129 protein-coding genes, 5 tRNA genes and 1 pseudogene (2 of these 135 running past the window's edge) are annotated in these 112,715 nt (G+C 44.9%); 31 read left to right on the top strand and 104 right to left on the bottom strand.

Annotated elements, in window-relative coordinates:
* Positions 1-160, bottom strand: partial view of a PHP domain-containing protein gene (locus ABLT31_RS01240; protein ID WP_367747828.1) — the 5' end (the start) only. It extends 683 nt beyond the left edge of the window; 160 of the gene's 843 nt are visible here — the first part of the coding sequence; its start codon is at positions 158-160; its stop codon lies beyond the left edge, outside the window.
* Positions 161-294: 134 nt separating this feature from the next.
* Here ABLT31_RS01240 and ABLT31_RS01235 point away from each other — a divergent pair, with 134 nt between their 5' ends.
* Positions 295-642, top strand: a complete 348-nt coding sequence (locus tag ABLT31_RS01235; protein WP_367747826.1) for a hypothetical protein — start codon at positions 295-297, stop codon at positions 640-642.
* Between the two features lie 146 nt (positions 643-788).
* Here the strand turns inward: ABLT31_RS01235 and fabI are convergent, their stop codons facing one another.
* The 4 genes from fabI to ABLT31_RS01215 form a co-directional block, all read right to left on the bottom strand.
* Positions 789-1,565 carry an enoyl-ACP reductase FabI gene (gene fabI, locus ABLT31_RS01230; RefSeq protein ID WP_367747823.1) on the bottom strand — a complete coding sequence of 259 codons (777 nt, stop codon included), beginning with the start codon at positions 1,563-1,565 and terminating at the stop codon, positions 789-791.
* 240 nt (positions 1,566-1,805) lie between these two features.
* Positions 1,806-1,967: a hypothetical protein gene (locus ABLT31_RS01225; protein WP_367747820.1), complete on the bottom strand. Its 162-nt coding sequence runs from the start codon at positions 1,965-1,967 to the stop codon at positions 1,806-1,808.
* An 18-nt stretch (positions 1,968-1,985) separates the two neighbouring features.
* Positions 1,986-2,147, bottom strand: coding sequence for a hypothetical protein (locus ABLT31_RS01220; protein ID WP_367747817.1), 162 nt, complete (start codon positions 2,145-2,147; stop codon positions 1,986-1,988).
* A gap of 47 nt (positions 2,148-2,194) precedes the next feature.
* Positions 2,195-2,965, bottom strand: coding sequence for a hypothetical protein (locus ABLT31_RS01215; protein ID WP_367747814.1), 771 nt, complete (start codon positions 2,963-2,965; stop codon positions 2,195-2,197).
* Between the two features lie 164 nt (positions 2,966-3,129).
* Here ABLT31_RS01215 and ABLT31_RS01210 point away from each other — a divergent pair, with 164 nt between their 5' ends.
* The gene (locus ABLT31_RS01210; RefSeq protein ID WP_367747811.1) at positions 3,130-3,585 is read left to right on the top strand and encodes a GNAT family N-acetyltransferase; all 456 of its coding nucleotides are present in this window, start codon (positions 3,130-3,132) and stop codon (positions 3,583-3,585) included.
* A 48-nt stretch (positions 3,586-3,633) separates the two neighbouring features.
* Here ABLT31_RS01210 and ABLT31_RS01205 read toward each other — a convergent pair whose 3' ends face one another.
* The 8 genes from ABLT31_RS01205 to ABLT31_RS01170 form a co-directional block, all read right to left on the bottom strand.
* Positions 3,634-3,897 carry a hypothetical protein gene (locus ABLT31_RS01205; protein ID WP_367747808.1) on the bottom strand — a complete coding sequence of 88 codons (264 nt, stop codon included), beginning with the start codon at positions 3,895-3,897 and terminating at the stop codon, positions 3,634-3,636.
* Between the two features lie 57 nt (positions 3,898-3,954).
* Positions 3,955-4,512, bottom strand: coding sequence for a TetR/AcrR family transcriptional regulator (locus ABLT31_RS01200; RefSeq protein WP_367747805.1), 558 nt, complete (start codon positions 4,510-4,512; stop codon positions 3,955-3,957).
* 25 nt (positions 4,513-4,537) lie between these two features.
* A complete protein-coding gene (locus tag ABLT31_RS01195) occupies positions 4,538-5,548 on the bottom strand; it encodes a hypothetical protein (RefSeq protein ID WP_367747802.1) in 1,011 nt (336 codons plus the stop codon).
* Positions 5,541-6,317, bottom strand: a complete 777-nt coding sequence (surE, locus tag ABLT31_RS01190; RefSeq protein ID WP_367747799.1) for a 5'/3'-nucleotidase SurE — start codon at positions 6,315-6,317, stop codon at positions 5,541-5,543. Before surE ends, ABLT31_RS01195 begins: the two co-directional genes overlap by 8 nt.
* 102 nt (positions 6,318-6,419) lie before the next feature.
* Positions 6,420-6,875 (bottom strand): S1 RNA-binding domain-containing protein, encoded by a 456-nt coding sequence (locus ABLT31_RS01185; protein ID WP_367747796.1) that lies wholly within the window; start codon positions 6,873-6,875, stop codon positions 6,420-6,422.
* Positions 6,876-6,990: 115 nt separating this feature from the next.
* Positions 6,991-8,109, bottom strand: coding sequence for a hypothetical protein (locus ABLT31_RS01180; protein WP_367747794.1), 1,119 nt, complete (start codon positions 8,107-8,109; stop codon positions 6,991-6,993).
* Positions 8,110-8,283: 174 nt separating this feature from the next.
* Positions 8,284-8,730: a hypothetical protein gene (locus ABLT31_RS01175; RefSeq protein WP_367747791.1), complete on the bottom strand. Its 447-nt coding sequence runs from the start codon at positions 8,728-8,730 to the stop codon at positions 8,284-8,286.
* Between the two features lie 158 nt (positions 8,731-8,888).
* Complete coding sequence (locus ABLT31_RS01170) at positions 8,889-9,446, bottom strand: DUF6884 domain-containing protein (protein ID WP_367747789.1); 558 nt, start codon at positions 9,444-9,446, stop codon at positions 8,889-8,891.
* Between the two features lie 169 nt (positions 9,447-9,615).
* Between ABLT31_RS01170 and ABLT31_RS01165 the strand changes: the two genes are divergently transcribed.
* Positions 9,616-9,942 (top strand): heavy-metal-associated domain-containing protein, encoded by a 327-nt coding sequence (locus tag ABLT31_RS01165; RefSeq protein WP_367747786.1) that lies wholly within the window; start codon positions 9,616-9,618, stop codon positions 9,940-9,942.
* Positions 9,943-10,245: 303 nt separating this feature from the next.
* Here the strand turns inward: ABLT31_RS01165 and ABLT31_RS01160 are convergent, their stop codons facing one another.
* The 13 genes from ABLT31_RS01160 to ABLT31_RS01100 all read right to left on the bottom strand — a co-directional run bounded on the left by ABLT31_RS01160 (position 10,246) and on the right by ABLT31_RS01100 (position 25,241).
* Complete coding sequence (locus ABLT31_RS01160) at positions 10,246-11,520, bottom strand: TRAP transporter large permease (protein WP_367747784.1); 1,275 nt, start codon at positions 11,518-11,520, stop codon at positions 10,246-10,248.
* Between the two features lie 22 nt (positions 11,521-11,542).
* Positions 11,543-12,121 carry a TRAP transporter small permease gene (locus ABLT31_RS01155; protein WP_367747781.1) on the bottom strand — a complete coding sequence of 193 codons (579 nt, stop codon included), beginning with the start codon at positions 12,119-12,121 and terminating at the stop codon, positions 11,543-11,545.
* Between the two features lie 100 nt (positions 12,122-12,221).
* A complete protein-coding gene (locus ABLT31_RS01150; RefSeq protein WP_367747778.1) occupies positions 12,222-13,301 on the bottom strand; it encodes a TRAP transporter substrate-binding protein in 1,080 nt (359 codons plus the stop codon).
* Positions 13,302-13,332: 31 nt separating this feature from the next.
* Complete coding sequence (locus ABLT31_RS01145; protein WP_367747775.1) at positions 13,333-14,064, bottom strand: aspartate/glutamate racemase family protein; 732 nt, start codon at positions 14,062-14,064, stop codon at positions 13,333-13,335.
* A 100-nt stretch (positions 14,065-14,164) separates the two neighbouring features.
* Complete coding sequence (locus tag ABLT31_RS01140; protein ID WP_367747772.1) at positions 14,165-15,715, bottom strand: BCCT family transporter; 1,551 nt, start codon at positions 15,713-15,715, stop codon at positions 14,165-14,167.
* Positions 15,716-15,789: 74 nt separating this feature from the next.
* A complete protein-coding gene (locus ABLT31_RS01135) occupies positions 15,790-16,962 on the bottom strand; it encodes a M24 family metallopeptidase (RefSeq protein WP_367747769.1) in 1,173 nt (390 codons plus the stop codon).
* 47 nt (positions 16,963-17,009) lie between these two features.
* Positions 17,010-17,894: a pyridoxal 5'-phosphate synthase lyase subunit PdxS gene (gene pdxS / locus ABLT31_RS01130; protein WP_367747766.1), complete on the bottom strand. Its 885-nt coding sequence runs from the start codon at positions 17,892-17,894 to the stop codon at positions 17,010-17,012.
* A gap of 70 nt (positions 17,895-17,964) precedes the next feature.
* Complete coding sequence (locus ABLT31_RS01125; protein ID WP_367747764.1) at positions 17,965-19,404, bottom strand: aldehyde dehydrogenase family protein; 1,440 nt, start codon at positions 19,402-19,404, stop codon at positions 17,965-17,967.
* A 32-nt stretch (positions 19,405-19,436) separates the two neighbouring features.
* Positions 19,437-20,477 carry a homoserine dehydrogenase gene (locus ABLT31_RS01120; protein ID WP_367747761.1) on the bottom strand — a complete coding sequence of 347 codons (1,041 nt, stop codon included), beginning with the start codon at positions 20,475-20,477 and terminating at the stop codon, positions 19,437-19,439.
* 28 nt (positions 20,478-20,505) lie between these two features.
* The gene (locus tag ABLT31_RS01115; RefSeq protein ID WP_367749329.1) at positions 20,506-21,702 is read right to left on the bottom strand and encodes a M20 metallopeptidase family protein; all 1,197 of its coding nucleotides are present in this window, start codon (positions 21,700-21,702) and stop codon (positions 20,506-20,508) included.
* 91 nt (positions 21,703-21,793) lie between these two features.
* Entirely contained in the window at positions 21,794-23,011 is a 1,218-nt protein-coding gene (locus ABLT31_RS01110; protein ID WP_367747760.1) for a cystathionine gamma-synthase family protein, read from the bottom strand.
* A gap of 18 nt (positions 23,012-23,029) precedes the next feature.
* Positions 23,030-24,019 carry a cyclodeaminase gene (locus ABLT31_RS01105; protein ID WP_367747758.1) on the bottom strand — a complete coding sequence of 330 codons (990 nt, stop codon included), beginning with the start codon at positions 24,017-24,019 and terminating at the stop codon, positions 23,030-23,032.
* Positions 24,020-24,035: 16 nt separating this feature from the next.
* Positions 24,036-25,241, bottom strand: a complete 1,206-nt coding sequence (locus ABLT31_RS01100) for a M24 family metallopeptidase (protein WP_367747755.1) — start codon at positions 25,239-25,241, stop codon at positions 24,036-24,038.
* Between the two features lie 234 nt (positions 25,242-25,475).
* Between ABLT31_RS01100 and eutB the strand changes: the two genes are divergently transcribed.
* From eutB to ABLT31_RS01080, 4 genes are all read left to right on the top strand, one after another.
* Complete coding sequence (eutB, locus tag ABLT31_RS01095; protein WP_367747752.1) at positions 25,476-26,489, top strand: hydroxyectoine utilization dehydratase EutB; 1,014 nt, start codon at positions 25,476-25,478, stop codon at positions 26,487-26,489.
* Between the two features lie 45 nt (positions 26,490-26,534).
* A complete protein-coding gene (locus ABLT31_RS01090) occupies positions 26,535-28,259 on the top strand; it encodes a PucR family transcriptional regulator (RefSeq protein ID WP_367747749.1) in 1,725 nt (574 codons plus the stop codon).
* A gap of 221 nt (positions 28,260-28,480) precedes the next feature.
* Complete coding sequence (locus ABLT31_RS01085; RefSeq protein WP_367747746.1) at positions 28,481-30,010, top strand: BCCT family transporter; 1,530 nt, start codon at positions 28,481-28,483, stop codon at positions 30,008-30,010.
* 160 nt (positions 30,011-30,170) lie between these two features.
* Positions 30,171-31,082, top strand: coding sequence for a DMT family transporter (locus ABLT31_RS01080; RefSeq protein WP_367747743.1), 912 nt, complete (start codon positions 30,171-30,173; stop codon positions 31,080-31,082).
* 139 nt (positions 31,083-31,221) lie between these two features.
* Here the strand turns inward: ABLT31_RS01080 and ABLT31_RS01075 are convergent, their stop codons facing one another.
* The gene (locus tag ABLT31_RS01075; RefSeq protein ID WP_367747741.1) at positions 31,222-31,521 is read right to left on the bottom strand and encodes a hypothetical protein; all 300 of its coding nucleotides are present in this window, start codon (positions 31,519-31,521) and stop codon (positions 31,222-31,224) included.
* A 187-nt stretch (positions 31,522-31,708) separates the two neighbouring features.
* Between ABLT31_RS01075 and ABLT31_RS01070 the strand changes: the two genes are divergently transcribed.
* Entirely contained in the window at positions 31,709-32,068 is a 360-nt protein-coding gene (locus ABLT31_RS01070; protein WP_367747739.1) for a response regulator, read from the top strand.
* A 56-nt stretch (positions 32,069-32,124) separates the two neighbouring features.
* On the opposite strand, the gene rnjA is transcribed toward ABLT31_RS01070, so the two are convergent.
* From rnjA to ABLT31_RS01025, 9 genes are all read right to left on the bottom strand, one after another.
* The gene (rnjA, locus tag ABLT31_RS01065; RefSeq protein WP_367747736.1) at positions 32,125-33,789 is read right to left on the bottom strand and encodes a ribonuclease J1; all 1,665 of its coding nucleotides are present in this window, start codon (positions 33,787-33,789) and stop codon (positions 32,125-32,127) included.
* A gap of 142 nt (positions 33,790-33,931) precedes the next feature.
* Entirely contained in the window at positions 33,932-34,492 is a 561-nt protein-coding gene (locus ABLT31_RS01060; RefSeq protein WP_367747734.1) for a competence protein ComK, read from the bottom strand.
* Positions 34,493-34,853: 361 nt separating this feature from the next.
* Entirely contained in the window at positions 34,854-35,378 is a 525-nt protein-coding gene (locus ABLT31_RS01055; RefSeq protein WP_367747731.1) for a hypothetical protein, read from the bottom strand.
* A gap of 171 nt (positions 35,379-35,549) precedes the next feature.
* Positions 35,550-36,335, bottom strand: coding sequence for an undecaprenyl-diphosphate phosphatase (locus ABLT31_RS01050; protein WP_367747729.1), 786 nt, complete (start codon positions 36,333-36,335; stop codon positions 35,550-35,552).
* A 94-nt stretch (positions 36,336-36,429) separates the two neighbouring features.
* Positions 36,430-36,639, bottom strand: a complete 210-nt coding sequence (locus tag ABLT31_RS01045) for a hypothetical protein (RefSeq protein WP_367747726.1) — start codon at positions 36,637-36,639, stop codon at positions 36,430-36,432.
* 149 nt (positions 36,640-36,788) lie between these two features.
* A complete protein-coding gene (locus tag ABLT31_RS01040; protein ID WP_367747723.1) occupies positions 36,789-37,025 on the bottom strand; it encodes a hypothetical protein in 237 nt (78 codons plus the stop codon).
* Positions 37,026-37,095: 70 nt separating this feature from the next.
* Complete coding sequence (gene pssA, locus ABLT31_RS01035; protein ID WP_367747721.1) at positions 37,096-37,587, bottom strand: CDP-diacylglycerol--serine O-phosphatidyltransferase; 492 nt, start codon at positions 37,585-37,587, stop codon at positions 37,096-37,098.
* A 28-nt stretch (positions 37,588-37,615) separates the two neighbouring features.
* Positions 37,616-38,581 carry a VanW family protein gene (locus tag ABLT31_RS01030; RefSeq protein ID WP_367747718.1) on the bottom strand — a complete coding sequence of 322 codons (966 nt, stop codon included), beginning with the start codon at positions 38,579-38,581 and terminating at the stop codon, positions 37,616-37,618.
* 198 nt (positions 38,582-38,779) lie between these two features.
* Positions 38,780-39,076 carry a hypothetical protein gene (locus tag ABLT31_RS01025; protein WP_367747716.1) on the bottom strand — a complete coding sequence of 99 codons (297 nt, stop codon included), beginning with the start codon at positions 39,074-39,076 and terminating at the stop codon, positions 38,780-38,782.
* Between the two features lie 196 nt (positions 39,077-39,272).
* Between ABLT31_RS01025 and ABLT31_RS01020 the strand changes: the two genes are divergently transcribed.
* Both ABLT31_RS01020 and ABLT31_RS01015 read left to right on the top strand, forming a co-directional pair.
* Complete coding sequence (locus ABLT31_RS01020) at positions 39,273-40,334, top strand: NAD(P)/FAD-dependent oxidoreductase (protein WP_367747715.1); 1,062 nt, start codon at positions 39,273-39,275, stop codon at positions 40,332-40,334.
* A gap of 131 nt (positions 40,335-40,465) precedes the next feature.
* Entirely contained in the window at positions 40,466-40,864 is a 399-nt protein-coding gene (locus ABLT31_RS01015; RefSeq protein WP_367747713.1) for an RDD family protein, read from the top strand.
* Between the two features lie 18 nt (positions 40,865-40,882).
* On the opposite strand, the gene ABLT31_RS01010 is transcribed toward ABLT31_RS01015, so the two are convergent.
* From ABLT31_RS01010 to ABLT31_RS00985, 6 genes are all read right to left on the bottom strand, one after another.
* On the bottom strand, positions 40,883-41,773 hold the full coding sequence (locus ABLT31_RS01010; RefSeq protein WP_367747711.1) for a selenium metabolism-associated LysR family transcriptional regulator: 891 nt from the start codon (positions 41,771-41,773) through the stop codon (positions 40,883-40,885).
* 12 nt (positions 41,774-41,785) lie between these two features.
* Complete coding sequence (phnC, locus tag ABLT31_RS01005) at positions 41,786-42,535, bottom strand: phosphonate ABC transporter ATP-binding protein (RefSeq protein ID WP_367747709.1); 750 nt, start codon at positions 42,533-42,535, stop codon at positions 41,786-41,788.
* A complete protein-coding gene (phnE, locus tag ABLT31_RS01000) occupies positions 42,535-43,293 on the bottom strand; it encodes a phosphonate ABC transporter, permease protein PhnE (protein ID WP_367747708.1) in 759 nt (252 codons plus the stop codon). The genes phnC and phnE overlap by 1 nt, the downstream gene beginning before the upstream one ends.
* A gap of 11 nt (positions 43,294-43,304) precedes the next feature.
* Positions 43,305-44,246 (bottom strand): phosphate/phosphite/phosphonate ABC transporter substrate-binding protein, encoded by a 942-nt coding sequence (gene phnD, locus ABLT31_RS00995; protein ID WP_367747706.1) that lies wholly within the window; start codon positions 44,244-44,246, stop codon positions 43,305-43,307.
* A 129-nt stretch (positions 44,247-44,375) separates the two neighbouring features.
* Positions 44,376-44,981 (bottom strand): GerMN domain-containing protein, encoded by a 606-nt coding sequence (locus tag ABLT31_RS00990; protein ID WP_367747703.1) that lies wholly within the window; start codon positions 44,979-44,981, stop codon positions 44,376-44,378.
* 12 nt (positions 44,982-44,993) lie between these two features.
* Positions 44,994-46,790, bottom strand: coding sequence for an N-acetylmuramoyl-L-alanine amidase (locus tag ABLT31_RS00985; protein ID WP_367747701.1), 1,797 nt, complete (start codon positions 46,788-46,790; stop codon positions 44,994-44,996).
* Positions 46,791-46,947: 157 nt separating this feature from the next.
* Between ABLT31_RS00985 and ABLT31_RS00980 the strand changes: the two genes are divergently transcribed.
* The 3 genes from ABLT31_RS00980 (at position 46,948) to ABLT31_RS00970 (ending at position 48,226) form a co-directional block, all read left to right on the top strand.
* Positions 46,948-47,475 carry a gamma carbonic anhydrase gene (locus tag ABLT31_RS00980; protein WP_367747698.1) on the top strand — a complete coding sequence of 176 codons (528 nt, stop codon included), beginning with the start codon at positions 46,948-46,950 and terminating at the stop codon, positions 47,473-47,475.
* 106 nt (positions 47,476-47,581) lie between these two features.
* Positions 47,582-47,779 (top strand): hypothetical protein, encoded by a 198-nt coding sequence (locus ABLT31_RS00975; RefSeq protein WP_367747696.1) that lies wholly within the window; start codon positions 47,582-47,584, stop codon positions 47,777-47,779.
* Positions 47,780-47,881: 102 nt separating this feature from the next.
* Positions 47,882-48,226, top strand: coding sequence for a hypothetical protein (locus tag ABLT31_RS00970; RefSeq protein ID WP_367747694.1), 345 nt, complete (start codon positions 47,882-47,884; stop codon positions 48,224-48,226).
* A 2-nt stretch (positions 48,227-48,228) separates the two neighbouring features.
* Here the strand turns inward: ABLT31_RS00970 and ABLT31_RS00965 are convergent, their stop codons facing one another.
* Positions 48,229-48,495 carry a GIY-YIG nuclease family protein gene (locus ABLT31_RS00965; protein WP_367747692.1) on the bottom strand — a complete coding sequence of 89 codons (267 nt, stop codon included), beginning with the start codon at positions 48,493-48,495 and terminating at the stop codon, positions 48,229-48,231.
* A 308-nt stretch (positions 48,496-48,803) separates the two neighbouring features.
* On the opposite strand from ABLT31_RS00965, the gene ABLT31_RS00960 reads away from it, so the two are divergent.
* The 3 genes from ABLT31_RS00960 to ABLT31_RS00950 all read left to right on the top strand — a co-directional run bounded on the left by ABLT31_RS00960 (position 48,804) and on the right by ABLT31_RS00950 (position 51,416).
* Positions 48,804-49,094, top strand: a complete 291-nt coding sequence (locus ABLT31_RS00960) for a hypothetical protein (protein ID WP_367747689.1) — start codon at positions 48,804-48,806, stop codon at positions 49,092-49,094.
* An 82-nt stretch (positions 49,095-49,176) separates the two neighbouring features.
* Positions 49,177-49,668 carry a YajQ family cyclic di-GMP-binding protein gene (locus tag ABLT31_RS00955; RefSeq protein WP_367747686.1) on the top strand — a complete coding sequence of 164 codons (492 nt, stop codon included), beginning with the start codon at positions 49,177-49,179 and terminating at the stop codon, positions 49,666-49,668.
* 107 nt (positions 49,669-49,775) lie between these two features.
* Positions 49,776-51,416, top strand: a complete 1,641-nt coding sequence (locus ABLT31_RS00950; RefSeq protein WP_367747684.1) for a thiamine pyrophosphate-binding protein — start codon at positions 49,776-49,778, stop codon at positions 51,414-51,416.
* Positions 51,417-51,585: 169 nt separating this feature from the next.
* On the opposite strand, the gene ABLT31_RS00945 is transcribed toward ABLT31_RS00950, so the two are convergent.
* A complete protein-coding gene (locus tag ABLT31_RS00945; RefSeq protein ID WP_367747682.1) occupies positions 51,586-52,098 on the bottom strand; it encodes a hypothetical protein in 513 nt (170 codons plus the stop codon).
* A gap of 144 nt (positions 52,099-52,242) precedes the next feature.
* On the opposite strand from ABLT31_RS00945, the gene ABLT31_RS00940 reads away from it, so the two are divergent.
* The gene (locus tag ABLT31_RS00940; protein WP_367747680.1) at positions 52,243-53,496 is read left to right on the top strand and encodes an MFS transporter; all 1,254 of its coding nucleotides are present in this window, start codon (positions 52,243-52,245) and stop codon (positions 53,494-53,496) included.
* A gap of 93 nt (positions 53,497-53,589) precedes the next feature.
* Here the strand turns inward: ABLT31_RS00940 and ABLT31_RS00935 are convergent, their stop codons facing one another.
* The 6 genes from ABLT31_RS00935 to ABLT31_RS00910 all read right to left on the bottom strand — a co-directional run bounded on the left by ABLT31_RS00935 (position 53,590) and on the right by ABLT31_RS00910 (position 57,257).
* Positions 53,590-54,918 carry a hypothetical protein gene (locus ABLT31_RS00935; protein WP_367747677.1) on the bottom strand — a complete coding sequence of 443 codons (1,329 nt, stop codon included), beginning with the start codon at positions 54,916-54,918 and terminating at the stop codon, positions 53,590-53,592.
* Between the two features lie 89 nt (positions 54,919-55,007).
* Positions 55,008-55,451, bottom strand: coding sequence for a CBS domain-containing protein (locus tag ABLT31_RS00930; RefSeq protein WP_367747675.1), 444 nt, complete (start codon positions 55,449-55,451; stop codon positions 55,008-55,010).
* A 193-nt stretch (positions 55,452-55,644) separates the two neighbouring features.
* Positions 55,645-55,887, bottom strand: coding sequence for a hypothetical protein (locus ABLT31_RS00925; protein WP_367747672.1), 243 nt, complete (start codon positions 55,885-55,887; stop codon positions 55,645-55,647).
* A 27-nt stretch (positions 55,888-55,914) separates the two neighbouring features.
* The gene (locus ABLT31_RS00920) at positions 55,915-56,349 is read right to left on the bottom strand and encodes a glycine/sarcosine/betaine reductase selenoprotein B family protein (RefSeq protein ID WP_367747669.1); all 435 of its coding nucleotides are present in this window, start codon (positions 56,347-56,349) and stop codon (positions 55,915-55,917) included.
* 25 nt (positions 56,350-56,374) lie between these two features.
* Positions 56,375-56,875 carry a peroxiredoxin gene (locus tag ABLT31_RS00915; protein ID WP_367747667.1) on the bottom strand — a complete coding sequence of 167 codons (501 nt, stop codon included), beginning with the start codon at positions 56,873-56,875 and terminating at the stop codon, positions 56,375-56,377.
* A gap of 124 nt (positions 56,876-56,999) precedes the next feature.
* Positions 57,000-57,257 carry a hypothetical protein gene (locus tag ABLT31_RS00910; protein ID WP_367747664.1) on the bottom strand — a complete coding sequence of 86 codons (258 nt, stop codon included), beginning with the start codon at positions 57,255-57,257 and terminating at the stop codon, positions 57,000-57,002.
* 155 nt (positions 57,258-57,412) lie between these two features.
* Between ABLT31_RS00910 and ABLT31_RS00905 the strand changes: the two genes are divergently transcribed.
* The 4 genes from ABLT31_RS00905 (at position 57,413) to ABLT31_RS00890 (ending at position 59,821) form a co-directional block, all read left to right on the top strand.
* Positions 57,413-58,141, top strand: coding sequence for a glycerophosphodiester phosphodiesterase (locus tag ABLT31_RS00905; protein ID WP_367747662.1), 729 nt, complete (start codon positions 57,413-57,415; stop codon positions 58,139-58,141).
* 184 nt (positions 58,142-58,325) lie between these two features.
* Positions 58,326-59,042, top strand: a complete 717-nt coding sequence (locus tag ABLT31_RS00900) for a cytochrome c biogenesis CcdA family protein (protein WP_367747660.1) — start codon at positions 58,326-58,328, stop codon at positions 59,040-59,042.
* A gap of 28 nt (positions 59,043-59,070) precedes the next feature.
* Positions 59,071-59,604 carry a TlpA family protein disulfide reductase gene (locus ABLT31_RS00895; protein WP_367747657.1) on the top strand — a complete coding sequence of 178 codons (534 nt, stop codon included), beginning with the start codon at positions 59,071-59,073 and terminating at the stop codon, positions 59,602-59,604.
* A gap of 91 nt (positions 59,605-59,695) precedes the next feature.
* The gene (locus ABLT31_RS00890; protein ID WP_367747654.1) at positions 59,696-59,821 is read left to right on the top strand and encodes a YqzM family protein; all 126 of its coding nucleotides are present in this window, start codon (positions 59,696-59,698) and stop codon (positions 59,819-59,821) included.
* Between the two features lie 68 nt (positions 59,822-59,889).
* Here the strand turns inward: ABLT31_RS00890 and ABLT31_RS00885 are convergent, their stop codons facing one another.
* The gene (locus ABLT31_RS00885; RefSeq protein WP_367747651.1) at positions 59,890-60,540 is read right to left on the bottom strand and encodes a CoA transferase subunit B; all 651 of its coding nucleotides are present in this window, start codon (positions 60,538-60,540) and stop codon (positions 59,890-59,892) included.
* 287 nt (positions 60,541-60,827) lie between these two features.
* On the opposite strand from ABLT31_RS00885, the gene ABLT31_RS00880 reads away from it, so the two are divergent.
* The 3 genes from ABLT31_RS00880 to ABLT31_RS00870 all read left to right on the top strand — a co-directional run bounded on the left by ABLT31_RS00880 (position 60,828) and on the right by ABLT31_RS00870 (position 65,379).
* Positions 60,828-62,723: a PrkA family serine protein kinase gene (locus ABLT31_RS00880; RefSeq protein WP_367747648.1), complete on the top strand. Its 1,896-nt coding sequence runs from the start codon at positions 60,828-60,830 to the stop codon at positions 62,721-62,723.
* 77 nt (positions 62,724-62,800) lie between these two features.
* The gene (yhbH, locus tag ABLT31_RS00875; protein ID WP_367747645.1) at positions 62,801-63,964 is read left to right on the top strand and encodes a sporulation protein YhbH; all 1,164 of its coding nucleotides are present in this window, start codon (positions 62,801-62,803) and stop codon (positions 63,962-63,964) included.
* Positions 63,964-65,379, top strand: a complete 1,416-nt coding sequence (locus ABLT31_RS00870) for a SpoVR family protein (RefSeq protein ID WP_367747642.1) — start codon at positions 63,964-63,966, stop codon at positions 65,377-65,379. The genes yhbH and ABLT31_RS00870 overlap by 1 nt, the downstream gene beginning before the upstream one ends.
* Before the next feature lie 37 nt (positions 65,380-65,416).
* Here the strand turns inward: ABLT31_RS00870 and ABLT31_RS00865 are convergent, their stop codons facing one another.
* The 9 genes from ABLT31_RS00865 to ABLT31_RS00825 all read right to left on the bottom strand — a co-directional run bounded on the left by ABLT31_RS00865 (position 65,417) and on the right by ABLT31_RS00825 (position 68,697).
* Entirely contained in the window at positions 65,417-65,914 is a 498-nt protein-coding gene (locus tag ABLT31_RS00865) for a DUF421 domain-containing protein (RefSeq protein WP_367747639.1), read from the bottom strand.
* A 366-nt stretch (positions 65,915-66,280) separates the two neighbouring features.
* A tRNA-Leu gene (locus ABLT31_RS00860) sits at positions 66,281-66,367 on the bottom strand.
* 21 nt (positions 66,368-66,388) lie between these two features.
* Positions 66,389-66,463, bottom strand: a tRNA-Cys gene (locus ABLT31_RS00855).
* An 8-nt stretch (positions 66,464-66,471) separates the two neighbouring features.
* Positions 66,472-66,547, bottom strand: a tRNA-His gene (locus tag ABLT31_RS00850).
* A gap of 64 nt (positions 66,548-66,611) precedes the next feature.
* Positions 66,612-66,788, bottom strand: coding sequence for a hypothetical protein (locus tag ABLT31_RS00845; RefSeq protein WP_367747636.1), 177 nt, complete (start codon positions 66,786-66,788; stop codon positions 66,612-66,614).
* A 319-nt stretch (positions 66,789-67,107) separates the two neighbouring features.
* Positions 67,108-67,587 (bottom strand): CarD family transcriptional regulator, encoded by a 480-nt coding sequence (locus ABLT31_RS00840; RefSeq protein ID WP_367747633.1) that lies wholly within the window; start codon positions 67,585-67,587, stop codon positions 67,108-67,110.
* Between the two features lie 285 nt (positions 67,588-67,872).
* On the bottom strand, positions 67,873-68,073 hold the full coding sequence (locus ABLT31_RS00835; RefSeq protein ID WP_367747631.1) for a cold-shock protein: 201 nt from the start codon (positions 68,071-68,073) through the stop codon (positions 67,873-67,875).
* Positions 68,074-68,467: 394 nt separating this feature from the next.
* Positions 68,468-68,544, bottom strand: a tRNA-Pro gene (locus ABLT31_RS00830).
* A 76-nt stretch (positions 68,545-68,620) separates the two neighbouring features.
* Positions 68,621-68,697: transfer RNA gene (locus ABLT31_RS00825), tRNA-Met, on the bottom strand.
* Positions 68,698-69,038: 341 nt separating this feature from the next.
* On the opposite strand from ABLT31_RS00825, the gene ABLT31_RS00820 reads away from it, so the two are divergent.
* The gene (locus ABLT31_RS00820; RefSeq protein ID WP_367747629.1) at positions 69,039-69,644 is read left to right on the top strand and encodes an alpha/beta hydrolase family protein; all 606 of its coding nucleotides are present in this window, start codon (positions 69,039-69,041) and stop codon (positions 69,642-69,644) included.
* Positions 69,614-69,877 carry an alpha/beta fold hydrolase gene (locus ABLT31_RS00815; protein WP_367747626.1) on the top strand — a complete coding sequence of 88 codons (264 nt, stop codon included), beginning with the start codon at positions 69,614-69,616 and terminating at the stop codon, positions 69,875-69,877. The genes ABLT31_RS00820 and ABLT31_RS00815 overlap by 31 nt, the downstream gene beginning before the upstream one ends.
* An 87-nt stretch (positions 69,878-69,964) precedes the next feature.
* Here the strand turns inward: ABLT31_RS00815 and ABLT31_RS00810 are convergent, their stop codons facing one another.
* The 12 genes and pseudogenes from ABLT31_RS00810 to ABLT31_RS00755 form a co-directional block, all read right to left on the bottom strand.
* Positions 69,965-70,108: a hypothetical protein gene (locus ABLT31_RS00810; protein WP_367747625.1), complete on the bottom strand. Its 144-nt coding sequence runs from the start codon at positions 70,106-70,108 to the stop codon at positions 69,965-69,967.
* A 469-nt stretch (positions 70,109-70,577) separates the two neighbouring features.
* A pseudogene (locus ABLT31_RS00805) lies at positions 70,578-70,877 on the bottom strand (arsenate reductase family protein); the annotation flags it as partial.
* Between the two features lie 86 nt (positions 70,878-70,963).
* Positions 70,964-71,767 (bottom strand): alpha/beta fold hydrolase, encoded by an 804-nt coding sequence (locus tag ABLT31_RS00800; RefSeq protein ID WP_367747623.1) that lies wholly within the window; start codon positions 71,765-71,767, stop codon positions 70,964-70,966.
* Between the two features lie 29 nt (positions 71,768-71,796).
* Entirely contained in the window at positions 71,797-72,630 is an 834-nt protein-coding gene (locus tag ABLT31_RS00795; protein ID WP_367747621.1) for a DUF1444 family protein, read from the bottom strand.
* A 20-nt stretch (positions 72,631-72,650) separates the two neighbouring features.
* A complete protein-coding gene (locus ABLT31_RS00790; RefSeq protein ID WP_367747620.1) occupies positions 72,651-73,766 on the bottom strand; it encodes a Nif3-like dinuclear metal center hexameric protein in 1,116 nt (371 codons plus the stop codon).
* A complete protein-coding gene (locus ABLT31_RS00785) occupies positions 73,742-74,470 on the bottom strand; it encodes a tRNA (adenine(22)-N(1))-methyltransferase (protein ID WP_367747617.1) in 729 nt (242 codons plus the stop codon). The genes ABLT31_RS00790 and ABLT31_RS00785 overlap by 25 nt, the downstream gene beginning before the upstream one ends.
* Positions 74,471-74,595: 125 nt before the next feature.
* A complete protein-coding gene (locus tag ABLT31_RS00780) occupies positions 74,596-75,738 on the bottom strand; it encodes an acyl-CoA dehydrogenase (RefSeq protein ID WP_367747614.1) in 1,143 nt (380 codons plus the stop codon).
* A 306-nt stretch (positions 75,739-76,044) separates the two neighbouring features.
* Entirely contained in the window at positions 76,045-77,193 is a 1,149-nt protein-coding gene (rpoD, locus tag ABLT31_RS00775) for an RNA polymerase sigma factor RpoD (protein WP_367747611.1), read from the bottom strand.
* 22 nt (positions 77,194-77,215) lie between these two features.
* A complete protein-coding gene (gene dnaG, locus ABLT31_RS00770) occupies positions 77,216-79,045 on the bottom strand; it encodes a DNA primase (RefSeq protein ID WP_367747608.1) in 1,830 nt (609 codons plus the stop codon).
* Between the two features lie 168 nt (positions 79,046-79,213).
* Positions 79,214-79,666: a YaiI/YqxD family protein gene (locus tag ABLT31_RS00765; RefSeq protein ID WP_367747605.1), complete on the bottom strand. Its 453-nt coding sequence runs from the start codon at positions 79,664-79,666 to the stop codon at positions 79,214-79,216.
* A 248-nt stretch (positions 79,667-79,914) separates the two neighbouring features.
* Complete coding sequence (locus ABLT31_RS00760) at positions 79,915-80,730, bottom strand: pyruvate, water dikinase regulatory protein (RefSeq protein ID WP_367747603.1); 816 nt, start codon at positions 80,728-80,730, stop codon at positions 79,915-79,917.
* A 41-nt stretch (positions 80,731-80,771) separates the two neighbouring features.
* On the bottom strand, positions 80,772-81,425 hold the full coding sequence (locus ABLT31_RS00755; RefSeq protein ID WP_367747600.1) for a helix-turn-helix transcriptional regulator: 654 nt from the start codon (positions 81,423-81,425) through the stop codon (positions 80,772-80,774).
* A 237-nt stretch (positions 81,426-81,662) separates the two neighbouring features.
* Between ABLT31_RS00755 and ade the strand changes: the two genes are divergently transcribed.
* On the top strand, positions 81,663-83,405 hold the full coding sequence (gene ade, locus ABLT31_RS00750) for an adenine deaminase (RefSeq protein WP_367747599.1): 1,743 nt from the start codon (positions 81,663-81,665) through the stop codon (positions 83,403-83,405).
* A gap of 33 nt (positions 83,406-83,438) precedes the next feature.
* Here ade and ABLT31_RS00745 read toward each other — a convergent pair whose 3' ends face one another.
* The 19 genes from ABLT31_RS00745 to ABLT31_RS00655 all read right to left on the bottom strand — a co-directional run bounded on the left by ABLT31_RS00745 (position 83,439) and on the right by ABLT31_RS00655 (position 96,735).
* Entirely contained in the window at positions 83,439-83,702 is a 264-nt protein-coding gene (locus tag ABLT31_RS00745) for an HPr family phosphocarrier protein (RefSeq protein WP_367747597.1), read from the bottom strand.
* Positions 83,703-83,751: 49 nt separating this feature from the next.
* A complete protein-coding gene (locus ABLT31_RS00740; RefSeq protein WP_367747595.1) occupies positions 83,752-84,054 on the bottom strand; it encodes a hypothetical protein in 303 nt (100 codons plus the stop codon).
* Positions 84,055-84,287: 233 nt separating this feature from the next.
* Positions 84,288-84,596: a DUF4342 domain-containing protein gene (locus tag ABLT31_RS00735; RefSeq protein WP_367747593.1), complete on the bottom strand. Its 309-nt coding sequence runs from the start codon at positions 84,594-84,596 to the stop codon at positions 84,288-84,290.
* Positions 84,589-85,365: a DNA repair protein RecO gene (gene recO, locus ABLT31_RS00730; protein ID WP_367747590.1), complete on the bottom strand. Its 777-nt coding sequence runs from the start codon at positions 85,363-85,365 to the stop codon at positions 84,589-84,591. The genes ABLT31_RS00735 and recO overlap by 8 nt, the downstream gene beginning before the upstream one ends.
* Positions 85,366-85,397: 32 nt before the next feature.
* Positions 85,398-85,538 carry a YqzL family protein gene (locus tag ABLT31_RS00725; protein ID WP_367747587.1) on the bottom strand — a complete coding sequence of 47 codons (141 nt, stop codon included), beginning with the start codon at positions 85,536-85,538 and terminating at the stop codon, positions 85,398-85,400.
* A 163-nt stretch (positions 85,539-85,701) separates the two neighbouring features.
* Positions 85,702-86,604, bottom strand: coding sequence for a GTPase Era (era, locus tag ABLT31_RS00720; protein ID WP_367747585.1), 903 nt, complete (start codon positions 86,602-86,604; stop codon positions 85,702-85,704).
* Complete coding sequence (locus ABLT31_RS00715; protein WP_462976453.1) at positions 86,585-86,995, bottom strand: cytidine deaminase; 411 nt, start codon at positions 86,993-86,995, stop codon at positions 86,585-86,587. The genes era and ABLT31_RS00715 overlap by 20 nt, the downstream gene beginning before the upstream one ends.
* Before the next feature lie 40 nt (positions 86,996-87,035).
* Entirely contained in the window at positions 87,036-87,407 is a 372-nt protein-coding gene (locus tag ABLT31_RS00710) for a diacylglycerol kinase family protein (RefSeq protein ID WP_367747581.1), read from the bottom strand.
* 16 nt (positions 87,408-87,423) lie between these two features.
* Positions 87,424-87,855 carry an rRNA maturation RNase YbeY gene (ybeY, locus tag ABLT31_RS00705; RefSeq protein WP_367747577.1) on the bottom strand — a complete coding sequence of 144 codons (432 nt, stop codon included), beginning with the start codon at positions 87,853-87,855 and terminating at the stop codon, positions 87,424-87,426.
* Entirely contained in the window at positions 87,852-90,047 is a 2,196-nt protein-coding gene (locus tag ABLT31_RS00700; protein WP_367747575.1) for an HD family phosphohydrolase, read from the bottom strand. The genes ybeY and ABLT31_RS00700 overlap by 4 nt, the downstream gene beginning before the upstream one ends.
* Before the next feature lie 45 nt (positions 90,048-90,092).
* Complete coding sequence (locus ABLT31_RS00695; RefSeq protein WP_367747573.1) at positions 90,093-91,073, bottom strand: PhoH family protein; 981 nt, start codon at positions 91,071-91,073, stop codon at positions 90,093-90,095.
* A gap of 4 nt (positions 91,074-91,077) precedes the next feature.
* Positions 91,078-92,268, bottom strand: coding sequence for a sporulation protein YqfD (gene yqfD, locus ABLT31_RS00690; protein ID WP_367747571.1), 1,191 nt, complete (start codon positions 92,266-92,268; stop codon positions 91,078-91,080).
* Between the two features lie 14 nt (positions 92,269-92,282).
* Complete coding sequence (gene yqfC / locus ABLT31_RS00685; protein ID WP_367747568.1) at positions 92,283-92,564, bottom strand: sporulation protein YqfC; 282 nt, start codon at positions 92,562-92,564, stop codon at positions 92,283-92,285.
* A gap of 148 nt (positions 92,565-92,712) precedes the next feature.
* The gene (locus ABLT31_RS00680) at positions 92,713-93,126 is read right to left on the bottom strand and encodes a hypothetical protein (RefSeq protein WP_367747565.1); all 414 of its coding nucleotides are present in this window, start codon (positions 93,124-93,126) and stop codon (positions 92,713-92,715) included.
* Between the two features lie 9 nt (positions 93,127-93,135).
* Positions 93,136-94,134, bottom strand: coding sequence for a flotillin-like protein FloA (floA, locus tag ABLT31_RS00675; protein ID WP_367747562.1), 999 nt, complete (start codon positions 94,132-94,134; stop codon positions 93,136-93,138).
* Positions 94,135-94,146: 12 nt separating this feature from the next.
* The gene (locus ABLT31_RS00670) at positions 94,147-95,475 is read right to left on the bottom strand and encodes an NfeD family protein (RefSeq protein WP_367747559.1); all 1,329 of its coding nucleotides are present in this window, start codon (positions 95,473-95,475) and stop codon (positions 94,147-94,149) included.
* A 174-nt stretch (positions 95,476-95,649) separates the two neighbouring features.
* The gene (locus ABLT31_RS00665) at positions 95,650-96,093 is read right to left on the bottom strand and encodes a GatB/YqeY domain-containing protein (protein ID WP_367747557.1); all 444 of its coding nucleotides are present in this window, start codon (positions 96,091-96,093) and stop codon (positions 95,650-95,652) included.
* Positions 96,094-96,128: 35 nt separating this feature from the next.
* The gene (rpsU, locus tag ABLT31_RS00660) at positions 96,129-96,302 is read right to left on the bottom strand and encodes a 30S ribosomal protein S21 (protein ID WP_129196526.1); all 174 of its coding nucleotides are present in this window, start codon (positions 96,300-96,302) and stop codon (positions 96,129-96,131) included.
* A gap of 109 nt (positions 96,303-96,411) precedes the next feature.
* Positions 96,412-96,735: a histidine triad nucleotide-binding protein gene (locus ABLT31_RS00655; RefSeq protein WP_367747554.1), complete on the bottom strand. Its 324-nt coding sequence runs from the start codon at positions 96,733-96,735 to the stop codon at positions 96,412-96,414.
* A gap of 146 nt (positions 96,736-96,881) precedes the next feature.
* Between ABLT31_RS00655 and ABLT31_RS00650 the strand changes: the two genes are divergently transcribed.
* On the top strand, positions 96,882-98,246 hold the full coding sequence (locus tag ABLT31_RS00650) for a UDP-N-acetylmuramoyl-tripeptide--D-alanyl-D-alanine ligase (protein ID WP_367747552.1): 1,365 nt from the start codon (positions 96,882-96,884) through the stop codon (positions 98,244-98,246).
* Between the two features lie 225 nt (positions 98,247-98,471).
* Here ABLT31_RS00650 and ABLT31_RS00645 read toward each other — a convergent pair whose 3' ends face one another.
* Entirely contained in the window at positions 98,472-99,542 is a 1,071-nt protein-coding gene (locus ABLT31_RS00645; protein ID WP_367747549.1) for a D-alanine--D-alanine ligase, read from the bottom strand.
* Between the two features lie 233 nt (positions 99,543-99,775).
* Between ABLT31_RS00645 and ABLT31_RS00640 the strand changes: the two genes are divergently transcribed.
* Positions 99,776-100,150 (top strand): LysM peptidoglycan-binding domain-containing protein, encoded by a 375-nt coding sequence (locus ABLT31_RS00640; RefSeq protein WP_367747546.1) that lies wholly within the window; start codon positions 99,776-99,778, stop codon positions 100,148-100,150.
* A gap of 66 nt (positions 100,151-100,216) precedes the next feature.
* On the top strand, positions 100,217-100,414 hold the full coding sequence (locus ABLT31_RS00635) for a DUF378 domain-containing protein (protein ID WP_367747543.1): 198 nt from the start codon (positions 100,217-100,219) through the stop codon (positions 100,412-100,414).
* A gap of 63 nt (positions 100,415-100,477) precedes the next feature.
* Here the strand turns inward: ABLT31_RS00635 and ABLT31_RS00630 are convergent, their stop codons facing one another.
* From ABLT31_RS00630 to ABLT31_RS00620, 3 genes are all read right to left on the bottom strand, one after another.
* Positions 100,478-100,624 (bottom strand): hypothetical protein, encoded by a 147-nt coding sequence (locus ABLT31_RS00630; protein WP_367747540.1) that lies wholly within the window; start codon positions 100,622-100,624, stop codon positions 100,478-100,480.
* A gap of 104 nt (positions 100,625-100,728) precedes the next feature.
* Positions 100,729-101,190, bottom strand: a complete 462-nt coding sequence (locus ABLT31_RS00625; protein WP_367747537.1) for a divergent PAP2 family protein — start codon at positions 101,188-101,190, stop codon at positions 100,729-100,731.
* A gap of 79 nt (positions 101,191-101,269) precedes the next feature.
* Positions 101,270-102,625, bottom strand: a complete 1,356-nt coding sequence (locus tag ABLT31_RS00620; RefSeq protein ID WP_367747535.1) for a class I SAM-dependent rRNA methyltransferase — start codon at positions 102,623-102,625, stop codon at positions 101,270-101,272.
* A gap of 131 nt (positions 102,626-102,756) precedes the next feature.
* Here ABLT31_RS00620 and ABLT31_RS00615 point away from each other — a divergent pair, with 131 nt between their 5' ends.
* Positions 102,757-103,692 (top strand): Na/Pi symporter, encoded by a 936-nt coding sequence (locus ABLT31_RS00615; RefSeq protein ID WP_367747532.1) that lies wholly within the window; start codon positions 102,757-102,759, stop codon positions 103,690-103,692.
* 63 nt (positions 103,693-103,755) lie between these two features.
* Here ABLT31_RS00615 and deoC read toward each other — a convergent pair whose 3' ends face one another.
* From deoC to ABLT31_RS00570, 9 genes are all read right to left on the bottom strand, one after another.
* The gene (deoC, locus tag ABLT31_RS00610; RefSeq protein ID WP_367747529.1) at positions 103,756-104,427 is read right to left on the bottom strand and encodes a deoxyribose-phosphate aldolase; all 672 of its coding nucleotides are present in this window, start codon (positions 104,425-104,427) and stop codon (positions 103,756-103,758) included.
* On the bottom strand, positions 104,424-104,861 hold the full coding sequence (locus ABLT31_RS00605; RefSeq protein ID WP_367747526.1) for an NUDIX hydrolase: 438 nt from the start codon (positions 104,859-104,861) through the stop codon (positions 104,424-104,426). The genes deoC and ABLT31_RS00605 overlap by 4 nt, the downstream gene beginning before the upstream one ends.
* Positions 104,862-105,040: 179 nt before the next feature.
* Positions 105,041-106,381, bottom strand: a complete 1,341-nt coding sequence (mtaB, locus tag ABLT31_RS00600) for a tRNA (N(6)-L-threonylcarbamoyladenosine(37)-C(2))-methylthiotransferase MtaB (RefSeq protein ID WP_367747523.1) — start codon at positions 106,379-106,381, stop codon at positions 105,041-105,043.
* Between the two features lie 3 nt (positions 106,382-106,384).
* Complete coding sequence (locus ABLT31_RS00595; RefSeq protein ID WP_367747520.1) at positions 106,385-107,137, bottom strand: 16S rRNA (uracil(1498)-N(3))-methyltransferase; 753 nt, start codon at positions 107,135-107,137, stop codon at positions 106,385-106,387.
* A gap of 13 nt (positions 107,138-107,150) precedes the next feature.
* Positions 107,151-108,089: a 50S ribosomal protein L11 methyltransferase gene (gene prmA / locus ABLT31_RS00590; RefSeq protein ID WP_367749328.1), complete on the bottom strand. Its 939-nt coding sequence runs from the start codon at positions 108,087-108,089 to the stop codon at positions 107,151-107,153.
* Between the two features lie 46 nt (positions 108,090-108,135).
* Complete coding sequence (gene dnaJ, locus ABLT31_RS00585) at positions 108,136-109,248, bottom strand: molecular chaperone DnaJ (protein ID WP_367747518.1); 1,113 nt, start codon at positions 109,246-109,248, stop codon at positions 108,136-108,138.
* Positions 109,249-109,349: 101 nt separating this feature from the next.
* A complete protein-coding gene (dnaK, locus tag ABLT31_RS00580) occupies positions 109,350-111,191 on the bottom strand; it encodes a molecular chaperone DnaK (RefSeq protein ID WP_367747515.1) in 1,842 nt (613 codons plus the stop codon).
* A gap of 54 nt (positions 111,192-111,245) precedes the next feature.
* The gene (gene grpE / locus ABLT31_RS00575; protein WP_367747513.1) at positions 111,246-111,800 is read right to left on the bottom strand and encodes a nucleotide exchange factor GrpE; all 555 of its coding nucleotides are present in this window, start codon (positions 111,798-111,800) and stop codon (positions 111,246-111,248) included.
* A 16-nt stretch (positions 111,801-111,816) separates the two neighbouring features.
* Positions 111,817-112,715: the 3' portion of a TCP-1/cpn60 chaperonin family protein gene (locus ABLT31_RS00570; RefSeq protein ID WP_367747510.1), read on the bottom strand. 649 nt of this gene lie beyond the right edge of the window; 899 of the gene's 1,548 nt are visible here — the last part of the coding sequence; its start codon lies off the right edge, out of view — the gene reads right to left on this strand; its stop codon occupies positions 111,817-111,819.

The raw sequence follows: 112,715 nt of genomic DNA, 5'->3' as shown, positions 1-112,715 counted from the left end.
CCCATTTTTCGGAAGCTTCGATGGCCTCTGCAATCCCGGCAACAGTATCGTGGTCGGTAATAGCCAAAGCCTTCAATCCTTTTTCTTGTGCTCTTTTTACGCTTTGATGAGGTTCATATGTACCGTCGGAAGCTGTTGTATGCGTATGGAGATCAACCATTTTCTATCCTCCTTTTCAATTTATTTTACAAAACCATTCTTTTTCTCCAACATTCCTCATATGATTTCACTATCTATGGAAGGGTCCTATCTTTCCTCTATGGTTCCATTCGATATGATAAGGGAGGAACGTACGTGCAATTGAAGGATAAGTGCTTAAATGGACTAGTGAAATCGTTTTCTCTGGTAGACTCCACCTTTACCCAGCAAGGTTTTAGGCGATGCGGGAAACCCGAAGCAGTTACTTATCAGCTGATTATACAAGACTCTGCTACACAAAGCCTCTACACTCTAGTCATTCCGACTCGGAAAGAACATTCCGATTCTAATCAATACACCGTACGAATTGGTAGGGCTCATTTAAAGAAAGACGGTCGTACTGAAAAGCTTAAGCCATCTATGAAGATCCCAGAACCGATTTGGAATGCAGTCCAAAGCAAACTGGCAGAAATTGCTGATTATCTGCAGGTACAAAAAACATAAAATTAGGGAGGCCGCTAGGGAGCTGTCCCTGATTCATTTAATTTCTCCCTAAGATCCCAAACTAATCCCTAAACGCTTCCCTGATCCATCTCCCAAACAGAAAACACGGCTAGCTCTTAGGCGCTAGCCGTTTTTGTTCCGGTTGGTTAATATCCAAGGATGTGATATCCGGCGTCAACATGAATGATTTCTCCCGTAACTCCGCGAGATAAATGACTCATTAGGTATAAAGCCGTATCCCCTACTTCGGACTGATCTACCGTACGGCGCATAGGAGATTTTTCTTCAATAAGGCTGAGGATTTTATTAAAATCACCGATGCCTTTAGCCGCTAATGTACGGATCGGTCCTGCAGAAATTGCATTGACGCGAATATTATGCTTACCCAAGTCTGCAGCTAGGTATCTGACTGAAGCATCTAGAGCAGCTTTGGCTACACCCATAACATTATAGTTTTGGATGACGCGCTCACCGCCTAGATAAGTAAGGGTAACGATGCTTCCCCCTTCCGTCATAAGACCCTTCACCGCTTTGGATACCGCTACTAAGGAAAAAGCGCTAATATCCTGGGCTAGAGCATATCCTTCCCTGGACGTGTCGACGAAATCCCCTTCCAACTCTTCCGTTTTTGCAAACGCAATGCAGTGAGCAAGTCCGTGGACAACTCCAACCTCTTCCTTGATCTGCTGGAAGGCTTGTTCGATATCTTGATCGTTCGTAACATCACAGGATATAAGAAGCTTTCTTTCTGGCTTTAGGGTATCCACCAATTCCTCGACATTTTTCTTCAGGCGTTCTCCCTGATATGTGAAAATCAAATTCGCGCCCGCCTGATGCAAGGATTGGGCAATCCCCCAAGCGATACTTCTTTTATTGGCTACGCCCATGATGATATAGTTCTTGCCGGCCAACAATTGACTCATAGGATGAAACCTCCCTATCTGTTCTATTAGAATTTCATCTTTGATAAGCAAACATAGTAAGTAAAGCTTCTTCGAAGCATATTCAAGGAAGCCAGACCGCCTTTAGAGGAAGCATTTTATGCGGAATAAGGATGAGAAATCGAAGAAGTTTTTTCTTTCTTATTCCGTTAACAAAAAAAAACACGAAGTAGTGTTTGGATCATTATACCACTTCGTGAAAAAAAAAGAAATCTCCATTGCCTATTCGGTGTCACCCATGCTATTCTGTTCCCACTTTTCATCAAGACTGGTCATCGTTTGACCATCCACCACCATATGGTCAATCAAAGGATTCAATGAAGTTCCGAAAGCCCCTGGATATCGAGGTTCTCCATGGGGTTCCCTTAAGTACCATCCGCTCATTAAAGTCCCTCCTTTTAATTAGTTAGATTTTTTCGGAGCATATGGGTTGAACTCTTCAGGATCCTCTGGGTCCAGGTTGGTTTTCGCGCCAATAAAGGGACCTGCAGGGGTTTTCTGGATAATGCGGTCATTCAATTGATCAAAGTCAGGCAATTGGTTCCCATCTATATGTTTATCCATTATATTCATCGCCTCCTATAGCTTAGAGTCGACGTTCTCATTGATTTCTATGTATCCTTTATAAGAGACAAATACATTTTATTCAAATCGTCATTAACCGCTTTATATTTATGCGGCTTTACCGGGATGTTCAGCCATTGGAATACTTGACATAAGTCATCAAGAATTTTGTCCGTAGAATCATAAACGCGCTCAATATCCTGTAAGGTTGCTGTTTCTATGCCGTGAGCAACTATGGTTCTATGGCGAATATCCATCAAATCTCCCATATTTTTGCCGGATAGAACGTTTACAATTTTTTGCCACTTCCCGCCGCCTTGACGCAAAATTTCCTTCATCCCGTTAAGCAATCCCCGATATAGCTTAAATTGGTGTTCAAAGGCTTGCTTTTGATAAATCCTATCCCTTAAGGAATATTCTTGTTTCAGCTTAAATTGAATGACCGCATATTTATAAAGCAATTCACGCAACTGAAAGACACGGCCGAGAAAATCGGTATATGCCTCTCTATCCAATTGAATAACTAATTGATCTAACAATTCATTGAAAATCGATGATGGGTTTCCTTCAATAAGTAAAGGGAGATCGCTAGTATACCTGCTGAGACCTGGATATGGGGACAATTCCTCTTCAGGAACCGGATCTGCCATCCGTTTCGCCTCTGAAAAATTGAAATTGATCGCTCGCTGACAGCTTAAGACCAGTCTGTAAAAAGATGTTCCCTGTTGCTGAAGGATATCCAGCATTTCGATGGCTCCATCGTAATCATACCGATGGATTAAACGAGTTACGGCATATATTTCACAGTCATTATTCATAGTATCCCCCGCATTTCAATAACCTTCAGCCTTCTATGATAAAGCACGGATTCAGAGTAGCCAAGGAAAAATTCAATTTGTTGAGATATTGACACAACCCCTGGATTCCAAAGTACAGAAAATGCTATACAATGCAGATATAGTGATCAACGGGGGGATTTATGATGGAGGGCCTAATCATAGAAATAGAAGCCATTTTCAAGAAACACGGCATTTATTATACCTATGAAGCCCAGCCTAACCAGCGGCATCTCTTCCGGTGGAATGAGACCATGCGGGATGCCGGAATGGTAGCTGATAATGTTATGCTGGATTTCAATCTAGATGACCTTCATGAGGCGATCTTCCTGGGGCTGATCCGCATCCCTCATGCTTATCGATCACACGGAATCGGTGAGGAAATTGTTCAATTGCTCAAGGAATATGCTAAAGAGCACCATTACTCCATTTTATTGGAAAGCGCACCGGAAAACATGCTATTCTGGCAAAAAATGCACTTTTCATGCTTTATGTACGAATACTATGGATTTTGGATGATGGGCTATGGAGGTAAAAATAAGCAGCTATTTAAAGTAAAGTGGACTCAAATGAAACCGCACCTATATACCGATGCAAGCTAAGCCAATAACGCGAAAAGGGAATCCCCCGCGATGACACCATCGGGAGGATTATCGGATATAAATCTCGCTAATCATCTGCTTGTCATCATGCCCGCAAATGGGGCAAGAGAACAGATGGGGACAGTGATGTTCTTTCGCATCATTCCCAATGCCATCCTCCATTTTCATGCCATCGATTTCAAGATAGGCACTGTAGTCGTCAAAATAATCCATTAGCCTCCCGCTATCTGTCATTCTCTCTTGGCAGAAAGGACAGTCCTTCCCATATGACTCCATCTCCATGCCGTTACATAAGGGACAAATAAAAGCCATGAACGTACCTCCTCAGCTTGTCGAAGCATATTCCTATTTTCCGCTAGCAAAGGAGATTTATTCTGTTCCTAGCTTCGATATCCATTTTTTCGCCAATTCGTATGTTTCTTTACGGTTAAAAGTTGGGTCAAATAAGCTTTGCAAAGCTAACCCTTGCAAGATGGCCAGAATTAATCTTCCTGTCGCTTGGCTACCGGCAGCCATCTCGGAAATGGTTCCTGCTTTCGCATGAATAGCTTGGCCAAATAAAGCTTTCATCTCTTTCTGATGAAAAGCAAGAGAAACCAATTCATAAAAAACCTGTTGGTGTTCAGGAAAAACCTGGGACTTATACGACTCTTCCGAAACATAGGCCTCCATAGTTTCAACCGGTGTCTTGTCTCGCTTTTCTTGCTTGAATTTCTTCAGTTCTTTTAGGTCATTTTCAAAAAAGTCCTCTAGCAAAGAAATCAATAATTGATCCTTCGTCTTGAAATGATAGTAGACAACTCCTTGGGTAACACCGGCAGCTTCCGCAACATTCTTTAGCGTAATTTTCCCTTGCCCCTTCTTCACTAATTGCTGCTTAGCAGCCCCTACTAAATCAATGGGCCTAATCTGTTTCGGCTTTCCCACGCAGTTCTCCTCCCTTTTTCAAAGCCTATGTTAAGGTATATGGATTTTCTTCGCCCCCGGTATAAAGCTTGGATAATTTTTCCTGCAAACTCTCATCGAGCTCCAGATGAATCATGGCTCCCTCCTCCACTTGGATGAGGGGGTAAGCTCCTTCCTGAAGCGGATTCGCTTCTACTGTCATGAGGAATTCCGGCATGGATAAAATAACGGAGCTAAGCGGATTTTCCTCGACTTGCTGGTCGTTTACCAAATCCAAAAGATGGTTAAGCGGTGGGCTCATGAATATCGTAACCAGTCGCGCTTCCTGACCTTGATGTGTATGTTCTCGCTTTTCCCGAATCCAGATCAAAAAGGAAGACGTCCGCACAGCAGGATTAGGATGATTCTTGATAAGAGTAAGAGCTTGCAGGAGAGATGACATTAGCCTTTCTTCCGCTTGTTCCTCTCCATATTTCCCAACCGAACTGGAATAATCGATCATGTATCCGATCCCGTCTTCAAGGAGCTGCTCGTCTGTCAATTGATGAGCTTCTTTGGTTCGGATCGCTTCATCGCCTTCCTCCCGAGACTGAGGAGCTGGCAAGTCTTTAATCCGCTTCAGACAAGCTTCTCGCTCATCAGGAGGCAATTGGTAGGCTTCCGAAAAGATATGGATTAGCAGTTGTTCTTCCATGGCCAAATAATGTATCCACAACTGTTCTTGCTGGAAGATTTGTTGCAATTGCTCTTCTTCCTGTTGGTCATTCATTTTGAAGCCAACAGGAAAGCCAAGAGGGTTCTGAGGATCTGTAAGAGTCCACACCACAATGAAAAATTGGCCCTTATACACTTGAAAGTCCAGCATGACTTGCGAACCCGAGGACTGGGAAAAGTCCTCGATATCCTGAAACACGATGACGATATCCACTCTCCCGGAGGAGTCGCTTCTGGAAAAATAATGCTTCCCTTCATTCCAGACGCAATCATAGAGATCTGGGAATGAATCCTTTTCGAGAATGTTACCGACGGTCTCCTCAGATAACGCCCGATTACTCATCCTTGGCTGCTCCCCAGTCCCAACCTGCCATCTCCTGAAGCAAGCACGTATCCGTGGCATCGATATGGACAGGGGTCACAACCATATATCCCTTAACCAGCATATCGCTGTCGCTTTTCTCCACCCGTTTTCTATCGTAATCACGCTCTATCCAATATTCATCCCCCTTATCCGCAGCCCTGCGGTCAATTCGGTCGGTGTAATGGTGCAGGTCTAGAGGAACCGGGACAATTCCGCGCAGCTCACTGGCCTTTACATGAGGGATATTGACATTCAAAAACACATCAGGCGGAATCTTAAGGGGATCAACATGCTTGAGCCAGGGTCCGAGCATTTCCTTGACCTCGCCAAAGTCAAATGGGTGAAAGTGATTATCATAAGATAAAGCTAAGGAAGGAATGCCGTGGATTACGCCTTCCCTTGCCGCACTCACAGTGCCTGAATAATAAATGTCTTTTCCTAGATTAAGACCTGCATTGATCCCTGAAAGAATAAGATCCGGTTTTTCGTCCAGGAGAACGTGGAGAGCGATCTTGACACAATCGGCTGGATTTCCGTTCACACTCCAAGCCTTGACGTGCTCCAATCCATGAAAATCGACTTTCTCAGCCAATAGGGGCTGGCGAACGGTTATCCCGTGACCAACTGCACTTTTCTCTCCGCTCGGTGCTGAAACATAAACCGAAGCCCAATCAGAGATGGTTTCTACGAGATGTTTAATTCCTAGCGCATGGATGCCATCATCATTCGTTACTAGTACTTTCAGCATTGAACTCTTAACCTCCCGGAACTTTGCTGGATATTATCTCCATTCATATTATACCTTAGAAAAAGTAAAAAGCGGCATCCTAAACAGGATAACCGCTATTCGTTACTTTCTTTTCTGCTTGGACTGAAGATCTTGCATTCTTTCTTCGCTTGACTTCATCCATTTTTTCAGTTTTTCCTCTAAGGAATTTATCCTATCCTTCCCCATATCCGTTCGATTCTTTCGTTCTGCCCGTTGTCCGAATGCTGATGAATCAGAGCGTAATGGGTTTTTTTTTTCGATGCGTTGTTCCGGTTTTTTTCCATCTTTTCTTTCAAGAGGGGCTACTTGCTTGATGGAAAGAGAGATCTTCCCTTGATCGGAGATGTCAATGATTTTCACCTTTACTTTATCCCCTACAGAAAGATAATCTTCTACTTGCTTCACATATTCGCTTGCGATTTGCGAAATATGTACAAGTCCCGAACGCCCTCCTGTAAGCGATACAAACGCACCATATTCCTTTATGGCAGTAATCTGGCCCTCAATAACGTTCCCCACTGTCAACTCACTAGACATATGATCGCTCCCCTTAAACTCTATCCCTAATCGGATTAATAGTAGATATGGTTATAGATACTATATGCCTGGATCTGGTCAAATGTTCCTGTCTGGATAAAGAAAGGTGGAATTCTTATTGGAAATGGCTCTCGAAGGCCTGTCGAACCCTTTCGTCTTCCTCTTCAAGCCAATTGGCCAGCTTAGAAAGAGCATCCCCAATATAAGCCCTAAAGGCCTCTAGCTCTTCTTCATTGTAATAAACGGAGTCCTCCTCCACTTCTGTTGTCACGACCAAAGAAGTGAGGAACCGTGTCATCGGATACTCCTCATTATTTAAGAAGTAAAATACATAAGGGTGTTTTTCGACCAGTAAGGATGCCCAGTCCTTCACATCCTTGCGGTTCATGAGATCAAGCAGTTCTCCATCCTTGGCATAGCCATAAAACGAAAACAGCAGACTTCCTCTATAAGCTTTAGCGGTTTCGGGAGACTGAAGAGCATCAGCCATATAATGATCTAGCTGGTGAATATTTTCATTTTCCACTTCTTCCTTGGAAATCTTAATCATAACAGGGCTCATCTGCTTAAGGTCTGATTCCCCGCTCGGGACAGCTTCTTCTTGTTCATGTTTTCCCAGTACTTCACGGCGCCACTGCTCAAATTCATCAAAAAAGCTCTCTCCAATAGGAATCTCAAGGGAGTAGAAATAATCCTCAATTTCCGGACGAAAATCTCTCGTGAGCGCTTCCGACGTTTCATAGATCATGAGGCATCTTTCCTGCAAGAATCCATTTAATTCGTTCACCCGTTGCGGAAGTACATAATTCTTGTATATGTCCATCGTTTCTTTATCTTGCTTATCCAGAAAGAAAGTGAACTCCATCACGTCATGTTCGCATAAGTGAATATACTTTCCTATTCTTTTAGCTGTTATGGCATCCAGATTCCCCAGGAGCTCCTCGTCCAGTCTAAGGCGAATACGGATCGGCTCTATGTCGGGATTTTTCAATGCTTCTTGGTAATATTGGTGAATCAGGCTGTTCCATTGCTTAATGAGATGTTTTGCCATCCATTCTTTCTTTATAGTAACTTCTTCATAACGCTTCATATGAGGTTTCTCTTCATGCACATCCATGGGCACGGTAATAGGAATCTCATCCGTATTTCTTTCGTCCGATGCTGAAATACTAGAAGGATCCGCAGAAGGCTCGCTTGAAGACGAAAAAACCTTTTTCAGAAAACTCTTAATCATGAATCATCCTCCTGTTGCGAAAAACTTTACTTTTATCCATTCGACATGATCGACAAATTTCCTACTTAAATAAAAGAAAACTTGGCTGGTGCCAAGCAACAAGTTTTCCTCATCCTGTCCAAATAATGTAACAAAGTTATAATTCTGACAGTGAAAAAAAGAGCCTATCAGGCTCTAAAAGCTACCATCCTTCATTAAGGTAAACTCACCAATAAAATAAACAAGGTCGTCTTGCCCTTCTTCCTCCAGCATATCCTCATCTTCTGATCCCTCTGCAATGTCATCCTCATTCAGCATGCTGTTGAAGCGGTTTAACAGCTGATTGGAAAAATCCTGAAAAGGAATCGGCTCAGCCTCCGGCTGCACTTCATCCATGACCGTTATCTTCTCTAGTCCTTCAATATGCGATAGAATCGTAAACCCGCCAATTTCCCCAAGCGCCTCAGCCGTATTCAATTTAGACTTCTGCAAGCGAAGCATGAGCTGCACAAAATCATTCGCAGCGATAGACGGAAAAAGAACTTGTACAATTTTTCTCCCTTTTTCCTTTTGATCATTATCAGGTTTCAAGAGCAATATATCAAAGCTTTTCTTTTTACCTAAACCAAACACAAAATTCACCTCAACCCAGTTTTCATTAAAAAAGCTTCATTGAAGCATTTCAAAGTAGCCAGACCACTTTTAAGGGAATTTATGCGAAATAAGGATGTTAACTCATAGAAGTTTATACTCCCTTATTCCGTAAAGTATGTAAGGATGACTTTCTATTACCTTCCCCATTATACATGATTTTTATCTCCTTCGTCAGGCTTCCCCGCTGTTTGCTGGTGCATCCAAGCCATCTGCTGAGAGATTCCCATCCCCTTAAACGGCTCCTCCACTTGAGAATCAGGAAGATATAACAGCAGCGATCTATATTTCTCGCTTCCAAAAATAACCAATTGCTCGCCTTCCAGATGTTGATCTTTTATTTGTTGAGCGGTAATTTGCGCCCATTCATCAATTTGTTGCTTTTTGTATTGATTAAGATGCTCCGGATAAGACTCAATTACATCAGTCGGGGAGATTAAGTGATGTTTGGCGGAAAGAATATACCATTGATCAAAATTGGATTGCTCAATATACTCCCTCACCTTAACAAACCACGCTGAGGTATATAGTTCAGATGCCATATGTCTGCCTTCTTTTTTCTGCTTTACGCAAGCAATCAAGGCTATTCTCCTTTTTTTCGGCTGGGAAGGACAAAACATAGCGTCCAAGAGTATTCGAGTAAATCGCGTGTTCCAGTATGCCGCCATCCAATAGGAATCCACATAATATTTCATCACATCAACCATCCATTCTTTCCTCCCCCTGCATCTCCTTTTTCGCACAACTTTCTACCTTTTCTTTATTTTAACAATAAACAGCAGTAAATGCAGGGCTTTTTTCCTTTTTTCATTAAAATTGCATAGACTTTCCTAAATTAAACCAATAATAAGCTTAACTAATTTTTGGAGGTGTGTGATGGGTAAAAGATATCTGTTAGTATTGGGCTTTCTTCTCGCCATTGCAGTGGGTACTTTTCTTCCCAAACTGATTGTTGGCAATGTGGAAAGCTCCTCCAATGAAGTAACCTATCAGTTTGTCAATCTTGGCATGACTACAGAACAGTCCAGAAGCCAGATTGAGGGAATTCTGAATGGACTAATTGGCATCTCCGATTTCAAGATTGATTCCACGGCAGACGTTGTTACCATCACTCTCGATCCGGAAACCATGAAACCCGAATGGATTATGAAATCCCTCGATTCCCATGGTTATTTGCCAGATGAGTACCATAAGGTGAAATAAATCCTAGTTATACCTCAAGTTCAGACAACGAAGAGGGTGTCCCTAAAAGCCAGCAGGCTTTTGGGACACCCTCTTCGTTAAGCTATACCCCAACCAATTGCAGATCTAATTCTTCCAATTGATCTAAAGAATTTGGCTCATTGCGATAAACATTTGTCTTCTTGCGGGCAACGCCGGTCTGAAGACACCGTTTCCTTTTCAAACTGTACACGAATAATAATATGCGTACCTGTAACGCTGGATTTGGACATTTTAGTTCCACTTTTCGTTTGAATGAAACATGTTTAGACTGCAACCTAAGTGCTACATAAAATAGCGGTAGACCAATATCGCTTCGGGGAAAGCGATTGCAAGCAAGGAAACAGCGACAAGCATGATGATAAAAGGAGGCGTACCTTTGATGACCTCCATATAAGGCCTATTAAATACGGCACAAGCCGTAAAGATATCGCAGCCGAATGGCGGTGTCGAGGCTCCAATAGCCGCCTGGAGAGTGATAATGATACCAAGCACGATCGGATCGATGCCTGCCTGCATGGCAACCGGAAAGAAAATCGGCGTCAGAACCATAATGACTACGATTTGGTCAACAAACATGCACCCTATAAAGAAGAAAAGGGTTACCATGATCAAAACGGTAAGGGCAGATGGATCGGGTCCAAGAACGCCGGAAGTAATCAATTCAGGGATTTCCGCATAAGAGATGACCCAGGAAAAGGCAGAGCCTCCAGCGACAAGGATAAACACAGCAGCGGTTACCAGGCCAGTGGATAAAGCAATCCCATGGAGGTCTTTTGCCTTAACCGACTTGAAGATGAACATCTCAAGAATGATCGCATACAGAACAGAAATCGCAGCGGCTTCTGTAGGGCTGAACTGTCCAGAATAAATCCCGCCGATAATGATAACCGGAAACCCAAGCGGGAGAAGCGCCTTTTTCACTCCGTTCCAACGCTCTCCCCAGGTTACTTTCGGCTGTTTCGGAATATTTTTTGCTCTAGCATAGAAATAGCTGTATACGGAAAAGAACAAAAATACAACTAATCCCGGAAAAATCCCTGCAATAAACAGCTCCCCTACGGAGGTCCCTGTAACCACGCAATACATGATCATCCCAATGCTTGGCGGAATAAGCAACGCCACATCGGCAGCATTGACAATTAAGGCCATGACAGCCTTATCCTGATATCCGATATTCAACAGCTTGGAACGCATGGGTTTTCCGACTGCTACAACTGTTGCCTGCGCCGAACCGGAAATGGCGCCAAATAACGTACAAGTGGCAGCCGTTGTAATGGCATACCCTCCGCGTATATGACCCACAAAATTGCCTACAAAATCCACCAAGCGATTAGCTGTTTGCCCTGCCGCCATAATATCAGCAGCGAAAATAAACATCGGAACCGCAAGGAGGACAAAGGGAGAAACCCCTGCATAAAGCTGTTGCGTTACCATCATGGGATCCATATTAGGAAAATACTGATTCAACACGACCAATGGCGCCGCAATCAGCGACATCATCATAGGAAAGCCTATCAACAGCAGTGCAATCATGATGGACATTAAAGTTAGTACCATAAAAAAATCCCCTCCTTACGTCCTAGATGATATGGGACACCTTGTAATCAGATTCTTGGTCATCCTTGGATAATTCTACTTCTTCTTTCTCGTTAGCCATTTTTTCTGTTCCTATATAGACTTCTTTTTCTTTCAAGTTGATCCAAAAATTACGTGCATACTGAATCCCTCCCAGCGCAAAACCAATCGGGACAAACATAACAATCAGATACATCGGTACCCTTAGGGAGGGGGTTACTCTTCCCAAGGATTCTACTTTCAATGTGTACTCGATTCCCAAATAAGCCAGATAGAACAAGGTGATGGAAGTTACGCTAGAAATGATGAGAATAAGAACCTTTTGCACCTTTTGCGGTGACAAGTCCATTAAGGCGGTCATGCTGATGTGCCTGCCTTTCCGGGCTCCATAGCTGATACCAATAAAGGTAATCGCTATGACAAGAAATTGCCCGGCCTCTTCTGCAAAGTGCCAGCTGTAGTTAAATACCATGCGGCTGATAACATTACCAATTAAAATGAACGCCATAAGCAGAATGGAAAAGCTTAAAATCTTTTCTTCAATCCTCGTTATCCATCGATCAATCAAATGGAGAATCCTCATTAGATCATTTTCCTCCCCTTTTTGTCGGCAAGTGGGACCCATAGTAGACCATGTGATTGAATCCAAAGGGGAGCTTGGCCCCTTTGGATTCATTTTCATTTTATTTCTTGGTGATTGCAGCGATTTCTTCTTCTAACTGGGTTAAGATCGTATCGCCTCTCTCGCCAGCTAACTCTACAAATTTAGCTCTAGCGGATTTACTGGCTTCTTTAAAGGCTGCTCGCTGCTCATCGGTCAGCGTCACAATCTCAATGTCGCTCGCCGCTTTGATTTTTTCCAGTCTTTCGCTGTTTAGCTTATCTTGTATCTCAAAGGAGTAATCCTTTAGCTCTTCGACCGTATCCAACACCAATTGCTGCTCTTCCGCTGGCAGAGAATTAAAGAAGTCGGGATTCACCGCCGTACTCGTAACATAGAGGCAGTGATGAGAAAGAGTCAGGTATTTCTGGACTTCATAGAATTTCATTTCCTCAATGGCAAACATCGGATTCTCTTGTCCTTCAATCATCTTTAACTGCAATCCGCTGTATACTTCCATGTAAGGAACCGGTGTCGGACTGGCCCCATACGCTTCATAAGCGGATACGATCATCGGAGAAGCCATTGTCCTCATCTTGAATCCCTTAAATCCTTCAGGAGTATCTAACGGCTTGCTGCTCGTCCAATCCATGAATCCTTCGGTCCAATAGCTTAGAACTTTGATATTCTTCTCCTCATAAATCTTGTTCAGCTCTTCATTCAATGCCTTGCTTTCATTCAGTATTTTCTTGTTTAATTCCATATCTTCAGAAAACAAGAAGTGCAAGGAAAACAATTGGTTTTCCGGTACTAAAGTGCCCGTCGTTCCGGGTGATGTAATAGCGAACTCCACTCCGCCGTTTTGCAATAGCTCAGCTTGCTGGGTCGCATCCCCCAATTGTCCTACAGGGTAGACTTCCACCTTAAATTTTCCGTTTGATTTTTCCTCAAGCACTTCTTTGAACTTTTGGGCGTATTGGTCTTGGACACTGCCAGGAATCTCTTCATGAACTAAGCGGACATTGTAGGTCTGTTGTTCTCCCCCAGCCCCTTCTGCCGGCTTGGCATCTGTGCTGGCCTCATTTGAGGAACAAGCTGTTGTCATGATGATCAGAGCAGAAAGAGCTGTCAACAACATGGATTTCACTTTAAGCTTCTTCATGTTTATTTTCCCCCTGTATATATGCTTTTTCTTACATAAATCCGGAATACTTCTTCTTCACCACGGCAGAATAGACATAATTGATCATCGTAATGTAATCAAATACCGGAAGGTTTACTGCATTTTGGACAGCCTCACCATACGGCGGGAGCATGCTGCATTCGAGCAGTATCGCTTTAACTCTTGGATCTTCTTCTACCATCTGCTTAGCTGCGGAAATGACTTCTTTCTCTATTTCTATGGAATTCAGAATTCCTACTTCTGCCACTGCGGCTTGATAGAAATAGGGTTGATCTTCCAACCCGCGTATATGAATGGATATCTTTGGGTCGATCCCAACCGCTTCTAGCAGGCTGGGATCGAGAACATTGGAACTGGCACAAATAATTCCCACTTTTTCATCCTTACGCAGCATTCTGGATATGAAGGGGACTTGAAGCAGACTAGACATGAATACAGGTACTTCCAAGCGATTGGCCAACTCCCGCTGGAATAAGGCCATATAGCCGCAATCGCCTGTTATGGCTTTCACTCCATCCTTGACAAGCTCTTCCCCCGCTTCAATCACCGAATCCAATAAGGACATATCCTTATTAAATAATCTCTCGACGGTGAAGTTCTTGACAGTCCGATAGCGAACGGGAAAACTATAAGACGATGCGTTACCTACATCTCCTGGGATAAAGGGAGCGTAGGAATCAAGCATGAGGATGCCAATGGCTTCCCCATAGCTAACTTGTCCTTTTCTTGCTCGATAGACCATACATTTTGAACCCCTCTATTAGATAATGAACTAGACTCCTGCAAATTCGGACTTTGAGGAAACAGCAAATTATTTAGATAATTCATTCTGCAGGATCAGGCTACTGGGCCTTCTTTTCGCGTTGAAAATACTCGATCTCCTGGTTGGCTATCTTTTCTTCGCTGCGCAAAGATTTTATTAAAGAAATACACATCATGATTACTATCACCGTAAAGGGTAAAGCAGAAATTAAAGAGGCAGTTTGGAGACCCTTTAATCCACTTGTTAGGATCAAGACGGCCGTAATTGCGGCTATCAATGCACCCCAGATGGCTGTAGCAAACCTCGAAGGATTCAAACTCCCCTTTGATGTCAGCACGCCAAGAATATAGGTTGCTGAATCAACGGAAGTAATCATAAATATGGCGATCAAGATAAACGATAAAACGGACGATACCAGATCAAAAGGGAGCCCTTTTAACATGACAAACAGTGCAGTGCTAACATCGTTTGATACAGCAGTTGCCATAGATGCGTTTTCAAATAGATCCATGTGAAGTGCCGCTCCCCCAAAGATCGAAATCCAAATAAGTCCGATAAAAGGAGGGATAATTAAGACGCCAAAAACAAATTCACGAATGGTTCGGCCTTTAGAGATACGGGCAACAAATGCACCAACAAAGGGTGACCAAGCTATGACCCATGCCCAATATAAGACCGTCCAATTGCGTACCCATGTCCCGCCATCATAGGGGGTCATATAAAAACTATTTTCTATAAAGTGTTGCAGATAATCCCCTATTGCAACCGTAAGCCCTTCCAAAATAAAAACCGTTGGCCCCGCAAACAAAACATAGACCATTAAGCCTACTGCCAAGGCCATATTAATATTGCTTAAAATTTTTATTCCCTTATCGACACCGCTTAATGCCGAAGTCATGTAAAGGATAAACATCACAGCAATAATTAGAAGCGGCATCCAGGTGATATTTGGAAGAGAAAAGACATATTTTAATCCACCGTTAATTTGCAATACAGCCATACCAAACGAGGTAGCAACACCTATCGTTGTTGCAATGACAGCAAGAATATCGATAGGGGTATTAAAAAGACGGCCAGAACGTTTTCCGATAATAGGTGTCAATGTAGAACTAATGAGGGAATCGCCTTTTTTACGATATTGAAAATAGCTTAGCGCTAGTCCAACAACAGCAAAAACGGACCATTGATGGAATCCCCAATTGAAGAAAGAATAGTGCATTGCGAGGCGTGCCGCTTCCGCAGAATGCGGGTCCACATGACTATATGGCGGATTTGCAAAATGGGACATCGGTTCAGCGACACCCCAAAATACTAGTCCAGAACCAAACCCTGCCGCAAACAGCATACTTATCCATGAATAGAAAGAATACGCTGGTTGGTCTTGCTCCTTTCCCAGTTTAATGCGGCCAAATCGGCTAAAAGCCAGAAAAAGGCAAAAACCTACAAAAAATGCCATGGAAATGAGGTAAAACCACCCAAAGTTAATAGTTGTAAAATCAAACATCCTTGATGCATAGTGAGAAAACCTGTCAGGTGAGAGGGCGCCAAACAGAACAATACATAAAACCATAATGGATGAAACCCAAAAAACCACGTTATTGTACGAAGCTCTTTTGAAATTTTGTTTCAAAATAATCCCCCCTTTTAATTCGAGTACACAGACACTAAGGAAAAAACAAGCGAACAGTATCCTGTTCGCTAAAATTAGCTTTTAACAAACAACTCTCTAGGGAAATTAGCTAGCGTTTCGCACCCTGTTTCCGTGACTCGGAACGTTTCGCTAATTTCAACTCCATAATTGTCTAACCAGATTCCAGGAATCATGTGAAACGTCATATTCGGCTGCAAAATCGTTTGATCTCCAGGACGAATACTAGCCGTATGCTCACCCCAGTCTGGAGGATAATTCACCCCAGTGGAATAACCGATGCGGGAATCCTTTTTAAACCCGCTTTTTTCGATGGATCTTCTCCAAGCCAGCTCGACCTCTTCACACGTCAGCCCAGGCTTAACTGCCTGTAGAGCTTCATTGATCCCTTCAATGACTACCTTAGCTAAATCCTTAATCTTTTGATCCGGTTCACCTATCACAACCGTTCTGGCTAAAGGAGAATGATAGCGCTGATGGCAGCCCGCAAGCTCCAGGATGACTGGATCCCCCTTCCGATACTTTTGGTCAGTCCATGTCAAATGGGGTGTTGAGGTTTTTTCCCCCGAAGGAAGCAAGGGAACAATCGCTGGATAATCTCCTCCGAAACTTTCTGTTCCGCTGATTTGAGCGTGATAGATTTTTGCTACTACATCACACTCTCTTATCCCTTCTTGGATAGAATCAATTCCGATACGCATGGCATTTTCCACGATTTTTGCTGCCCTTTTCATATACACGATCTCTTGTTCAGACTTCACAATGCGAACCCAGTTCACTAGGTTTGTCCCATTTTTAAATTGCGCATTCGGCAATCCCTGTTTAAGGCTTTCAAAGCATTGCGCGGTAAAATAGTAGGCATCCATCTCTACGGCAATCGTTTTGTTTCCTTGTCCCCTGCTGATTAACAGCTGAGCCACATAATCCATCGGATGTTTTACGGTATTATGCACATAATCGTCAGGGTAAGCGACGATATGATCGCTGTCAATCCATGCCGTTACGACGGCTGCGGAAGCATCCATCCCGCGTCCAACCCACGTCGGCTGCTCTTCATCCATTTGCACCATTAACAATTGGTGAACATAAAACGACCAGCCATCGTAACCTGAAAGGTAGTTCATGTTTGCTGGATCGGTGACCAATAAGACGTCAATCCCTTGATCGGCCATCTTTTTCTTAACTTGATCCATTCTTCTCTTATATTCTGATACCTCAAAAAGAGCCATCCTGCCCTTCCTCCCCAACGCCCAAGCTAAATTTTTTATACACTGATCTACCAGCCTCGTACGGCCATTTTTTGATTTTCCAGCAGGGTTGAGATTTCAATTCCCTTCATAGGATTGCCCAAATTCGTGGACAATTTGGCAATGAGTTCATAATCCTCATAGTGAGTGGTTGCTGCCACAATGGAACGGGCAAATTTCTCAGGGTTCTCGGACTTAAAGATACCAGAGCCTACGAATACTCCGTCCGATCCCAAGTGCATCATTAAAGCTGCGTCAGCAGGAGTAGCCACCCCGCCTGCAGCAAAATTCACAACAGGCAATTTTCCATTCTTGTGTATATATTCCACTAATTCGTAAGGAGCTCCTAAGTTCTTGGCTTCAGCCATTAACTCATCATACGACATGGATTGAATTTTGCGGATTTGACTTTGCATCATGCGCTGGTGCCGCACGGCTTCCACAATATTTCCCGTACCGGGTTCCCCTTTGGTTCGTATCATGGACGCCCCTTCACCAATTCGGCGCAATGCTTCTCCGATATCACGGGCCCCGCAGACAAAAGGAACGGTGAAGGCCTTCTTATTGATATGGAAAACCTCATCCGCAGGAGTCAACACTTCGCTCTCATCGATATAATCCACTCCCAACGCTTCCAAAACCTTTGCCTCAACGAAATGTCCAATACGTGCTTTCGCCATAACCGGTATGGAGACCGCTTTCACCACTTCTTCTACGATCGTTGGGTCTGCCATACGGGCTACTCCACCTGCCGCGCGAATATCCGAAGGCACGCGCTCTAAAGCCATGACCGCTACTGCCCCTGCGGCCTCAGCGATTCTCGCCTGTTCGGCATTAATCACGTCCATGATGACGCCGCCTTTCTGCATCTCTGCCATACCGCGCTTCACCATTGCTGTTCCCACTTCAATCATTTCTGTCTCCTCCTTATGTTTAAGCGGAGGAACGAAAGTTCCTCCAACCTCTCCTCTTGTTGAATATTTTTTATTTCGGCAATTTAAAGCAAACCACTTTCGGTTCCGTCATTTCATGGATGGCAAATTGGATTCCTTCCCGGCCAAGTCCGGATCCCTTCACTCCCCCAAAAGGCATGGCATCAATGCGATAGTCCGTACTGTCATTGACCATAACTCCGCCGACTTCCAAATGTTTGATCGCAGAGAAGGCTTTTTCTAAATTACGAGTGAAAATCCCTGCCTGCAACCCGTAATCGACGCTGTTCGATTTTTGAATGGCAGCTTCCAAGTCAGAAACCGGGTACAGCATCACAACAGGGCCAAACACTTCCTCCTTCGCCAGCGTGCAATCCGCCGGTAAATCGGCTAGAACGGTTGGGGCGTAGAATGCTCCATTTCGTTCTCCCCCGCAGAGCAGAGCAGCTCCTTTTTCCACCGCTTCATTTACCCATGTTTCTACGCGAATCGCTTCTTTTTCCGTAATCATCGGTCCCATATCGGTCAGTTCCGATAACTTATCCCCCGTACGGTATTGTTTGGTGCGGTCTACAAACTTCTCTTTAAAGGTATCGAAGATGCTTTCTTCGATGTACACGCGCTGTACACCCAAGCAATTCTGCCCTGCTGCCCAGAAGGCTCCGGACACTGTAGATTCCACCGCTTCTTCCAAATCCGCATCGGATAGGACAATGACGGGTGAATTCGATCCAAGCTCCATCCCGATTTTCTTTAATCCGGCCTTCCGGCTGATATCTAGTCCAGCCTGCAAGCCGCCTGTGAAAGAAATCATTCGTACAGCGGGATGGGTTACTAAAACATCGCCGATTTCACTCCCATTTCCTGTAATGACCGTGAGCACTTGAGGGGGAAGGCCTGCTTCCAACAAGGCTTCTGCCAAAAGAATCGCACTTAGCGGAGTGACCGTTGCCGGTTTTACGATGATGGCGTTTCCGGATGCAATGGCTGGCCCAACCTTGTGAGCGACCAAATTAAGAGGATCATTAAAAGGCGTAATGGCTGCAATCAGGCCGATCGGAAAACGATAGTAGTAACCCATTCGGTTTTCGCTGCCAGGCATCTGATCAAACGGAATGGTTTCCCCGTGGACACGTCTTGCTTCTTCTGCGCTAATGCGAATCGTCTCGATGCAGCGGGATACTTCCTTCCGCGCTTCTCGAATCGTCTTGCTGCCTTCGCGGGCAATCGTTCTGGCAAATTCTTCCCTTCGCCGTGAAATAATGTCCGCCGCTTTATTAAGGACGGCTATCCGCTGGTGAACCGGCATCTCCACGGCAATTTTCACGCCTTCTTTTGCGGATTCGATCGCTTTCGCCATCTGTTCAGCGGTTGCTGCAGGAACCGTTTCAATAAGGCTGTTGTCCTGCGGATCGCGAACTTCGATAACGCGGTCACTCTCCACCCATTGCCCGCCAATGTGCATTTTTTTACCTTTTACTTTCGTTCTCACAGATAGAACCACCCTTCATCCCGCCTTTCTGCTTAAAGTTGATTTCGTTGAATATTGATCAAATCAATTAATAAAGAAAACCCAGTTTCCGTCCGACCTGCGCCTGCCCCGACTAAAGTGATCGGACCAGCCAGATCACATTGGTAAGTCACGGCATTCGTAGCTCCCATAATGCCCGCTAACGGATCCGTCAAAGGAATCGCTTCCGGCCCGACCTTGGCAATAACCTTATCTCCCTCTTTGCTTGCCCGAGCCAACAGCTTCCAACGCTTCCCTTCTGACTTTGCCCATTCGATATCCTGTGGAGTCAAATGGCTGATTCCTTCACAAGCGACGTCATCCCGTTTCAGCGGAGCATTCATAACGACATTGGCTAGAATCACAACTTTGTACTGCGCGTCATATCCTTCCACATCGCTGGTCGGATCAGCTTCTGCATAACCGAGTTCTTGCGCTTCTTTTAATGCCGCTTCATAGGTTTTTCCTTCTTCCATCTTTGTAAGAATATAATTAGTCGTCCCGTTTAGGATCCCAACAATGCCATGAATATCGTTGCCAGCCAAAGTGGTGATTGGCATTCTTAGCGCTGGCGTTCCGCTCATAACCGTTCCTTCAAAGCCCCAGCGAACCCCGTTTTCCTTTGCCAATTGAGATAATTCCTGGTAAGCGAGAGCAACTGGCCCTTTGTTGCTCATCACGACATTTTTACCGCTTTCAAAAGCAGCCCGGCAATGATCGATGGCCGGTTGACCTGTCTTTACATCCGTAAACGTAATTTCTACAATCGTATCCGCATTGCTTTCCCGAATCGTTTGGAAACTATCCCATCCTCTGATGAGGCCTGGCGTGTCCGGATAGGCATCCAATTTCCCCGTTTCTTTTACTGCATCCAACGCAGCATTCAGATCCAATCCTTTCGGATGATATAGGGATCCTTTCATCAAATCAGATATCGCTACGATCTTCGCATCGAATCCCAGCTCTTGCTGCAGGGCCGTCCCTTTATCACGGATAATTTCCACCAACCCTTGTCCGACCACTCCGAAACCAAGCAATGCAATGTTATGAGCCATACCGGTTCACTCCTCTTCTCTTTATCTCTTATTTCTTGAATTGATATTGTCCGTTCAGAAACCTCTTGGCTGTTTCAGCCATAATGGCAGCACCCATCGGCAAACATCTTTCATCGATATCAAAGATCGGGGTATGGAGCTCCCTCTTGATTCCGTCCGGAAGCGCGCATCCTAGAAAAAACATGGCTGCTGGCACCGCTTGGGCCATATAAGCGAAATCTTCGCCACCCAAGCCAAAGGGGGTCTGAACCAGTTGGCAATTCGGGTATAAGTCTTGTATCGTTTCTTTTATCCACTCGTTCACCGTTGCGTCATTTTTCAGGGCAGGCTCCCCCCGATGAGCGGTAAAGCTGTAGCTCCCTCCTAAAATATCCACAAGGGAAAACGCCTTTTCCACTTCCGCAATCAACAGCTCTCTTACCTCAGGAGTGTAGCTTCGAAGGGTTCCTTGAATATGGACTTCCGAGGGTATGATATTGCTCGCGGATCCCGCATGGACCTGGCCTATACTGACTACAGCCGCGTCTAAAGGGGATACTTTTCTGGACACAATGCCATGAAGGGCTTGAAGCACAGGTCCGAGCATCCAGATCGGATCGGTCCCCAAGTGAGGATAGGCTCCATGGCCTCCCGTTCCCGTGATCGTAGCTTCAAATACATCCACATTCGCCATGCTGTATCCGGCATTTACCTGTACTTCACCAAGCGGATTTTCAGGACTCATATGCAGGGCAATGGCACAATCTACTCCTTCCAATACCCCTGCACGGATCATATGAACCGCTCCGGTTAACCCGTTCTCGTCCGTAGATTCTTCCGCAGGCTGGAAAATGAATTTGACTGTTCCTCTTAATTGTTGGTTTTCAAAGCATTCTGCCAGCATGTGAGCTGCGCCGAGAAGAATCGAAGTATGGGCATCATGCCCGCATGCATGCATGACTCCCTGATGCTTTGAACAATAGCTGTGCTTGTTATCCTCAATAATCGGCAACGCATCCATGTCGGCCCGAATCGCTATGGTCGGTCCTTCACCAGATGAAAGGGTTCCAACCACGGCGGTCGGGTAGCCTACTCCCTTTTCGACTGACATTCCCGGAATGGTTTTCAACATATCAACTACAAATTGAGAGGTCTGGTATTCTTGATAGCTTAACTCCGGATGAGCATGGAGTTGTCGCCGCCATCCGACTATTTTTTCCGAAAGCCCCTGCGCTTGTTCCACCATAGTTTTTAATTGGATTGCCAATGTCCTTTCACCTCTGCCTTAGCTAGAATAGCTGGGGCAGCTTTCAGCCGCCCCTATTCACTGATTTCTTTTATTCCGCAGAAGCTACTTTCAGTTGAGCTGCCAAGTGCTCGAAAGCCTGCTCCAAATCCGCAATGAGGTCTTCCGTATCCTCAATACCTACCGCTAAACGAACCAACCCTTCAGCGATACCGACTGCCTTGCGTTCTTCCGGCGTACATTCTACGTGGCTGGTTGTGCGAGCAGGCCCATAAGTCGTTTCAACTGCTCCCAAGTTAGCTGCACGGTTAGCAAATTGAAGCTTAGGCAAGAAGTGTCTTACGGAATCCATTCCGCCCTTCACTTCGAAGCTCAGCATTCCGCCAAATCCGCGCATTTGCTTTTTCGCAATGTCATGGTTGACATGAGTTTCTAAACCAGGGTAGTAAACGGCTTCCACAAGGTCTTTGGTTTGCAGATACTTGGCAATCTCCATCGCGCTCTTCGCTTGTTGAAGCACGCGAAGCTTTAATGTCTTCATCCCTCTTAGGATCAGATAAGCAGCCCATGGATCCATAGTGGCTCCATTGATTTCGCGGTAGTGGTAGATTTTCTTCACTAACTCGTGGGCTCCGCAAACCAAACCGCCAAGTGCATCCGCATGTCCGCCCAAGAACTTGGTAGCGCTGTGGATAACCAGGTCAGCACCCAGCTGCAACGGATTTTGGTTGATCGGAGTGGCAAAGGTGTTATCTACAACAACAAGCGCCCCCACTTCATGTCCGGCTTTCGCCATCAGTTCAATATCTGTAATTTTAACAGTCGGGTTTGTTGGCGTTTCAAGATAAAGGATTTTGCATCCTTTAGCGACTTCCGCTGCAATGGCTTCATGGTTGCCGGTTTCGCACAGCACCACTTCAATGCCCATTTGCGGAAGGAACTCCGTAAATATTTTATTGGTTCCGCCGTACGTGTCCTTAATGGATACAATACGATCTCCAGGTCTTAAGAACGTGTATAGCGTGTTACTGATCGCTGCCATTCCCGTAGAGAAGCTGGTTGCATCTTCGGCACCTTCAAGAATTTTGATCTTATCTTCTAAGGCTTGAACGGTAGGATTCGTGTTACGTCCATAGATGTGTCCTTTTTTCTTTTCAGTCGCTACGTCATACCATTCATCCATGTCATCATAACCGTAAGCTACGCTGACAACGACAGGTACTTGAGTTGCTCCATGCACGAGGTAGTCCTGTTCTCCAGCCCATACCGTTTTCGTTCCTACATTTGCTCTATCAAAGTTTTTCGCCATTTTATCTTCTCTCCTGTTCTATAGTTCGTTTTCTAAATGAAGTCCTGCCTGCTGTGCCACCATCGCGTTATAGGCGTAAATGGCAATGGCTGTATCCTGCACCCCTGTTCCTGTTAAATCACAGATCGTGATTTGGCTGTCACTGCTGCGACCTGTTTTGTAAGCAGCTGTCAGCTCACCGAGCTCTAGGATATCGCTTTGCTGGTTAACGGTTCCTTGCTCCAATCCGTGGTGCAGTTCTCCTAGTCGGAAGCATTGGGATTTTACATCGCAGACAAGGATGTCGGCCTTGCTTAGCACCCCCGCCTCCAATTCCTGCTTATGTTCGGCATCAGAGCCCATCGCGGTAATATGAAGACCCGGGTGAAGCCACTCAGGCTTTATGATGGGCGAAGTGGACGGCGTAGTTGTCACGACGAGTTCACTTTCCTTTACCACCGCTTCTGCACTCGGCGCTGCGATCACCTGAACGCCTAGCTTAACTTCCATTTCTTTTGCATATTGCTCCACTTTGCTGGATGTCGGCGCATAAACCATGATGCGTTTAAAATCACGGACCTGCTTAAGTGCCATCATTTGATAGCGGGCTTGCGCACCGGACCCGATGACTCCTACCGTATCAAGCTTCGGTTTTGCCAGATGGATGGCTGCAACGGCACCTGCTGCTGCTGTACGCACATCCGTCAAATACCCATTATCCAGGAGCACGGACTGAGGAATTCCCGTTTTTGTGCTGAATAGGATCATCATGCCGCTCAAGCTGGGAAGACCTAATTGATAGTTATTGAAAAAACCGGATGACATCTTGATAGCAAATTTATCTAAACCTTGGATATAAGCGGTCTTGACGTCGACTTCACCATTATTCTCAGGAATATCCACCCGCATAATCGGGGGCAACGTTACCTTTCCTTGTGCCAAGCTGGTAAATCCGTCGGCTACCACTCGGATCGATTCCTGATTAATCTCAACATGCCGGCGAATATCCTTCTCTTGAAAAATGATCACACTATTCACCCTTTCCTTACCCTACCAACGGTTCAGGAACTTCCGGATCATCATGCTTGATGATAAGCTCCCTAGGGAAGTCCGCAAATACCTCGCAACCGTTCTCCGTCACTCGGAAAGACTCGCTGATCTCCACACCGCAGCTATCAAGCCAAACTCCCGGAATCATATGAAAGGTCATATTCGGCTGGAGGATCGTTTTATCTCCCGGGCGGAAGCTTGCGGTATGCTCTCCCCAATCCGGAGGATAATTCAAGCCCATTGCATATCCGATGCGGGAATCCTTAATGAAGCCGCTCTTAGCAATCGAATTCCTCCAGGCCAGCTCCACCTCTTCGCAGGTTACGCCAGGCTTTACCGTTTCCAGCGCGGCATTCAACCCTTCGCTCACGACTTTGCCCAAATCCTTCATTAATTGGGTAGGCTCTCCGATAACCATGGTTCTGGCCAGTGGGGCATGATATCGTTTATAGCATCCCGCCAATTCCAGAATGACAGGATCGCCTTTTCTGTATCGCTGATCCGTCCAAGTCAAATGCGGTGTTGAAGTCTTTTCCCCTGCGGGAAGAAGAGGTACAATCGCCGGGTAATCTCCGCCATAGAGATCCGTACCGCGGATTTGCGTACGGTAAATCTCCGCTACCACATCGCACTCTCTTATTCCTTCTTGAATCATCTCAATCCCTACTCGCATCGCATTTTCTACGATCTTTGCAGCTTTGCGAATATAATCGATTTCCTGATCGGATTTGACGATTCGAACCCAATTGACTAAAGAAGTAGCGTCTTTGAATCGGGCATTAGGAAGCCCTTTGATTAAACTGGTGTAGCATTTTCCAGTAAAGTAGTACGTATCCATTTCAACCCCGACGGTGCGATTCGCCTGACCGATTTGCTTTAGGATATCAGAGACAAAATCCATCGGGTGTTTAATCGTAGACTGAACATACTCATCGGTATAAGGAATGATGTTATCGTTGCTAAGCCAAGTCGTTACCTTCGCTGCGTTGGCATCCTGCCCTCTTCCAATCCAGAAAGGCTGCTCCTCATCCGAAATGACAATGAGCAATTGATGTACATAAAAGGACCAACCGTCATAACCGGAAAGATAATTCATATTTGCGGGATCGGTTACCAATAAGACATCGATTCCTTGCTCTTGCATCTTTTGCTTCGTTTTTCTGAGTCTTTCTTTATATTCAGTGATTTCGAATGATAACATTGCAACTCCCCTTTTCCGTCGACTAAGCATGTGTTTCTCTTTTTTTGAATTTTTTCAAGGTTGCTTGTAAACAAATATTAACCGTTTTCAACCAGTCAAGACATCTGCAAAAATGTATGAAGTTTTTAGTTCGCTTGTAGTCACTTTAGATAATTGACGGTTTTTGAACCTCTGAACTATAATTCCTCTATTCTTAAAACATTAAGTCTAAAATTCTATAGGGGGAATTAAACCATGAGTCAGTTCAGGCCGACCATCCGAGATGTTTGGGCAGCACGAAAGCGCATTGCTCCTATTGTAAAAAGAACGCCTCTAATCTATTCGAACAGACTTTCTGAGATCGCCGAGGCTTCCGTTTACTTAAAACTAGAAAACATGCACGATATCGGGGCCTTTAAAGTAAGAGGAGCTGCGAACAAGATTTTAAGCCTAAGCCCGGAAGAGCAAAAACGAGGGGTTTCTACCTTCTCTACAGGAAACCATGGACAGGCCGTTGCCTATGTCGCTCAGAAGTTGGGGATCAAAGCGGTAGTTTGTATTTCAAACCGGGTCCCTAAAGCGAAAGTCGACGCCATCCGCCGTTGGGGAGCCCAATTGGAAATTGTGGGAGAAAGCCAGGATGCTGCCGGTGAACATTGCTTCAGACTTCAAAGAGAACACGGATTAACCGTTATCCCTCCATTTGATGATCCGCATATCATTGCTGGACAAGGAACCATCGGTTTAGAAATCCTAGAGGAACTCCCTGAAGTGGATATGGTCATTGGCGGGCTTTCAGGGGGAGGATTACATGCTGGAGTCGGATTAGCTTTGAAATCCAATGATCCAGACATTCAAGTGATTGGGGTTTCGATGGAGCATGGAGCCGTGATGCATGAAAGCCTAAAGGAAGGCAGACCGGTCGTTCTGGAGGAGCGAGACACTTTAGCTGACAGCTTGCTTGGAGGGATAGGATTAGACAATCAGTACACCTTGCCGATGGTTCGGGATTACGTCGATCAATCGATTCTGATTTCAGAGGAGACGATTGCCGAAGGGATGGCCTACATGCTGGAGACTCATCGAATGGTAGTGGAAGGAGCTGCTGCGGTGGGCATTGGAGCCCTCTTGAGGGGAAAAATCTCAAAGCCGGGCGGACACATCGCTATTATTATCAGCGGATGCAATGTGGATTTGCATGCTCATCTTCAAGCGACTCAATCATTTATTGGAAAATTTTCAAAAAAGGAAACCAATGCACTTCTGTAGTACACTTAAAATATATTGAACATTGAACAAAACTGGGGGGCACTCATGCTGTTTACTTTAAAAGACGTAATGGACATTGAAGTCATGAACCTTGCCGAGCTATTAACTGCCTGCGATACCATCGATCATCGGCCGGTCGAATCCATATCCGTTATCGAGATGCCCGTCGAGAATTTCGTTCGTAAAAACGAATTTGTTTTAACGACAGCCATCGGCTGTAACCATGACAAAAAGGTCTTTAAAAAATTCGTGCAAGATGTGATAGAATCCGAAGCTGCGGCCATGGCCATTGCGACCGGCCGACACGTGCTCGAGATTCCTGAGGAAATCATCTCCTTTGCTGAGGAGCATCAGTTTCCCTTGATCGAAATTCCCTGGGAGGTTCGCTTCGCTGATGTTACACATGAGGTTCTCAGCAAGCTGAATCATTGGAAGCGGTCTACCCTTGAACGATCGGAAGAGCTTCAAAAGAACTTGCTTAATCTATTCCTTCGCGGGTCCTCCTTATCAGAAGCCGCAGAGGCTATCCGGGAAGAAATCGATGTTCCGGTATTGATTACGGATAAAAACGGAACTATCAAAGGACAAAGCCAAAATGCCAAGGAATTGGCAGCACGATCCCTGTCTTACTTTCAACAGGAGATACGAAGCGAACTATGGAACTCTTTCCATTCTGAGCGCGAGGAGTCCGAGGATACTTGGTTCAAGCAATTGGACGAGTCCATCGTCAGGCTCACGATTAAATCTGCAAATAAAACACATGGTTATTTAATTCTTAAGCTTTCTCCTGGGGCTTCTTTGGAAGTGTTTTATGCCAGTGGTGAAGAATATGTCCTAGAGCACGCGCTTACCGCAGCCGCCTTATGGTTTCAGCGAGAAAATGCGATCCAGGAAACCGAGCTGAGACTAAGGGACGATTTTGTCTGGAGCCTGGCCAAAGGTGAAATTGATTCCTGGGATACCGTACTATCTCGGGCAAAATCTCTAGACTACAATGTCAACTGTCCCTATGTATGTATTTTAGGCGCACCGGAGAATGTAGAAACGGTATACAAAAAAATCCTAAACACCCAAAGTTCCTATGATCAATGGCTCCAAACCATCATACGCTCTTTAGAAGAACAATTCGCCAAAGCCGCAAAATCCATCCATCGGGAGACCATGATAACCTATCATCAGGATCGGTTCATTATCTTTCTGGAAGTGCCATTGGAACAGGTCAATTCTACCGTTAAGGACTTTTTGGATCGGGTAGATCACCGAATCCAGGACGTTCTTCCCGACCTGGTCTTATCCTGGGGAATTGGAGAAAATCATGCCGGCATCAAAACCTTTCAAGAAAGCTTTAACGATGCCCGTGTCGCCTTAGAGATTGGGACTCGGCAAAAAGGTCCGGGGCAGCGCAGTACCTATGCTAATACAGGCATCTACCGGGCCCTGCTCAGTTTATCCAGCAATCCAGATATGCAAGAATTGACGTTGTCTGCTATCGGATCGCTCATTGACTATGACCAGCAGCGAGGACTCGACTTAGCCAATACGCTGATTGCCTATATACGCAATCAAGGCAATGTCAGCCAAACCTCTCGGGCGTTAAGCCTGCACAGGCAATCCCTTCTCTACCGGCTGCGAAAAATTGAATCGCTTACAGGACGTTCATTAGAAGATCCTGAAGATCTTTTTTTGCTCGATTTGAGCATGAAACTGTGGATGAATGGAATGATGATTAATAAAAATACAGCCGAAGAATTAATCCCCGCTGATAGATAGCGGGGATTAGTTTTTTTACCGTGAAGGAAAGTTTAGTTCACTAAAGCATTAAAGTAAACAAAACTTTCCTGGAGGCATGAAAAGCTTCTACTAAAGATGGATACTACAACCTCGAGAAGGCTTCGATAGAAGATTTTTTTATAAATTTTATATTATTTAAATACAAATGAATTTTATCTGTTATAATGGTTGTACATCAAGATATACATGGAGGCTATTTTATGAACCAGTGTGTTGAATCATCGTTGACGTATCAAACGGTTAGTTCAAGGTATTCACGGCTAGGAACTGTATTTTGGCTCTCCCTAATCATTCTGAGCCTTTTTGTACTTTGGGGAGTGTTATCTCCAGAAAACCTTGCCAATCAAGCAAAATCACTTTTCAATTACACGACTTACACATTCGGTTGGTTTTATCTTCTAGCTACCGTCTTCTTCATGGGCTTCTCCTTGTATCTGGCCTTAAGCCGTTATGGAAAAATCAAACTGGGCAAGGACAGTGATCAGCCGGAATATTCCTATTTCAGTTGGATCGGCATGCTATTCAGCGCTGGCTTTGGAGTGGGTCTTGTCTTTTGGGGAGTGGCCGAACCCATGAACCATTTTTTCGAACCTATTCCGGGAGTCGAGCCCCAAACTCCACAAGCCGCAAGGATGGCCATGAATTATGCCATGTTCCATTGGGGGATCCATCAATGGGCCGTGTTTACAGTCGTAGGACTAGCATTAGCTTACTTCCAATTCCGAAAAAACTATACCGGGCTAATCAGTTCAGCTTTTCAGCCGCTTCTTGGTAAGCGTTCTCAAGGTTACTTGGGCATCTCTATTGACATCTTGTCGGTGATTTCTACAGTCATGGGCGTAGCGACTTCGCTAGGAATGGGGATCCTTCAGATTAGCGGAGGGCTGAACCATGTATTCGGCATACCGAATACATCTTTTTTTCAATTGGGAATCATTATCATTATTTTATTCATGTACCTTTTATCTGCAACAACGGGCTTAAAGCGGGGAATCAAAATTCTTAGCAATCTCAATTTAGGAATGACATTTATTCTTATGCTGTTTGTTTTACTCCTCGGACCGTCCGTATTTATCCTCAATAGTTTTACTGTGGGTCTAGGAGACTATATCAGCCATTTCACGATGATGAGCTTTAACTTGTCGCCTTATGACGGAAATACGTGGACAATGGATTGGACGGTCCTATATTGGGCCTGGGCTATTTCATGGGCTCCCTTCGTTGGAGCGTTCATCGCACGGATCTCCAAAGGAAGAACGATTAGGGAATTCGTATTCGGGGCCATGTTCGTCCCCCCACTTGTCGCTATCGTTTGGATGTCCGTTTTCGGGGGAACTGCCCTGCATATGGAACTGTACCGCGATCTTCCGATTGCTGAATTCGTACACCAAGATATGACATCCGCTTTTTTTGTAATGCTGGATCATTTACCATTAGGCTTTTGGCTATCTGTGTTTTCTCTGATTCTTATCCTGACTTTTCTTGTTACATCTGCAGATTCAGCGACCTTTGTACTTGGCATCATGACCTCGAAGGGCGATCTCAACCCCCATACTAGCGTTAAAATGATCTGGGGGATCCTGATTGCCGCTATCGCTGCGGTCCTATTAACCAGCAGTGGCCTGAGCGGCCTTCAAACCGCCTCTCTTATTGCCGCCCTGCCTTTTACTATGATTGTGGTGCTCATGTGCTTTAGTCTCCTCGTTACATTGAATAAGGAAAAGTTTTGAGGAGGGCTTTGCCCCTCCTCTTTTTTGTCTTTGTCCCTCTTTATCTAGTCAATTTATCTAGAATTTCACCTGAAGATTCTTACACTTTAGCGAATAGTTAAACGTTCTATACAATGGTAGCATTTGTATTAAAAATGAGAGGGGAATCTAAAGTGCTGCCATGAGTAAAGGTTGGGCATGGATCCTGTTGATATTATGCAATCTCTTTTGGGCTGGGAATTATATCGTTGGAAAGTTAATGGTGATCAGCGTTTCGCCATTCTGGATTACACTTCTTCGTTGGAGCATCGCTCTGCTCTTCTTGATCCCATTAGCTTATTTCTTTGAGAAGCCAAATTGGACTCAAATAACAAAGTATTGGCTGTCGCTGGCCCTTATGGGGGCACTAGGAGTTGTAGGTTTTACTCTCATTTGTTACGCAGCACTGGAATACACCACACCAACGAATGCAGCTTTTGTGGAAGCACTAATCCCCGCCATGGTCGTCGTTTTCTCTGTTTTATTTTTACAAGAAAAAATCTCTTTCTCCCAGATCATAGGATTTGTCCTTTCCTGTTTGGGGGTAATCATCCTTCTGACAAAGGGAGACTTGGAACAAGTCATACGAATGGAGTTTAACAAAGGGGATCTTATGATGCTGGCGGCTGTTTTAGCTTGGGTCTTTTACTCGATTATTGGAAAAAAAGTAGAGGTCCCTCCTATGACGACAACAGCCGTATCTTCCTCATTGGGTGTGATCCTGTTACTCCCTTTCGCTTTTTTTCAAGAAGGAAGCGGCATGGAGTGGAACTTCCTGACGATAGCCGGAATCTTATATATGGCCTTTTTCGCTTCCGTCGCTTCTTATTTATTTTGGAATGTATCCGTGCGGATCATTGGCCCAAGCCAGTCCAGTGTATTTTTGAATCTCGTTCCCATCTTTACGGTTCTTATGAGCCTTGCACTTGGAGACACCATTACCCGCTCACAGATAGCAGGAGGAGTATTTGTTCTGACCGGTGTATACCTAACGACCGGAATGCTAGATCATGCTATTCAAGAAAGAGTCAAAGCAAGGCTATTGAAAGAGTAGAATCAACAGCAAAGCCCCTGGCTCACCAGTGACGGGCCTAGGGGCTTTGCTGCTATTGGGGGATAGTAATGGTCAATAGTCTTTATTGACATACTGCTAGAGAACCAGCTTTTAGAAGAACGGTGGCTGTGTTCTTACCTTATTTTAATACCTTTGCTATAACTTCTCTTTCAGCGGTTTCTTTGTTGCTTAAGATATAATGTCCCTCAGGCAAACCCTTTTCCTTCAGTTCATCGCCTGACCGCAAGGAGAACCGATCGTTTCTTGAGGCAACGGGGATAAACCCTCCCACGGGACTTTTTGTCATGCACGGATTATCTGATTCAATGACAAGGTATAGATTATTTTTCTCTAATTCTTCAAGCAAGGTAATCCATTGCTGTTCAGTTAGTCCCATACTTCTCTTCTGCAGGATGGAGCCCATCTGGATGGATTGCATGGTTATTCTCTCCCTAGTTTTTCTTTGTCTGTACATAATTTCGAGGCACTTTTTAACGAGATTTATGAAGTTGATTTTAAGCTCGTAAAAAAGAGATGTCAACCCATAAATTTTCCTTCATTCTTTTTAAAAGTATTGATATGATAAAAAGGGTATTTTCTTGGGATTGAAAAAAGGGGGCCTAACTATGGCAAAAGCTCTGATAGTAGATGATGCTTTATTCATGCGCACGATGCTTAAGAGGATATTGGAGGAAAATGGGCATACTGCTGTAGGCGAAGCGTCTACGGGAGATGAAGCTGTTCAAAAATATAAGCTGCTCACCCCTGACTTTGTAACGATGGACATTACCATGCCTGATATGAATGGGATTCAGGCAGTTAAGGAAATTATCTCATTCGCTCCGGATGCAAAGATAATCATGTGTTCGGCAATGGGCCAGCAAGGGATGGTCCTTGACGCCATTAAGTCGGGTGCAAAAGATTTCATTGTGAAGCCATTTCAGGCGGACCGAGTCCTGGAAGCCATTCAACGAGTTATTGGATAAAAAAAACCGGGTAATTTCCCGGTTTTTTTCTTTATTCGGTGATAGGAATAACTCTTTTAAACCTCCATAATCACCGGTAAAATCATTGGTTTCCGCTGCGTCTTCTCGTAGAAATAAGGCTCAAGCACATCAATCACCTTTGATTTAAGCTGGGACCATTCCTTGACATTGCGCTCGGTTAGCCTTTGAAGAGATTGCTGAACTAAACGAGTCGCTTCATTTAGCATCTCTTCTGATTCGCGCACATAAACAAAACCGCGTGTCACCAAATCTGGACCACTTACGATTTTCCATTGCTCCTTGTTGATCGTTACAACGACAACAATCAGCCCATCCTCCGATAGCTTCCTGCGGTCACGCAAGACGATGTTGCCAATATCACCAACGCCCTTGCCATCGATTAATATCATCCCGGACGGCAGCTTAGCTGCTTTAGAGGCCACTCCATCCATGAACTCCACAGGATCTCCGTTATCCAGGATAAAGATGTTGCTGCTGGGGATCCCAGTTTCTTCAGCCAGCTTCTTATGCATCATGAGCATCCGATACTCCCCATGGATGGGGATAAAGTATTTCGGTCTAATGAGATTCAGCATAAGCTTTAATTCTTCTTGACTGCCGTGACCTGATACGTGGAATCCGGAAACCGAACCAAAAACAACTTCAGCTCCCGCCCGCATCAAGAGGTCAATGGTCCTGCCCACGAAACGGGCATTTCCGGGAATCGGCTGTGCCGCAATAATCACGGTATCCCCAGGATAAATCTTAACCATCCGATGTGATCCGGTAGCGATTCGAGTGAGGGCAGCCATTGGCTCTCCTTGGCTTCCCGTACACACGATAACTACTTTATCGGCGGAGAACCGGTCGATCTCATTCACATCAATCAACATGCCCTTAGGAATATTCAGGTAGCCTAACTCCGCACCGATCCTAAAAACATTTTCCATGCTTCTGCCTATTACAGCAATTTTCCTGCTGTATAACTCCGCCGCCTCAATGACCTGCTGAAGTCGATACACGTTAGAAGCAAAGGTAGCAAAAATAATTCTGCCATCCGACTTATGAAAGACCTCTTTAATCGTTTCGCCTACGGTCCGCTCTGAAAGGGTATGGCCAGGACGTTCACTGTTCGTACTATCTGACAGAAGGCATAGCACCCCTTTTTCCCCTAAAGCAGCCATCTTGGCCAGATCTGCTTTCTCGCCTACAGGCGTATAATCAAACTTAAAATCCCCCGTATGAACTACAATTCCTTCAGGGGTATCAATTGCGATTCCGACAGCATCCGGGATACTGTGATTAACCCGGAAAAATGACGCAGTCAGCTGACCAAGCTGAAGAATGGTGGAGTCGCTAATCTCGTTAATTTTAACCCGATTAATGAGCCCATGCTCCTGCAGCTTTACTTTGGCTAGGCCTAGTGTCAATTTCGTACCGTATAGCGGCACATCCAGCTCCTTCAGAACAAAAGGCAAAGCGCCAATGTGATCTTCATGGCCATGGGTCAGCAGTATCCCTCGAATCCTATCCTTATTTTCTGCCAGATAGGAAACATCCGGGATGACCAAATCAATCCCTAACATCTCTTCCTCAGGAAATTTTAGCCCTGAATCAATGACTATAATATCATCCATATATTCAACTACATACATGTTTTTTCCGATTTCGCCCAATCCGCCTAAGGCGAAAACACGTAACGGACTGCGTTTGCTCTTCATAGGTTCACTCCTTTTAATGCCGACACTCTTAATCTTCTCCATTTAACGCAAAATATGAAGGAGAAGTCCAATGATAAAACGATTTAATCACAAATCAAATCAAAAAGCAAAAAATGCCTTCTCTTCCTGAACATCCCTTAGATCAAGGGGATGGATAGTTCCGAATGGATTCAGCTATCCGGAGAAGCTGAACTTGAAGTTCTGCAGGGGTAAAAGATAAGGCTTGTCCGGATAAAGAGGGGCGCTGTTCATGAGGGGACGCCAATGGAGTATGCTGAAAGCAAAACTCAATATAATAAGAATCTCGAATTTGCTGCTGGACAAAATGATTCGTATAGGGGACCATGATCTTGTGTTGGCTAGAAAAGATGATTTCGCTGTGATTCCGCTTGAGTTTGCATGGACGAACATGTTCGATCCTTCGATGGACCGCCCATAAAAAACCCCGGGTAGGCAACTCCTCCCGACACCCGCTTCTCAAAGGAAATAGGACCAACTGAGGGGCTAATGGAATGGGCACTAGCTGCTTCTTGTGAATTCTTTCTTGCACATACTGCTGCAAAGAAGGCAAATCCAGAAAAAACAAGCCAAACAGCTGCTTAATGAACCTATGGGTCGTATAAGGAAGAATTTTCTCCTCATCCATCAAAATCAACCTGGCCATTTCTCCTCTACCTTTGATAAGAACGGGTTCTGCTGCCATACCCTTCTGAATAAAGTCGCTTGCAAGCTGAGTGAATTCTTCGGAATAAGCTTCTCGCTTCTTGATCAGAAAGCATCTCTCCTTTACTTTTTATTTCATTAATACAGGAACATTTTAGCAAAACGAGTCTGAAAAATCCAGGAGAAAACTTGGCTTGCGCCAGTTCCCTACCTTGACATCAAGGGGTAAACCCTCAGTTCTGATAAAATTAAATTTTATCAGAACTGACCCGCAGGGTTGATGTCAAGGTAGGGAAAGCAACAAGTTTTCCTCTTGCTGTCCAAATGATTAAGCGAAGCTATAATTCTGACAGTAAAAACAAAAAAAAACAGCTTTCATCTAGAAAACTGTTTCCCCTCACTTAATCCCAAAGCTCAAATTCTTCGCCAGCAACCAGATTCCCCTGGTGGCATTTAGGGCACGCTAAACCTTTATCCATGGCTTCCTCGGATATTTTTACAACAAGCTGATTGCAGAACACGCATTGCGGATCATCACCCAGCAGGCTTGACCATGAATCGCCTGAGAGCTGAAACATCTGCTTTATGGGGTTCCCGCTTGTTCGAATCCTCCCCTTGTCCCCTGCATAGACTTCCTTTTCCTTTTTCTGCTGGATATCTAACAGCTCAAAGGTTTTCTTGCAGGTGTAGCAGACGCAAGCATCATATTGGTAAGTCGTTTCCTTCTCCTTAAAAGCAAGTCCATTAAGGATTTTCTTGTATTTCGACAAGCGGCTCGGATGCATAAGCAAATCGATTTCCTGAGAATAGGTATAAATATATTTTTTTATGACCTCTTGGATAGAGTCTTGGCTTCCCTGATGGAGCATGAGGATCCCTGTATCATAATCACAGCACTTACATACGAAATTCATCCCGATACCCATGATTTCCTCCTTTTGTCCTGCCTCTGGACTTCTGGATGGCGAAGTTATCTCGAAGCTTTTGTTTTGGGGACATTCTTTACCCTTTATTCAATTCTACAGGTGCTTGATAATTCCTATAAAAATGTTTCAACAATATATGACGAAAGTTGACAATTCGACAAGATTCTTCATTTACCATTTTCCTGTAAGCTGTAAGAGAAGAACGACGGCGCCCACCCCCCAAACATAGATGGCGAAGATTTTTAACGAGCCCTGTCCTAAAATTCTCAGCATCCAACGCACAGCAATGTATCCGGCTATCGCCGCAGCGAACGTTCCGATTAAGAGCGGAAAGAGTCCTATGGTTTCGGAGGGATGCTCCACCAGCTTTTTCCCTTGCAGTAAACAAGCCCCAAAGATCGCCGGAAGGGAAAGCAAAAAGGAAAAACGAGCGGCAGCTTCTTTCTCAATTCCCCGGAGCAAAGAGCCTGCAATTGTCAGGCCTGACCTAGAAATCGCCGGCAAGATAGCCGCCCCTTGCAAAGTACCTATAAAAACGGCATCTCTCATGCTTATTTGATCAAAGGACTTATATCCTTTATTTTTTATTCGGTCAGCCCACCAAAGAATAGCTCCTGTAACCAAAAATTCCACACCAATAGTAGAGCCTGTCTTGGAAATTTCCTCAAAATAGTCTTCAAAGGACAAACCAATGATGGCGGTCGGAATCGTGCCCGCTAGGAGGAGCAAGCCCAAACGACTAAATGGCCTTCTTATCAGCTTCAAAATATCATCCCAAAACACAGCTACAACCGCGATCAGTGTACCGAAGTGGAGCAGTGTATCCAAAAGCAGCCCTGCTTCCGACATCCCTAAGTATTTTCTGCCTAATACAAGATGCCCCGTACTGCTGATCGGGAGAAATTCAGTAAACCCTTGTATCATCCCCAGCAATAATGACTTCCAGAACTCCTCCATTCTTGTCCTCCCATAGTTTGTCTTATTCTATGATCTATGTTCCGGGAAGGACATTTATGCTACACAAACAAAAAAAGGAGGGAACCCCTCCTTGCTATGCAATATATAAAATAGCCTTATGATCAATGCGATACAGGTCTTCAATTGTAGAAACCGTATAAAGTTTCTTCAGCAATTCATTTCTGCACAAGGCTGACCGAAGAAAGCACCGTGTGAACTGCCCATCCAAATCAACCATCGCTTCAAAATATTCTCCTTTGCCATCCATCTTCTTTTTCAGGGAAAGCACGGAAATGCGTCCCATAGGAATATACCATCCTTTCCGAATGATACGGGTTTTATTAAATTGCTCTATATACAGTTTGTGCCAAGATAAGCAGTTTATTCACGCGAAAAAAAAGAAGATGCCCTGTAAACGGGCATCCCTTTGCTATCTATAAGACTTTTCTATTTTCATCCTGCAAGCAGAGCTTCAATTTGCTCTAAAGCTGCAGCTCTCTCTTCTTCTGTAATCCGCTTCTCCAATTTCTTTAGAGCGTGGAACATTTCATTCAGTTGGGCCTGTTCCCACTTTTGGATATCAAGTGCCGATTGAATCCCTTTAACCATTTCTTCTTCCAATTGTTCCTTAACAGCCTCTAATTTCTCCAACACGTCTTCGGATGGATGATCCTTCATGCAAACTCCCATGCTCTGTCCCCCCTCAGCTTTAATAATTCTATTATCACTGAAACGCATCAACACGTCCATACCGTGTTAGCTATAACTTCATGATGCGAATGGGGCTGACCATCAAGATCGATAGCAGGATAGTGATGTAAGGATTGGCATACAGAAGCAATCCCATAAAGCTCATCACTAGCCCCGCAAACGTAATAGGAATTCCCATAAAATAGCCCACGGTTGGATTCGCATTGAACCGCGCTAGCCGCAGGGCACCCATCGTTGGATAAAGGATGAAGGCAATGGGATTAATCCAGCTTGGTTCAGCCAAGGTGTGAAAAAGCAAGGCGGGGGCAACGCCAAAGCTTACCACATCCGCAAGGGAGTCCAATTCCACTCCGACTTGATTATTAATCTTCAGCTTGCGTGCAATGCGTCCATCGAACAGATCCAAAAAAGCGGCTAGGAAGATAAGCAGGCTCGCAATCCGCTGAAATCCGTTCATAGTAAAAGTGATAGAGAATACGCCACATAATAAATTACCGAGAGAAAACAGGTTGGGTATGGATCGTACGATATAGGACAGCATTTTATCCCCTCCAATCTATATCACAAGGCTACTGGCTGTGGGTTTCCCTCGGAAGTCGCTTAGGGGCTTCAGGGACATTGCGAAGCTCGGCTTCCAGGGAACGACTGGAATGGATGGTTACCACATTCACGCCATGGTCAGCATAACATTTAATCATGATAGGATGGTCATAGTCATTTCGGAATGCAAAATCCGGACCATACCAACTCACCGTTGCATCTCTTCCAGGTGGAACGTAGCCCACTTGTTTGCTATGGGAATATCTTTTCAAAATGGTAAGTCCTGCTTTATCTACTGCATTAAACAGCGTGGAGGACACTTGGCAGATTCCCCCTCCCACTCCCTCCGAAAGCTCTCCCCTTACAATAACTGGAGCCCGCTTGTATCCTTTGTCAACCGTTCTTTTTCCTACCACTTTATTAAAAGAAAAAACCTCCCCAGGAAGAAGAATGTAATGATGAATGGCAGATGAGGCTAAACGAATATTATGTGTCCGATTGGAATTTCTGGCATTGTAGTATGTTGCAAAGCTTGAGATTTGGCGTTCCATGGCAAGCTTTAGCTGCTGTGTTGTTATCCTCGGCGGCTTAAAAGCAATCGGCAGCATAGCTGAAGTTTCGTTGGGAGAATAAAGCAATTTCTGGAGGACGGCAACAAACTGCTTGCGATCTAAACCTATCCCGCTTTGGTGTTCGACCACTCTGCCTAATTGATCAATATAGGCGCTTTGCTCCTCCACCCCGATCTGGGCATCGATTCTATCAGCTATTTTCATCAATAAAACAGGGTTTAGTAAAGGGACGTTTACTTCGGGTATCAATAATTTCGAAAGCGAAAAAGTAAAGTCCTGGTCAAGATAACGGAGTACAACCTTATCTCCCACATCTGCTCTCACGCCCGTTATATCCTGAATATTTACCTGACTGGCATAAGCGGAAGGGGTGAGGCTAAGGAAACTACATAAAGCAACGATTCCCAATTTATGCATGAGCATCAGGGAACAACTCCCTTCGAAACATTTGAACCTTTTTCCCTATTGTTTCTTAGGCAACCGTTTCTCATCCATATGGCAAAAGAATAACGACGAGAACCTTCTTCATGCTGTTCAAATGATCGAATAAAGTTAAAAATCCTCACAGTATAAACAGGAAGGACATGCCATTTTATGGATGTCCTTCCTGTTGCTTATTTCTTATCGCCGAGCGCGCTGCTTTCGCATTACCAGCCGCTCCTTGGCTACATCATACGGATTATCAATCCTGATAATGTCATACAAAGGCATCCCTTTTGGAATGTGGTCCTTCAATTCATAAAACAGGACTGGATTTTCTTCTTTTAGGATCGTGATGAACTCAATCATGGGGGGAATGACATTCTTCGGAAGCCTGCGGTTTACTCCCTTCAAGAAGGTGAGCATTTTATGATGGTTTGTTTCCGGTGAAGCGACTAATGCTTCAAATTCTTCAATGAGTTCGATAAGATCAACCATGACTCCGCTCCTCTGTCTTGTTCCTTGCCTGATAGCACTGTAGCTCTATTTTATCAAATGGTGGAAAAACAGCAACCGGCTTGGGCATACTATATTCATAATGTGACTTTTTTCTAGTAAAGATTTGTACTTTTTCTCTATTTTATCTTAAAATAGATAAGGATTCTATCGCAACACATATGAGGTGTTATTAAGAATGGGAAAAAAACTTGTAATTTTAGGCGGCGGGTATGGCGGTATGAGACTGGTCCAAGGTCTCTTGCCAAAAATGCGGGATGATCATGAAATCATTTTGATTGATCGCCTTCCTTATCATACCTTCAAAGTAGAGTACTACGCCCTTGCGGCAGGGACAGAATCCTTGGCGGAGTTGACGCATCCTTTTCCGGAAGATCCTCGCTTGACCAAGATCTACGGAGAAGCTACAAGCATCGATTTGGCGGGCAAAAAGGTTGAAGTCCGTGACCACGATCCTATAGAGTTTGACGAACTCGTCATTGCTGTCGGCTGTGTGGACGATTACCAGAATGTCAAGGGTGCGGAAGAGAATGCCTTTAGCATTCAAACCATCAAGAAATCGCAAATTGCTTCACAACGCTTAACTACGTTAGATCCCTTTGAGCGAGTGATGGTCATTGGAGGAGGACTTAGCGGCGTGGAATTGGCTGCAGAACTGAGACAATCCAGGCCAGACCTGAATATTTCCATTGTTAATCGTGGCAAAGGCCTGCTGAGTCCGTTTCCTCAAAAGACCCAAGACTATGTTACGCAGTGGTTCCGGGACCATGACGTAAACTTGATCAATCATATCCAGATGAAAGAGATCTATCCTAATCATGCTATCCATGAAAATGGAAGCTTAGAATACGATGCCGTTGTTTGGACAGCCGGAATCAAGCCAGCGCCGATCACAGAGGTTATTGCAGTCGAACGTGACCATCAAGGCCGATTCATTGTCAACGAAGATTACTCCCTGCCGGAACATCCGGATATCTACATCATCGGGGATTGTGCTTCTGCTAATTTTGCGCCGAGCGCCTACCTGGCAGAAATGATGGCAGACCGGCTAAGGGATGTTTTGCTTGCCAAGTGGAAGGGACAAGCCATCCAGTTGCCTCAATTGAAGCTGAAAGCCGTATTTGGCTCTCTAGGAAAAAAGGAAGGATTTGCCATCATTGGTGACACGCCTTTACATGGAAGAGTTCCGCGTTTACTAAAATCCGGTGTTTTATGGCTATATAAGAGGCACCTTGGTTAAAAAGGCAAAATGGCTAGCTGATAATACATCAGCTGGCCTTTTTGTTTGTCAGGACCCTAGTTCACTTCATGTTCTTTGGAAAAGCCCTATTGGAATATATATAGGTAAACAAAGAATGAAGGTGAGCAGCTATGCCCATAATTCGCGCTGGATTTTGGCTTCGTCTGGCGGCGGGACTCGCGGATGGACTCCTTCTTGGATTATTCTGTTATGCCATCACAGTTGGAATGGATATCGGAACCGCAAAAGCAACGGAAACGATCGTCAACTTGCTTTATGCCACGTTTCTCCCTTTAGCTTGGGGCGGCTACACTTTTGGGAAAAGGCTGCTCCGCATCCGTATTGCCCGAACAGATTTTTTGCCCTTATCGCTTGGAACCATGCTTTTAAGAGAAGTTTTTGGAAAAATGATTTTGGCTTTGATCACTTTCGGCGTTACAATCCTCATTAGCGCCTTTATGATCGCTTTACGGGAGGATAAGCGGGCAATCCATGACCTGATTGCGGGAACATGTGTTGAAAAAAGCTAAATATTAAAAAGCGCCATCTCACTGGATGGCGCTTTTGCTTTGCAAAAATTGAACAAATGTAGAGATTACCGATTGGTTTTTTTGGTCCTCCATATAAGAACAATAAAACCTTCTTCGAAGCGTAAATTCCGGAATATCCACAACTTTAACGCCACCCAGCTTGAGGGCTTTCTCCGCGGCCAAGGAAGACACCGCAGAGATCCCTAGCCCCGCTTCAACGGCTGCAATGACGGCTTCCGTACTCTCTACTTGACCTGAAATAGGGAGCTTGCTCACATCAATTCCTGACCTAGTCAAATAAGCTTCCAATGTTCTGCGCGTATCTGATTCGGGTTCACGCATGATCCAGTCGGTTTCCGTCAGCATCGAAAGCTTCTCTACCGTTTCAGGCCATTCATAATCAGAAGGGATGATCAAACGCATATGATCCTCAGCTATTGGAAAGGAAGCCACTCCTTCCGTCGCCATGGGCTCTCCTGTGATGGCTACATCCACGGTACGGTCCCTTAGCCAACGAACCACCTCATTCGTTCCTGAGATGCGCAATTGAAGCTTTACATCCGGATATACATTCCGGTACGCTTTCAGGATCGGCGGCAGCAAGTATTCGGAAGGAATCGTGCTCGCGCCTAAAGTGAGTCTTCCTTTTACTTTGGTTCCCCAAACCTCTTCTTCCACCTTATCCCATAAAGACAGAATAACCAAGGAAGACTCATAAATCGTTCTTCCATGGCTTGTCAACTGAACGCCATCCGACTCCTTCGTAAGGAGCCTTGTCTTCATATACTCTTCCAGGGCCTGTATGCGCTGCGTAATGGCGGGCTGCGATACATTCAGATGCTTGGCTGCCTCCTTGAAGCTGCCCGTTTGCACGACTTTCACTAAAGCCTTGAGGTGGTTAAGGTTCATCAATATCAACCCTTATCTTTCAGAATTGGAATAGATCTTTTCTAAGGAAGAAGAATCAAGCTGGTGAGGAGCCCCATCAAAGACAATCCGCCCATGGGAGATTCCAATGATTCTCGTTGCATATTGTTTCGCTAACTCCACATCATGGAGATTAATGATCATCGTTATAGAGTCTTCTTCATTAATTGATTTTAGCAGATCCATCACACTTCTTGAAGTCAATGGATCTAGACTTGCAACAGGCTCATCGCCTAAAATTAGCTTTGGCTTTTGCACAAGGGCGCGCGCGATGGCTACGCGTTGCCTTTGGCCTCCGCTCAACTGGTCGGCACGCTGGTGCAACACATGCTTTAGCCCAACTCGTTCCAAAGCCTCCATAGCGCTCTGGACATCCTTTGGATGAAACCAGCAAAGAAGCGCCCTCCATATACTCATAAAACCCAGTCTTCCCACCAGCACATTAGCAAAAGCAGACAATCTTCCCAATAAGTTAAAAGACTGGAATATCATCCCTATTGAGCGCCGATAGCCCATTAATGCCGATTTTTTAAGACCCGTAATATTCCTTCCTTCCCATCGGATAATTCCCGCCGTAGGCTTGACAAGCAAATTAATGCAGCGAATGAGTGTAGATTTCCCTGCCCCGCTCAGGCCTAGAATGACTACGAATTCTCCCTCTTGTATGCGAAACGAGATGCTCTCCAATGCAGGACTAGTCGCTTTGGAATAATGCATCTTGAGCTGTTCCACTTCCAGCAGCATCAGATCACCCTCTTCCTGACGAATGTTCCCAAGTAATCGACGATCAGAACGAGCAGCATAATGACCAAGACTTCCGTGGCAACGAATGTATAGTTAAAAATCTTGAAATCAATAAAAAGCATATTCCCGATCCCTCCTCCGCCAATAAAGCCCAATATGAGCGATGTCCGGACACCTACCTCAAGCCGATAAAAGTAATTGGAAAGGATATTGGGAACAATCTGGGGCAAAATCCCGAAAAAAATAACCAGGAGCCTGGGTGCCCCGACAGAAGCAACGGCTTCTTGGGGACCTGGGTCAGCTGCTTCAATCAGTTCAGAAATCAATTTTCCCAGCACCCCAATATTATGGACAGCAATGGCAACGACGGCAGGAAATGGACCTAATCCCAAAGATGGCACCAATATCAGCCCCAAAACAATTTCAGGAACGGATCGAAAAAAGTTTAGCAGCCACCGCGTTCCGTTATACAATAAAGGAGAAGGCGAAGTGTTATAGGCAGCCAAGAAACTAAGCGGAATGGCTAGGATTATGGCAATAAACGTACCTAAGATAGCTATTTGCAGCGTGACGACTGCCGCTTTTATGGCTAACGGTAAAATGCTGAAGTCGGGCGGCAGCCATTTTGTATAAAGAAAAGTCAAACTGTTTCCGAGATCAAGAAATTTGCTCAGATCAAATTCTGTACCGATCGCACTCCAGATAATGATAATCGCTGACATAAATGTCAGCGACCATTTGGATATTTTTTTATTCAATTAACATCCCCCTACTTTAAACGACCATCTTGTTCAGCTGCTTTCCGAATAGCTTCATAATCTGAATTCTGGGCTTTGGTAAAGCCAGATGCAGCAAAGGCATCCAGAATTTCCTTATCTGTCACCTTCAAAAAGGCTTCTTGAATTTTGGCAACAGTCTCTGCATCTACATCTTTCACCGCCCACGGATATTGGAACAGCTTTTCCGATTGCCAGATCACTTTGTACAGTTCTCCATTAATTTTCCCATTTTCCTTCAAGGTATCAAAAATGGCACTATCAATTGCCCCTGCATCAACCTGTTTATTTTCCACTGCCAATGCGGTTGCATCATGACCGCCGGTAAAGATTACATTTTTAAAGTCATAGTCGTTATTGCTGCGATAGACTCCGCGTTCCTTTAACTCTATCCCTGGGATAAGAGACCCTGAAGTCGAGCTGGGATCACCAAAAGCAAAGGTAACATCCTTCGTATTTTTCAACAAGTCATCCAGCGTATTATATGGAGCGTCCTTATGTGCAATGATATATGAATAGTAGAAAGGCTCTCCTTTAATCAGCTGCGTCATGATCGCTTCCGCGCCGCTTTCATGATGGGCAATGACATACGTCAGCGGTCCGAAATAGGCCATATTCACTTTTCCGAAGTTCATCGCTTCAACTACACCGTTATAGTCCGGGTACACATCAATCTTTACAGGAATGCCTAGCTCGGTTTCAAAGTGTTTGCCCAATTTGCTTATGGCTTCCTGCATTTTCCCTTGATTCAAGGTAGGAATAACACCTATAGTTAGCGCTTCGGTCTTGGCCGGCTGCTCTGCCTTAGCTGGCTGGTCAGCTTTAGCCGGTTGCTCCGGAGTTGCTTCCTGCTGGTTTCCGCCTCCGCCGCAAGCGGTTAAGAATAAAGCAAACATCAAAATAAGGGTTAAACCCTTGTTCCATTTTTTAAACATGTTAATAATCTTACCCCCTATTACCTGCTTAGTTAAATCCTTTATCTATTTTAATAAGTATTACTTTAATTGTCCATAACTAAACTTTAATAAGTTTACATGAATTTTAGTATAAAAAAAGAAGCAGACCTAAAGGTCTGCTGCATCGTCTCTAGAGAAAGGCTCCAAAATTTCGATATGCCCATATAACGTCTCTGTTTTTTCACCATCTACCAATATTTGCACTTCATTGACCTCAGGGAATTGAAACATGGTTTGAAGCAAGGAAAGAATCATTAATCGTTCTATGCTGCTTCCGCCTTGTTCCCCTTGTCCGGATAAATCTAAAGTAAGCAATCCTTCCGCAAATTGAACGTTCAGAAGCTTCCACTTACTCCAAGGGGAGTAATAAGAGGGAACCTCTGTTGCTAGAGCTTGAAAAGCCAATTCATATTTGGACGAATCCTCACTCATGACAAGTTCACGTTCCAATTCCTTTAATTCCAAGGCTTCCTCATCCGTTAAAAAAATACGGATTTTCATGGTTTGTTCTTCAACGGCCGGAGTTTCTTCCGCTTTTGCTTCCCCGTTTTCTTTCCCTTCGTCCACCTTTTCAGGCTCTCCCGCTTCAATGTCATTCTGTCCCGCTTCAACGTCATTCTCTTGAGGTTCCGGCGGAAGGGATTGCTCGCTGCATCCGCTCAAAAGAGCAAGAACGACAAGCGGTAGAAGCAAGAATTTAACAATGCGTTTCAATGTCCTCACCTCTTATTGATAGGATACGTAATATTCATGGATGGCTTTTCCTAAGGCTTGGGCTACCCTTTTTTGAAATGCAGGGTCAAGCATCTGTTTATTTTCTGCCGCGTTGGTCAGAAACCCGATTTCAATCAATCCTGAAGGCATATTCGTATTTTTAATCACATAATAGCCTGCCTTTTTTGCCCCTCTGTCGGGAAAGCCGGTTGCTTCAACTAAATGCCTATGTAATACTTTCGCAAACTGTTCGCTTTGAGAGCTATAATAATAAGTCTCCGTTCCCCTTGTCTCAGGCTTAAAGGCATTGGCATGAATCGATAGGAACAGGTCAGCCTGCATCTCATTAGCTAATTGGACTCGATCTTGCAATGTTGGATATGTATCATCAGACCGAGTTTCTACCACCTGCAGCCCTTTATATTGCTTCAGTTCTTCTTTAAGCAGCTTCGATACGGCCAAGGTCAAATCCTTTTCCAAATTTCCGCTTACTCCCTTTGCCCCCGGATCCTTGCCGCCATGTCCAGGATCAAGCAGAATCAGGTAGCCTTCCTTCCTGGGCATTGTTTGCAGTGCCACTTCCCAGCCTTCTGATAAAGGATTCAGCTCATATTTCACTTTTTGGGCAAGCTCTACGACAATACGCACCGTTTGAGGCTCTAATGAAAATTGACTAAAGCGTATCTCCTGAACCAATGCCGCCGGTTCCGCAGCCGAGGATTCGTGCAATGACGGCGAAGGCTCCTCATTGATTGCTGCCTCAGTCGGTTCTACTGGCTCATCTGAAGAAGTTTCCAGAGGATCTTCCAATGACAGTTCTGCTCCACCGAGATCCTCTTGGCTGCTTTCTGCACTTGTACTGCTTTCAGATAGAACTGCCACAGGACTCTCTTTTCGAATAACACCCATTCCGCCATTGAACAGGCCCGTTTCTCTCATGTCCTCTCCAATGATTGTGTTAGGCAAATCTATGACTAGGCGATGTGGTCCTTCCATAACAAAGTGCTCTAAAGGCATCGGCGTGCTGGTCTTAATAATAATTTTCCCGTTTTCCTCTCGAACCGACTGCAATTTGCTTATTTTCTCGATCACAATCTTGCTTCCCTGATGTTCTACATTGGCTTGAAATTGATTTTCTAAAACAGACTGGGAGACCATCCAGCCCGTATCGAGTTTCCTGAGCTTCAACTGGCGGATTCCCTGATCTGCTATGCTTACATTAAGGTCTCCATATATCAGGCGATCAGCCTGATCCATTTCCGCGGTCTGAAATACCGCACCGATGAAGGGACTGATATCCTTTAGTGGAAAGTAGAGTTCATCCCCTAATTTAAGAACATTTTGATTCGGTAATGGTTTTCCGTTAGCTTCCAGAGAATAGGACTGGTTTACGATTACGCTTCGGGTTTCTTGTTCCCAACCTACGGTGGTTCCCAGCGATTCTCCGACAAAACGCAAAGGGACCAAGGTCCTTCCCTTGTCTATCACTGGCGGAACATCCATGGCAACCTCCTTGCCGTTAACCGTCGCCTTTTTTCGTCCGACATGCATGGTTAGATCAATTGCCTTGCTCTGGATGGTAACCTTGCGCTGCTGATTATCCCAGCCTACCTCAGCCCCCATCTCTTCAGCTATAATGCGAATCGGGACCATAGTGCGTCCTTGAACAAGCTTTGGCGGGACATCCGGATGCAGCGTCTGGCCTTCAATCATCAGTTGAATGGCGTTTGAATCCGCCTGCACAGGCGATGCCCATGGGAAAAGCAGCAGCATGAGCAGCATGCTTATCCCAAGACTAAATGCTTTCATTACATTATCTCTCCTCTCTTCCTTCGTCTTTTGACTGATTATGACAACCTTTGTCGAACTCCAACAAACTATTAGACGTATAGAATGGAAGAAGGTTTTGCTTTTTTATGTTAGAATTTACGTATTCCGATATAATTTGCTAAAAGGAGGACAAATCATGAGCGTACTTCCATATATGGGAAAATACCCTAACATTCATGACAGCGTATTTCTCGCTAAAGGCAGCCTCGTCAGTGGAGAAGTAACGATCGGCAAGGACAGCAGCATTTGGTACAATACAGTCATAAGGGGCGATATTGCACCAACTATTATAGGGGAACGGACAAGCATTCAAGATAACTCTACGCTGCATCAAAGCCCCGGCAACCCTCTCATTATAGAGGATGAAGTGACAGTAGGCCATAATGCTGTCCTGCATAGCTGCATCATTAGAAAGGGGGCTATGGTTGGCATGGGTGCCATCATCCTGGATGGCGCTGAAGTGGGCGAAGAAGCCATTATCGGGGCTGGTTCTCTTGTCCCTCCCGGAAAGAAGATACCTCCACGCTGTCTCGCTGTGGGGTCCCCAGCCAAAGTAGTCCGTGAATTAGGAGAAAGAGATTACTCGGAATTAAAACGGATCAGGCAGAGCTATGTAGAAAAAGGGCAGTACTATAAGCAGATTGAGAAAGAAGAAAAGAAGTAAAGGGACCCATTCGGATCCCTTTTTCAAGTGAATAAAAAACTATTTACATTAATATTTATTCGTTATAGAATAAGTGCATTATCACTTCCCGAGGAGCTGTATGTGCATGTTAGCCTATAAGTCTTTTTTAGATCCCCTTGTTAAAAATCACCCCACCCTAACCGTTCATTTGAAGGATAAAATCGTGACGGGAGATCTTTACAACACCTCGGCAAACCAGGTCGTATTGCTTGTCCATGGTGGGGATTACCATTTTGAAGTGATTTCTTATGACGAGATTCAACATATTGATTTAAGGGAATAAGCACCCTCTCCACTTAAGGATTGGGTGTTTTTCTCTTCATAAATCTTTTGTAAAACGGGAACAGTACGTTTGTGTAAGCAATTAACCTAAGGAGGACTGCTGATGGAACACCAAATTGTAGACCTGGTCACAGATTGGATTAACCAGCAGGATAATAAAAGGTCTTTTCTCATCAGCAAGGAAGAGGACGGGGACCTAGACCAGGTAGCCCTTGACCTGGAGGAAGTTCGATTGGGTCATCTCGACCATGCAGATCCAGATGGCTATCTTTCTCCCCAGTCCCTCCTATTCCGCGGACAGGGAACTATTATGACTGAATCAAAGGCTGGACCCCTGCCTCAAGACGTTTACGAAATCCCCCTTTTCGGTACATGGATCACCCAAAATAAAGGAACCAGCTTTCAAATTCGTACAGAGCGGGGAATCTATACTATACAACCTCATTAAGTTTACAAAAGGGGATCCATTGTTTTCAACGGATCCTCTATCCCTGCCTCCATCACCATCTTTTCCTTGTCGGATTTCTTGTATCCCTTAATTTCCTTTTCCCGTCTCAGCGCTGTCGATTTATCTTCGCATTCCTCCACGTATACAATATCTACTGGGAGCCGCACCCGGGTATAACGGGAGGCTTTCCCCCGATTGTGCTTTCTGAGCCTTTTATCCAAATCATTGGTTATCCCCGTATAAAGACTATGATCTCTGCAGCGTAGCATATAGACGTAATACAACTTGAATTATCCCTTCTATTTCCATATTTCTTTAAACTTGCTTCACATTATAACAAACTCTCTTGATATCTAACCTTAACAAAATTTTTTTTAAATTCCCAATTAAGTATTGAAACCGCTTTCGTTTTGATATATAATAACATTAACACCTTAACTAGCAGTTATGGTTTCTCTCCACTCCTATCTACTTGCCACCGATGTATTGATCGGTGGTATTTTTTTTGTGTATAGCTCTTCGCAAGAATGGACAAAAATGGGATGTACTGTTTCCAGATCGGATAGGAGGAAGCTGCATGCTAGCAAAGACCACATTATTTGACCAATACTGCTTAATTGAAGAAATTATTATGGATTTAAATTCTGCCTTGATTGAACATCTTAATCAAACTTCCCCCAGTCGCTTTCTCCCTAATTCCCTTTTTATAGCCCATGTGATTATGGTACGCCAAATGATGCTTTATTTTCTTCAAGGCCTAGAGCAAAACGATTGGATAGACGAATTCTCCGTCCTTTATCAGCGCACAAGGCGGCACTTATTTACCATTGAATTGATGCTTGAGGATTTGATTGCCTCATTCGGTTGACAGTGAGCTGGGAAATTAAGCCAACTCAATGATATAATGAACTAATGAAATACATTTTAAGAGAAGGAAAGGAGAATATTGAATGAGCAAAGAACACTCATTTGATATCGTTTCGAAGGTCGAGCTGACTGAGGTAAATAACGCTATACAATTAGCCCTTAAGGAAATCGAAAATCGCTATGATTTTAAAGGAAGCAAGAGCAACATCAGTCTAGACAAGGATGAAATCGTCATCCTTTCGGACGATGACTATAAGCTCGAGCAGGTTAAGGATGTGCTAGCAGGAAAGCTAATCAAAAGAGGGATTTCCCTTAAAGCCATTCAATACGGAAAAGTGGAACCGGCAACAGGCGGCACAGTGCGCCAGCGAGGAAAAATCATGCAAGGCATCGATCAAGACAATGCTAAAAAAATATCCAAGCTCATTCGTGACTCCGGGATAAAGGTCAAATCACAGATCCAAGGCGAACAGTTAAGAATCGTCGGAAAAAGCAGAGATGAGCTTCAGGAAGTGATCCAATTGGTTAAACAATCCGATATCCCCATTGACTGTCAATTTATCAATTATCGATGATTATTTATCAAAGAGTTCCCATGAAGGGAGCTTTATTTTTTTGTGAACAATAAGACAGGACAGGATGAATTTCCTTAGATTTATGGAAAAACCAAAGGAGGCAGGCCATGCAAAACAACTCGCGCACCGTTGCTCAGACCATATTGGACCAATTGCACCACTTTGGGGTGGAATATATCTTTGGCGTTTCAGGAGATGCCATTCTGGACCTGCTTCACTCCGTATCGCTGCAGGATAAGATCCGATTCATTGCTACTCGGCATGAATCGGCTGCAGGATTTATGGCTTCCGCTTATGCGAAACTAACGGGCAGACTCGGTGTGTGCATAGCCACCAGCGGACCAGGAATGGCTAATTTATTAAATGGGCTTGGGGACGCTTATGCAGATAAGGTACCCGTATTAGCCATAACGGGCCAAGTTCCGACTAACAAAATAGGGACAGAAAGTAAACAGTATATTGATCAGCAACGATTCATTGAGCCTTTGGCAGCCTATTCCGCATTAGTTTCTTCACCAGAATCCACTGTTTCCCTGCTTGACCGTGCTGTTCGTACCGCCATCAAGCAAAAAACGGTTACTCATTTGTCTGTCCCTAAAGACCTGTTTTCAAAAATTCAACCCATGGATCTGATACCAGAGAACCCCTTTCTGTATCGTCAGCCTCTAACTGACTTGAGCAATGTATCCAAAGCAGCACAGTTCTTAAATCAATGCAGCAGGCCTATGATTTATGTAGGTAATGGGGCAAAGGGGTGCCGGGAAAATATCCGCCGCCTTGCTGACAAGCTGGGAGCCGGTATCGTCTCTACCCTTGGAGCCAAGGGAATCATTCCTGAGAACTTTGAAATGATGTTAGGCGGAATAGGAGAAGGCGGGAGTGAGCAAGCTGCCGCATTGCTCAACGAATGTGATGGGCTCCTGATGATCGGCGCAATGTGGTATCCTAAGAAATTCATGTCAAGTTCCATACCCTTTATACAAATAGAGCTCGAAGCAGACCATATTCATTTCGATAAGAACCTATACTCGGCTATCATTGGGGATGCTGCGGAAATCCTTGGACCTCTGGAGGAACAAATTAGCCGGTCTGTTAATATTCAGTGGTTAAATCGTATAGGAGCAGCAAGAACAGAGTGGCTAGCTGAGCTTGAACAAGAACAGAAAAGTGAAGCAACCCCTATTTCTCCTGCAAGGGTCATGGCAGCTATCCAGCAAGCGGCGGATCCCGATGCGCTTATTACATTGGATACAGGCGATCATACGGTTTGGTTCAACCGTTCGTTCCGCACGGTGAATCAGGAAATCCTGTTCTCTGGAACTTGGCGGACATTAGGATTTGGACTGCCGGCTGCAAACGCAGCCCAGCTGCAATATCCTGATCGCCAAGTGATTGCAATTGTAGGAGACGGCGGATTTGCCATGAATTTGTCCGAACTGGCAACAACAGCAGCGTACGGCTTGCCAATCAAACTAATCGTTTTAAACAATCACTCTTTGGCCATGGAAGAAAATAAAATGCAGTTTATGGGATTAAATGCTTTTGGAGCAAAGCTAGTCAATCCATTGTTTGTTCAAGTAGCCGAAGCCTTTGGAATACAAGGCATCCGCATTGAACAGCCAAATGAATTGGAAGCAGCCATAAAAAAAGGGCTCGCCGCATCAGGCCCTGTTTTAATGGAAGTCATCAGCTCAACGCAACCATCGCCTCTTTCTAAAGTCAAAGCAACAGCACCTGTCTTAGTATAGGATGTTATCCCTTTCAAAAAAAAAAAAAAAGCGCCCACAATGTGGGCGCCAAAGCAATAAACTCTCACCTAACAAAACCTTGTTAGTATATATATAACATATCATATGTTTTAGAATTAGGAAAGAAATTTGAAATACTATGTCGAGAAAATAATTGGACCCTTTACAATTACTTGAACGATCTGACTAATTCCTCCAAGTTACCTTCCTCGTCAATGTGATACTCACGGTACATGCCTTCTTGCTCAACATCAAGGAGAAATAATGCAGCAGATCTTACCAGACCTGCCTCTGTCCAATCGATAAACAGCAGCGCCTCAATTTTCCCGGCCATCAACCCTTCAAGGTCTACCTTATCGATCCCTTGGTCATCAAAGGCATAGTTCTCCTTCTTTCCTTTGTCGTAGCGCCAGGTTTCCGTGCCATCCATGGCATTTTCCACGAGTGTAAAGTCTCTCCCGAAGAGGTTGCTTATTTCCTCTTCGCTCATTCCTGGGCGCAGCTTGTCCACAAACAAGGATTCGGTCTTTTCCCCTTCAGATGGCATTTCCCCTTTAGATGGCAAAGCTTGCTCTGAAGCGGCAGGCGTCTCGATAACTTCCTGCTTGGTTACAGCCTGATCTTGGCAGCCCACCACATATGTACTCAATAAAACGGGTATTAGGGCTCTCCACTTGCTCATTCTAATCAACTCCTAACAATAATTTCTACGCGGAACCCGGAAAAAGGTTGCTGTTTCCTTCCATTCCCACTTATTTTCCTGCAGTATTTATCTCTAATCAAGCCACAATAAGGAGAGTGAAAAACCTTTCTGGGAGTTGATGACATGCCGAAATCCGGATCCCCCTTAGAACTGACCACTCTCGCAGCCATTCCTTTGGTGATGGTTCTCGGAAATTCTATGATCGTTCCTGTTCTTCCGACTATGGAGAAAGAGCTAAACCTGACTCAATTTCAAGTAAGTCTTATCATTACTGCCTTCTCCTTTGCAGCAGGTCTTATCATACCCTTTGTGGGTTATCTTTCTGATCGCTTTGGAAGAAAGGTTATTATCGTCCCGGCGCTCATCCTCTATGGGATCGGAGGAATCGTAGCCGGCTTAGCCGCTTGGCTCATGGATGAGGCATACAACATCATCCTCATAGCCAGGATCGTCCAAGGAATCGGGGCGGCGGGAACAGCCCCTATTGCTATGGCTCTCATCGGCGATTTATACTCTGGATCAAAAGAGTCAAAAGCGCTAGGGTTAATTGAAGCTACAAATGGCCTAGGAAAAGTCCTTTCGCCCATCTTGGGATCATTACTGGCTCTTCTCGTCTGGTACGCCGTATTTTTTGCTTTTCCCGCACTCTGTTTTCTGACGGCCGTTGCTGTCTGGTTTTTAATTAAGGAAAAGAAGCCAGAAAAGCCAAAGCCGCTAAAACAATATCTTGCAAGCCTTAAGGAAGTATTTAAAGAACAAGGCGGTTGGCTTATCACGGCATTTTTTGTAGGATCGACAGGTCTATTCATTTTGTTTGGTGTATTATTCTATCTTTCAGACATATTGGAAACCGATTATAAGCTTGATGGTGTTCCAAAAGGTGGAGTCTTAGCTATTCCGCTGATGGCTATGGTCACCACAGCTTACATAACCGGAGGAAGAATCAAACAAAATAAGCCATTGATGCGCAAAATCATGCTGACCGGTTTATTTATCTTGACCGCAAGCCTTACAACCGTAGCCTTCTTTAAGCAACTATATGTGATGATCGGGCTATTAACCTTAGGAAGCATCGGCACGGGATTATTGCTTCCATGCCTCAATACACTCATTACTGGTGCCGTTGCAAAATCCGAAAGAGGTATGATCACTTCCCTGTATAACAGTTTGCGTTTTATTGGAGTGGCGGTAGGTCCCCCCATCTTTAGCTGGCTTATGGGAATATCCCATCAGACCTTGTTCTTTTCAGTGGCCGGACTAGCTGCATTTGCTTTTCTGCTCACCTTTTTCTTCATTAAACCCGGGGCAAAGACTAAAAAAGACTCAGGAAAAGCAGAAGGAAAAACAACTTTATTTCAAAAGGTGCCAGCAAAATAACTACTAGAGAGGGTCTTTCAAAGGGCCCACTTTTTTTGTGCGAACTAAAAAAAGGGCTGCCTTGATGATACAAGGTAGCCCTTTTCTGTCAATCTAGATTAGATATTGACCGCTTCCGCTCTCACGTGCAATGTCTTGTCTTACTTGTTGCGGATTGGTGTTGGAAAAGCCTTGCTGGAACATGGCTTGTGCACCTTGTCCAAACGCTCCCAATTGATTTGCCGCACCAAAACCAAATCCGCTTTCATTTGCAATGTCTTGTCTTACTTGCTGGGGATTGGTTCCTGCAAAGCCTGGCTGCAACATCGACTGGGAGCCGCCCGCTGCTTGAAGAGATCCAAAACCGCCCTGATTGCCTCTAAACTGATTCACTTCTTGGGCAATATCTTGTCTTACTTGCTGGGGATTAGTACCTGCAAAGCCTGGCTGCAACATCGACTGGGAGCCGCCAGCTGCTTGGAGAGATCCAAAACCGCCCTGATTACCTCTAAACTGATTCACTTCCTGGGCAATATCTTGTCTTACTTGCTGCGGATTCGTTCCCGCAAAGCCTGGCTGGAACATCGACTGAGAACCGCCTGCTGCTTGGAGAGATCCATAGCTAGATTGGCTTCCCCCGAACTGGTTCACTTCTTGGGCAATATCTTGCCTTACTTGCTGGGGATTTGTCCCTGCAAAGCCTGGCTGGAAAATCGACTGAGCGCCGCCCGCTGCTTGAAGCGATCCATAGCCCCCTTGAGTGCCTCTGAACTGATTCACTTCCTGGGCAATGTCTTGTCTTACTTGCTGCGGATTCGTTCCCGCAAAGCCTGGCTGGAACATCGATTGAGAACCGCCTGCTGCTTGGAGAGATCCAAAGCTAGATTGACTTCCGCCGAACTGGTTCACTTCTTGGGCAATATCTTGTCTTACTTGCTGCGGATTTGTCCCTGCAAAGCCCGGCTGGAACATGGATTGTCCGCCGCCAGCAGCAGCCTGAAGAGATCCAAAACCGCCCTGATTGCCTCTAAACTGATTCACTTCTTGGGCAATATCTTGTCTTACTTGCTGCGGATTCGTTCCTGCAAAGCCTGGCTGGAACATCGACTGAGAACCGCCTGCTGCCTGAAAAGATCCAAAGCTCCCTCTAAACTGATTTGTTTCCTGAGCGATGTCTTGTCTTACTTGCTGCGGATTCGTTCCTGCAAAGCCTGGCTGGAACATGGATTGTCCGCCGCCTGGGTAGGATCCGGCAAAACCGCTGTTGAAACCGCCTTCTTGAGCAATATTTTGCCTCACTTGCTGGACATTCGTGTTGGCAAAGCCAGGCTGCATCATACTCTGGGATCCTCCCCCGAAGTTCGCAAACTGGTTTCCATACAGATCTTGGCGAATGTCTTCACGCACTGCTTGTGGATTTGTTCCTTGATAGAAATTCATCATATGTAATTACACCTCCTAACGATATCATCTGCAGATTTGGAAATTATATGCATTGTTTTTTATAAAAAAAAAGACACGAACATCGCGTCTTAACTTTCACTGAAATAATTTAATATCTTTTGTAAAACAGCTTGCCTAGTAAGGATCCCCATAAATACATTTGTCTTATCTATGATCGGAACATAAGCCCGATCAATCATGAGCTCCAATGCAAAAGATAACGGAGTGTTTTCCCAAATTCCCATATAGTTTCGGTTCATTGCCTGATGAACGAAATAATTAGGCAAATCATTGTAATTGATGTTCTGATTTTCACTCATAAAATCAAGGATCAACGTTTTGCTGATTAAACCTTCTACTTGGTTCTGCGAATTAATTACCGGAACCGACGTATACCCAGAGCGGGTAAGCTTGACTAAGGCCCGTTCCAGCGTCCAATCAGGATGCATGGTCACGATCTTATCTTTATGTAGGACAAGACTCCTTATTTCTTGAGACATAAATTGTTTTTTGTCCATCCCTAAGCTGCTCAAAAAAGGTACCCTCCTTAGCCCACTGATCAAGAGTGATCATTAAACTGCCTTTCAATAGTTACTGTACCCTTGATGCGCAGGTCTGTCAACTCAAAGAAAACGCTTCCCTTTTTCGCTATAAAACAGGCCATCCGTTTTTTCCAAAAAAGAAAAATGGCTCATTAGTATTAAATACTAACAAGCCATTTTCTTTTTATTCGTATCCCGGGAAATCCATCAAATGAATTTGCCCCGGTTCCTGTTTTGTAACAAGTTGCTCTAGAGCAGCTTGGATGACTTGGGTTTGGGTATCCTTATCATGCGGTTTGCCGAGGGAATGTCCAAACTCAAATCCATTCGGATGAATAGCTCTCGGAGGCCTCATTAAGCCGGATTGCTCCACATCGAGAGTAACAAGAACCGTCGGAATTCCCTGTGCCTCAATTGCACGCTGCACTGTAACTACAGTGCGATGGCAAAGCGGTCAGCCAGCAGTCAGAAGGACTGCATCCGCCTTGGAGCGGACTACTTCCTTCACTACGGCAGGGATGGTTACCTCATTGATTTGTTTCAATCTCATAGCATATCCCATCATGGTAACATGCTTTTCCGCCAATCCCTGTATCTTTCCTTCATTTGCCAGCTCTCTCAAGCGGTCAATAGGAAAGACGCAATTGATATCTTCCTTTGGAGCATCCGTATTGTAATGCTCTTTCGGAGCGGCATGAGTAACCGTCAATTCAGAGGCTTGTACATCTCCTGGAATCACGCGATATGTAGAGTCCCCTTGAGCAGTATCCGTACTGAAAGCTTCCTGTTCCTTAAGGTGCACACCTGAGGTGGAAACAATCATCAGGGTCATTTCACTCAAGCTTTTTTGATTCGGAGTATATGGAATGGCTTTTCTGGACATTTCCATAAGCTTCAGCTCCAGACCTGTTGATTTATAGCTTTCTTAGGATTTCGAATAATTCTTCGTTATCAGGCTGTTCAGTGATTGGGTGAACATCGATGAAACGAACAATTCCTTCTTTATCAATGATGAATAGAGCACGCTCAGAAGCTCCAAACGCTGGTTCATCTGCATTTGTGCGAAGAACGCCAAACTTCTCAGCAATCTCCCCGTGAGGATAGAAGTCAGACACCAACGGATATGTAATTCCGCCAATAGACTTTTGCCATGCTTCATGGCTTGGAATAGAGTCAACACTAATACCCAGAACCTGGGTATCAAGCTCTTCAAATTTGGACAAATCGTCCTCATAAGAAGGCATTTGCGCTCCTCAGACAGGTGTCCAATCTAGAGGATAAAACGCGATGAAAACATTTTGCTTGCCTTGGTAATCGCTCAGAGAAACTGTGCGGCCACCATGTGCTTTTGCTGTGAAATCTGGAGCCTTGTCGCCGACTTTTAGCGTCTTGGTTTCAGTTGCACCTTTTGGCATGTAATTCCCCTCCTTTGATAATTAAAGTCAATACTAGTATACCAACTTGTCCACGAAATACAAAGTGATTTAGCACATTTTCTCAATAAATTTTAATTTATATATAAAATAAGAAAAAATTATTCTATTGCTGCCCTTCTTCAGGAAAACAGCCTTCAAAGCGCTCCCGTATATCATCGATTTCATACACTGCATTATCCAGCATCATCTGAACCCTTTCGTTATCCTCCGTTTTATCCAGGAAGACAACTGTATCCACATCGATTTCTACGCCTAACTGGTATTCATTTCCTTCCCTCACAACAAACGCACCAAGATCACTATGGGCAACTATCCCTTTGCTTCCTACGAAGTCAGATTTCCTCATTAAATGCGGCTTCAATATTGTAGACCTCCTCATTTAGCTTTTCCATATCTCACTCTTAGAATGGCGATTATTCCGTAAAATATGCCCAAGATGCACGTTCACTCTTGGCATAGCCTTACATCGGAAGCATAAGATGTAGAGGAACTTACTTTGCACAGGTGGGAGACGCTATGAACTCAAAGCTCAAGATCTTTGCCCACAGGGGGGCATCCCATATCTACCCTGAAAATACGCTGCCCTCTTTTAAAGAAGCCATCCGCAGAGGAGCTAATGGCTTAGAGCTTGATGTGCAGCTTTCCAAGGACGGGCACCCTGTCGTGATCCATGACGAAAGCTTGAACCGCACGACCAACGGGACAGGACTAGTCAAACATTGCACGCTTAGGGAGCTTAAGGAACTAAGCGCCGGAGCATGGTTTCATCCCCGTCATGCTCACTTGAGGATCCCTACCCTTGAAGAAGTGTTTTTAGGAGCAAAAAAGTACCCAGTGTTCCTAAATATTGAGATGAAAAACCTGTTCATTCGTTCCGAAAATTTAGAGGAGCGGATCATTCAATTGATTCTTAAATACGATTTAACGAATAGGGTCATTCTATCCTCCTTTAATCCGCAAAGTATTGAACGAGTAAAGAAGATAAACCGACACATCACGACAGGTTTCTTGTATTTCGGGAAGTTAGATGAACCTTGGAAGATGGCCCATGAATTAGAAGCCGAATACCTGCAGCCCCCGATTAACGTCATTACACAGGACTATGTGCATCAAAGCTGGCTTCACGGGCTACAGGTTTGCCCCTATGGCGTAAATCAGTCTCATGAACTCTCCCGAGCACTTCACTGCCGAGTCGATGGCCTCATTACCATTTATCCCGAAAGAGCTCGAAAACTTGTAGAATGAAGTAGAATAATCTTGCTACTCGTGAAACATTTTTAGCTCCCATCCCTCAGAGCGATCCGCAACAGGGGATGGATTTTGTTTTATCCTCATATTTTCTTCACACTACCGAAGGCTCACTGCCTTTCCCCTTATTTCAATTCATGATAGAATCTATAAAGGATTTTAACTATAAGGAGTGAATCATTTGAATACAGCGGCAGACCCTACCATATGGCTAGCTCTGGGAGCCGGTTTCTTATCCTTTATTTCGCCATGTTGCTTGCCTTTATACCCCTCCTATATATCGTATATTACTGGAATATCTGTCTCGGAACTTAAGGAAGATCGTTCTGTTGTGTTAAGAAAGGCAATGGTCCATACCCTTTTCTTTGTTTTGGGCTTCTCAATCATTTTTGTCTCGCTAGGCCTCACAGCTACCTTACTGGGGTCGATCTTTCGGCAATACCAGGATTTGATTCGACAACTGGGAGGCATCCTGATTTTGGTTATGGGCCTTTTTATGCTAGGATGGTTTAAGCCCACTTTATTCATGAAAGAAAAGCGTCTGGAATTTGCAAGTAAGCCGGCAGGCTATTTAGGCTCTACCCTGGTTGGCGTATCCTTCGCTGCAGGATGGACTCCTTGTGTCGGGCCCATTCTTACAGCGGTTTTAGCGGTCAGTGCCAGCAACCCGTCCCAGGGATTGCCGCTGATTATTTCCTATACTCTCGGTTTCGCCCTTCCCTTTATCCTCATGTCCTTTTTTATAGGAAGAACAAAATGGATTCTTCGTCATTCCGCTAAAATGATGAAGGCGGGTGGCGCCATTATGATACTGCTTGGCATTCTTCTATATACTGATAAAATGACCGACATTACGATCTGGCTTATTTCCATTTATGGAGGCTTTACAGGATTCTAACGAATTCCCAGAGGAGGAATATAGAAACGTGAAACGCAACGCGATTGTCCTTGCGATAATTATTCTTTTCGCAAGTTTGGCCTTGTATGGAAACCTGAATAAAAGCGAAACGGATAATGCAAACAAAGAACGCCGCCCAGAAGCGGGATTTGCTGCCCCGCTTTTCGAACTCGAGGGCCTTGATGGGAAGACCTATGCTCTAGGAGAGCTGGATAAACCCCTTATCCTTAACTTTTGGGCCTCCTGGTGCGGTCCCTGCAGGAAGGAAGCTCCGATTTTAACAGGCCTTTATGAAAAGTATCAGGACGATATTGAGATCTGGGCAGTGAACGTTGCCGTGAATGACAAGCTTGAAAATGCCAGATCCTTTGCCGAGCATTATCAATTTACCTTTCCTGTACCCCTAGATTCGTCAGGATCCGTTATCAACCAATATCAAGTCATTGCGATCCCGAACACTTTCTTTCTAGATCGACACCAAAACATTGTCAAGGTGGCAACAGGCTTGCATTCCCAAGAAGAAATTGAAGAAATCGTGAAACAGCTGATTTCCATCCCATAGTTATTTTTTGGACATAAGCATGTCACAAATTCGAATACCACATACTAACGTTATATGGTAAGATGTAGGGTGAAGATGGAGGTGAAGAGTCATGGAACACAAAAGAGATTTGAAGCAAGATGATATCGTGGATAACGCCATTGGCTTTGGCGTATCGTTTGGATTCTTCTTACTCGTTGCAATCATCTTTACGGTTGCGAGCCTGTTTCAGCATTAATTTCTTAATTCAGAAGTACATACAAAAAACCGGAACTTTCGTTCCGGTTTTTTGTTTATATCTGCCGATTAATTCGTTATAAGGTGTTCGCTTACAGAAAACTGCGCTTCCGTTTTTTCCTTTATTTCTTCCACCGAGCTGCCTGGCTGAACTTCTACAAGAAGCATGCCTGCTTTCGAAAAGTCAAAAACAGCCAAATCGGTAATTAATCGATGAACGACTCCCTTTCCCGTTAAAGGAAGGGTACATTCCTTTTTTATCTTCGATTCGCCATGCTTATTCACGTGCTCCATAATGACGATCACCCGTTTGGCCCCATGAACCAGATCCATGGCTCCGCCCATCCCCTTCACCATCTTGCCGGGGATCATCCAATTCGCGAGATCCCCTGACTCCGAGACCTCCATTCCCCCAAGTATCGCTAAGTCGATATGGCCTCCGCGTATCATGGCAAACGATTCTGCACTATCGAAATAGGAGGCTCCCGGGACCTCCGTAACAGTTTCTTTACCCGCATTAATGAGATCGGGATCCACCTCCGATTCCGTCGGATATGGCCCTATTCCCAATAAGCCGTTCTCAGATTGAAGCATTACGTTATAGTCACGGGGAATTTCATTAGCCAACAAGGTAGGCAACCCGATGCCAAGATTGACATTCATCCCATCCTTGATTTCCTTTGCCGCCCGCTTGACTATCAGCTTGCGTACATCCTTCATAAAAGCTCCCCCTCCCTTACGCTCAAACTATAGTGCGCCTTAGATAGAGTCAATCTGAGCAATCGCTCATCACAGGTGTGGAAGTGTGTTTATACTACCATTATATTACATTGACTTTTTTTTACAATATTTAGATTTCCGGTTGATCAAAATATCCTTCTCGTGGAAAAGTTGGGAAAATTCACGATTATAACTCAAAATTTTGGTCAACAATGATACTAATTCAAATACTTCACGATGAGACAGGAGAGCCACATTATTTTATAAGAAGGAAGGAGCAACAACACATGGGGATCTTAAATCTACTTGACGACTTTCATAACGAGGAAAGCAACCTGCAATGGAGGGGGACTTTTGAGAACTACCTGGAGATGGTCAAGCAAAATCCAGCCATTGCCCAAACCGCCCACTCCCGCATTTATAACATGATCATGAATGCTGGCGTAGATGAAACAAAGGGAGCTAAAAAATACAAGTTTTTTAGCGACACAATGTACGGACTGGATGATGCTATCGAAAGGCTGGTTGAAGACTACTTCCACTCCTCCGCCCGTCGCCTGGATGTAAGAAAAAGAGTTTTATTGCTGATGGGTCCCGTGAGCGGCGGAAAATCGACGATCGTGCACTTACTGAAGCGCGGCATGGAGAACTTCTCCCGTACGGATGCCGGAGCTGTTTATGCCATTGAAGGCTGCCCTATGCATGAAGATCCGCTTCACCTTATCCCGGAAAGACTTCGGCCCCACTTCGAAGCGGAATATGGGATTAAGATTGAAGGAAATCTCTGCCCAATGTGCCGCTTTAGACTTCGGGAAGAATGGCGCGGGGAAATCCGCAATGTCCCTATCAAAAGAATACTTTTCTCTGAGGATGATCGGGTAGGAATCGGTACCTTCAGCCCTTCTGATCCTAAATCCCAAGATATTTCGGAACTGACGGGAAGCATCGACTTTTCGACTATTGCGGAGTACGGCTCGGAATCCGATCCTCGCGCCTATCGATTTGATGGAGAGCTAAACAAGGCCAATCGCGGATTAATGGAGTTTCAAGAAATGCTGAAATGCGATGAGAAATTCCTCTGGAATCTCTTATCCTTGACCCAAGAGGGCAACTTTAAGGCCGGAAGGTTTGCTCTTATCTCAGCTGATGAGCTGGTAGTCGCGCATACGAATGAAACGGAATACAAGTCCTTTATCAATAACAAGAAAAATGAAGCACTCCATTCCCGGATCATCGTCATGCCGATTCCATATAATCTGAAGGTATCCGAAGAGGTCCGAATCTATGAGAAGCTGGTCAAGCAAAGCGACCTAAAAAGCGTGCATATCGCTCCACACGCCCTTCGTGCAGCTGCCATGTTCAGTGTCCTGACAAGGCTGAAGGAATCCAAGAATCAGGGATTAGACCTGGTTACCAAAATGCGTCTTTATGATGGGGAAGAAATGGAAAACTTCGGCGCATCCGATCTGAAGGAACTCAAGAATGAGTTTGCCGAGGAAGGTATGTCCGGCATTGATCCCCGTTATGTCATTAACCGCATTTCCAGTGCCTTGATCAAGAATGAAATGACATGTATCAATCCGCTCAATGTCTTGCGGGCCCTGAAGGACGGATTGGATACCCATCCTAGCATAACATTAGGGGAAAAAGAGCATTTTATGAACCTTATTGGAATTGCTAGAAGAGAGTATGACGAAATCGCAAAGAAAGAAGTACAGAAGGCCTTTGTCTACTCTTTTGAGGAATCTGCCAAAACGCTGTTAAACAATTATCTGGACAATGTCGAAGCATTCTGCCACGGGAAAAAGATTACGGATCCCATTACCGATGAGGAAGTCGATCCGGATGAGCAGTTGATGCGTTCGATTGAAGAACAGATCGGCATTTCCGAGAATGCCAAGAAGGCTTTCCGGGAAGAAATATTGATCCGCCTGTCAAGCTACGCAAGAAAAGGCAAGCGTTTTGAATACGATTCTCATGATCGCTTAAGGGAAGCTATTGAGAAGAAGCTTTTTGCAGACCTTAAGGACGTTGTGAAAATTACCACATCGACCAAGACGCCAGACGAACAGCAATTGAAAAAAGTCAATGAGGTAACAGCGAGATTAATGGATGAACATAATTATTGCCCTCATTGCTCGAACGAATTGCTGAAATATACCGGCAGTCTGCTTAATAGATAAAACAGGTTCCAACTTCTGTGTTCAAGCTCTTTGGCTTGAACACAGCCATTTTAGCTAGGAAAGTTTGGTGAAAAAGCATGAATGATTCTCTATTTATTGTTTCCCATGAGGATTGGTCCCTTCACCGAAAAGGATATGAGGACCAAACCCGCCACCGGGAAAAGGTTAAGGAGGCATTGAAAAATAACCTGGCCGATTTGGTGGCTGAGGAAGGCATCCTGACCTCAGATGGCAAAAATATTGTTAAGATACCGATCCGCTCGCTCGATGAATTCCGATTTCGCTATAATTACCGCCGCCAGAATCATGTTGGCAGCGGGGATGGAAAGACAAAAAAAGGCGATGTTGTGGCCAAGGACGGCGATCCCAATCAGCAGGCTCCCGGTCAGGGCAGCGGTGCCGGAGACCAGCCGGGCGTCGATTATTTCGAAACGGAAGTAACCCTAGAAGAAGTGGAAAACCATTTGTTTTCCCAGCTTAAGCTCCCGCACCTGGATAAGAAAGAGCATGCCGAGGTAGTTGTTGATGCCATCGAATTTAACGATATCCGCAAGAAGGGCATTATGGGAAATCTGGATAAGAAGCGGACTATACTGCAAGCGATCAAGCGGAATATACAGGAAGGCGGCAAGGGGCTCGGAAAGATTCTCGAAGATGACTTGCGCTTCAAGACCTGGAATGAAGTGAAGATTCCTCATTCCCAAGCCGTGGTGCTGTGCATGATGGATACCAGCGGGAGTATGGGAAGGTTTGAAAAGGATATTGCGAGGACGACCTTTTTTTGGATTTCTAGGTTTCTCCGTCAGAATTACAAAAATGTTGAAATTGTTTTTATCGCCCATCACACCCATGCCAAGGTGGTCTCTGAGGAACATTTCTTCACCAAAGGGGAAATGGGAGGCACCGTCTGCTCCTCTGCCTATAAGCTAGCGATGGAGCTGATCAGGACAAAATATTCGCCGAGCCGCTATAATATCTATCCGATTCACTTCTCGGATGGGGACAACCTGCCCTCCGACAATGATGAGTGCACCCAAATCATTCAAAAGATGATGGAAGTCACTAACTTTTTCGCTTATGGTGAAATCAATCAGCATCACCGCATGTCCACCTTGGGGGATGTCTTTAAGGGCATCAATCACCCTAAGCTGCGAACATCCGTGATTTATGAGAGGAAGGATATTCTAGGCGCCTTGAAGACCTTCTTTTCTGAAGCTGAGGAACAGGAGCTGATCAGCTAATGGATACATTGGAGCGCGCTATCGAGGAAATTACGGAAATAGCAAAAGGCTTCGGCTTGGATTTCTATCCGATGCGCTACGAAATTTGCCCGCCGGAAATCATTTATACGTTTGGGGCCTATGGCATGCCAACTCGCTACAACCACTGGAGCTTCGGAAAATCCTTTCATAAAATGAAGCTTCAGTATGATTTGGGCATGAGCAAAATCTATGAACTCGTTATCAATTCCAATCCATGCTATGCCTTTTTGCTGGATTCCAATACGCTGATTCAAAATAAACTCATTGTGGCCCACGTCTTGGCTCACTGTGATTTTTTCAAGAATAACGCTCATTTTGCCCACACGAATAGGAATATGGTAGACAGCATGGCAGCAAGCGCTGACCGCATACGCCAATATGAAAAGAAATACGGCCGTTCCAAGGTCGAAGCTTTCCTGGATGCTGCCATGGCAATTTCCGAGCATATCGATCCTTATTCCGATCGAATCAAAAAAGCCAATCCTAAAGAAAAGCTGATTAAACCCAAAAACCTGCTGGCTTATGAAGACTTATGGGACTTGGAGCCCGCTGTTGGCGATGGGCAGCAGGCAACAGCCGCAGCAGTTCCGGCCGGCAGCGGAACAGGAACCGGTTATCGTTCGATCAAGGACATTTTAAAGGAACATCGTGCTCAGAAAGCGGATACGCAGCGCGAACAGATCATGGAACCGGAAAAAGATATCCTTCTATATATCATGAACAACAGCAGCCATCTCGAAGATTGGCAGCGGGATATCCTAACCATTGTCAGGGATGAAATGCTCTATTTCTGGCCGCAGATTGAAACGAAAATCATGAATGAAGGCTGGGCTTCCTTCTGGCATACAAGGATCCTGAGGGAAATGGATTTGACAGATGTCGAAACCATCGAATTTGCCAAGCTTAACGCTTCGGTCATTCAGCCCTCAACCACTCAACTCAATCCCTACTATCTAGGGCTCAAGATCTTTGAGGATATCGAAAAGCGCTTCGGGCGCGATCGCATGTTTGAAGTAAGGGAGGTAGAATCTGATGTCAGCTTTATCCGAAATTACCTGAACCAGGACCTGGTCAAGGAAATGGATATGTATACCTTCGGGAAGGTCGGCAGCGACTATGTCGTCAATAGCAAGGAATGGGAAAAGGTCCGGGACACTCTGGTCGAAAGCCGCATCAACGGCGGGTTTCCATACATCACTGTAGTGCATGCCGACAGGGAGCTTTTTTTGCACCATCATTTTGAAGGCGTGGAGCTCGATATTCGCTACTTGGAGAAAACCCTGCCCTTTGTCTATCAGTTGTGGGGAAGGTCTGTCCATCTTGAAACCAAGCTTGAAGAAAGAAACGTTCTATTTTCCTATGATGGTGAAAAAGTCCATCGGAAATTTATCTGAGAAGGTTGTCTTTGGGGGAGTTTCCCAAAGACGGCCTTTACTTCTTTTCCACTTCTTTCAGATCCGCATGTGTCAATGGCTGCTTGTCTTTAATGGGTATTACGCTGACTTGTCCCTCTGGTTCAAGGAAGGCCATTTCCACGTCTGCTAGCCTGGTTATCCCCTTCAGCCTTAGCTCCTCCATCAGGTTATTGTACGTCAGCCTCGAGTGCTGCAAGCCTTTCTGATCAATCTTTCCGTGATCAATCAGTTTGATCGGCTCTCCTATAGCCATCTTGGCAAACCAGCGACTCTTCACAGTAAGGTAGGCGGTAAACCGCTGCAAAAAGACTAGTGATGCAACAGCGACAGTGGCTTTATAGATATTCAATGAATCGTCTGCCAGCGGCGCTCCCATTAGAGCCCCCAGAGCGATCACCACCACCAGGTCAAAAGCAGTCAGCCTTCCGACTGCCTGATTCCCCATAATTCGGAATCCGGTAAGAACAATGATGAATATAGCCAAGCTCTTGAACATGACCGTTATATATTCCACTCAAATCACCTCAGGGATAGAGTGTTCCTTCTTCTAGAATTTATGCTACCAAGCGGACAGCAAAATCTAGACAAATCGTTGTTTAAAAACATTTTATTTATAAAATTTTCACTTTTCTCCTACTTTGATTTAAGTATATATAAAATCATGAATATTAAAAAAGGTTTATCCCGTAATTATCGAGATAAACCTTATAAAAGCTTATGTAACTTATAACACCTGCTGTGCCCTCTACGAAGACACGGATGTGATTCCAGCAGGAAGTATCTCGACGCAGTGGGAATCACGTCATTTGGTGCACCCTCCCGGGTACAACGATATCATTTCGGCAAGAAGAACATTCGACGTAGTTGAAATGATAATATATGGTGCGGTCGGCGAGACTCGAACTCGCACGATCATACGACCACTACCCCCTCAAGATAGCGTGTCTGCCAATTCCACCACGACCGCATGAATATCACAAAAATACGTTGGAGGGAGTACCCGGATTTGAACCGGGGAATAAAGGTTTTGCAGACCTGTGCCTTACCACTTGGCTATACTCCCAAATTAAATGGGGCGATCGATGGGAATCGAACCCACGAATGTCGGAGCCACAATCCGATGCGTTAACCACTTCGCCACGACCGCCATTGAAAATTTAATGTTAACAAATAATATATTATCTTTTTTTGATCTACAAGTCAAGATCCATTTAACCGATCACCTTTACAACTCGGGTTGTGCGTACATTTCTCTTGCAAGCTGAACAATAATAATCCCAAATTTCCACCATTCCTCTATCCGTCCAATCGTATCGGGGACCGTCAGCTTCAAATTCTCTTGTTTCCTTACAAATATAACAAAACATTTCTTTCGAAACCGTAAGCATTCTACCCCCCCTTTTGATAAGGGTCTATTTCAGATATATACAAGAGTTCTGAATGAAATATACTGAAATCTTTTTATATTTTTACGAGGGATAAATCGGTAGGATTGTTTCTGCCGGATATGCGAAAAAATCAACTTAGGCATATTTCACGAACATTTTTGATATCAATAGAATTCCATTTTCATGACAAAAAGACCCCTATTTTCAGGGTCTTCCCTTTAAGAATGCGATCTAAGTCATGAATATTATGACGGCAGTAATATCGATACGCTAATTCTCGAGTATAATCGAATTCTACTCCCTTTTCAAAAAATTATTCTTATTGAGGGGGGATCTCTACTAGATTTGATGCCTGCTGCTGATTCACTCCCAACACTAGCGAAAGTTCGCTGATCAACATCTGCTGGGCATGATTCAGCATGGATTTGTCCGCCTGGTTAAGCTTCTTGTTCTTACTTAATGACCTAAGGTCGCGAATGACCTTCGCTCCTTCATAAATATCTCCGCTCTTCATCTTATCAATATTCATCCGTTGCTTTTGCTGTCGTTGGTAAACAGTGGTGTCAGACCCATTTTCATGACAAATATCTAATGCCACTTGCAATGTCTCTGTATCAGCAACCCCACGTAATAACGAATCAGATCTTTGACTCGCAGGAACCATAATTTGCATACTTGTCAAAGAAAAGTTCAAAATATAATAAAGCTGTTTTTCCCCTAGGATTTCTTTTTCTTCAATGGCTTGAACAATACCTGCTCCATGCATAGGATAAAAGATTTTGTCGCCTGCTTTAAACATAATCTACCTCCTGTTGAGTATTTGTATGGAATCCTTACAGTAAAAAATAGCATCATTGCATCATCTTCTTTAAAAAATTCAAAACAACGAAAGCCCTGCCTCTCTTTCATCCTTACGGCTCCGATGACCGTGCCAGTGTGAATCGAAATTTTAAATAATACGAGGTCATTGAGGAAAGTTAATTGGAAGTGTTATATTTACGAAGAATAGAATAGAGGTCTCAGAAAGCTGGGGATATCCCCTATGATATTAAAACATTCCATAGGGTAGGCTCCATATTAGCTATTAAAGCTTAGTAACGTTAGAAGCTTGGTCACCCCGTTGCCCTTGAACAACTTCAAATTCTACAGGCTGTCCTTCTTCCAATGATTTAAATCCATCCCCAGTGATTGCGCTGAAGTGGACAAAAACGTCATCTCCATTTTCCCTTTCAATAAATCCAAAACCTTTTTCTGCATTAAACCATTTGACTGTTCCTTTTTGCATGTCAAAACCCCCAAGGTTTTATTTAAATATGCTATTCCAAAAAAAAAATCACATATTATAAAGAGCGGCCATCAATGAAGTGATAACCCTTTGTAACATGTGAATTTCACATTGGAATTATACTTTTTCTTAATTATAAATACTATAACCTATATTCCACCCAAAAATCAATGGCCAATGTTACCATGATCATTTTTATAATAATCGCTCTTTGCTGTAAATCCCGTTATCGCTCAAAAAAATAAAAAAACGCCTTCTCTTTAAATCAAATGAGAAAGCAGTTTGATTTTGCGATACTTTACGCTTCTAACCTCGCACTTATGTATGTTGTTTTCATATAGTTCAGCGTACATTCAACGACTAAGAAACGTTAATATGTAGCGGTTGTTCATAATGGTCGGAACGACAGGATTTGAACCTGCGACCTCACCCACCCCAAGGGTGCGCGCTACCAGTCTGCGCCACGTCCCGATAAATCGTTGTAGACAATTTGGTTGCCCTCTTACAAGGACACATAATTTATCAGCAGGATGCCTCTCGACGTAATTGGTTGCGGGGACAGGATTTGAACCTGCGACCTTCGGGTTATGAGCCCGACGAGCTACCGTGCTGCTCCACCCCGCGTTCATTTAGAAACTTTATAAGTGACGATTACTACTATATCATCTTCTGATGAAAAATGCAAGGAGGATTAACTAACTCCCTCTCTTTTTCATGAGTTCAACAACCTTTTCTTTTGGATCCCAGCAGGAAAATTGATACGTGGGCTTGGTATCGTAACCTAATCGCGAGCATTTGCTTTGAGATTTCCGCTCGATGCGGACAATCGAAAAATGTTTGCATGTTGCGCAGCAGTGAAACGGATTCAACTCTATCCCTCCTTGCTCTTACTTCCCATTTTAACATGCAGAAAGCTAACCGGCATAGCCATCCATGGTATAATATGTGAAAAAGGAGGGATGCAAGTGAAATCGATCGTATCCATGCAATCTTTTTGTTTTTCCCTTGATGATTCTCTAAGCTTGCGGGGAGATGTCCATACTATTGAGGATGACAGAAAAAAGCAGGTGGTTATTCTATGCCACGGATTCAAAGGGTTTAAGGATTGGGGCTTTTTTCCTTACGCAGCGAATCAATTGGCGGAGAAAGGCTACTATGTCATCCGGTTTAACTTTTCCTGCAATGGCGTCAATGAGGTCGACTTTGATGAGTTGGATAAGTTTGCTATTAATACCTATTCAAGAGAACAGGCCGACTTGAATAGCCTGTTACAGCACATAAAAGAGCGTGACCTTCCCTTATCGGAGCAATATGGCCTCGAGCACATAACACTAATCGGCCATAGCCGAGGGGGCGGAAATAGTCTGATCTTTGCAGCCGATCATCCCGAAATATCAAAGGTGATTACATGGAATGGAATAGCTAATGTGGATCTGTTCGATGAGCGTCTTAAAGAGGAGATTCGCGAAAAAGGTGTGGGGTACATAATAAATGCCCGGACAAAACAGGTATGCCCATCCGCGCTATCGTCCTCGAGGACATGGAAGCCAATAGGGAACGCTTTAACATAGTTGAGAGAGCATCTCAGCTGACCATCCCGGTGCTTTTGATACAAGGGGATGAAGACAGTCCAAGGCTCGTGGATGGAGCGAAGAAGCTGAAAGCTGCAGTCCCGGGGCATACCCTTGTTGTCATTGAAGGGGCAAACCACACGTTCGGAGCGGTACATCCCTTTCAAGGGAGCACTTCGCACTTGGACAGGGCTTTACAGGAAACACTATCCTTTCTGCAACAAGAAAACTGATACATTATGCTCCTACAGCTGAAAAGAGAACCTCTATAAGAGAGGTCCTCTTTTCACTCTTTGAAGCATTACTGGTTTTATTATCTGTTACCCATCAACTTCCGCTTCTAGATCACCCAAAATATCATCCGAGTAGGTCACCGATATTTTATCCTGACAATCCCAACATTCGCTCCTATTTCTTTCCATCAGAGCTAATTCTGCACCGCAAAATACACAAAAATCAGGCATCTTATCAATGACCTCCTTATTAAGAAAGTGATGATGATCTTATATATTATGTTATTCAAAGAGACCCGTGCTTAGTCCTTAAAAAATTTGGTTTTTGTAATTTTTTTCTATAATTCATCTTAGAAAAGGCACTATATCCATTTGTCCCTTGTTAAAATAGATGGAAAAACTCCACTTAAAACCAAAAGCAAACAAGACAAAAACGATATAATCAACCCCATTCCATTTATATGGAATAAAAAGCTATGATATCGAGGCCTTATTGGAGAATTTCCACCTATTTCCCTATCCATACCGATACTTTCGGTGAGAACGAAAAAACAAAGAAGGACTTCTGCGCCATTGGAAGAGAAGCCCTTCTTTTTAAGTTCTGACTGTGAAATTTGATACGATTCTTTTGGTGAAAACATTTAAAACTGTAGTAAAAATCGGTTGCAAATAACCCGTTAATCATCAGGGCCCTTTTGTACTAGGCTAATACTTTTTCATACTTGCTTTCATCGTAACCAACAATGACTTCGTCACCCTTGATTATGATCGGACGCCGAATTAGCTTTGGTTCTTTAGACATTTCCTCCAAGAGCTGATCCTCTGTCAGTCCTTCCAGTTCCTCTCTTCTTTCTTTATAAACTACGCCCTTTTTATTCAAGATTTCCTGCAGCGGAACTTTTTCGATCAAATCCCGAAGCTCCTGAACGGAGAAGACTTCCTTCATATAGCGGCGCTCCTCATAGGAAATGCCGTGCTCGTCAAGCCAAGACTTGGCTTTGCGGCAGCTTGTTCAAGACGGGTATGTAGAAAATGTTACAGACATCATTCATTCTCCTTTTCTGTATGTAATTTATATCATTAGCTTCATACGGATCCGCTGAGCCATGTCTGAATGGCATCGAAAACCTCTTGCGGCTTTTCTTCAATGACCTGATGGCCCGCTTCCGCAAAGCTGACAAGAGTAGAGTTCGGAAGATCCTGCCTCAGATGCACACCTTTTCTTAAGGGAACAATTTGATCTTCAGCTCCCCAGATCAGCAAGCATGGGTGCTTAATGTTTCCCAAATCATCGATGATCATATCGCCTTCCCTGTGGCGGAGTAATCCGATCAGCGTATCGCAGAAGCCGTCCTCCTGGGCGGGTTCCGCATAAGCCCTTATCATTTGTTCCGTTATATGGGCCTTATTGTAGAAAGTCGTCTCCAGCACATCCTCGACCTTATGACGTCCTATCCACCATTTTACTCCTAACCGAGTAAATGGTATATAAGACGCTAGAATCGCGAGTCGGCTTGCCTTATGCAAATACGCTGAAGATGATACAAGCACTAATTTTGCAATCAGTTCAGGGGATTGCTTTGCCACGTAAAGCGCAATTTGACCGCCCATGGAGTGCCCCAGCAGAACCACATTCCTTAAACCCAGACGGGTAATGAACTCAATTATCATGAGGCCGTAGTTTCGGTAGGAATACTCAAAATCACAAGGCTTCCCGCTTTTCCCGAATCCAATCAGGTCTAAGGCGTAAACGTCATAGTGTTGTCTAAGGCTGGGAATCAGCTTTCTGAAACAGAATGTATTGGCCAAGAATCCATGGATCAGAACAAACGTACACTTCGGAGATGGATTGCAGCAAGGATGCCGTTCAAAGTAAACTTCACTTCCCATAATGCTGATACGGTCCGGGAAGCTCATTGCTATTTCCCTTTCTTTTTGACAACCTGGGGAGAAGCACCCGGATTAGACATCACCATAATCGGCTCCAAGGCTTGTTCGTCGGTATAGATGAACGGCAACGGAGAGATAGGGATATCGCCCTTCACACAAAAATCCATATTTATTCTCGCCAGCACCTTATATCCCATCTCATTGCGTATGTCTGCAATGATTAGCACATCCTGATGCGGAATGGCTACTCCCATGTCCTCTCCGATCTTGCGCCTCATGAACGCAATCAGCTCATCATTTAAAATCCGGCTAGCCGCATAACCATCATTCGGTGCGAAAAAGTAAAAATGATTACCTGCAACTTGATCTTCCTTGTAAGAGGTATCTAGGCCTTTCAGGTTGGCTAGGGCCTGCGCAAAAATTTCCTGATCGTCATAACCGCTGGCCCGAGCCATTTCACGGTCAATGAGAACATAAGTCTTACCCAGGTCCAAAGCGTAGAATATTCTTGACTCAGCGGTATGCTCCTGGTTTAACAGCGGCACTCCCTGTTTTTCAAGCGGATAAGCAGCACTTCGCAAAACAGGATAAATATTTCTCTCATTGCCTCGGATCTGTTTTTCCTGCAAACTGGCACTTGCCATCTCTAATACCTTTCGAACCACTTCCTCTAAATAGGCCTGTTCCTTCCCATGCTCCAATTTTCTAAGGATGGCATCGAGCGAGAGATGAAACCCTGCTCCACTGATCTCTTTGTGCTCGACAAGAAGATCATCTTCTTGAATTTTAATCTGCCATGCTTCCGGATTCAATTGCTTCTGCAGCTCGTCCAGGAGAAAAGCGGAGACCTTATTCTTATCCATGTCTGTTCACCTCCCGCCAATTACAGGAATTTAAAGGGATCCGTATTTATTTGGGAAGCAAGAACTTCGGTCTGGTAATTGCCATGCATTAGCTTGTGCACTAATAGTTCACGTACGGCTTCCTTCATAATTTTCTCTATATTATGTCCTGGATCAATAAGACAAAGGCCGGAAGACATGGCATCGTGAGCCGTATGATAATAAATGTCTCCGGTCACCAGCACATCCGCCCCCTTAAAAGCAGCCTTGGAAACATAGCTATTGCCATCTCCGCCTAATACAGCGACCTTCCTGACCGGCCGATTCAGATCCCCCACGATTCGGAGCCCGCTTACTTCAAAGGCTTCCTTCACCTTTTCCGCCAATTCTCTAAGCGTTACCGATTTTTCAAGCTTGCCTATTCTGCCCAATCCATACCTCTGTCCAGCTTGTTCCAAGGGATAAATATCATAGGCCACTTCTTCGTAGGGATGGGACTTGAGCATCGCTTTCACTACTTTATTCTGCAGTTGGGATGGCACGATCGTCTCTAAACGGATTTCCTTTACTCTTTCCAGTGTCCCCTCAGCTCCGGTAAAGGGAGTGGCTCCCTTCTGGGGGAGGAACGTCCCCGTTCCCTCCACATTGAAGGTGCAATGGCTGTATTTCCCAATCCAGCCCGCCCCTGCCTCGGCAATAGCCTGAAGGACCTGTTCATGATGCGATTCGGGAACGAACACCACAATCTTCTTTAACTGTTCCGTGTAAAGTTCATCTAACGGCTCTGTCTCCGCTAACCCTAGCGCGCTGGCCATCAGATCATTGATCCCCCCTTGTGCAGCGTCGAGGTTCGTGTGAGCTATGTAGACAGCAATATCATGCTTGATTAACTTTTCGTAAAGCCTGCCTGCCGGAAGGTCAGTCCTTAAATTTTTCAAGGGGCGGAAAATGACAGCATGATGGGCAATGATCAGGTCTACGCCTAGCTCAATCGCCTCATCTACCACTTCTTCCAACACATCAAGGGTTACCAATACTTTCTTAATCTCTTTATTGGAAGTGCCTACTTGTAATCCAATCTTATCCCCTTCCATCGCCAGATGCTTGGGGGCAAACTGTTCAAACATCTGAATTATGGTTTGTCCGTTTGCAAACATTGTAATACCTCCTCAATCCACTTCAAGCGTTGCTCTATTTCTGCTTTTTTTTCCTCTGCGCCGGCTGAACGGGATTTTTCAAGTCCTTGCATAACCCTTTGGGCTTTTTCTTTTTCAGCCTTCCATTTCTCTAGCAATATCGGTGACTGCTGATCCCAAAGGAAGGGCCCCAATTCAAACCACTCGTCTCTTGTCCAGCGGTTAGACTGATAAGGGAGCCCTGGATCTCCTTTTATGGCTGATAGGACTTCGTATATTACACCGTCTTCCTCTAAAATACTTTCCCCTATCAACTGCCATCCGTTCGTATATAGCCACTCTCGAACTTGGCGCTCCGCAACGTTGGGCTGCAGGATTAAATGCTCTACAGAAGACAGCCCAGCAATGCCTTGCTCTAGGATATGGCTAATCAATGTACCTCCCATGCCCGCGATACACACCGTATCCACTTCTCCATCGGCAAGCACAGAAAGCCCATCTCCTAGCCTGACATCAATCTCATCCACTAGTCCCGAAGCCATAACATGCCGCTTAGCGGACTCCCATGGCCCTTTATTGACTTCACCGGCAATGGCGGACACCGCCTTCCCTGCCTGAATGAGATAGACAGGCAAAAATGCGTGATCTGACCCGATATCGGCTACTTTACTCCCTGGTCGGACAAAGCTTGCAATTGTATCTAATCGCTTTGAAACGGTAAGCATGTTATCACCTTCACCTGTTGCCCTATTTTTCAACTCTGCCCCTATTTTACCTCAAATGCCGAAAACAAACAAAAAGCGTAGAGCACAATCTCTCTACGCCTATAATGCTTTCTGCCATGGATGGATTACTGGGCGCCAATTTCCCTTGAAATGACCATCCGTTGAACCTCCGAAGTCCCTTCCCCAATTTCCAGAAGCTTCCCATCCCGGTAGAATCGTTCAACTTGGTACTCTTTCATATAGCCATAGCCACCGTGGATTTGAATGGCCTGATCACATACTCTCGTACACGTCTCAGAAGCAAACAATTTCGCCATCGCTGCATCTTTCGTAAATTTTCTTCCCTGGTCCTTAAGCCATGCAGCCTTATATACCATCGTTCTAGCTAGTTCTATATTCATTGCCATATCGGCCAATTTAAATTGAATGGCTTGGAATTTAGAAAGACTCTGTCCGAATTGCTTTCTCTCCTGGGCATACCGGAGGGCTTTTTCATACGCTCCCTGGGCAATTCCCACCGCCATGGCCCCTATCCCAATCCTTCCCCCATCCAAGGTTATTAAAAACTGCTTGAATCCATAACCTTCCTTCCCCAGCTGGTTCTCCTTAGGAATTCGAACATTTTCCATGATAAGCTCCGTGGTATTAGAGGCATGCAGGCCCATCTTTTCATAGTTATTAACCACGGTGAAACCTGGGGCATCCGTTGGAACGATGAAAGCTGTAATGCCGCTGGTTCCTCTAGTCTTGTCGGTTACTGCCGTTAACGCCAGGTTCTTCGCAAAGCTGGCATTAGTAATAAAGCACTTCGATCCGTTTATCACCCACTCGTCCCCATCGGGCACTGCTGTTGTTTGCGTTCCTCCTGCATCAGACCCAGCGTTCGGCTCGGTAAGGCCAAATGCTCCCAGGTATTCCCCGCGGCAAAGCGGGGTCAAATATTTTTGCTTCTGCTCCTCCGTACCAAAAAGATGAATAGGAGCCCCCCCTAGAGAAATATGGGCAGAATAAGTAATTCCAGTCGATCCGCAAACCCGGCTCAATTCCTCGACAACTATAGCAAAGCTAATGGTATCTGCGCCCCCGCCTCCGTACTGTTCTGGAAAAGGGAGACCCATCAGCTCCAGATCAGCCATTTTCTTAACAATCTCTACAGGAAAAACTCCTGTTTTATCCCTTTCATCCGCTCCAGGCGCCACTTCTCCTTCAGCAAAATCACGGAGCATTTTTCTTATCATCCCTTGCTCTTCGGTTAAATCAAAATCCATAAATATCCCTCTCTTCTTATTCTTGATTGAGCGCTTGCTCAGAAAAGATGCATTTTTCAGATGATTATTTCTAAAGTAATTATATAAAATAATACATCTATTTGACAACGGTTTCATGTTGATTTTTTCCAACAGCTATATTTGCATTGTCCCTTTAAAACCGCTAAAATAAGAAAAACTTCTATTAAAGCTATAAAAAAATAGTCAAACTCATCCTAAGCAAGATCTTCTTCCCTAAGCGCTTTTTATTCCGTAGAAAAACCTGCAAAATGGTTTCCCATAATGCAGGTTCTCAAGAGCGAATCTTTATTCAAGAAAATCCTTTAATCTTTTACTGCGACTAGGATGACGCAATTTTCTCAAAGCCTTCGCTTCAATCTGGCGTATTCTTTCACGCGTAACTCCAAATACTTTTCCCACCTCTTCGAGTGTGCGGGTTCTCCCATCATCCAAACCAAAGCGCAAACGAAGCACATTTTCTTCCCTGTCTGTTAAGGTATCAAGCACATCCTCGAGCTGCTCTTTCAATAGCTCATAAGCCGCTGCATCAGAAGGAGCTAGGGCTTCTTGATCCTCAATAAAGTCTCCAAGATGTGAATCATCTTCTTCACCAATCGGTGTTTCCAAGGAAACCGGTTCCTGGGCAATCTTTAAGATTTCTCGAACTTTCTCCGGTGTGAGATCCATCTTTTCTGCAATTTCCTCAGGAGAAGGCTCCCGTCCAAGCTCTTGAAGCAACTGTCTCGATACGCGGATTAGCTTGTTGATTGTCTCTACCATATGCACGGGAATCCGAATGGTCCTTGCCTGGTCGGCAATAGCGCGCGTAATGGCCTGACGGATCCACCAAGTAGCATAAGTACTGAATTTATAACCCTTTTTATAATCAAATTTCTCAACCGCTTTGATCAATCCCATGTTTCCTTCTTGAATCAAGTCAAGGAATAGCATTCCGCGGCCTACGTAGCGTTTAGCAATACTAACCACTAGCCTTAAGTTTGCTTCCGCTAGTCTCCGCTTTGCTTCCTCATCCCCTGTTTCAATCCGCTGGGCTAAATTGATTTCTTCGTCAGCAGATAGCAAGGGAACACGGCCGATCTCCTTTAAATACATGCGAACCGGGTCATTTATCTTAATTCCAGGAGGGACAGATAAATCATTGAGGTCAAATTCCTCTTCATCATCCATTTCATCCTCGGGAACGATATCGTCTTCCTCTTCGGTTTCATTGATTACTTCTACACCCTGATCGGATAAATACTCGTAGAATTCATCCATCTGGTCCGAATCCTGGTCAAAAGGCGATAGGCGCTCCATTACTTCCTTATAGGTGAGAACCCCACGCTTCTTTCCCACCTCAACCAATTGCTCTTTTACTTGATCAATGTTTAGTTCGGTTGCTTCTTGAGCTACTTCTGTGACAACACCTGGCTTGTTTTCTGTTTTTTTGGCCATGGCATTCCCTCCTTCCTTAGGTTCATGTGGAAAACGGCTTGATGGACTTGCGCAGCTGCAATATTTGGATGCCAATTTGAGCTGCCTTCAAACTGTCTCCTTCTCTCTCCAATCTCTTCTGTTCATTTTTAAGCTCTTCCATATGCATCAAGATTGGATAATTCAAAACTTGTTGTATGTAATCAGATAATTCCCTAGACGTCAGCTCTTCGGGAATTTCTTCAACAGCCAGCTTGGAGGCTGTTGCGATGAGCCGCTCGTCTTCGAGTCCTGAAATGAATTTACTTGGATCTGCAGGGTGTCCCATCATATAATAGTTATATAAATGGGCTGCAAGGGCTGCAAATTCATCAACATTAAATTCTCCGCCAACCTTGCGCATGATTTCTTCCGCCCAGCCCTCATTATGAAGCATAAGGACAATCAATCTCTTTTCTGCATTATAATGGGCAGGCAACAAAGATTTGACGGGCAAATGAACTCCATTATTTATACTATTATTCCATTTCCTTGCGAGTTTATCCCTGCCGCCAGCCTTTTTTTGCTGAAAGTAGATCTTGCGCTGCTCTTGCTTTAGCGCTTCTAGCGAGTAATTGAATTCCTCCGACAAGCTGCGTAAATAGTGATCGCGTTCCACAGCGTTAGGCAAGGAAGAAATTTGCTCTAACACGGCGTTGATATACTGGAGGCGCTGGGCCTCATCAGATAAATCATAATTTCTTCTGATGTTTTGCATTTTAAATGCAGTAACGGAAATCGCTTCTTCCAATTGACGCCTGAACCTTTGCGCTCCGTGTTTTTTAATGTAATCATCCGGGTCGAGCCCGTCTTCCAACGAAACTATACGCACTTCGCAACCTGAGGCCATGAGGATTTCGGCAGCCTTCATAGCAGCTTGAATGCCAGCCTGATCAGAATCGTAGCATACCAGGACATGATCTGCGTTTCTCTTGATCACCTTTGCCTGATTTTCCGTCAGTGACGTCCCCAGTGAAGCAATGCCATTTCTTACTCCTGCTTGCCAGGCTGCGACAACATCCATATATCCTTCAAACAATATGGCTTGCCGTTTCTTTCGCATCTCAGTTCTTGCTCGATGCAAATTGAATAGGATGTTGCTCTTATTGAACAATGGGGTTTCAGGGCTGTTTAGATATTTCGGGTGTCCCTCACCTATCATTCTTCCCCCAAATGCAACAATCCTTCCTTGCGAATCCGCTATGGGAAACATCAAGCGATTGCGGAACAAATCAAAGGGCTTGTTATCGGATTCTCTTCTTGCCAGGAGTCCCGCTTTCTGCATAAGCTTAAGCTCGTAGCCTCGCTTGGCAAGAAATTGAGTCACAAAGTCCCAACTTTCTGGTGCAAATCCCAACTGAAACTCGACTGCTGTTTCATAATCAATTTTACGGCGTTCAAAATACTCTCTTGCCTGAGTACCATGATCGGTTTGAAGCAGAAGGTGATTGTACAGCTTAGAAACGAGTTCATAAGCCTCATGCATCAGCCTTTTATCTCTTTGTTCCGCACTTTCCTCTTCGTGTCCCAAATGATCCTGAGGAAGACTGATACCTGCTTTATCAGCTAGCAGCTGAATGGCTTCGGGAAAAAGCATCCCTTCCATCTTCATGACAAAAGAGATCAAATTCCCCCCTGCACCGCACCCAAAACAATGAAAGATTTGCTTTTCTTCCAGGACCGAAAAAGACGGACTCTTTTCTGAATGGAAGGGGCATAAGCCCATATAGCTTCGACCGCTCTTTCTTAGCTGAACATATTGTCCGATAAAGTCAACAATATTGATCGAGTTTCGAATTTGGTCGATTAATTCTTCAGGAATCTTCGGGCTCATGGACTTCTCCTACCTCATCATTCCTTTGTACGTTATAGTCAGAAACCGATCTCAAGCTCAAATTAACTACTTTAATCCGCAAGGGTTGTTGAGTATCTGAGATCGAATGCTCCCAATTGAAAGTCTAATGAGCAAAAAATAATGTTGAAAGAAACTATTCGTCAAAATTCAACAATATCCTTCTTTGCATTGCAAACATTTTTTCAAAACTTGGCGAAAGCGTTCTTTTTCCGTTTCTGTGTACGGTTTGGGTCCCTTTGATCGCTTGCCTGCCATTCGCTCTTTTTGCTGCCTGTGTCTTGTGGTAAGGAGATATTCGATATTATCATTAGTATATTCTTTACCTCGAGAGCTAATAGCTAAACACTTCCTGCCAAGAACCATGCAGGCCAAGCCATAATCATCGGTAATCACCACATCGCCAGGGCTCGCCTGATTGGCAATGAACATATCAACCGATTGATAGCTCTTATCTACCACGACCGTTTGGGTCCAGGCATCATGCAGCTGAAAATGGTTAGCGAAGGAACATACAAAGATAGCTCTCTTCTGATAAATAGCAGCTTCCTCGGCAATGATTGACTTGGTGGGGCAAGCATCTGCATCTACATATATGATCAACCCGGCCGACTCTCCCTATGAATTTACTCTGTCGTTCCCGCACTAAAAGCCCTTCAAAAGAAAACCCCGAAATTTGTCGAAATGATTTTTATATCTTTTTCCGGGAGGGCTTCCCCATCAGTAAAGAAAATATGTTATAATAAGATTTATTAACTTTCTTACATAATATATACGATATTCTTTTACTTTTTCCTGCTGAAAAAATAAAAAGTTCTCGACATTCGAGAACTTTTTTCTTTTATCTTGGTTTATTCCTGGCTTCTTTTTCTAATAATCTCCATAATGAGGTTTGAGGTTTCCTCCACGGCCTTGTTAGAGACGTTAATGACAGGACAGCCGATTCTCTTCATCACTTTTTCCGCATACTCCAATTCTTGCATGATTCTTTCCAAACTGGCGTAGTTGGCCTGCGATGCCAATCCCAATGCTTTTAGCCTTTCCCTGCGGATCATATTCAGCTGGTCTGGACTGATAGTGAGACCAATGCACTTTTTCACCGGGATCATAAATAATTCTTCTGGCGGCTCTACTTCCGGCACCAAGGGAACGTTCGCTACCTTAAACCTCTTATTGGCCAAGTACATGGAAAGCGGTGTCTTGGACGTACGAGAAACGCCGATCAAAACAACATCGGCTCTTAAAAGGCCTCTCGGATCTCTTCCATCATCGTATTTTACGGCAAATTCGATCGCTTCGACTTTCCGGAAATATTCCTCGTCCAACTGCCGTACTAGCCCCGGTTGATTTTTAGCTTTCTTTTTCACAGCGCCTTCTAGAGCCTCGATCATAGGGCTCATGATATCGACCGCTGTTACGCCATGTTCTCTGGCCTTATCTTTAAGATGTGTCCTTAATTCCGGAATGACCAGTGTAAAGGCAATAACCGCCTGGGATTCCTTGGCAGCAAGAACCAACTCGTTAATCGTTCCCTCGTCCTCTACATAGGGGAACTTTCGGATATCAATGGAATGACCATCAAATTGACTAGATGCAGCCTTTACCACCACTTCAGCCGTTTCACCAACGGAGTCTGATACGATAAACACCGTCGGGTCTGTCATCATGTCATTACTAATAATAAGCCATACCTCCTTTCGAACTCTTGCTATACGGACTGCTCGCTTGCAAGCTCAACGTAAGCTTTGGTTACCGTCGTTTTGGTTACCCGGCCCACAACTTCGAGAACAGTCCTGCCTTCATCCTGCTCTTCCTTGACGACGGGAATCGAGTCGATCTGGTAATTAATCAGTTTCCTAGCCACATCAAATATGCTGTCTTCCGAGAAACAAGTAATGATGTTGGGCATTCGGGTCATAATGATATTAACCGGAACGTCTTCAATTTTTTGTTTCCCTAACATCGCTCTAAGCAGGTCCTTCCGAGAGACAATGCCTGCAAGATATCCTTTATCATTTACGACATACAGCGTTCCGACATCTTCAAGAAATAAAGTGCAAACGGCATCATAAACGGAAATGGATTCCTTAATAACCACCGGTAACGCTTTGTAATCCCTAACAATCTTTTTCCGTGCGAGATCACCTAGCAATTGAGGGGCGCTTTTTCCTGAGTAGAAATACCCAACCCTCGGTCTAGCATCAAGATAGCCTGCCATAGTAAGGATGGCCAAATCGGGACGTAAGGTAGCTCTTGTCAAGCTCAGCTTATCAGCAATTTGTTCACCTGTAATTGGTCCCTCGTTTTTTACAATTTCCAAAATCAGGTCCTGGCGTTTTGTCAGCTCGATGTTGCTCACCATCCTTGCTCAAATATGTCATACTAATTATCCCTTTTTATTATATAGTATGAAACATATTGATGACAGCCCTTCGCAGCATTGTTCAGTGAAAATTTATTCTATACGCTTTGGTCGATAGAAAAATATACCTGAATGAAGGATGAAAGTCAATCCCTCGACCGGATTATAAGGGTATTTTTCTCATTTATGGATCATAAAATGTGAGAAAAATTAATATGAGAAGGGAGGTCGTCACCATTGGACAATCAGCTTCGACAAGAATGGAAAAAAAGAATTTTAGTTTCTGGACACCAGATCCCTGCAGACCTCGTCATCCATAACGCTAAAATTGTCAACGTTTTTACAGGTGAGCTTATGGAGGGTGACGTGGCCATTGCAGATGGAATCGTGGTGGGAATCGGAAACTATGAGGGAGAGATTATATTGGACGCCCAAGGCCGGCACCTCGTGCCTGGCTTCATTGATGGACATGTCCATATTGAATCTTCCATGGTGCTTCCTGGGGAATTCGCAAAGGTTGTACTTCCGCATGGCGTAACAACTGTCATTGCTGATCCCCATGAAATAGCTAATGTACTGGGTTTGGATGGTATTCATTTTATGCTTAATGCAGCTAAGGGTATTCCATTAGATGTTTATTATATGCTTCCTTCCTGTGTGCCAGCCACTCCTTTCGAAAATGCGGGCGCGATCCTGACTGCGGATGATCTTGACAGTCTTTACCAACATCCTAAGGTCTTGGGACTAGCTGAAGTTATGGACTTCCCCTCGGTTGCATCAGCCTCCGCACCGATGGTGGATAAGCTCATTTCAGCCCACCGGCATCAAGCGAAGATCGATGGACATGCGGCCGGTATCAGCAGGGATTCTTTGAACATATACATGACTGCAGGAATCAGGACGGACCATGAGTGTGTCTCTGCTGCAGAAGCTAAGGAACGCCTTGATGCTGGCATGTATCTGATGATCAGACAAGGATCCGCAGCGCGTGACTTGGCGGCATTACTGCCTACCATCACCCCAGCGAATGCTAGAAGGTGTCTTTTTGTCACCGATGACAAGCACTTGGATGACCTTCTTCTTGAGGGAAGCATCGATTACAATGTTCGGCTCGCGATCCAACAAGGAATTCCTGCCATAACCGCGATACAAATGGCTACCCTACACGCTGCAGAGTGCTTTGGTTTGTCACATTTAGGAGCAGTGGCGCCTGGTTATCAGGCAGATCTATTGCTGCTGGATGAATTAGAAACCATCTCCATTTCCCATGTCTTCAAGCGAGGCAAGCTTGTCTGGGAAGAAGGGCAGCATGTGGCCGAAGCCTTCCCTGAGCAAAAGACCTTAAGCGCATTGTCCCCAAGCGTAAATCTGCAGGCAATTACAGCAGAAAAATTAGCCATTCCCCTTACGAATAAGAGTTGCCATGTCATTGAGATTATTCCAAACAGCCTAGTGACACGGCATTTGATCGAGGAAGTGGAAATTCGGCATGGCTTGTTTCATTCCTCTATTGAAAAAGATTTGCTAAAAATAGCTGTCCTCGAAAGGCACCATCGAACCGGAAACATCGGCTTAGGCATCGTGAAAGGATTGGGCTTGAAAAAGGGTGCCATCGCCTCCACGGTTGCCCACGATTCCCATAATTTGATTTGTTCGGGGGTATCAGATGAGGATATGCTGACAGCTATTCAACACCTTGAAAAAGTTCATGGCGGATTGGTCGTGGTTTGCAACGGCCAGGTGATGGCCTCACTCCCTCTGCCTGCTGCCGGGCTGATGACCGACAGGCCCTACACTGAAGTGTATGAGCGGCTGGTATCAATTCATGAGGCCTTGCGTGAAATCGGTGCAAGTGAAGAGTTTAATCCTTTTTTAACCCTTTCCTTCCTTGCCTTACCGGTCATTCCGCACTTAAAGCTTACGGACATGGGGCTATTTGATTTTTCCCGATTCTCACATATTGAAATCGAATCTAAGTAATGAAGGACAGCAGGGCGGCTTCGGCCGCCTTGACTATGGGTCTAATGGCTCCATCAAGATCGAGCTTAAATGCGTAAGAGCCTTTTCTGCGTCTGTTCCCTCTGCACTAAGAATCAGTTTTTCTCCCTCTGACGTTTTCAGCAAATGCAAAATTCCTAATAACCCTTTTGCGTTGATCTGCAATTCTTCCTGGTGCAGCAAAATGTAGCTGTTGAACTGATTGGCTTCATGAACAAACTGAACGAGACGTTCCGTACTGCAATGAGATGGGAGTGTAATGGTCAGCTGTTTTTTCATCCAGATCCTCCTTGCGTTACCAGACTATATTTTTTCGGGATTTTTGCTGTTAGGGGTCTAAGGTATCAATGATCTTTCCGATCTCTTCAAACCAATGGCGGTCAGAGATATCGACAGCCAAGCTCTGTAACTGAAATAGATGGGCCTTATACAACTGTTTTTGGATCGCGGAGCCTAACCAAGGGGCAATTTCTTGAGAGGATACAATCGTTTCCTGGCCATCGGCAAACCGAATGAAAAACCTTCCATTATGACCAATACTTCTAATCTCACCAATCTCCTCATACAGATAATTTTCTTCATTGACGACCTGAACAAGATCACCTTTTCGGAATAATCCATATTGGCTCATTTCAAACCCCTCTTTTGCCTAGGAAAATTTAATTAGCCATTCAGTCATATAAATGACATAGTTATATAGGTGATTTTTACACATAGATGATGTTGTTACTTTTTACTATAAATAACATTGCTTAAGTACACAATAGGTATTTTTTGTTGAATTTTAGCATTTTTCTTTTCCTGAGCAAAAAAAAGCTGCACCCGCAAGATTACGGGTCCAGCTAAGTACATTCAAGATACCACTTACTTTTTTTCAACTACAATTTTGCAATCCAAAGCAAGAAGAGAAATCATGGCAAAAGCAGAGAGATACGGAAATACGGCAGCCATTATTCCTCCATAGATAACGGGTAATGACACCAGCGGACGCTCATTATGACTTACAGTAACTCGTACAACGTTCGCCATCTTTAAGATATCTTTAACTAGATTCCAGACATCCTTGCCTTTCGCTGAATACACCTGCTCCTGTCCTTCAAAAACCTTCTCCTCGGTCGGGAGAAATTCATCTAGCCACTCTTGCTGCCTTTGATGACTATGCGTGCTATCCATCTAGGGTCTCCTTTCTTGGCAGAACCTGTTCCATTTTCTCAAGCTGTTCCAAGAATTGTCTAGTTTTTAACCGTACACCCACATACTCATCCATAAACGAATACATCACTTTTTGAAGCTGCTGCCTGGTCTCCTTCTTTAGGTTTATTTTTCCTAACTGATTCATATCGACCTTTTGAAAGAGAGATAGCAAACGGGCTACTCCATCCATCAGCAGAAAGGAATAAGGGTCCCTGCGACGGCATGCATCACATAGCAACCCACCTTCCCTGATACTGAAAAACCAGGGAGGATTCCCCTGCTGACAGTCTGCGCAGTGCTCCAACACAGGCTTGTACCCATGAAGGGAAAGAATTTTGATCTCATATATTCTTGCGATGACCTCTCCATCTTTTCCGCTTTCCATTTGCTTGAGGGAGTCTAACAATAAGGAATACAATCCTGCATGTTTCTTTTTCTCCTCTGTCAGCCTTTCGGTTATCTCAAGGATATAGCTGGTGTACGCCGTACTGAACAAATCCCCTCTGATTCTCGGAAAAGACTGGATAAGATCAGCTTGATTTAAAGAGCCTAGACCAGAACCCATATGAAATAAGAAAAGGGCATGGGTGAATGGCTGTGAAACCGCAGCAAACCTGCTTTTGGTTTTTCGCGCGCCCTGTGCCATGATTCCCACCTTGCCCAGATCTTTCGTATAGACCGATAAAATTTTGTTTCCTTCCCCATAATCATGAGTCCGCAATATGATTCCTTCCGTCTTCCCAATCACGCGTTTGCCCCCATTTCAGGGCCAATTAACCTCTACCCTTCCATTTCCTCCGAAGCCATGGATAATTCCGGCTCATCCTCCCCATCAAAGTGGACGCGCTGAGAATCTTTATAGAGAAGATAAGCATCAATGTTTCCTGTTGCACTAAATAAGTTCCAAGAAATATTTTGCATGCTCCGTATCATCCTTTCGGCAGAAGTTGATTCACGATTCTAGGCTGCAAAGAATCCAAATCGCAGGGTAAAAGACATCTAGGAAAGATAGTTTCACCTAGTTTCTCTATAAGCTTAGATTGGCCCTATTCCTAAATCATATCCCTAGGAAATTTTTCCATTATCACTCCAGTTGAAAACCGAAATCCCGGAGCAAGCGGTCCTGATTTCGCCAGTCTTTTTTGACTTTCACGCGAAGTTCCAAGTATATGCGAGTTCCCAGCAACCGTTCAATATCCTGTCTTGCTCGTTTTCCAATTTCCTTTAGCATGGAGCCTTGCTTCCCAACTAAAATTCCTTTTTGTGACTCTTTTTCCGCATATACGCCAGCGTAGATATAAATAGCGTTGCTGTCTTCCTTTTTCTCCATATGCTCTATTGCTACGGCAACAGAATGAGGAACCTCTTCTCTTGTCAGATGAAGCACTTTTTCCCGAATCAGCTCCTCTATGATGAATCGCTCAGGATGATCCGTCACTTGATCAGGAGGATAGTATTGTGGTCCTTGGGGAAGCAAGTTGAGCATTTGCTCCATTAGGGTGCCAACATTGTTCCCTTGAAGGGCAGAAACGGGAATGATTTCCTTAAACGGGTACAGACTGCGATACTCCTCAATAAACGGCAATAAAGCCTCGGGATGAACCTTGTCAATCTTATTAATAATTAAGTAGACTGGCGTCTTGACTTCCTCAAGCTTCTCGATGATAAAACGATCACCAGGCCCTAGCTTTTCTGAAGCATCCACAAGAAAGAGGATGAGATCAACTTCTTTGAGTGCAGCCTCAACAGAAGTATTCATGTATTCCCCTAGTTTGGATTTGGGTTTATGTATTCCGGGAGTATCCATAAAAATAATCTGGCCCTTTTCGCCTGTATAAACGGCCCGAATCTTATTCCGAGTCGTCTGGGGCTTATCGGACATAATCGCAATTTTCTGTCCAACGACTTGATTCATTAATGTGGATTTCCCCACATTCGGTCTTCCGATGATAGCTACAAAACCTGACTTATAACCTGTTTTGTTCATTTAAATCCTCCTGACTGAATGCGCCGGGGAGAAGCTCAGCGACAGTTTTGATAAGCGTGTCACCCTTTAGGTTACCCATAATGACCTCCATGTTTGTCGGGCATAGTTCTGCTAAAACTTGCCGGCATGCTCCGCATGGCGCAACCGGTCTCGGGGTATCCGCAATCACGGCCATCCTTTTATACTTTTTTCTTCCTTCCGAGTACGCTTTGAACAAAGCCGTCCTTTCTGCACAATTGCAGAGGCTATATGCCGCATTTTCAATATTTCCCCCTAAGAACACCTCTCCTTCCTCCGTCAGCAATGCCGCACCGACCTGGAATTTCGAGTAGGGAACATATGCTAAATTCATCGCTTCTCTCGCTTTTTGCATGAGCAATTGGTCATTCATTGATTTATCCAGCCTCCTCAATCTAACTCTTTCTATACTCTTAAAAATTTAAGACCTTAAGCAAAGGACCGGAAAATACATAAATTCCTACAATGAAGGAAAGAAGTGCCGCCATCAGGACGGCCCCGGCTGCAGCATCTTTGGCTATCTTTGCTAAAGGGTGAAATTCTGCCGTTACAAGATCGACCGTTGCCTCAATAGCGGTATTGACTATTTCAAGGATCAGCACTAAAAATATAGAAAAAAAGACCAGCAATACGCGGTCCCACGTGACCTGAAGCAGCCAGCTGGCCCCTAGTGCCAGGATGGCTGCCCCCACATGGATCTGCATGTTTCGCTGCGTCTTAATCGTATATGCTATACCTTCTAAGGCATATCCGAAGCTGCGGACAAGGCGCTTCATTTCGCCCATTTTTCTTCACCTTACCTCAGCGTGTTAATCCGAATCTTTCCAAGATTTGATCCTGACGTCCAAACATCTCTTTTTCTTCTTCCTCTGTTTCATGGTCATAGCCAATGAGGTGGAGAAAACCATGTACAGATAAAAAACCGAGTTCCCGTTCAAAGGAATGATCGTATTCTTCAGCCTGCTCCCTTGCCTTAGGAATGGAAATAATGATGTCCCCCAAGGCATCTTCTTCTTCCAATGGAAAAGACAGCACGTCGGTAGGTTTGTCTTTCTCACGGAATTGTTTATTTAATTCTCTTATCTGTTCGTTTCCTACAAATGTAATCGCTACTTCCTTACCCTGAATCTCTTCCATTTCCGCCGCTATCTCCAATAACTGGACAAGCATATCTAACTGTTCAGGCGAGAGTTGTTCGTTCTGCTCATTGATGAATTCCACAGAAAGTCTCAAGCGCGCTTCACCTCCGCTTCATCAGGGTATTCAATCCGGCTGTGGAAAATGCCTTGCAAGGTTTCACATATGCTGCGAGTAATCAATTCTAATTCTTGAAGGGTCAAATCACATTCATTGAACTGGCCATCATCCAGGCGATCCTTTACAATCTTTCTCACGAGCGTTTCCACGCGTTCCGGTGTAGGTTTAGACAACGAGCGAACAGCTGCCTCTACGCTGTCACAAATTCCGACAATGGCAGACTCCTTAAACTGGGCTTTAGGACCCGGGTATCGGTACTCCGACTCGAGAATCGGCGTATCCGAATCTTGCACTGCCTTGTGATAGAAATATTTCAGCAGTGTCGTTCCGTGATGCTGTTCGGCAATATCAAGAATCGGTTTGGGCAGCTTGTACTCCTGAAGCAATTTAGCCCCGTCATAAGGGTGAGCAATAATAATAGTCCTGCTTAGGCTCGGTGCAATCTTATCGTGAGGATTTTCCCTGCCCATCTGATTTTCAATAAAAAATTGCGGCCTCTTCATTTTGCCTACATCATGATAATAAGCGCCTACCCGCGCAAGCAGCCCATTAGCCCCAACTGCTTCTGAAGCCGCCTCGGAAAGATTGGCCACCATGATGCTATGATGGTATGTCCCGGGCGTTTCCATTAGCAATCTCCGCAGCAGGGGATGATTGGGATTAGAAAGCTCAATCAGCTTCATTGTGGAGAGAATGCCAAAAGCCGATTCCAAAAACGGAATTAATCCCATAGTCAAAACGGAAGCCAATAATCCACTCCCTATGGCAAAGGCATAAAGCTGCAAAAGGTCTGCCCATTTGACCGAATAGAATAGCATGTATACTGAGGTGATAGATACAAGGTTAGTAAGAATAACAACCGTGCCAGCGAGGAAAATATTGCGCCTTAAGGTCGGCTTGCCTAATGAATAAACGCCGGCGAAACATCCAGCCAGAACAACAAAACCATACCGGTAATCAAAGAGGTACGTACTGTCTGCATTGAAGATGATACTTGCACAGATAGAAAATAGTACTCCTGCAAACATTGCCAGACGTTGGTCTAGAAACAAGGCAATAAGCATGCTTCCGAATGCCGCCGGAACCAAAAATCCTATGAACATATATTCCAAAGCTTGTCCCAGCCCTACTATTTTCATGACCATGACATTCAGCAGCACGATCGCAACAAACATCGTCAGCTGTTGATTATCCATCTTCAGATGAAGCTTGCCCTGACTGATATAGTAATAAAAGAAGACCATACACAGAAGAACCAGCAGCAGCAAACCTATATAAGGGAAATAATTAGGATTATGGGTAAGCATACCCGCTACTCCCAATTTCCTGTAAATCTCTTCCGTAATATACTCCCCTTCTCCTACAAGTATGTCGCCTTTATGGATAAGTATGGGTTTAATAGACCTTACTGCTTTTTCTCTGGATTGTTCTGTAGCTTCTTCATCAAATACGATATTAGGAACAATGCTTGCCATAACCAGTTCTTTAACGGCTTGCAGAGCTCTGCTCTCTAATTCGGTAGTAGCCAGATGCTGATTGACTCGCTCCAGGGTTTTCGTTTCCCCTGCCATTCTTACCCCTTCCAGCATAATAGATGTCACGATATTGCGTGAAATCATCTTGATGATGGCCAAGGATTCGGGGGATTGCTTTAACAGGCTGCGATAGGTTTCATCTGAAAGCTGATAGGGTATATTTTCCTTCAACTGATCGATCCAGTCGTCTTGTGTCGGCAATGGCCCTTCCCACTCTGCCGCGGAGCCTGCTGCCGGATCCTGATCACCCGAAGCGGCTGCCCTGCTCTGAACGGCTAAATCAAGCTTTTCCTGCTGAAGTCTAGTTTCCGCTACGCTGCGAAAGATTTGGTCAAGAACGGTGAGTTGGTTTTTAAGGATTCTCTCGTCCAGTACATAGACGGGCTTAATGGATTTTAGCGCCTCATCGCGAAGCTTCTGAGTAGATTCTACATCTTCAACTTCCATGGACGCTTTAATTTCCACATTGCTGATTGTATTTTCTTTCAAATCGTATGTCTTGGGTATGACATGCTCCAATAGAAGGAAATAGATGCCTAATGTTAGTAAGAAAAAAAGAATCATCCGGACAATCAAGCTTGTTCTCCATGTCTCCGGGATACGCCATGTTCCCTGGAGCAACCCTTTTTTCACGCCTAGCAGCTCCTTTAAATCCCTCCCCCGATAATGAGGGGAGAGTTATGATGTCGGTTGATTTTCCCCTTCTGTTTCGGCATAGGCCACAATGATCTTATGGACAAGCGGATGTCGGACGACATCTGCTTCGCTCATGAAAACAAAGGAAATGCCCGGTATTTTAATCAAAACCCGTTCCGCTTCTTTCAGGCCTGACCTTTTGCCCCTTGGCAAATCAACCTGGGTTACGTCCCCAGTAATCACCATCTTGGATCCGAAACCGAGCCGGGTCAGGAACATCTTCATCTGTTCAGGCGTCGTATTCTGAGCCTCGTCCAAGATGACAAACGAATCGTCTAAAGTACGCCCGCGCATGTAAGCTAAGGGGGCTACTTCAATTGTTCCGCGTTCCATTAATCGATTTACGGCTTCCATTCCCAATATATCATTTAATGCATCATATAACGGCCTTAAGTAAGGATCGACTTTTTCTTGCAGATCTCCCGGAAGGAAACCTAAATTCTCTCCGGCTTCAACAGCGGGGCGAGTAAGAACGATTTTCTTCACTAGCCCGCTCTTTAGCGCAACGACGGCCATCACCACAGCTAAGTAGGTCTTCCCTGTACCTGCAGGACCAATTCCAAACACGATATCGTGCTTCCTGATGGAAGTAATATAATGGCGCTGGCCAAGCGTTTTCACCCGGATGGGCTTACCTTTGGCCGATTGAGCGATTTGCTCTTCGAAGAGTTCAAGCAGTTCATCCGCTGCACCACGCTTGGCCAAATCGATTGCATAGGCTACATCTCTTTCTGATAGCTGCATCCCCTTCTCGATCAGAACAGCCAAAACCTGCAGAAGCTGCTCCACCACCTGAGCTTCCTGCTCCTCGCCAGAGATCATGATTTCATCGCTCCGTGCTGTGATCTTAGCTTGGAATGACTGTTCGATCTTTTTTAGGAAAGCGTCCTGCGGTCCAAATAATGCAATCGCTGTTGTCGTGTCCTTTAGTCGAACTTTAATTGATTCTTCTTTTACTGGCAAAATCTCATTCTCCTTCAATAGTGATAGGTGCTTCTACCGCAATGTCCTCTATTGCTACTATGTGCATCTTAATATAAACTTTATCATTCTCTTGCTTATGGTGCAAAACTTTTTCCTCTTTAATATATCCACCATTTCCCATTTTAGTAAGAATATCTTGCTTCGCTGTTTCCTTAGCAAGTTCCAGAGCTTCCGCTTCACTGATCTTTTTTTCAAAGACATCCACAGATTGAAGCGTCTCTAGCTTCCAGCCTAAAGGAAACGTTTTATCCCGCCACCGCATCACCCGTGTATCTTCCCTTGTTTCATATTCTTTAAAGGTTAGCTCCCCAAACCCCCATATCTTAAATTGCTTCTCTCCCCATACCAAAAATACGTTGCGATGTTGTTCACCAAGATATACAGACTGCTTTTGCTTGATAGGGATCACTACTTCGGTCTCATACCAGACTTCGCCTTCTACGATTCCTTTTGCCGCAACGGCCGTCGGGCTCTCCTCTTTGCCGATAAATCCTGAGACGAGAATATCCCCCTTGCGCACAAAATCAGCAGGTCTAACCATAGGCTTGCCATGTTCCGCAAAAATGTTATGGATCACAGCCGATTTTTTTGCAACTAAATGCCGTGGGCTCAATACTTCCTTATCATCCGGGATAACCTTTTCAACTACCCGAATCTGGGCCTTTGTGCCTTTCATTCGAAAGCCAATCCACGAGGCCTCGGGCAATTGCTCCATCAATCGGGCCTGGATCTTGTCAGGGTCGTCCAACAAAAAACTAAACTTCCCTTGCTCAATCCCAACCTTTTCAGCCGCCTCCAGCACATGTTGCCTCGATATGTTTTCATTTCCGACAACCTCTATCGACCATATGACGTGGGATAAGAAAAATAACATCGCAATGAATAAAATAAAGCCGCCAAAAAAAGCATATCGCTTTCTGACCCTCGTAAGAAAAAAGGGAAATCCATGCTTGCTGAGAATCCTCATCCTGCATCCCGTTTCTTTGAGCAGCGGCTTTAGCTGCAAGAAATCCTCCAAACGGATGGCTATTTTCCCCCGCTGCTCATCGTAGCGAGTAATGTTCCAGACCTGCATGCCCTTTTGTACTGCCAGGTTTATTAAACGCTCTATCCTTCTGCCGTTCAGGATTATCACCAGGTATCCATTAAACCACTTTAACCATTGATGCTGCATCTCGTACTGTCCCCCTACTCTATAAATTGAACCCCATCCACTTTTCCCTCGATAAGGACTTCTTCCGTAAGGATCGCGCGAATGACCAATTTTTCTCCCGTGACAAGCAATTGCCCCTTGGTTAAAAGTAAACGGAGCTCCTTATCATTAAAGAGAAGAACTCCGCGATGGTTCTCTATGTACATATGGATTTGCCCGATCATGGTTATTCGGGGCATATCCATGGTGACATCAGCTGGCAGGTCGAGCATTTTTGCTGCAAATTTTCGCAGTTGTCTCCCCCACAGGTTTTTCATTCGGCCTTCGCTCCCCCTTCCATTGGTCGTCTTTTTCTGTATTCATCCGCAAACTCTACTAATGTAGATGTATGCTCAAGATCTGGCTTTTATGAAGCGATAAGAAAACAAAAACGGTCAACCGTTTCTTTACGGTTAACCGTTTGGGTTAAGTTCTTCTTATGAAGGGGTGCGGAGCTTTAGCCCTTGGCGGGCCATAGACCTGGCTCCATATCATTCCCTGGACAGCCGGAGAGGGTCCCTTCTTGTTTTTCTTTGTTTCTTTCTTCGTTAAAGCTGGAGATGCCAAGGGTTCCTTCGGAGACGGGGAAGGGACCGACTTCACTTCCTCATCCTTCAAACCCTCCCTCTTTTCTCTGGGCGGTTCAATGGGAGGGTATCTTTTCACAACGATCGGACCTTGTTCCTTCTCCCAGGGGAAATCAACGGGCGACGGCATACGGGTTGTCGGCCCTTCATCCATTCCCTGCTTCACCCTTTTCGCAAAGGATCGAAACACCCAAAAGAGGATAAATAAGATCCATATGTTTGAGAAAATAAAATCCAACAGCCAGCCTATCATCTCATCACCTTATTTCCGATCTGGATCTTCCGGACTTAAATTGCCTGAACTCTGACCGAAGGACTGTCTCATTTCCGTATCTGCGTCGATGTTTTTCATATTAAGGTAATCCATTACGCCAAGTTTCCCATGCTTCAAAGCTTCTGCCATCGCCAGAGGCACCTCTGCCTCGGCTTCTACCACCTTGGCTTGCATCTCCTGCACTTTCGCCTTCATTTCTTGCTCATGCGCCACAGCCATGGCCCTGCGCTCCTCAGCACGGGCCTGGGAGATTTGCTTATCGGCTTCGGCTTGCTCAATCTGAAGGTTTGCTCCTATATTCCTTCCGACATCCACATCGGCAATATCGATGGAGAGGATTTCAAAAGCTGTTCCCGAGTCCAATCCCTTCTCTAGAACCGTCCTGGATATGCGATCGGGATTTTCCAATACTTCCTTATGACTATTCGAGGAACCCACGGAGGTAACAATCCCCTCTCCCACGCGGGCGATGATGGTTTCTTCTCCGGCCCCCCCAACCAAACGGTCAATGTTTGCCCGGACGGTGACCCGCGCTTTTACTTTCAGCTCGATCCCATCACGCGCTACAGCCGATACGAAAGGGGTCTCGATCACTTTCGGATTAACGCTCATCTGAACAGCTTCCAAAACATCGCGACCTGCTAAATCGATAGCCGCTGCTCTTTCAAACGGCAATTCGATATTGGCTCTCTCGGCCGCAATTAGCGCATCGATCACGCGGTCTACATTACCTCCTGCAAGAAAATGACTTTCCAGCTGATTGGAGGAAACATCAAGGCCTGCCTTTCTTGCTTTGATCAGGGGATTAACGATCCGGGAAGGAATAACCCGACGCAATCTCATTCCTACTAACGTAAAAATTCCAATCGGTACGCCAGAGGCCAATGCCGAAATCCAAAGCATAACCGGGACAAAGGTAAAAAAGACGGACAGCACAATGACAGCAAGGGCCACCGTTAGAAATAGCGATAAAATTGAGGCATCCATTCAATCATCTCCTTAGTTCAATTTACTTTCCACTTCGCGTACAACCACTCGCGTTCCCTCAACCCGTATTACCCTGATGGTCTTCCCTTTTTCGATATAGCCGCCTTCTGAGACGACGTCAATCATCTCCCCATCAATTTCAGCCGTTCCTGAGGGTCTTAATGTCGTGATGACGGTCCCTTCACGGTGCAACAATCCTTTCCAATCCTTAGGCGCCGAATATCCCTGTTCATTTTTCTGCTGCTCCCGCAAAATAAACTTATTCCATATCCCTCGGTGACCAAAATATTTAATCACGATAAAGGCAACAATAGCCGTCACGATGAATGCAATGGCTAGTGAGAATGAACCATAGGCAGGATCATAGGCGGCTAGGACGATGCCGGCAAGGATCGATATGATGCCTAATCCCCCGAAAATGCCAAAGCCAGGAACAACAACCTCGATAAGCAGCAAAATAATCCCGACGATAAACATAGCGATATGGAGCCAATCAGCAAAGCCTGCTATATAGTGCCCGAAGAAATACAACCCAAGTGAAGTTAAGCCCAATATCCCAGGTATCCCAAAACCCGGAACCAAAAGTTCAATCACAATCCCGGCCAATCCAACGGTAAGAAGAATAGGGATGATATAAGGGCTCGTCACCCACCGTGCAACTCTCTCCCCCATGTTCGGTTCCGCTTGGATGACAGCGGGTGCATCAAATCCCGCCTGCTGGAAGGCGTCCTCCAGATTCTGTGCGATATAATCGGCATATCCTACTTCCTTCGCTACGTTGGGCGCTAAGGATAAGATTTTTCCTTGCTCCGTCACGCCTTCAATCTCTATCTCCGGATTGACCATGGCTTCGGCAATTTGCGGGTCTCTGCCGTTCATCTCAGCGGCACTTCTCATCTTCTTGGTCCAAGCTGATACGAATTTTTCCTCCGCCATATTTCCGGCCAAATCAATCGGAGCAGCTGAGCCAATAGCACTTCCGGGTGTCATAATGATCTTATCAGCGTTCAAGGCTATGTATGTTCCTGCAGAAAAGGCTTCATCGACAATAAATGCGTAAACAGGCACCTCTGCTTCTCGAATAAGCTGCCCTATCTGCCCCGCCGCTTGAACCTCCCCTCCCGGAGTATCAATCTCCAAAAAGATCGCATCGGCTTCGTTCATTGCTGCTTCAGCAAAGGCCCTTTTTAAAAACTGATAAAGCCCTTGCTCAACGCCTTGCTTTACAGGAACGACGTAAACCAGCTTTCCCGTCTGCGCTTCAACCGAAGAGGCTGAAGCGATTGCAATAATCGCCAGCATGAATACAAGGTTTAATGCAATTAATCGAAATTTATTCATAGCCTTCTATGCTTCCCTCCCTTCTTTCATATTATGGGATTCTTCTTTTTTCATTTTCCCCTTTCTCGGGATCAAGATATTCTTTTCATAGTACTTGATACGACAGGCCTTGAAAAAAGTTTCATGGAAAAACAAAAACACCTTATGCTATAACGCATAAGGTGTTTGTATGTTCTAAGGAAGCAGTTCCTGAACAATTTTGTTCACGAGGGTTCCATCAGCTTTGCCTTTAACTTTAGGCATGATGGCTCCCATAACCTTTCCAAGGTCCTTCTTCGAGGTGGCTCCCACTTGCTCTACCGATTCTTGTACAATTTGCCGGATCTCTTCTTCCGTCAACTGCGTCGGCAAGTAAGGAAGCAGCACTTCGATTTCAGCGCGAGTTTGCTCAGCCAGATCTTCTCGGCCCGCATTTTCAAATTCTTGGAGGGAATCGCGTCTCTGCTTCAACTCACGATTCAATAAAGTAAGCACTTGATCGTCGGTAAGCTCTTTACCTTGGTTGATTTCTTCATTTTTCACCGAAGATTTCACCATGCGGATGACGGAGAGTTTGAGCTTATCCTTATCTTTCATGGCTTGCTTCATATCATCGTTAAGTTTACCAAGTAGACTCATTTCGTCACCCTATCCTACTTAAACTAAAATTAAAATTAGAACTTGCGCTTACGAGCAGCTTCAGACTTCTTCTTACGCTTAATGCTAGGCTTTTCGTAGTGTCTGCGCTTTTTTACTTCAGCTAGAATACCCGCTTTACCTGTTTCACGTTTAAAACGACGAAGAGCGGCATCAAGAGATTCGTTTTTACGTACGCGAACTTCAGACATTGCTTTTCCCTCCCTCCGCATTAACCATTAAAAACAATCTTATTCAGACTGTCAAAGCATATTATATTATAGATGGGCCACCTTGGTCAACATGAACATTATTTTTATACTATTCTGTCCATCCCCATAGGTGATAGTGGAGGTGAAAGATCTCTTGACCTCCTTTTTCCCCGCAATTATTAATTAAGCGCATCCCCTTAAGACCCATCTTGGGGTACATCTCTTGCGCAATCTTGTGTATATAACTCACAAGGGGCAAATCTTCTTCAGCTACGTCCATCATTGTAGAAATATGTTTCTTCGGAATGATGAGCAAATGAACAGGAGCCTTTGGATTAATATCGTGAAAAACCGTGACTAAATCGTCTTCGTATTCAACCTTAGCAGGGATTTGCTTGTCTACGATCTTGCAAAACAGGCAATTGGATTCCATTTCTGCGTCCTCCTAAATATATGTATTCATTTCAATGTACCGTTTTTTGCCGATTCAAGTCAAGAATCCACATGAAAGTTGCTGGTATCCCTGTCTAAGTGATAGCATTACATCAGATACTTTTACCATGGAAGAGGAGGGTCCTGATGCTTACTCTAGAAGAAATATGCGAGGCAACCGGTGGGCGATTGATTGGGTCAGCCGTACAGCCCATTCACTCCTTTCACTTCGACACGCGACAAGTACAGCCTGGGGCTATGTTCGTTGCCCTAACCGGCGGGACTAGAGATGGCCATTTATTCATAAGCGAAGCAAAAGCTAATGGGGCCATTGCCGCTCTCATCTCAGATGAAAGCTATGCAGATCAAGCAAGTGGATTATCTTACGTTCTCGTTGACGATACTCAGCTTGCATTTGGGCAAATCGCCAAATACTATCGCCTGCACCTGGAAATTCCCATTATTGCCGTTACGGGCAGCAATGGAAAAACAACAACCAAGGATATGATCGCGCATATCCTCGGGCATAAAAAAAACATCTATAAAACCTACAAGAATTTTAACAATCACCTTGGGGTTCCTTTGTCTATTCTCCAAATCCAACCCAATCACGAAATGGCCGTACTGGAAATGGGGATGAACCATGCTGGGGAAATTGATTACCTTGCCTCAATCAGCAAGCCAGACGTTAGTGTCATTGTCAATGTAACCGATGCCCATATTGAGCATTTAGGCTCAAGGGAAAACATTGCGAAGGCTAAGGGTGAACTTCTCCCCCACACTTCATCTGATGGATTTGCTATTTTAAATGGTGATAATCCCTTCGTTGTCAGCGTTAGTCATCTCAATCCAGGCAAAAGTTATTTTTACCGCATGAACGAAGAAGCGGATATCTACGCGACTGGCGTGGCGATTACAGATCGGGGAACTTCTTATACGGTGCATGTAGATGGAAAAATGGAGCACATGACGATCCCAATGTTCGGTACGCATAACGTGGCCAATACATTGCCTGCCATATTTATCGCTTATCATTACGGCTATGCATTACCAGAGATAAAAGAGGCGCTTGCTAGTTTGTCCATCTCGCCAATGAGATTCGAGCTTATCCAGGATGTAAAGAGAGCCGTCGTCATCAACGATGCATACAACGCGAGCCCGACTTCGATGATGAGCTCCATTGATACGTTTAGCGGTATTCTTCCTCAGTACAAAAAAGTTCTTGTCCTCGGTGACATGTATGAGTTAGGACCAGACAGCGCACAGTATCATGCAGAGGTGGGAAAGTTCATCAATAAGCTTGGCCAACCGGTGGATTTCCTAGTTTCCGTGGGGGAAAATGCCCTTCATATTTCCCAGGCAGCCCATGTGCCATCCAGGCATTTTCAAAATAAAGCAGAAGTGGCACCCTTTCTTGAGCAATTCATGGATCAGAAGCACGCTTTGCTTTTTAAAGCATCCAGAGGTATGAGGCTGGAGGAAATCGTTCAGGAATTAGTAGAGAAGGAATGAATCTGTAAAGTGCCCTCATGTGGATAACAGGAGAAAGTCCGACTATTATTAAAAATGGGGACTTTTTAGCTAAAATAAGCGGAGAAATTCCGGTTATTTCTCAAAATCTCTGAAGAAAATCATGATTTTTGAGGTTTAGCCGGAAAAACTCCGCTTATTTTCACTTTTTCAATCTAAACGGACGAATAGTCGGAAAAACTCACGTTATCGCCCTAAAACCAGACCTTAATCCAATTTCTCGGCAGCTACCGAATTGCCATGACGATCGTCATATCGCTCAAAACCAAGCTTCACCAATTCATGAATTAAATCCCCATAAGGAATTCCTGCCGCTTGAAAAAGCATCGGATACATGCTAAAAGGAGTAAATCCAGGCATGGTATTAATTTCATTAATGTAGACTTTGTCGTTCTCTTCATCCCAAAAGAAATCAATGCGGCTTAAGCCGGACGCGTCAACTCCCTGAAAGGCCTTTTTTCCCATTTCTTCGATCTCTTTTTTAACCCGTTCCGGAATTTCTGCTGGGATATGCAGTTTTGTACCTGCATTTTTATACTTAGCCTCATAATCATAAAATTCGTTAATGGATACGATTTCTCCCACTACGGAGGTCTTAAGCTCTTCGTTTCCTAAAACACCGATTTCTAATTCCCTGCCCGAAATGGATTCCTCTACCACAATCTTCCTGTCAAAGCGGGCAGCTAGCTCCAACGCCTCCACTAAAGTTTGTCTGTTCTTCGCTTTGGAGATCCCAACACTGGACCCCATGTTCGCTGGTTTAACGAAGCAAGGATAGCCAAGGGTTTCCTCAATTTTCCCGACTACGTCATCGATCCCGTTTTCGAGCTGGTTCCGCAGAAAGGATAAGTACTTGCATTGGACAATTCCGATTTCCCCAAATACATTTTTCATGGCTACCTTATCCATGCCCACAGCGGACCCCAAGACGCCCGTTCCTACATAGGGGATATCTGCCATCTCTAATAACCCTTGCAGCGTCCCATCCTCTCCATTGGGTCCGTGAATGACCGGGAAGGCGATATCAATTTCTTCCTTTAGCCGAAGCACGTTAGGCTGTTCTTCAGATGTTCCCTGCAAGCGAAGCTGCTCCACGGATTGAATCTCACCTTCGGGAAGGTTCCCCTTCACCCATATTCCATCCAATTGGATATAAAACGGGATAATATCATATTGAGACCGGTCTACCGCATTTATGATTGCTTTTGCCGTACTGAGGGACACTTCATGTTCGCTGGATTTTCCGCCATATATGATGCCAAGCTTTATTTTCTCCATTTGGAGTCCTCCTTTTTCCATTGCACCTACCGTTATGATACCAAGTTTATAGGCTTTTGGTGATTAAATTATCCCATATGCATGTCGGCATTTGCCCAAAGTTCACTATAACCGAAATCTGAACGCTTTACCATATAGCTCTTGGATCAGTTTATCATCAGGTCTAGAGAATTTTGACAGGAGGACAAGTTCTCTTTCTTTGTTGCATAGAATGTATTGAGGAGGGGGTTATCATGGCTGTCATTTTAAAGAAACTAAAAGGCAAAACTGTTCATAAAGCCAATCCTGAACCAGAGTGGGAGCAGCTTCTTCTCTTGCTTAAGCTCTTGATTATTTTATTCGTCATTTTTAGCTGTTTTCATTGGATTGTGAAAAAAAAGGTCCAGCACTTACCCGCTCAAACGCAAATCACCGCTTTACCAGATACGCAAGGAAGTAACGCCCCCTTCATGCGAGCGTATACGGTAAAGGAGGGAGATACATTATGGAAAATCGTGCTCACCTATTATCCGAACGAAAACCCTGTCAATAAAATCAAAGAAATTCAAAAGATAAATCAGATGTCTAATGATTCCATTCAGCCCGGACAGCCCTTAAAGCTCCCATAAGCATCCTGAATAAAGTTGAAAGCGTCGGGAAAGCTAAAAGGACTATGATTATAGGAGGGATGAAGAATGGATCGATTAGCCTTAATTTTAGTCATTGTTGGAGCCCTGAATTGGCTTCTTGTAGGCCTATTCCAATGGGATCTGGTAGCTTCCCTGTTTGGCGGCGAATCCAGTTGGGTAAGCCGTACGGTATATACGTTGGTGGGCCTAGCGGGGATCTACTCCCTTTCCCTGCTTTTCCGTGAACGTGCAGTCGGGAGATAATGAAAGCTGACATAAAAAGAAAGGACCTCCTTCGGGAAGTCCTTTCTTCGTTATATAAGCATTTTAATTTCCGAACAACCAACTCAAAAAACGAATGGCAGGCGATTTTCTTGACCGTATGGTGATTTGCCAACGATGAACATCAATTAACGTTTTCTTATAGGCTCCAATTTTCACTTCGCTAATCTTCGCGGCTTCTTGCTTAAGCATAATCACCATCACCTCTCTACAGCTTGTCCTACATTAAATTTAACATAGGCAGGCTACAGAAAGATGTCATAAACCGTTGTCGGAAGGCAACTACTTTTGTAGTATTATCTTCTAGAAAACAAAAAGCTCAACGCCCCCATGGCAATCCCAAACACTGCCCCTGCCATAACCTCAGATGGCAAGTGCCCCAATCTCTCTTTTAATTCCTTTTCCGTATGATGAAAGGGAGCAATTTCCGGGTGGCTTTCAGACAGCTTTTCAACCGACTCCTTCAAGTCGTTTACTGCGATAGCGGTTTGTCCGGCATGATATCTGACTCCTGCCGCATCATACATAACTATGACCCCCAGCAGGGCTGCAATGGAGAATTCCGCCGAAGTAAACCCTCTCCTTAGCCCAATATAAGTCGCAAGCGAGGAAACCCCTGAAGAGTGAGAGCTTGGCATGCCTCCAGGAGTCAAAGCCGCCTTGATATTCCATTTTCCAGTTTGGGCATACTCAAACGGGATTTTAAGACCTTGTGCTAGCAAAATACTGGATAGCGCTGTCGTAATGGCTTGACTCATAAAGTCACCCCCTTTATATCCTTCCCGCGTACCCTGAAGCAATACGGGAACCGTTTGATAAGGGGGCGAATCCATTTCCTTACTTGGAGTGGACCTCAAAAATGGCGAATTTCAAGTAATGTCCCTCATTGACCCCCAATATTTCCGGATGGTCTTTCCCCGCCCCGGACCAATGCACTAAGCGAAGAATTTTTTTCGCATCGAAAGCAGCTTCTTCAATCGTCTCCCGGAATAGATCCGGGGACATGTGATAAGAACAGGAAGCCGTGACCAGGAACCCCCCTTCATTAACGAGCTTCAAACCCTGCAAATTAATGTCTTTGTATCCCCGGCAGGCAGATTTTACAGCCCCTCTGGATTTGGCAAAGGCCGGAGGATCCAGGATCACGACGTCCCATGTTCTTCCGCTGGAAACTTGCTCCCTCAAATAATCAAATGCATTGGCCACGACAAATTCAACTCGATCTGTAAAACCATTAAGTTCAATATTCTTTTTGGCCGTCTGAATGGCATGATCCGAAATATCCAGACACGTGACTTTCTTTGCCCCATGCTTGCACGCATTAAGCGTAAATGATCCGGTATGGGCAAAGCATTCCAAGACCGTGGCTCCATCCCAATACGGATACTGGACCACCTTTCCATTTTTGTTCACGGGCAATGATTGCGGCTGGCCGTGAACATCCATCTCCAGGGAAATTTGCTGCGTAAATTTCGGATTATCCGGATCGTCTGCCTTAATTTGATCAAGCGGAACCAGCTGAATGCCGCTTCGGGCTCCCCACCCTTTCATCAGAGGAGCGATGGCAGCGCGATTTTCCCTTTGGTCAAAGAAGAAACCGGTCTTTTGACCTTCCTTGACATCAATAATATACCTTAAATCATTCTCTACAATTTCAACATCCGTTTCGAATTCTCCATGCCAAAAGCCTTTTTCTTGAACAAGCCCTTCCAATTCCCGAACGGGCACATCATTGCGCAAATAAATCCCCCTCGGTTGGAAAACATCGAGTAGAGCTTGTTTAATCCAGTCCTTGCGCAATTCCATCCCAAGAGATAGGATTTGTACAACTAAAATATCCTCAAACTTATCTACGATTAAACCGGGCAAAAAATCAGCTTCCCCGTAAACAGCCCGGTAGGATTGAATCTCCCCTAAGAAACGGCGGCGGTATTCACTAGCTGACTTGATCCTTTCCTGAAAGAAGGCCGGGTCTACCTCCTCATGAGGGTCATACGATAACACCCTCACTACAATTTGAGATTGCGGGTTAATGTAGCCTTTGGCTAAAAAATGCCCTTTCTGGTTACAGACTTCCACAATGTCTCCAGGTTCAAAATCCCCCTCGATCCTTGCTACCTCTGACTGAAAAATCCAGGGATGCCCTTTCTCCGCTCTTTTCTTTCGATTGCTTGCCAAATGCACTTTAGCCATCTCTTGTTTATCCTTTCCTTGCTCTATTGGTTTTCAGGCAGGAAAATGCTTGTCATGCCTGTCTACATCACGTCATACCTATAATTATCTTGAATTTTTCCCTCTAGAATTATCCAAATAGGAGCTGAACCATGAAAGAGATCATCATCCCGTTTGCAGTTGGAATCTCCCTCTTTATGTTTGGCATGCAAATTATGAAAATAGGGTTGAATAACCTCGCAGCCCATAAGCTAAAGGATATTCTCACCCGTTTCACTAAAACCCCAGTACATGGCTTTATGACGGGAACCCTAATCACAATGCTGCTGCAAAGCAGCAGTGCGGTTACCGTGATTACGATCGGTCTGACCAATGCTCGATTGCTTACTTTTTCTCAAACCATCGGAATCATTCTAGGAACAAACATCGGCACGACCGTCACCACTCAAATTATTGCCTTAGATATCTATGAGTATGCCATTCCCATCTTCCTTACCGGATCCTTTCTATGGTTCCTGCCCAACCACGTGCTCCGATGTACCGGACTGGCCTTAGCCGGTTTCGGATGCATCTTTTTGGGCATGCAGGCCATGCAGGACATTGTCCATCCGATTAAGGAAACCGGGATCTTTAAGGATCTTATTCTGTGGGGTTCAGAAAACAGCGTTATCGGAATCCTTATTGGTACGGTAATGACGGCGGCCATCCAAAGCAGCTCTGCGACAACAGCCATTACGATGAGCTTTATGGCAGATCACTTGATCCCGCTTACCATGGCCATTGCTATTGTACTCGGAAGCAATATCGGAACCTGCATGACGGCTTTCATTGCATCTGTTGGCGGAAACACGGCTTCTATTCGAGTCGCATGGAGCCATATTATACTTAATATTGCTGGAGTTATTGCTTTTATCCCCCTCATTGGAGGGTTAGCTCTCATCACTACTACTCTAAGCAATCACGCTCCTGCACAGGTTGCCCATGCCCAAACCATTTTTAACGTGGTCTGTTCCTTGGCTGTGCTGCCTTTTGCTTCCGCCTTTGCCCGTTTTATTGAATTCCTTATTCCCGAGAACCGTAAAATTTGAACAAAACCAAAAAGGCCTGTGCCCAGTGAAACTCACATGGCACAAGCCTTTCAACTGCTCGTTCTAGTAGCCTTCAGCTGAAGCCTTTTTTCCAGTCACAATTGAGATGCCTGCACTTGCCCCAATCCGCGTTGCGCCTGCCTCAACCATGGCCAAGGCCGTCTCATAATCCCGCACGCCGCCTGACGCCTTAACGCCGATATCCGGACCGACTGTACGGCGCATGAGTTGAATGTGCGGTACCGTTGCCCCGCCTGGTCCGACCCCCGTAGACGTCTTTACAAAATGAGCTCCCGCTTCAACAGAGAGTTTTGAAGCCTGTACGATTTCTTCTTCAGTCAGTAACCCTGTCTCCAGGATCACCTTCACAATGGCTTTATCCTTCGCGGCTTCCACAACAGCGGCTACGTCCCTCTTAACCCATTCCAGATCTTGAGATTTTAACGCACCTATATTAAGCACCATATCAATTTCTGTGGCTCCTTGCGCTACGGCTTGCCTGGTTTCAAATGCTTTGACTTCAGTAGCATTCGCTCCCAAAGGGAATCCTACTACAGTAGCAACCTGCACTCCAGTACCGGCCAACCGTTGGCTGCATAGGCTTACCCAGATCGGATTGACGCAGACTGCAGCAAATTCATGCTCGCGAGCCTCTTGGCACAATTGTTCAATTTGCTCCCTTGTTGCTTCAGGCTTTAACAGCGTGTGGTCTATGTATTGATTCAATCGTTTCATAAAGACTTTCCTTTCTCTAATTGTAGCAGGGAATAGGCTTTTTCCATTACGGAATGATTATTATCGTAACCGGAGGACATTTGGGCTGCCCAAGCCTTATCCGGATCCATCCATGTTACTTTGTTGATTTCTTCAATCTGAGGGACCAGCTCTCCGCCCTGGGCTTCAATGAGATAGTAATGAACCTCCTTATGTACCAAGCCCAATTGCGGATGATAATATTGATAGTAAATGACCTCCAATGGCTCCACTACTCGGCCTTCGATTCCCGTCTCTTCTCTGACTTCCCTCAACGCCGTTTGTTCCATCGTCTCGCCCGGCTCCTGCTTTCCTTTAGGCAAGGAGACCTTTTGGTATCGGTCCTCTATGATGAGCAATTGCAGCTGCTCTCCCTGTCTTCGATATACGACTCCTCCGGCTGATATCTCTTTCATTTCAGATCACCCTTTTCTAAACCCTCTATCCCTATTAGGTCGATTGAAAATAGGGAAGAACCGGTTCAACCTACAATCTTTCCCTTATTTTACCCTTTATTTATGAAGAAAAAAAGTTTCTTCTCCAACGCAAATAGGATATCCGGAAAATAAGTTCCCAGATATCCTGCAATGCTTACCTAACGGGCCATAGCAGCTGGATCAAGCTCTCTTATAAAGGTGCCTTTACAGAATTCCACCCCTGGCTCGTCTAATTGTACACGAACCATTTTACCCAAAAGGTCCGGTGTACCCTTAAATATCACCTTAAGGTAATTATCCGAGTATCCATAAAATAAATTCGGCTCTCCTGACACATCCGAATAAGGGCTTTCGGGAATAATATCCAATGCCTGGCCTAAAAATTGCTTAGCGTATTCCAAAGAAAATTGATTTGAAAGATCAATAAGCCGCCCCACTCGCTCATTTTTGATTTCCTCGGGCACTTGATCTTCAAACTTGGCAGCCGGGGTACCTGTTCTCTTGGAATAAGGGAAAACATGCATCTCAGCAAACTGGATCTCTTGAATAAACTCAAAGCCACTTTCAAACAAGGCTTTCGTTTCTCCAGGAAAACCCACAATCACATCCGTTGTAATCGCTACGCCAGGCATCGCTTCACGGATCTGTTCGATTTTCCGCCGGTATTCGTCCACCGTATACTTCCGGCGCATCCGCTTGAGTACTTGGTCATTCCCAGCCTGAAGAGGAATATGCAAATGGCGGCACATCTTATCCGAAGTGCGGAGAACCTCAATGACCTCATCCGTAATCTGACTCGCTTCAATCGAGCTGATTCTCACCCTTTGCAGCCCCTCTACCTTATCCAAGTCCCACAGAAGCTTAGCGAGGTTATAATCTTCCAGGTCTTCCCCATACCCTCCGGTATGGATACCTGTTAGTACAATTTCCTTATATCCGGCTGCCACCAGCTTGCGGGCTTGTTCAAGCACATTCTGAGGGTCTCTGCTCCGCATTAATCCACGAGCCCACGGGATGATGCAAAATGTGCAAAAGTTATTGCAGCCCTCTTGAATTTTCAGCGATGCTCTTGTTCGGTCGGTAAAATCCGGAACCTCCAGTTCTTCAAACTGTCGGGTCTTCATGATGTTTTTCACCGCATTAATCGGTTCGCGATCTCTTCGGTAGGTGTCTATCAGCTCCAGGAGCTGTTCCCTTCCCTGAGTTCCCAGAACAATATCAACTCCCGGAATATTGGCTACTTCCGCCGGAGAAGTTTGGGCATAGCAACCCGTTACCACGACGATTCCCTCCGGATTGCGCCGAACGGCTCGACGGATCACCTGGCGGCTTTTTTTGTCTCCGGTATTTGTTACCGTACACGTATTGATCACATAAACGTCTGCGTCTCCCTCGTACGGTACCTGTTCATATCCGCCCTGCTTAAAAATTTGCCAAATGGCTTCTGTTTCATAATGGTTAACTTTACACCCGAGTGTTTGAAAGGCAACAGTAGGCATACCTTACCTACCTCCCAACTGTTCATAGTAGTACGAAAGACAGGATAGTCCATAAAGGGCCGCAGTTTCCGTTCGCAGAATTCTTTTTCCCAGCATAACGGGAAGAAACCCGAATTGCATTGCCTCTTTTACCTCTGTCTCCGAGAATCCTCCCTCCGGGCCGATAACCATAAGTATACTTGATGTTGTATCGAAAGCAGCTAATGCCTCGTGAAGGGTTTTCGTTTGTTCATTTTCATACGCCAGAAGTGCCAAATCGTAATCTTTGGAGAGCTGAAGCAGCTGCTTCCAGGAATGAACGGGCTCGATGGCGGGAACAAACTGCCGATGTGCCTGCTCAGCTGCTTCCTTGGCAATTTTACTCCACCGCTCAAGCCTTTTCTGTTCCTTTTTTGCGTCTAGCTGGACAACCGTTCGAGACGAGGTAAACGGAACGAAAGCTCCAGCCCCCAGTTCCGTCCCTTTTTGGATAACCCATTCCATTTTATCGCCTTTTGGCAATCCTTGTGCCACGGTGACCCGGATCGGAAGCTCGCGATCCAAAGAAAGCTTCTCTACCATGCGGCATAGGATTTCCTCTTTTTCGATTTGCTCAATCTTGCACAGATAACAGGCTCCCTGCTCATCGCAGCAGATCAATTCGTCTCCAACAGAAGACCTCATCACCCTCGCAATATGGGTAACATCATCTCCCACAATGACGACCTGCTCTCTTTCCGCGGATACATTTTGCTGTGCTACAAAATACCTTTGCATCGCTATTCCTCATCTATATTTTTTTCGCAGCTATGGAAACCCAATCATCAAGCTCCTGTACTTCCATAATCTGAAAGCCAGCTTGGAGCAACGCTTCTTTTACTTCTTGTTCCTTTTGAGAAATAATGCCCGAGGTAATAAACAATCCGCCGGATGGAAGCAAGGAATAAGCGTCATCCACAAAGCGAACGATGATTTCGGCCAATATATTGGAGACGATCAGATCAGCTGGTGCAGAAATGCCTTCAAGCAAATTGTTTTGTTTAATGTTTATTTTGCCCTCAACGTGGTTGATTTCCGAATTGATAAAGGTGGATTTTACTGCAATCTCATCCAGGTCCATCGCCAGTATGGAGCTTGCACCGAGCCTGGCAGCTGCAATGCTCAGCACGCCTGATCCGCAGCCGACATCAATCACCTGATCCCCTGGTTTTACATACTTTTCCAACGCGCGGATACAAAGGACGGTTGTGGGATGTGTACCGGTTCCAAACGCCATACCGGGATCCAATTCGATAATCAATTCTTCTTCAGACTCTGGTTTGTACTCTTCCCATGTCGGGGTGATGGTAATCCGTTCAGATATCTTGACCGGCTTATAATATTTTTTCCAAGCTGTCGCCCACTCTTCTTCCTGCACTTCCGCCAAAGAAATCTCGGCCCGACCAATGGGAATGTCAAAGCTTTCTAAGCTAAGCACTCTTTGCCTGATCTCCTCCACGGTTTCGGCTATGTGATGATTGACAGGGAGGTACGCCTTGACTATGACTCCTTCTTCTGGATAATCGTTCGGAGAGAGTTGATAAATTTCACCATAGGATACATCCCACTCCCTGTGAAGAAATTCCGGATCCTCTATAACGACACCGCTAGCCCCCGATTCGTGAAGTATATTGGAAACCGGCTCTACAGCCTCTTGGGTGGTGTGAATGCTAACTTCCGACCATTTCATATTGCTCATTTTCCTGCTCCCTCCTGTTATCCCTTATTGCCAAAGGCTAATCTCCTCGAAATGCCCGCTTCATCTTATCAAAGAAGGAAGCTTCCTCTTCCGTCGGTTTGACTCCATTCAATTCGCCAAACTCGCGAAGCAAATCCTTTTGCTTTTCTGTTAGATTGGTTGGCGTCACGACAACTACCCGAACATGCTGATCTCCTTGAGCATTGCGGCGCAAATGCGGAACCCCTTTGCCGCGCAAGCGGAAATAGGTATCCGTTTGAGTTCCGGCCGGAACCTTCAGTTTGACTTTGCCGTCCAGCGTAGGAACCTCAATTTCATCCCCCAGCGCAGCTTGCGCAAAGGTAATCGGCACTCTGCAGTAAATATCGTAGCCATCCCGCTCAAAAAACTCATGCTGCTTCACTCGAATGACAACATAGAGATCTCCCGGAGGCCCCCCGTTGGCACCTTGTTCCCCTTCTCCAGGAACGCGAAGCTGAGCCCCTTCATCCACACCCGCCGGGATATTAAGATGAATCTTCCTGCGCTTCTTTACGGTTCCTGTCCCGCGGCATCCGGAACACTTCACTTGAATGATCTTTCCTTTACCGCCGCAAGAACCGCAGGTTCTGCGATTCACCACTCGGCCAAACGGCGTATTGGCCACTTGCTCCTGCTGACCTGTGCCGCGACAGGTTGAACATGTCTCAACTTTACTGCCCGGTTCCGCTCCTGAACCATGACAGGTATCACATTCCATATCTTTTGGAATCTCTATATCCAATTCTTTCCCAAAAACCGCTTCTTTAAATTGTAAAGTTAGTGTATATTGAAGATCCGCTCCCTGGCGAGGGGCATTTGGGTTTCTTCGGCCTCCGCCGCCAAAAAACATGTCAAAGATATCCCCAAAACCGCCTGCAAAATCCTGTCCGCCAAAGCCAGCGTTCGGATCGGTTCCCGCATGCCCATACTGGTCATACATGGCTCGCTTTTGGGAATCGCTCAGGACATCATAAGCTTCCTTGACTTCTTTAAACTTTTCTTCTGCGTCCGGAGCTTTATTGACGTCAGGGTGATACTGACGCGCCAGCTTACGGTAAGCTTTTTTGATCTCGTCCTCAGATGCCCCCTTGCCTAAACCGAGGACCTCGTAATAATCTCGTTTACTCATTTTCCTGCCTCACTCCCGCTTGGGTTTGCCTTGCAATAATGGATTCTAACAGGGAAAAAGTCAAAGCCAAGTATATCCTTGACTTTGACTCAATGCAACCCCTACTTTTTATCCTCATCAACAACGGTGTAATCTGCATCTACAACGTTATCCTTTTTATTTGCGCCTGCCGCAGGATCAGCTTCCGTCTGCGCACCTGCTGCCTGGGCCGCTTGAGCTGCTTGCTCGTAAAGCTTGACAGATAGCTGCTGCACGATTTGGGAAAGCTCTTCCTTCGCCGCTTTAATCGCTTCTAGATCTGTGCCTTGCAAAGCTGTCTTAACCTTTTCTTTCGCATCATTGGCCTTAGCCACTTCCGCTTCATCTACTTTGCCTTCCAGATCCTTAAGCGTCTTTTCCGTAGTGAAGACGAGCTGATCCGCTTCATTGCGAACCTCTACTTCTTCCTTGCGGCGGTTATCCGCTTCCGCATTCGCTTCCGCTTCCTTCACCATACGGTCGATTTCCTCGTCACTTAAGCCGGAGGACGACGTGATTGTAATCTTTTGCTCTTTACCTGTACCCAAATCTTTTGCCTTAACGTTTACGATACCATTCGCATCAATATCAAAGGACACTTCGATTTGCGGAACACCGCGAGGTGCAGGAGGGATATCCGTCAATTGGAAGCGGCCGAGTGTCTTATTGTCGGCTGCCATCGAACGTTCCCCTTGAAGAACATGAATTTCTACTGATGTCTGGCTATCGGCTGCCGTAGAAAACACTTGGGACTTGCTTGTTGGAATCGTCGTGTTACGGTCAATTAACTTCGTCATAACTCCACCAAGCGTCTCAATTCCTAGGGAAAGAGGTGTAACATCAAGAAGAACGACGTCTTTAACATCTCCCGTTAATACCCCTGCTTGAACCGCTGCCCCTAAAGCAACAACTTCATCTGGGTTAACCCCTTTATGAGGCTCCTTGCCCGTATATTTGCGGATCGCTTCCTGAACAGCAGGAATTCGTGTAGATCCACCCACCAACAAGATCTTATCGATTTGTTGCGGCTGCAATCCAGCATCTTGAAGAGCCTGGCGTGTAGGACCCATGGTTCTCTCCACAAGGTGGGTAGACAACTCTTCAAACTTCGCGCGGGTCAAAGTTACTTCTAAGTGCTTTGGTCCTGTAGCATCAGCCGTAATGAACGGTAGAGAAATGGTCGTGGTCAAAACGCCAGAAAGATCCTTTTTTGCTTTTTCCGCTGCGTCTTTTAAACGTTGAAGAGCCATCTTATCGTTAGACAAATCAATGCCGTTTTCCTTCTTAAACTCGGCTACCAAGTAGTCAATAATCACTTGGTCAAAATCATCACCACCGAGCTTGTTATCACCAGATGTCGCTTTTACTTCAAAGAAACCTTCAGACAATTCGAGGATGGATACGTCAAACGTTCCGCCACCCAAGTCGTAAACAAGGATCGTTTGGTCATCCGACTTCTCTAACCCGTAAGCTAGTGCTGCCGCAGTAGGCTCATTCACGATACGCAAAACTTCCAGACCGGCAATTTTACCGGCATCTTTGGTAGCTTGGCGTTGGCTATCGTTAAAATAAGCCGGAACCGTGATTACCGCCTTATCCACCTTTTCTCCGAGGTAAGCTTCTGCATCTGATTTCAATTTCTGCAGAATAATGGCAGATATTTCTTGTGGAGTAAAATCCTTACCTTCTGCTTGTACTTTATGGTTAGTCCCCATATATCTCTTGATGGACATGATCGTATCAGGGTTGGTAATAGCTTGGCGCTTGGCTGTTTCCCCTACAATACGCTCACCGCTTTTGAAGGATACAACAGATGGCGTGGTACGGTTACCTTCCGCATTGGGAATAACGACAGGCTCTCCGCCTTCCATTACCGCAACACAAGAGTTGGTGGTTCCTAAATCGATACCAATTACTTTACTCATGGTTTAACTTCCTCCTATATTACACACTTTGTGATTTTGCTGACGCAATAGAAATTAAGAACTAACCTTCACCATGGAAGGGCGGATCACGCGGTCTTTTAGCAAGTAGCCTTTTTGCAGCTCCTGGATCACTGTGCCCGCTTCGTGCTCAGCGCTCTCTTCTTGCATCACGGCTTGGTGGAACTGGGGATCAAAGGGCTTCCCTTCTGCTTCGATCGCCTTCAGCCCCTCTTGCTCCAGCGTCTGCCGGATTTGCCGAACCACCATTTCTACGCCTTTAATCAGCGAGTCGGAATGCTCAGCCGATTGTCCTGCAGCCAAAGCTCGCTCTAAATTGTCGATAGCTGGCAAAAGCGCTTCAATCAACGGCTGCGAAGCATACTTAAGCAGCTCTTCCTTTTCCTTGCGGGTTCTCTTTCGGAAGTTATCGAAATCCGCTTGAACGCGGAGATAACGGTTGTAATTTTCCTCTGCCTCCTGCTTAAGGGCAGCAACAGGATCATCCTCAGTTAATGGCGTTTCCGCTTCCGGGGACTCCTCCTGCTCTACTCCTTCCTTCACTTCGGTCTCTTCTAAAATTTCTTGCTCAGCCTGATTTTTTTCTTCCATTTCGGTATTTCAACTCCTATTCCTGTGATTCCGAATAAGATTTCATCCGGATAACAGTATGAATTCTCAAAATGCTCTCGGCTACTTCTGCAGCGGCCTTTAGAGCATAATACTTGACCAGAGCGGGATCAATGATTCCAGGCTCCAGCAGATCCTGTACCTTACCCGTAGAATAATCCAGGCCAATAAACGTGGATCCGGCCAAGCGCTGGGCGGAACGAACTTCTTCGAGCTTCTCCAGAGGGTTAAAGCCCGCATTGGCCATCATTTGACCCATCGGTTTTTGCAAAGCGGCCAGGACGGCTTCCACGCCGTATCCCTCAAGCCCTTGGATGCCCGCACGCCGACTTTCCAATCCACGGCAGATGCCCATTTCCGCACTGCCACCCCCAGCGACGATCCCACCCTTTACGGCCGCTTGGACGGAGGATGCCGCATCTCTTGCTATCCGTCCTCGTTCGCCTACGACTTCCGCCGTTGCTGCGCCAACCAGGATGGTGGCGGTTGCCTTCCCGCGGCCCCGTTCAATCCGCACTCGTCCCGTCCGGTCATCTGTACGAAGCTGTTCCGCTTGGCCAAGCAGCTCAGTCAGCTCCATGGATGATTTATTTAACCCCATCCTTTTAATGGGCTTAGCTCCGACATGATCTGCCAGGCGAACTAATTCCGCTTTTGGAACCCTATGTAGTACCGTGATCCCCCGGTCGATGCAGAACTCTTCCGCTATGGGATCACAGGAACGCTGACAGACAATCAAGGAAACTCCTAAATCTGCTATCTTTTGAAGATTATATTTAAAAGCTTCTTTGTTATCAAGGAAACGTTGAAAGCCGATCTCCGTCCCCAATGCTTCCTCGTCAATTTCTTCCGGAGCAAAACCATCTTCCAGGATCAGGATTAAAGGATCTTTCAATC

This window comes from Ammoniphilus soli, assembly GCF_040813775.1.
Note: the sequence above shows the minus strand (reverse complement) of the source record. Positions and strands in the feature narration are given on the sequence as shown.

Excerpts from the sequence above, each read along its gene's own strand:
- ABLT31_RS01215 (WP_367747814.1), bottom strand. The coding sequence starts at position 2,965 with ATGAATAATGACTGTGAAATATATGCCGTAACTCGTTTAATCCATCGG.
- pssA (WP_367747721.1), bottom strand. The coding sequence starts at position 37,587 with ATGCTGTCCTATATCGTACGATCCATACCCAACCTGTTTTCTCTCGGT.
- ABLT31_RS00760 (WP_367747603.1), bottom strand. The coding sequence starts at position 80,730 with ATGATGACAGACCCGACGGTGTTTATCGTATCAGACTCCGTTGGTGAA.
- floA (WP_367747562.1), bottom strand. The coding sequence starts at position 94,134 with ATGGATGCCTCAATTTTATCGCTATTTCTAACGGTGGCCCTTGCTGTC.
- ABLT31_RS01020 (WP_367747715.1), top strand. The coding sequence starts at position 39,273 with ATGGGAAAAAAACTTGTAATTTTAGGCGGCGGGTATGGCGGTATGAGA.
- ABLT31_RS00905 (WP_367747662.1), top strand. The coding sequence starts at position 57,413 with ATGAACTCAAAGCTCAAGATCTTTGCCCACAGGGGGGCATCCCATATC.
- ABLT31_RS00665 (WP_367747557.1), bottom strand. The coding sequence starts at position 96,093 with ATGAGTCTACTTGGTAAACTTAACGATGATATGAAGCAAGCCATGAAA.
- ABLT31_RS00620 (WP_367747535.1), bottom strand. The coding sequence starts at position 102,625 with ATGGCTAAAGTGCATTTGGCAAGCAATCGAAAGAAAAGAGCGGAGAAA.
- ABLT31_RS00945 (WP_367747682.1), bottom strand. The coding sequence starts at position 52,098 with ATGAGCAAGTGGAGAGCCCTAATACCCGTTTTATTGAGTACATATGTG.
- ABLT31_RS01100 (WP_367747755.1), bottom strand. The coding sequence starts at position 25,241 with ATGTTATCATTCGAAATCACTGAATATAAAGAAAGACTCAGAAAAACG.
- ABLT31_RS00630 (WP_367747540.1), bottom strand. The coding sequence starts at position 100,624 with ATGCTTAAGCAAGAAGCCGCGAAGATTAGCGAAGTGAAAATTGGAGCC.
- fabI (WP_367747823.1), bottom strand. The coding sequence starts at position 1,565 with ATGAGTCAATTGTTGGCCGGCAAGAACTATATCATCATGGGCGTAGCC.
- ABLT31_RS00815 (WP_367747626.1), top strand. The coding sequence starts at position 69,614 with ATGGAAGCCAATAGGGAACGCTTTAACATAGTTGAGAGAGCATCTCAG.
- ABLT31_RS00755 (WP_367747600.1), bottom strand. The coding sequence starts at position 81,425 with ATGGTGAGCAACATCGAGCTGACAAAACGCCAGGACCTGATTTTGGAA.
- ABLT31_RS00615 (WP_367747532.1), top strand. The coding sequence starts at position 102,757 with ATGAAAGAGATCATCATCCCGTTTGCAGTTGGAATCTCCCTCTTTATG.
- ABLT31_RS01180 (WP_367747794.1), bottom strand. The coding sequence starts at position 8,109 with ATGATTAAGAGTTTTCTGAAAAAGGTTTTTTCGTCTTCAAGCGAGCCT.
- surE (WP_367747799.1), bottom strand. The coding sequence starts at position 6,317 with ATGCTGAAAGTACTAGTAACGAATGATGATGGCATCCATGCGCTAGGA.
- phnC (WP_367747709.1), bottom strand. The coding sequence starts at position 42,535 with ATGCTGCTGGAAGTGGAACAGCTCAAGATGCATTATTCCAAAGCGACT.
- pdxS (WP_367747766.1), bottom strand. The coding sequence starts at position 17,894 with ATGATTGAAGTGGGAACAGCAATGGTGAAGCGCGGTATGGCAGAGATG.
- ABLT31_RS00740 (WP_367747595.1), bottom strand. The coding sequence starts at position 84,054 with ATGAGCCAATATGGATTATTCCGAAAAGGTGATCTTGTTCAGGTCGTC.
- ABLT31_RS00605 (WP_367747526.1), bottom strand. The coding sequence starts at position 104,861 with ATGAAAGAGATATCAGCCGGAGGAGTCGTATATCGAAGACAGGGAGAG.
- ABLT31_RS00745 (WP_367747597.1), bottom strand. The coding sequence starts at position 83,702 with ATGAAAAAACAGCTGACCATTACACTCCCATCTCATTGCAGTACGGAA.
- ABLT31_RS00725 (WP_367747587.1), bottom strand. The coding sequence starts at position 85,538 with ATGCAAAATATTTCTTGGAACTTATTTAGTGCAACAGGAAACATTGAT.
- ABLT31_RS00650 (WP_367747552.1), top strand. The coding sequence starts at position 96,882 with ATGCTTACTCTAGAAGAAATATGCGAGGCAACCGGTGGGCGATTGATT.
- ABLT31_RS00810 (WP_367747625.1), bottom strand. The coding sequence starts at position 70,108 with ATGCCTGATTTTTGTGTATTTTGCGGTGCAGAATTAGCTCTGATGGAA.
- ABLT31_RS01115 (WP_367749329.1), bottom strand. The coding sequence starts at position 21,702 with ATGGTGGAACAAGCGCAGGGGCTTTCGGAAAAAATAGTCGGATGGCGG.
- ABLT31_RS00965 (WP_367747692.1), bottom strand. The coding sequence starts at position 48,495 with ATGCTACGCTGCAGAGATCATAGTCTTTATACGGGGATAACCAATGAT.
- phnD (WP_367747706.1), bottom strand. The coding sequence starts at position 44,246 with ATGTTTAAAAAATGGAACAAGGGTTTAACCCTTATTTTGATGTTTGCT.
- ABLT31_RS00790 (WP_367747620.1), bottom strand. The coding sequence starts at position 73,766 with ATGTTTGCAAACGGACAAACCATAATTCAGATGTTTGAACAGTTTGCC.
- ABLT31_RS00640 (WP_367747546.1), top strand. The coding sequence starts at position 99,776 with ATGGCTGTCATTTTAAAGAAACTAAAAGGCAAAACTGTTCATAAAGCC.
- ABLT31_RS00715 (WP_462976453.1), bottom strand. The coding sequence starts at position 86,995 with ATGAATGACCAATTGCTCATGCAAAAAGCGAGAGAAGCGATGAATTTA.
- ABLT31_RS01160 (WP_367747784.1), bottom strand. The coding sequence starts at position 11,520 with ATGGTACTAACTTTAATGTCCATCATGATTGCACTGCTGTTGATAGGC.
- ABLT31_RS01090 (WP_367747749.1), top strand. The coding sequence starts at position 26,535 with ATGCTGTTTACTTTAAAAGACGTAATGGACATTGAAGTCATGAACCTT.
- ABLT31_RS01015 (WP_367747713.1), top strand. The coding sequence starts at position 40,466 with ATGCCCATAATTCGCGCTGGATTTTGGCTTCGTCTGGCGGCGGGACTC.
- dnaK (WP_367747515.1), bottom strand. The coding sequence starts at position 111,191 with ATGAGTAAAGTAATTGGTATCGATTTAGGAACCACCAACTCTTGTGTT.
- grpE (WP_367747513.1), bottom strand. The coding sequence starts at position 111,800 with ATGGAAGAAAAAAATCAGGCTGAGCAAGAAATTTTAGAAGAGACCGAA.
- eutB (WP_367747752.1), top strand. The coding sequence starts at position 25,476 with ATGAGTCAGTTCAGGCCGACCATCCGAGATGTTTGGGCAGCACGAAAG.
- deoC (WP_367747529.1), bottom strand. The coding sequence starts at position 104,427 with ATGAAACGATTGAATCAATACATAGACCACACGCTGTTAAAGCCTGAA.
- ABLT31_RS01030 (WP_367747718.1), bottom strand. The coding sequence starts at position 38,581 with ATGCTCATGCATAAATTGGGAATCGTTGCTTTATGTAGTTTCCTTAGC.
- ABLT31_RS01075 (WP_367747741.1), bottom strand. The coding sequence starts at position 31,521 with ATGCAATCCATCCAGATGGGCTCCATCCTGCAGAAGAGAAGTATGGGA.
- ABLT31_RS01060 (WP_367747734.1), bottom strand. The coding sequence starts at position 34,492 with ATGGCAGCAGAACCCGTTCTTATCAAAGGTAGAGGAGAAATGGCCAGG.
- ABLT31_RS00835 (WP_367747631.1), bottom strand. The coding sequence starts at position 68,073 with ATGCAAAAAGGAACAGTCAAATGGTTTAATGCAGAAAAAGGTTTTGGA.
- mtaB (WP_367747523.1), bottom strand. The coding sequence starts at position 106,381 with ATGCCTACTGTTGCCTTTCAAACACTCGGGTGTAAAGTTAACCATTAT.
- ABLT31_RS01220 (WP_367747817.1), bottom strand. The coding sequence starts at position 2,147 with ATGGATAAACATATAGATGGGAACCAATTGCCTGACTTTGATCAATTG.
- ABLT31_RS01210 (WP_367747811.1), top strand. The coding sequence starts at position 3,130 with ATGGAGGGCCTAATCATAGAAATAGAAGCCATTTTCAAGAAACACGGC.
- ABLT31_RS00890 (WP_367747654.1), top strand. The coding sequence starts at position 59,696 with ATGGAACACAAAAGAGATTTGAAGCAAGATGATATCGTGGATAACGCC.
- ABLT31_RS00655 (WP_367747554.1), bottom strand. The coding sequence starts at position 96,735 with ATGGAATCCAATTGCCTGTTTTGCAAGATCGTAGACAAGCAAATCCCT.
- ABLT31_RS00680 (WP_367747565.1), bottom strand. The coding sequence starts at position 93,126 with ATGATAGGCTGGCTGTTGGATTTTATTTTCTCAAACATATGGATCTTA.
- rpoD (WP_367747611.1), bottom strand. The coding sequence starts at position 77,193 with ATGGCCAAAAAAACAGAAAACAAGCCAGGTGTTGTCACAGAAGTAGCT.
- dnaJ (WP_367747518.1), bottom strand. The coding sequence starts at position 109,248 with ATGAGTAAACGAGATTATTACGAGGTCCTCGGTTTAGGCAAGGGGGCA.
- ABLT31_RS00625 (WP_367747537.1), bottom strand. The coding sequence starts at position 101,190 with ATGAGTCAAGCCATTACGACAGCGCTATCCAGTATTTTGCTAGCACAA.
- ABLT31_RS01205 (WP_367747808.1), bottom strand. The coding sequence starts at position 3,897 with ATGGCTTTTATTTGTCCCTTATGTAACGGCATGGAGATGGAGTCATAT.
- yhbH (WP_367747645.1), top strand. The coding sequence starts at position 62,801 with ATGAATGATTCTCTATTTATTGTTTCCCATGAGGATTGGTCCCTTCAC.
- ABLT31_RS00735 (WP_367747593.1), bottom strand. The coding sequence starts at position 84,596 with ATGGATAGCACGCATAGTCATCAAAGGCAGCAAGAGTGGCTAGATGAA.
- ABLT31_RS00920 (WP_367747669.1), bottom strand. The coding sequence starts at position 56,349 with ATGGAAATGTCCAGAAAAGCCATTCCATATACTCCGAATCAAAAAAGC.
- ABLT31_RS00960 (WP_367747689.1), top strand. The coding sequence starts at position 48,804 with ATGCTAGCAAAGACCACATTATTTGACCAATACTGCTTAATTGAAGAA.
- prmA (WP_367749328.1), bottom strand. The coding sequence starts at position 108,089 with ATGAAATGGTCGGAAGTTAGCATTCACACCACCCAAGAGGCTGTAGAG.
- ABLT31_RS00970 (WP_367747694.1), top strand. The coding sequence starts at position 47,882 with ATGGAACACCAAATTGTAGACCTGGTCACAGATTGGATTAACCAGCAG.
- ABLT31_RS01085 (WP_367747746.1), top strand. The coding sequence starts at position 28,481 with ATGAACCAGTGTGTTGAATCATCGTTGACGTATCAAACGGTTAGTTCA.
- ABLT31_RS00635 (WP_367747543.1), top strand. The coding sequence starts at position 100,217 with ATGGATCGATTAGCCTTAATTTTAGTCATTGTTGGAGCCCTGAATTGG.
- rnjA (WP_367747736.1), bottom strand. The coding sequence starts at position 33,789 with ATGAAGAGCAAACGCAGTCCGTTACGTGTTTTCGCCTTAGGCGGATTG.
- ABLT31_RS01185 (WP_367747796.1), bottom strand. The coding sequence starts at position 6,875 with ATGTCTAGTGAGTTGACAGTGGGGAACGTTATTGAGGGCCAGATTACT.
- ABLT31_RS00780 (WP_367747614.1), bottom strand. The coding sequence starts at position 75,738 with ATGGATTTTGATTTAACCGAAGAGCAAGGGATGATAAGAAAAATGCTC.
- ABLT31_RS01195 (WP_367747802.1), bottom strand. The coding sequence starts at position 5,548 with ATGAGTAATCGGGCGTTATCTGAGGAGACCGTCGGTAACATTCTCGAA.
- ABLT31_RS01145 (WP_367747775.1), bottom strand. The coding sequence starts at position 14,064 with ATGGTCTATCGAGCAAGAAAAGGACAAGTTAGCTATGGGGAAGCCATT.
- ABLT31_RS01080 (WP_367747743.1), top strand. The coding sequence starts at position 30,171 with ATGAGTAAAGGTTGGGCATGGATCCTGTTGATATTATGCAATCTCTTT.
- ABLT31_RS00595 (WP_367747520.1), bottom strand. The coding sequence starts at position 107,137 with ATGCAAAGGTATTTTGTAGCACAGCAAAATGTATCCGCGGAAAGAGAG.
- ABLT31_RS01225 (WP_367747820.1), bottom strand. The coding sequence starts at position 1,967 with ATGAGCGGATGGTACTTAAGGGAACCCCATGGAGAACCTCGATATCCA.
- ABLT31_RS00975 (WP_367747696.1), top strand. The coding sequence starts at position 47,582 with ATGTTAGCCTATAAGTCTTTTTTAGATCCCCTTGTTAAAAATCACCCC.
- ABLT31_RS00870 (WP_367747642.1), top strand. The coding sequence starts at position 63,964 with ATGGATACATTGGAGCGCGCTATCGAGGAAATTACGGAAATAGCAAAA.
- ABLT31_RS00935 (WP_367747677.1), bottom strand. The coding sequence starts at position 54,918 with ATGATGAATTTCTATCAAGGAACAAATCCACAAGCAGTGCGTGAAGAC.
- ABLT31_RS01010 (WP_367747711.1), bottom strand. The coding sequence starts at position 41,773 with ATGAACCTTAACCACCTCAAGGCTTTAGTGAAAGTCGTGCAAACGGGC.
- yqfD (WP_367747571.1), bottom strand. The coding sequence starts at position 92,268 with ATGCAGCATCAATGGTTAAAGTGGTTTAATGGATACCTGGTGATAATC.
- ABLT31_RS00710 (WP_367747581.1), bottom strand. The coding sequence starts at position 87,407 with ATGGGCGAAATGAAGCGCCTTGTCCGCAGCTTCGGATATGCCTTAGAA.
- ABLT31_RS01050 (WP_367747729.1), bottom strand. The coding sequence starts at position 36,335 with ATGGAGGAGTTCTGGAAGTCATTATTGCTGGGGATGATACAAGGGTTT.
- ABLT31_RS00800 (WP_367747623.1), bottom strand. The coding sequence starts at position 71,767 with ATGGGAAGTGAAGTTTACTTTGAACGGCATCCTTGCTGCAATCCATCT.
- ABLT31_RS01120 (WP_367747761.1), bottom strand. The coding sequence starts at position 20,477 with ATGGCTCATAACATTGCATTGCTTGGTTTCGGAGTGGTCGGACAAGGG.
- ABLT31_RS01170 (WP_367747789.1), bottom strand. The coding sequence starts at position 9,446 with ATGGTTGATGTGATGAAATATTATGTGGATTCCTATTGGATGGCGGCA.
- ABLT31_RS00955 (WP_367747686.1), top strand. The coding sequence starts at position 49,177 with ATGAGCAAAGAACACTCATTTGATATCGTTTCGAAGGTCGAGCTGACT.
- ABLT31_RS01045 (WP_367747726.1), bottom strand. The coding sequence starts at position 36,639 with ATGGGACGCATTTCCGTGCTTTCCCTGAAAAAGAAGATGGATGGCAAA.
- ABLT31_RS00840 (WP_367747633.1), bottom strand. The coding sequence starts at position 67,587 with ATGTTTAAAGCAGGCGACAAAATCTTTTATCCTATGCATGGAGCAGGT.
- ABLT31_RS01150 (WP_367747778.1), bottom strand. The coding sequence starts at position 13,301 with ATGAAGAAGCTTAAAGTGAAATCCATGTTGTTGACAGCTCTTTCTGCT.
- ABLT31_RS01155 (WP_367747781.1), bottom strand. The coding sequence starts at position 12,121 with ATGAGGATTCTCCATTTGATTGATCGATGGATAACGAGGATTGAAGAA.
- ABLT31_RS00795 (WP_367747621.1), bottom strand. The coding sequence starts at position 72,630 with ATGGATAAGAATAAGGTCTCCGCTTTTCTCCTGGACGAGCTGCAGAAG.
- ABLT31_RS00885 (WP_367747651.1), bottom strand. The coding sequence starts at position 60,540 with ATGAAGGATGTACGCAAGCTGATAGTCAAGCGGGCGGCAAAGGAAATC.
- era (WP_367747585.1), bottom strand. The coding sequence starts at position 86,604 with ATGAACAAAACAGGTTATAAGTCAGGTTTTGTAGCTATCATCGGAAGA.
- rpsU (WP_129196526.1), bottom strand. The coding sequence starts at position 96,302 with ATGTCTGAAGTTCGCGTACGTAAAAACGAATCTCTTGATGCCGCTCTT.
- ABLT31_RS01165 (WP_367747786.1), top strand. The coding sequence starts at position 9,616 with ATGGGTAAAAGATATCTGTTAGTATTGGGCTTTCTTCTCGCCATTGCA.
- ABLT31_RS01040 (WP_367747723.1), bottom strand. The coding sequence starts at position 37,025 with ATGGGAGTTTGCATGAAGGATCATCCATCCGAAGACGTGTTGGAGAAA.
- ABLT31_RS01135 (WP_367747769.1), bottom strand. The coding sequence starts at position 16,962 with ATGGCTCTTTTTGAGGTATCAGAATATAAGAGAAGAATGGATCAAGTT.
- ABLT31_RS00645 (WP_367747549.1), bottom strand. The coding sequence starts at position 99,542 with ATGGAGAAAATAAAGCTTGGCATCATATATGGCGGAAAATCCAGCGAA.
- ABLT31_RS00985 (WP_367747701.1), bottom strand. The coding sequence starts at position 46,790 with ATGAAAGCATTTAGTCTTGGGATAAGCATGCTGCTCATGCTGCTGCTT.
- ABLT31_RS01070 (WP_367747739.1), top strand. The coding sequence starts at position 31,709 with ATGGCAAAAGCTCTGATAGTAGATGATGCTTTATTCATGCGCACGATG.
- ABLT31_RS00950 (WP_367747684.1), top strand. The coding sequence starts at position 49,776 with ATGCAAAACAACTCGCGCACCGTTGCTCAGACCATATTGGACCAATTG.
- dnaG (WP_367747608.1), bottom strand. The coding sequence starts at position 79,045 with ATGAGCCCGAAGATTCCTGAAGAATTAATCGACCAAATTCGAAACTCG.
- ABLT31_RS00980 (WP_367747698.1), top strand. The coding sequence starts at position 46,948 with ATGAGCGTACTTCCATATATGGGAAAATACCCTAACATTCATGACAGC.
- ABLT31_RS00880 (WP_367747648.1), top strand. The coding sequence starts at position 60,828 with ATGGGGATCTTAAATCTACTTGACGACTTTCATAACGAGGAAAGCAAC.
- ABLT31_RS01055 (WP_367747731.1), bottom strand. The coding sequence starts at position 35,378 with ATGGGTATCGGGATGAATTTCGTATGTAAGTGCTGTGATTATGATACA.
- ABLT31_RS01025 (WP_367747716.1), bottom strand. The coding sequence starts at position 39,076 with ATGGTTGATCTTATCGAACTCATTGAAGAATTTGAAGCATTAGTCGCT.
- ABLT31_RS00845 (WP_367747636.1), bottom strand. The coding sequence starts at position 66,788 with ATGCTTACGGTTTCGAAAGAAATGTTTTGTTATATTTGTAAGGAAACA.
- ABLT31_RS01110 (WP_367747760.1), bottom strand. The coding sequence starts at position 23,011 with ATGGCGAAAAACTTTGATAGAGCAAATGTAGGAACGAAAACGGTATGG.
- ABLT31_RS00785 (WP_367747617.1), bottom strand. The coding sequence starts at position 74,470 with ATGCTTACCGTTTCAAAGCGATTAGATACAATTGCAAGCTTTGTCCGA.
- ABLT31_RS00940 (WP_367747680.1), top strand. The coding sequence starts at position 52,243 with ATGCCGAAATCCGGATCCCCCTTAGAACTGACCACTCTCGCAGCCATT.
- yqfC (WP_367747568.1), bottom strand. The coding sequence starts at position 92,564 with ATGAAAAACCTGTGGGGGAGACAACTGCGAAAATTTGCAGCAAAAATG.
- ABLT31_RS00670 (WP_367747559.1), bottom strand. The coding sequence starts at position 95,475 with ATGAATAAATTTCGATTAATTGCATTAAACCTTGTATTCATGCTGGCG.